At 60.4% G+C, this 113846-nt stretch carries 99 protein-coding genes and 1 pseudogene (2 of these 100 running past the window's edge); 50 read left to right on the top strand and 50 right to left on the bottom strand.

What is annotated here, in order from left to right:
* The 4 genes from J4D99_RS10285 to J4D99_RS10300 all read left to right on the top strand — a co-directional run.
* Positions 1-1440, top strand: partial view of an efflux RND transporter permease subunit gene (locus J4D99_RS10285; protein ID WP_208131612.1) — the 3' end only. It extends 1668 nt beyond the left edge of the window; only the last 1440 of its 3108 coding nucleotides appear in the window; its start codon lies off the left edge, out of view; it ends in the stop codon at positions 1438-1440.
* 309 nt (positions 1441-1749) lie between these two features.
* Complete coding sequence (locus tag J4D99_RS10290) at positions 1750-3030, top strand: TolC family protein (RefSeq protein ID WP_208131613.1); 1281 nt, start codon at positions 1750-1752, stop codon at positions 3028-3030.
* Positions 3031-3098: 68 nt separating this feature from the next.
* Positions 3099-4202: an efflux RND transporter periplasmic adaptor subunit gene (locus J4D99_RS10295; RefSeq protein ID WP_208131614.1), complete on the top strand. Its 1104-nt coding sequence runs from the start codon at positions 3099-3101 to the stop codon at positions 4200-4202.
* 151 nt (positions 4203-4353) lie between these two features.
* The gene (locus J4D99_RS10300) at positions 4354-7503 is read left to right on the top strand and encodes a CusA/CzcA family heavy metal efflux RND transporter (protein WP_208131615.1); all 3150 of its coding nucleotides are present in this window, start codon (positions 4354-4356) and stop codon (positions 7501-7503) included.
* Positions 7504-7625: 122 nt separating this feature from the next.
* On the opposite strand, the gene J4D99_RS10305 is transcribed toward J4D99_RS10300, so the two are convergent.
* The 7 genes from J4D99_RS10305 to J4D99_RS10335 form a co-directional block, all read right to left on the bottom strand.
* Positions 7626-8507: an alpha/beta hydrolase gene (locus tag J4D99_RS10305; RefSeq protein ID WP_309509639.1), complete on the bottom strand. Its 882-nt coding sequence runs from the start codon at positions 8505-8507 to the stop codon at positions 7626-7628.
* 50 nt (positions 8508-8557) lie between these two features.
* Positions 8558-9238: a pseudouridine synthase gene (locus J4D99_RS10310; RefSeq protein ID WP_208131617.1), complete on the bottom strand. Its 681-nt coding sequence runs from the start codon at positions 9236-9238 to the stop codon at positions 8558-8560.
* Between the two features lie 119 nt (positions 9239-9357).
* The gene (locus J4D99_RS10315; RefSeq protein ID WP_236018612.1) at positions 9358-11439 is read right to left on the bottom strand and encodes a VWA domain-containing protein; all 2082 of its coding nucleotides are present in this window, start codon (positions 11437-11439) and stop codon (positions 9358-9360) included.
* Positions 11440-11497: 58 nt separating this feature from the next.
* Positions 11498-12058 (bottom strand): YiiX family permuted papain-like enzyme, encoded by a 561-nt coding sequence (locus tag J4D99_RS10320; RefSeq protein WP_236018613.1) that lies wholly within the window; start codon positions 12056-12058, stop codon positions 11498-11500.
* Between the two features lie 208 nt (positions 12059-12266).
* Positions 12267-13016, bottom strand: coding sequence for a 3-oxoacyl-[acyl-carrier-protein] reductase (gene fabG, locus J4D99_RS10325; protein WP_208131619.1), 750 nt, complete (start codon positions 13014-13016; stop codon positions 12267-12269).
* A 98-nt stretch (positions 13017-13114) separates the two neighbouring features.
* A complete protein-coding gene (locus J4D99_RS10330) occupies positions 13115-13927 on the bottom strand; it encodes an ABC transporter ATP-binding protein (protein WP_208131620.1) in 813 nt (270 codons plus the stop codon).
* A gap of 135 nt (positions 13928-14062) precedes the next feature.
* Positions 14063-14794: an MlaE family ABC transporter permease gene (locus tag J4D99_RS10335; protein WP_208131621.1), complete on the bottom strand. Its 732-nt coding sequence runs from the start codon at positions 14792-14794 to the stop codon at positions 14063-14065.
* 95 nt (positions 14795-14889) lie between these two features.
* Here J4D99_RS10335 and J4D99_RS10340 point away from each other — a divergent pair, with 95 nt between their 5' ends.
* A complete protein-coding gene (locus J4D99_RS10340) occupies positions 14890-15603 on the top strand; it encodes an SDR family NAD(P)-dependent oxidoreductase (protein WP_208131622.1) in 714 nt (237 codons plus the stop codon).
* A 1-nt stretch (position 15604) separates the two neighbouring features.
* Here J4D99_RS10340 and J4D99_RS10345 read toward each other — a convergent pair whose 3' ends face one another.
* On the bottom strand, positions 15605-16384 hold the full coding sequence (locus tag J4D99_RS10345) for a GIN domain-containing protein (RefSeq protein ID WP_208131623.1): 780 nt from the start codon (positions 16382-16384) through the stop codon (positions 15605-15607).
* Positions 16385-16418: 34 nt separating this feature from the next.
* On the opposite strand from J4D99_RS10345, the gene J4D99_RS10350 reads away from it, so the two are divergent.
* The 5 genes from J4D99_RS10350 (at position 16419) to J4D99_RS10370 (ending at position 21766) form a co-directional block, all read left to right on the top strand.
* Positions 16419-17111: an SDR family oxidoreductase gene (locus J4D99_RS10350; RefSeq protein ID WP_208131624.1), complete on the top strand. Its 693-nt coding sequence runs from the start codon at positions 16419-16421 to the stop codon at positions 17109-17111.
* Positions 17112-17251: 140 nt separating this feature from the next.
* On the top strand, positions 17252-18160 hold the full coding sequence (gene gldA, locus J4D99_RS10355) for a gliding motility-associated ABC transporter ATP-binding subunit GldA (protein WP_208131625.1): 909 nt from the start codon (positions 17252-17254) through the stop codon (positions 18158-18160).
* A gap of 148 nt (positions 18161-18308) precedes the next feature.
* Complete coding sequence (gene gldF, locus J4D99_RS10360; protein WP_208131626.1) at positions 18309-19034, top strand: gliding motility-associated ABC transporter permease subunit GldF; 726 nt, start codon at positions 18309-18311, stop codon at positions 19032-19034.
* 2 nt (positions 19035-19036) lie between these two features.
* The gene (gene gldG, locus J4D99_RS10365) at positions 19037-20773 is read left to right on the top strand and encodes a gliding motility-associated ABC transporter substrate-binding protein GldG (RefSeq protein WP_208131627.1); all 1737 of its coding nucleotides are present in this window, start codon (positions 19037-19039) and stop codon (positions 20771-20773) included.
* A 72-nt stretch (positions 20774-20845) separates the two neighbouring features.
* Entirely contained in the window at positions 20846-21766 is a 921-nt protein-coding gene (locus J4D99_RS10370; protein ID WP_208131628.1) for a hypothetical protein, read from the top strand.
* Positions 21767-21902: 136 nt separating this feature from the next.
* Here the strand turns inward: J4D99_RS10370 and J4D99_RS10375 are convergent, their stop codons facing one another.
* Both J4D99_RS10375 and J4D99_RS10380 read right to left on the bottom strand, forming a co-directional pair.
* Entirely contained in the window at positions 21903-23345 is a 1443-nt protein-coding gene (locus J4D99_RS10375; protein ID WP_208131629.1) for a M48 family metalloprotease, read from the bottom strand.
* A 181-nt stretch (positions 23346-23526) separates the two neighbouring features.
* Positions 23527-24804 carry a peroxiredoxin family protein gene (locus J4D99_RS10380; RefSeq protein WP_208131630.1) on the bottom strand — a complete coding sequence of 426 codons (1278 nt, stop codon included), beginning with the start codon at positions 24802-24804 and terminating at the stop codon, positions 23527-23529.
* Positions 24805-25023: 219 nt separating this feature from the next.
* Between J4D99_RS10380 and J4D99_RS10385 the strand changes: the two genes are divergently transcribed.
* The 4 genes from J4D99_RS10385 to J4D99_RS10400 all read left to right on the top strand — a co-directional run bounded on the left by J4D99_RS10385 (position 25024) and on the right by J4D99_RS10400 (position 30545).
* Entirely contained in the window at positions 25024-27303 is a 2280-nt protein-coding gene (locus tag J4D99_RS10385; RefSeq protein WP_208131631.1) for an aconitate hydratase, read from the top strand.
* A 117-nt stretch (positions 27304-27420) separates the two neighbouring features.
* Positions 27421-28374 (top strand): carboxypeptidase-like regulatory domain-containing protein, encoded by a 954-nt coding sequence (locus J4D99_RS10390; RefSeq protein WP_208131632.1) that lies wholly within the window; start codon positions 27421-27423, stop codon positions 28372-28374.
* 31 nt (positions 28375-28405) lie between these two features.
* Positions 28406-29338 (top strand): DMT family transporter, encoded by a 933-nt coding sequence (locus J4D99_RS10395; RefSeq protein WP_208131633.1) that lies wholly within the window; start codon positions 28406-28408, stop codon positions 29336-29338.
* 217 nt (positions 29339-29555) lie between these two features.
* A complete protein-coding gene (locus J4D99_RS10400) occupies positions 29556-30545 on the top strand; it encodes an aldo/keto reductase (RefSeq protein ID WP_208131634.1) in 990 nt (329 codons plus the stop codon).
* A 135-nt stretch (positions 30546-30680) separates the two neighbouring features.
* On the opposite strand, the gene J4D99_RS10405 is transcribed toward J4D99_RS10400, so the two are convergent.
* Positions 30681-31094 carry a hypothetical protein gene (locus J4D99_RS10405; protein WP_208131635.1) on the bottom strand — a complete coding sequence of 138 codons (414 nt, stop codon included), beginning with the start codon at positions 31092-31094 and terminating at the stop codon, positions 30681-30683.
* Positions 31095-31156: 62 nt separating this feature from the next.
* On the opposite strand from J4D99_RS10405, the gene J4D99_RS10410 reads away from it, so the two are divergent.
* The gene (locus J4D99_RS10410; protein WP_208131636.1) at positions 31157-31849 is read left to right on the top strand and encodes a TIGR02117 family protein; all 693 of its coding nucleotides are present in this window, start codon (positions 31157-31159) and stop codon (positions 31847-31849) included.
* Between the two features lie 140 nt (positions 31850-31989).
* On the opposite strand, the gene J4D99_RS10415 is transcribed toward J4D99_RS10410, so the two are convergent.
* The 3 genes from J4D99_RS10415 to J4D99_RS10425 form a co-directional block, all read right to left on the bottom strand.
* Entirely contained in the window at positions 31990-32688 is a 699-nt protein-coding gene (locus J4D99_RS10415; RefSeq protein ID WP_208131637.1) for an SIR2 family NAD-dependent protein deacylase, read from the bottom strand.
* 213 nt (positions 32689-32901) lie between these two features.
* On the bottom strand, positions 32902-33834 hold the full coding sequence (locus tag J4D99_RS10420) for a hypothetical protein (protein WP_208131638.1): 933 nt from the start codon (positions 33832-33834) through the stop codon (positions 32902-32904).
* A 27-nt stretch (positions 33835-33861) separates the two neighbouring features.
* On the bottom strand, positions 33862-34776 hold the full coding sequence (locus J4D99_RS10425; protein WP_208131639.1) for a DUF58 domain-containing protein: 915 nt from the start codon (positions 34774-34776) through the stop codon (positions 33862-33864).
* 60 nt (positions 34777-34836) lie between these two features.
* On the opposite strand from J4D99_RS10425, the gene J4D99_RS10430 reads away from it, so the two are divergent.
* On the top strand, positions 34837-35208 hold the full coding sequence (locus tag J4D99_RS10430) for a DUF4296 domain-containing protein (protein ID WP_208131640.1): 372 nt from the start codon (positions 34837-34839) through the stop codon (positions 35206-35208).
* A 1-nt stretch (position 35209) separates the two neighbouring features.
* Here J4D99_RS10430 and J4D99_RS10435 read toward each other — a convergent pair whose 3' ends face one another.
* From J4D99_RS10435 to hemG, 7 genes are all read right to left on the bottom strand, one after another.
* Positions 35210-35542, bottom strand: a complete 333-nt coding sequence (locus J4D99_RS10435; protein ID WP_208131641.1) for a tRNA-binding protein — start codon at positions 35540-35542, stop codon at positions 35210-35212.
* A 95-nt stretch (positions 35543-35637) separates the two neighbouring features.
* Entirely contained in the window at positions 35638-36201 is a 564-nt protein-coding gene (locus J4D99_RS10440) for a DUF922 domain-containing protein (RefSeq protein ID WP_208131642.1), read from the bottom strand.
* Positions 36202-36304: 103 nt separating this feature from the next.
* The gene (locus J4D99_RS10445) at positions 36305-37711 is read right to left on the bottom strand and encodes an MATE family efflux transporter (protein WP_208131643.1); all 1407 of its coding nucleotides are present in this window, start codon (positions 37709-37711) and stop codon (positions 36305-36307) included.
* A gap of 139 nt (positions 37712-37850) precedes the next feature.
* A complete protein-coding gene (gene egtD / locus J4D99_RS10450) occupies positions 37851-38807 on the bottom strand; it encodes an L-histidine N(alpha)-methyltransferase (RefSeq protein WP_208131644.1) in 957 nt (318 codons plus the stop codon).
* A 50-nt stretch (positions 38808-38857) separates the two neighbouring features.
* Entirely contained in the window at positions 38858-39820 is a 963-nt protein-coding gene (locus J4D99_RS10455) for a TerC family protein (RefSeq protein ID WP_208131645.1), read from the bottom strand.
* A 66-nt stretch (positions 39821-39886) separates the two neighbouring features.
* Positions 39887-40663: a polyprenol monophosphomannose synthase gene (locus tag J4D99_RS10460; protein ID WP_208131646.1), complete on the bottom strand. Its 777-nt coding sequence runs from the start codon at positions 40661-40663 to the stop codon at positions 39887-39889.
* Positions 40664-40765: 102 nt separating this feature from the next.
* A complete protein-coding gene (gene hemG, locus J4D99_RS10465) occupies positions 40766-42097 on the bottom strand; it encodes a protoporphyrinogen oxidase (RefSeq protein WP_208131647.1) in 1332 nt (443 codons plus the stop codon).
* Between the two features lie 100 nt (positions 42098-42197).
* On the opposite strand from hemG, the gene J4D99_RS10470 reads away from it, so the two are divergent.
* Entirely contained in the window at positions 42198-42707 is a 510-nt protein-coding gene (locus tag J4D99_RS10470) for a D-glycero-alpha-D-manno-heptose-1,7-bisphosphate 7-phosphatase (protein WP_208131648.1), read from the top strand.
* 5 nt (positions 42708-42712) lie between these two features.
* Here J4D99_RS10470 and J4D99_RS10475 read toward each other — a convergent pair whose 3' ends face one another.
* The 3 genes from J4D99_RS10475 to J4D99_RS10485 all read right to left on the bottom strand — a co-directional run bounded on the left by J4D99_RS10475 (position 42713) and on the right by J4D99_RS10485 (position 44805).
* Positions 42713-43633: a TIGR01777 family oxidoreductase gene (locus J4D99_RS10475; RefSeq protein ID WP_208131649.1), complete on the bottom strand. Its 921-nt coding sequence runs from the start codon at positions 43631-43633 to the stop codon at positions 42713-42715.
* An 88-nt stretch (positions 43634-43721) separates the two neighbouring features.
* Entirely contained in the window at positions 43722-44402 is a 681-nt protein-coding gene (gene folE / locus J4D99_RS10480; protein WP_208131650.1) for a GTP cyclohydrolase I FolE, read from the bottom strand.
* Positions 44392-44805: a 6-pyruvoyl trahydropterin synthase family protein gene (locus tag J4D99_RS10485; RefSeq protein ID WP_208131651.1), complete on the bottom strand. Its 414-nt coding sequence runs from the start codon at positions 44803-44805 to the stop codon at positions 44392-44394. The genes folE and J4D99_RS10485 overlap by 11 nt, the downstream gene beginning before the upstream one ends.
* 275 nt (positions 44806-45080) lie before the next feature.
* Here J4D99_RS10485 and J4D99_RS10490 point away from each other — a divergent pair, with 275 nt between their 5' ends.
* The 3 genes from J4D99_RS10490 (at position 45081) to J4D99_RS10500 (ending at position 47401) form a co-directional block, all read left to right on the top strand.
* The gene (locus J4D99_RS10490; RefSeq protein WP_208131652.1) at positions 45081-45788 is read left to right on the top strand and encodes a hypothetical protein; all 708 of its coding nucleotides are present in this window, start codon (positions 45081-45083) and stop codon (positions 45786-45788) included.
* A 144-nt stretch (positions 45789-45932) separates the two neighbouring features.
* Positions 45933-46346 (top strand): hypothetical protein, encoded by a 414-nt coding sequence (locus tag J4D99_RS10495; protein ID WP_208131653.1) that lies wholly within the window; start codon positions 45933-45935, stop codon positions 46344-46346.
* Between the two features lie 134 nt (positions 46347-46480).
* Positions 46481-47401: a D-2-hydroxyacid dehydrogenase gene (locus tag J4D99_RS10500; protein ID WP_309509577.1), complete on the top strand. Its 921-nt coding sequence runs from the start codon at positions 46481-46483 to the stop codon at positions 47399-47401.
* 68 nt (positions 47402-47469) lie between these two features.
* Here the strand turns inward: J4D99_RS10500 and J4D99_RS10505 are convergent, their stop codons facing one another.
* Positions 47470-48009 carry a hypothetical protein gene (locus J4D99_RS10505; protein WP_208131655.1) on the bottom strand — a complete coding sequence of 180 codons (540 nt, stop codon included), beginning with the start codon at positions 48007-48009 and terminating at the stop codon, positions 47470-47472.
* Between the two features lie 286 nt (positions 48010-48295).
* Here J4D99_RS10505 and J4D99_RS10510 point away from each other — a divergent pair, with 286 nt between their 5' ends.
* The 5 genes and pseudogenes from J4D99_RS10510 (at position 48296) to J4D99_RS22180 (ending at position 52743) form a co-directional block, all read left to right on the top strand.
* A complete protein-coding gene (locus tag J4D99_RS10510; RefSeq protein ID WP_208131656.1) occupies positions 48296-48655 on the top strand; it encodes a hypothetical protein in 360 nt (119 codons plus the stop codon).
* Between the two features lie 47 nt (positions 48656-48702).
* The gene (locus J4D99_RS10515; protein ID WP_208131657.1) at positions 48703-49593 is read left to right on the top strand and encodes a PAS domain-containing protein; all 891 of its coding nucleotides are present in this window, start codon (positions 48703-48705) and stop codon (positions 49591-49593) included.
* Positions 49594-49737: 144 nt separating this feature from the next.
* Positions 49738-51726 carry a (E)-4-hydroxy-3-methylbut-2-enyl-diphosphate synthase gene (ispG, locus tag J4D99_RS10520; protein ID WP_208131658.1) on the top strand — a complete coding sequence of 663 codons (1989 nt, stop codon included), beginning with the start codon at positions 49738-49740 and terminating at the stop codon, positions 51724-51726.
* Between the two features lie 11 nt (positions 51727-51737).
* Positions 51738-52016 (top strand): hypothetical protein, encoded by a 279-nt coding sequence (locus J4D99_RS10525; protein ID WP_208131659.1) that lies wholly within the window; start codon positions 51738-51740, stop codon positions 52014-52016.
* A 2-nt stretch (positions 52017-52018) separates the two neighbouring features.
* Positions 52019-52743, top strand: a pseudogene (locus J4D99_RS22180) (phytanoyl-CoA dioxygenase family protein).
* A 12-nt stretch (positions 52744-52755) separates the two neighbouring features.
* On the opposite strand, the gene J4D99_RS10535 reads toward J4D99_RS22180, so the two are convergent.
* Together J4D99_RS10535 and J4D99_RS10540 are read right to left on the bottom strand one after the other, a co-directional pair.
* On the bottom strand, positions 52756-53232 hold the full coding sequence (locus J4D99_RS10535) for a nuclear transport factor 2 family protein (RefSeq protein WP_208131661.1): 477 nt from the start codon (positions 53230-53232) through the stop codon (positions 52756-52758).
* 48 nt (positions 53233-53280) lie between these two features.
* Positions 53281-54630: a dicarboxylate/amino acid:cation symporter gene (locus J4D99_RS10540; RefSeq protein WP_208131662.1), complete on the bottom strand. Its 1350-nt coding sequence runs from the start codon at positions 54628-54630 to the stop codon at positions 53281-53283.
* Positions 54631-54765: 135 nt separating this feature from the next.
* Here J4D99_RS10540 and J4D99_RS10545 point away from each other — a divergent pair, with 135 nt between their 5' ends.
* The 4 genes from J4D99_RS10545 (at position 54766) to J4D99_RS10560 (ending at position 56534) form a co-directional block, all read left to right on the top strand.
* Positions 54766-54942, top strand: coding sequence for a DUF6728 family protein (locus J4D99_RS10545; protein ID WP_208131663.1), 177 nt, complete (start codon positions 54766-54768; stop codon positions 54940-54942).
* A gap of 14 nt (positions 54943-54956) precedes the next feature.
* Positions 54957-55316: an MmcQ/YjbR family DNA-binding protein gene (locus J4D99_RS10550; protein ID WP_208131664.1), complete on the top strand. Its 360-nt coding sequence runs from the start codon at positions 54957-54959 to the stop codon at positions 55314-55316.
* Between the two features lie 12 nt (positions 55317-55328).
* Positions 55329-55757 carry an Rrf2 family transcriptional regulator gene (locus tag J4D99_RS10555; protein WP_208131665.1) on the top strand — a complete coding sequence of 143 codons (429 nt, stop codon included), beginning with the start codon at positions 55329-55331 and terminating at the stop codon, positions 55755-55757.
* A gap of 126 nt (positions 55758-55883) precedes the next feature.
* On the top strand, positions 55884-56534 hold the full coding sequence (locus J4D99_RS10560; RefSeq protein WP_208131666.1) for an NAD(P)-dependent oxidoreductase: 651 nt from the start codon (positions 55884-55886) through the stop codon (positions 56532-56534).
* Between the two features lie 74 nt (positions 56535-56608).
* Here the strand turns inward: J4D99_RS10560 and J4D99_RS10565 are convergent, their stop codons facing one another.
* Entirely contained in the window at positions 56609-59236 is a 2628-nt protein-coding gene (locus J4D99_RS10565; protein ID WP_208131667.1) for a M14 family metallopeptidase, read from the bottom strand.
* A gap of 166 nt (positions 59237-59402) precedes the next feature.
* Positions 59403-60899 (bottom strand): amidase, encoded by a 1497-nt coding sequence (locus J4D99_RS10570; RefSeq protein WP_208131668.1) that lies wholly within the window; start codon positions 60897-60899, stop codon positions 59403-59405.
* A 75-nt stretch (positions 60900-60974) separates the two neighbouring features.
* Here J4D99_RS10570 and J4D99_RS10575 point away from each other — a divergent pair, with 75 nt between their 5' ends.
* On the top strand, positions 60975-63014 hold the full coding sequence (locus J4D99_RS10575) for an alpha/beta hydrolase family protein (protein WP_208131669.1): 2040 nt from the start codon (positions 60975-60977) through the stop codon (positions 63012-63014).
* Between the two features lie 62 nt (positions 63015-63076).
* Here the strand turns inward: J4D99_RS10575 and J4D99_RS10580 are convergent, their stop codons facing one another.
* Positions 63077-63445, bottom strand: a complete 369-nt coding sequence (locus J4D99_RS10580) for a winged helix-turn-helix transcriptional regulator (protein WP_208131670.1) — start codon at positions 63443-63445, stop codon at positions 63077-63079.
* A gap of 272 nt (positions 63446-63717) precedes the next feature.
* Here J4D99_RS10580 and J4D99_RS10585 point away from each other — a divergent pair, with 272 nt between their 5' ends.
* A complete protein-coding gene (locus tag J4D99_RS10585) occupies positions 63718-64311 on the top strand; it encodes an FMN-dependent NADH-azoreductase (RefSeq protein WP_208131671.1) in 594 nt (197 codons plus the stop codon).
* 130 nt (positions 64312-64441) lie between these two features.
* Here the strand turns inward: J4D99_RS10585 and J4D99_RS22085 are convergent, their stop codons facing one another.
* Complete coding sequence (locus J4D99_RS22085; RefSeq protein ID WP_208131672.1) at positions 64442-67411, bottom strand: leucine--tRNA ligase; 2970 nt, start codon at positions 67409-67411, stop codon at positions 64442-64444.
* 246 nt (positions 67412-67657) lie between these two features.
* On the opposite strand from J4D99_RS22085, the gene J4D99_RS10595 reads away from it, so the two are divergent.
* The 3 genes from J4D99_RS10595 (at position 67658) to J4D99_RS10605 (ending at position 71615) form a co-directional block, all read left to right on the top strand.
* Positions 67658-68680 (top strand): ATP-binding cassette domain-containing protein, encoded by a 1023-nt coding sequence (locus J4D99_RS10595; RefSeq protein WP_208131673.1) that lies wholly within the window; start codon positions 67658-67660, stop codon positions 68678-68680.
* Entirely contained in the window at positions 68673-70049 is a 1377-nt protein-coding gene (locus J4D99_RS10600) for an HlyD family secretion protein (RefSeq protein WP_208131674.1), read from the top strand. Before J4D99_RS10595 ends, J4D99_RS10600 begins: the two co-directional genes overlap by 8 nt.
* Positions 70050-70133: 84 nt before the next feature.
* Positions 70134-71615: a TolC family protein gene (locus J4D99_RS10605; RefSeq protein WP_236018614.1), complete on the top strand. Its 1482-nt coding sequence runs from the start codon at positions 70134-70136 to the stop codon at positions 71613-71615.
* An 83-nt stretch (positions 71616-71698) separates the two neighbouring features.
* Here J4D99_RS10605 and J4D99_RS10610 read toward each other — a convergent pair whose 3' ends face one another.
* Entirely contained in the window at positions 71699-72742 is a 1044-nt protein-coding gene (locus J4D99_RS10610) for an LLM class flavin-dependent oxidoreductase (protein ID WP_208131675.1), read from the bottom strand.
* Between the two features lie 281 nt (positions 72743-73023).
* Between J4D99_RS10610 and dnaG the strand changes: the two genes are divergently transcribed.
* The 5 genes from dnaG (at position 73024) to J4D99_RS10635 (ending at position 80221) form a co-directional block, all read left to right on the top strand.
* The gene (gene dnaG / locus J4D99_RS10615; protein WP_213019544.1) at positions 73024-75123 is read left to right on the top strand and encodes a DNA primase; all 2100 of its coding nucleotides are present in this window, start codon (positions 73024-73026) and stop codon (positions 75121-75123) included.
* A gap of 145 nt (positions 75124-75268) precedes the next feature.
* Entirely contained in the window at positions 75269-76288 is a 1020-nt protein-coding gene (locus J4D99_RS10620) for a potassium channel family protein (RefSeq protein WP_208131676.1), read from the top strand.
* A 92-nt stretch (positions 76289-76380) separates the two neighbouring features.
* The gene (locus tag J4D99_RS10625; protein WP_208131677.1) at positions 76381-77625 is read left to right on the top strand and encodes a glycosyltransferase family 4 protein; all 1245 of its coding nucleotides are present in this window, start codon (positions 76381-76383) and stop codon (positions 77623-77625) included.
* Between the two features lie 49 nt (positions 77626-77674).
* A complete protein-coding gene (locus J4D99_RS10630) occupies positions 77675-78862 on the top strand; it encodes a glycosyltransferase (protein ID WP_208131678.1) in 1188 nt (395 codons plus the stop codon).
* Positions 78863-78997: 135 nt separating this feature from the next.
* Positions 78998-80221 (top strand): bifunctional 3,4-dihydroxy-2-butanone-4-phosphate synthase/GTP cyclohydrolase II, encoded by a 1224-nt coding sequence (locus J4D99_RS10635; protein WP_208131679.1) that lies wholly within the window; start codon positions 78998-79000, stop codon positions 80219-80221.
* Between the two features lie 74 nt (positions 80222-80295).
* On the opposite strand, the gene J4D99_RS10640 is transcribed toward J4D99_RS10635, so the two are convergent.
* The gene (locus J4D99_RS10640; protein ID WP_208131680.1) at positions 80296-82056 is read right to left on the bottom strand and encodes a M14 family zinc carboxypeptidase; all 1761 of its coding nucleotides are present in this window, start codon (positions 82054-82056) and stop codon (positions 80296-80298) included.
* A 124-nt stretch (positions 82057-82180) separates the two neighbouring features.
* On the opposite strand from J4D99_RS10640, the gene surE reads away from it, so the two are divergent.
* Positions 82181-83029, top strand: a complete 849-nt coding sequence (gene surE, locus J4D99_RS10645; protein WP_208131681.1) for a 5'/3'-nucleotidase SurE — start codon at positions 82181-82183, stop codon at positions 83027-83029.
* Positions 83030-83090: 61 nt separating this feature from the next.
* On the opposite strand, the gene J4D99_RS10650 is transcribed toward surE, so the two are convergent.
* Both J4D99_RS10650 and corA read right to left on the bottom strand, forming a co-directional pair.
* Positions 83091-83282, bottom strand: a complete 192-nt coding sequence (locus J4D99_RS10650) for a hypothetical protein (RefSeq protein ID WP_208131682.1) — start codon at positions 83280-83282, stop codon at positions 83091-83093.
* Between the two features lie 66 nt (positions 83283-83348).
* Complete coding sequence (gene corA, locus J4D99_RS10655; RefSeq protein ID WP_208131683.1) at positions 83349-84572, bottom strand: magnesium/cobalt transporter CorA; 1224 nt, start codon at positions 84570-84572, stop codon at positions 83349-83351.
* A 96-nt stretch (positions 84573-84668) separates the two neighbouring features.
* On the opposite strand from corA, the gene J4D99_RS10660 reads away from it, so the two are divergent.
* The 3 genes from J4D99_RS10660 (at position 84669) to J4D99_RS10670 (ending at position 88030) form a co-directional block, all read left to right on the top strand.
* Entirely contained in the window at positions 84669-85667 is a 999-nt protein-coding gene (locus J4D99_RS10660; RefSeq protein ID WP_208131684.1) for a GNAT family N-acetyltransferase, read from the top strand.
* A 134-nt stretch (positions 85668-85801) separates the two neighbouring features.
* Positions 85802-87052, top strand: coding sequence for an MATE family efflux transporter (locus J4D99_RS10665; RefSeq protein WP_208131685.1), 1251 nt, complete (start codon positions 85802-85804; stop codon positions 87050-87052).
* An 87-nt stretch (positions 87053-87139) separates the two neighbouring features.
* Positions 87140-88030: a glycosyltransferase family A protein gene (locus tag J4D99_RS10670; RefSeq protein WP_208131686.1), complete on the top strand. Its 891-nt coding sequence runs from the start codon at positions 87140-87142 to the stop codon at positions 88028-88030.
* Here J4D99_RS10670 and J4D99_RS10675 read toward each other — a convergent pair.
* The 7 genes from J4D99_RS10675 to J4D99_RS10705 all read right to left on the bottom strand — a co-directional run bounded on the left by J4D99_RS10675 (position 87980) and on the right by J4D99_RS10705 (position 94329).
* Positions 87980-88351, bottom strand: a complete 372-nt coding sequence (locus J4D99_RS10675) for a sugar 3,4-ketoisomerase (protein ID WP_208131687.1) — start codon at positions 88349-88351, stop codon at positions 87980-87982. The genes J4D99_RS10670 and J4D99_RS10675 overlap by 51 nt on opposite strands.
* 76 nt (positions 88352-88427) lie before the next feature.
* Positions 88428-88847: a thiol-disulfide oxidoreductase DCC family protein gene (locus tag J4D99_RS10680; protein ID WP_208131688.1), complete on the bottom strand. Its 420-nt coding sequence runs from the start codon at positions 88845-88847 to the stop codon at positions 88428-88430.
* Between the two features lie 74 nt (positions 88848-88921).
* Entirely contained in the window at positions 88922-90061 is a 1140-nt protein-coding gene (locus J4D99_RS10685; RefSeq protein WP_208131689.1) for an OmpA family protein, read from the bottom strand.
* Between the two features lie 49 nt (positions 90062-90110).
* Positions 90111-91193 carry a hypothetical protein gene (locus J4D99_RS10690; RefSeq protein ID WP_208131690.1) on the bottom strand — a complete coding sequence of 361 codons (1083 nt, stop codon included), beginning with the start codon at positions 91191-91193 and terminating at the stop codon, positions 90111-90113.
* Positions 91194-91240: 47 nt separating this feature from the next.
* Positions 91241-92086, bottom strand: coding sequence for a polysaccharide deacetylase family protein (locus J4D99_RS10695; RefSeq protein WP_309509576.1), 846 nt, complete (start codon positions 92084-92086; stop codon positions 91241-91243).
* A gap of 29 nt (positions 92087-92115) precedes the next feature.
* Positions 92116-92949: a ThuA domain-containing protein gene (locus tag J4D99_RS10700; protein WP_208131691.1), complete on the bottom strand. Its 834-nt coding sequence runs from the start codon at positions 92947-92949 to the stop codon at positions 92116-92118.
* 96 nt (positions 92950-93045) lie between these two features.
* Positions 93046-94329: a M20/M25/M40 family metallo-hydrolase gene (locus J4D99_RS10705; RefSeq protein ID WP_208131692.1), complete on the bottom strand. Its 1284-nt coding sequence runs from the start codon at positions 94327-94329 to the stop codon at positions 93046-93048.
* A 17-nt stretch (positions 94330-94346) separates the two neighbouring features.
* Here J4D99_RS10705 and J4D99_RS10710 point away from each other — a divergent pair, with 17 nt between their 5' ends.
* A complete protein-coding gene (locus J4D99_RS10710) occupies positions 94347-94844 on the top strand; it encodes an MFS transporter (RefSeq protein WP_208131693.1) in 498 nt (165 codons plus the stop codon).
* Between the two features lie 75 nt (positions 94845-94919).
* Here the strand turns inward: J4D99_RS10710 and J4D99_RS10715 are convergent, their stop codons facing one another.
* The 5 genes from J4D99_RS10715 to J4D99_RS10735 form a co-directional block, all read right to left on the bottom strand.
* Positions 94920-95891 carry a hypothetical protein gene (locus J4D99_RS10715; protein WP_208131694.1) on the bottom strand — a complete coding sequence of 324 codons (972 nt, stop codon included), beginning with the start codon at positions 95889-95891 and terminating at the stop codon, positions 94920-94922.
* A 16-nt stretch (positions 95892-95907) separates the two neighbouring features.
* A complete protein-coding gene (locus J4D99_RS10720; protein ID WP_208131695.1) occupies positions 95908-96231 on the bottom strand; it encodes a hypothetical protein in 324 nt (107 codons plus the stop codon).
* Between the two features lie 99 nt (positions 96232-96330).
* Positions 96331-99753 (bottom strand): methylmalonyl-CoA mutase family protein, encoded by a 3423-nt coding sequence (locus J4D99_RS10725; protein ID WP_208131696.1) that lies wholly within the window; start codon positions 99751-99753, stop codon positions 96331-96333.
* Positions 99754-99884: 131 nt separating this feature from the next.
* Positions 99885-100226 carry a hypothetical protein gene (locus tag J4D99_RS10730; protein WP_208131697.1) on the bottom strand — a complete coding sequence of 114 codons (342 nt, stop codon included), beginning with the start codon at positions 100224-100226 and terminating at the stop codon, positions 99885-99887.
* A gap of 125 nt (positions 100227-100351) precedes the next feature.
* Positions 100352-100759 carry a GlcG/HbpS family heme-binding protein gene (locus J4D99_RS10735; protein WP_208131698.1) on the bottom strand — a complete coding sequence of 136 codons (408 nt, stop codon included), beginning with the start codon at positions 100757-100759 and terminating at the stop codon, positions 100352-100354.
* 384 nt (positions 100760-101143) lie between these two features.
* Between J4D99_RS10735 and lepA the strand changes: the two genes are divergently transcribed.
* Complete coding sequence (gene lepA / locus J4D99_RS10740) at positions 101144-102931, top strand: translation elongation factor 4 (RefSeq protein ID WP_208131699.1); 1788 nt, start codon at positions 101144-101146, stop codon at positions 102929-102931.
* 65 nt (positions 102932-102996) lie between these two features.
* On the opposite strand, the gene J4D99_RS10745 is transcribed toward lepA, so the two are convergent.
* Positions 102997-103416 carry a DUF5684 domain-containing protein gene (locus tag J4D99_RS10745; protein ID WP_208131700.1) on the bottom strand — a complete coding sequence of 140 codons (420 nt, stop codon included), beginning with the start codon at positions 103414-103416 and terminating at the stop codon, positions 102997-102999.
* A gap of 177 nt (positions 103417-103593) precedes the next feature.
* On the opposite strand from J4D99_RS10745, the gene J4D99_RS10750 reads away from it, so the two are divergent.
* The 5 genes from J4D99_RS10750 (at position 103594) to J4D99_RS10770 (ending at position 110619) form a co-directional block, all read left to right on the top strand.
* Positions 103594-105930, top strand: coding sequence for a mechanosensitive ion channel domain-containing protein (locus tag J4D99_RS10750; protein ID WP_208131701.1), 2337 nt, complete (start codon positions 103594-103596; stop codon positions 105928-105930).
* A 36-nt stretch (positions 105931-105966) separates the two neighbouring features.
* Positions 105967-106881, top strand: coding sequence for a bifunctional 5,10-methylenetetrahydrofolate dehydrogenase/5,10-methenyltetrahydrofolate cyclohydrolase (locus J4D99_RS10755; RefSeq protein ID WP_208131702.1), 915 nt, complete (start codon positions 105967-105969; stop codon positions 106879-106881).
* A gap of 261 nt (positions 106882-107142) precedes the next feature.
* Positions 107143-107724 (top strand): 7-carboxy-7-deazaguanine synthase QueE, encoded by a 582-nt coding sequence (locus tag J4D99_RS10760; RefSeq protein WP_208131763.1) that lies wholly within the window; start codon positions 107143-107145, stop codon positions 107722-107724.
* 186 nt (positions 107725-107910) lie between these two features.
* Positions 107911-109869, top strand: coding sequence for an OmpA family protein (locus tag J4D99_RS10765; protein ID WP_236018615.1), 1959 nt, complete (start codon positions 107911-107913; stop codon positions 109867-109869).
* A 369-nt stretch (positions 109870-110238) separates the two neighbouring features.
* A complete protein-coding gene (locus J4D99_RS10770; protein WP_208131703.1) occupies positions 110239-110619 on the top strand; it encodes a hypothetical protein in 381 nt (126 codons plus the stop codon).
* 344 nt (positions 110620-110963) lie between these two features.
* Here the strand turns inward: J4D99_RS10770 and J4D99_RS10775 are convergent, their stop codons facing one another.
* Both J4D99_RS10775 and mnmE read right to left on the bottom strand, forming a co-directional pair.
* Positions 110964-112259 (bottom strand): citrate synthase, encoded by a 1296-nt coding sequence (locus tag J4D99_RS10775; RefSeq protein WP_208131704.1) that lies wholly within the window; start codon positions 112257-112259, stop codon positions 110964-110966.
* A gap of 198 nt (positions 112260-112457) precedes the next feature.
* Positions 112458-113846, bottom strand: partial view of a tRNA uridine-5-carboxymethylaminomethyl(34) synthesis GTPase MnmE gene (gene mnmE, locus J4D99_RS10780; protein WP_208131705.1) — the 3' portion only. It continues 15 nt past the right edge of the window; 1389 of the gene's 1404 nt are visible here — the last part of the coding sequence; its start codon lies beyond the right edge, outside the window — the gene reads right to left on this strand; the stop codon is at positions 112458-112460.

Consider the following 113846-nt stretch of genomic DNA (forward strand, 5'->3'; position numbering starts at 1 on the left):
TTTTTGCCGCACCTCAACGAGGGCTCTATCTACGTGCGTGCTTCGATGCCGCTGAGTATCAGCCTCGAAGACTCGTATCACTTCACCAAGCAGTTTCGGCAGGACTTTGAGCAGTTTCCGGAGGTGCGCGGGGTGATTTCGCAAACCGGCCGCCCCAACGACGGCACCGATGCCACGGGCTTCTTCAACAACGAGTTTTTCGTGGACCTCTACCCAGCCGACCAGTGGAAGCGGAAAATCACGAAGGAGCAACTTATTGCGGAGATGCAGGCCAAGCTGGCCCACTACCGGGGCATCGACTTTAACTTCTCGCAGCCTATCAGCGATAACGTAGAGGAAGCCGTGTCGGGCGTGAAGGGCTCGATGGCCGTTAAAATTACCGGCGACGACCTCAACTTCCTGGACAAGAAGGCCGATGAAGTGTACGCCCTGCTCAAGAAGGTGAAAGGCGTGGAAGACCTCGGCGTATTCCGCAACTTAGGCCAGCCCGAGCTGCACATCACCCTCGACCCCGACAAGATGGCCCAGTTTGGCGTAGATGCCGCCGATGCCAACGCCGTAATTGAGATGGCCATTGGCGGCAAGGCCGTGAGCCAGGTGTTTGAGGGCGAGCGCAAGTTTGACCTGCGCCTGCGCTACGACCAGCCCTACCGCTCGACGCCCGACCAGATTGGCAACCTGCTGGTGCCCAACCTGAACGGCGGCAAGGTGAAGCTCCAGGAAATTGCCACCATCGGCAACGTTTCGGGCCCGGCCTTCATCTACCGCGAGAATAACTCACGCTTCATCGCCATCAAGTTTTCGGTGCGCGGCCGCGATATGGGCAGCACCATTGCCGAGGCCCAGGCCCTAGTGAAGAAAAACGTGGCCCTGCCCAAAGGCTACGCCGCGCAGTGGAATGGCGAGTTTGAAAACCAGGAGCGAGCCCAGCGCCAGCTCTCCATTGTGGTGCCCATCAGCATTCTGGCCATTTTCTTTATCCTGTTCATCTCTTTTGGCAATGCCCTTGACTCGGTGCTGGTGCTCCTGAACGTGCCATTTGCCCTCATTGGCGGCATTGCGGCGCTGCTCCTCACGGGGGTCAATTTCTCTATCTCGGCCGGTGTGGGCTTTATTGCACTCTTCGGGGTCGCTACCCAGGATGGCGTAATTCTGGTCAACAAGTTCCGCCAAAACATGCGAGAGGGTATGCCGCTGGTGCAGGCCATCAAGGATGGCGCCCGTTCGCGCCTGCGCCCGGTGGTAATGACAGCCCTTATGGCCTCACTTGGACTTTTGCCGGCCGCCGTGAGCCACGGCATCGGCTCCGAAACGCAAAAGCCGCTGGCTATCGTAGTTATCGGTGGTCTCATCACCGCTACGCTACTTTCCCTGCTTATTCTGCCCGCTGTGTACGAATGGGTATATAGCAGCCGCCAAGAGCGTGAGCGCCATAGGTAAAGATATATTAGTGAACATATTGTGCGAACCCCTGGCCATCTTGGTCGGGGGTTCTTTGTGTTTGTAGTCGCCGTTTCTAATCTGTTTCTAATGCCTCTCTAATCTGTCTCTAATGAGGGCTTAATGAATATGGAAAACCAGTGAATGAAGTCCGCTTACTTCATGTTAGCTTTGCTCAAGTGCCTAGCTAGGTTTAAAAGCAAAAAAGTGATTTTACAAAGAATTATAGGTGCTGCGCAACGCCTCCTAACACCGTTCCAGCCAATGGCCCCGCTGGGTAGCGCTGGCCAATTTGTTCGCCGCACGGGTTTGTTGCTTGCCGGGCTGGCATGGGGCCTAGCGGCCCACGCGCAGGTGCCGGGCGCGCCGGTGCCCGTAGATACCGTGCGCCTGACGCTGCCCGAGGCCGAGCAGCGCTTTGTGCAAAACAACCTGCAGGTGCTGGCCCAGCGCTACAACATCACGGCGGCCCAGGCGCTGGCCGTGCAGGCCCGCCTCATCGACAACCCGACCATCCTGGTTGACCAGAATGCCATTTTGCAAGCCATGCACCGGCGCGAGCTGGATGGCGGCGGGGCAGCCGGCAACCAGGTAGCCTTTCAGGCGCAGCAGCTTTTTGCGCTAGCCGGGCGGCGGCGGGCGGCCGGCAAAGCGGCGCAGCAGGCGGCCGTGGTCGAAACCTACAACCTCGAAGACCTGGTGCGTAACCTGCGCTTTCAGCTGCGTACTACGTACTACGACGTGTATTTCCGACAGCTCACGCTGCGTGTGTACGACAACGAGATACCGCAGCTGCGCCACACCGTTGACCTCTACCAGAGCCAGTATGAGAAAGGCAACATCGCGCTCAAAGAGGTTATTCGTCTGAAAGCCTTCTTGTTTACGCTGGAAAGCGAGCGGCTAGGTCTCGTAACGGAGCAGGCCAATGCCCAGGCCGACTTGCACGTGCTGCTGCGCGACTCGACCCGCTCGGCCTACCAGCCGGTGGTAAACCCCGATAAGGTGCGCGACCTGTCGCTAGGCGCCTATCCCGAGCAGCAGCTCACCGACACGGCCGTGGTGCGCCGTGCCGACCTGCTGGCCCGCCGCGCCGAAGTGCAGCGCCAGGAGCTGAACCTGAAGCTGCAGCGCGCCGTGGCTACGCCCGACCTGGCCGTGGGCTATACCTACGACCGCTTCGGCTCTTATATCAACAACTACAACTCGATTACGCTAGGGGTGGCAGTGCCCATTTTCAACCGCAATCAGGGCAATATTCAGGCGGCTAAAGCCCAGATTAGCAATGCCCAGGCCCAGGCGGCCCAGCAGCACCTGGTGGTGCGCCGCGACGTGCACGAGGCCTACCAGGTAGCCCTGCGCCAGGACGACCTCTACCAGCACACTAACCGCGACACGACGCCCTTCTCGCGCCTCATCGACAACATCGAGCAGAGCTACACCAAGCGCCTCATCAGCGTGGTGGAGTACCTCGACTTTTACGAGGCCTACAAAAACAACGTCATCCAGCTCAATACCTTGCGGGCCAACCGGGTGCGCGCTTTTGAGAGCATCAACCTGGCTACCGGGCGCACCTTCTTTCGCGCCGAATAACCCTTTCTTTTTCGCCTTGCCTGGCCCGGCGCCCGATAGGGGCTAGCCCGCGCCACTACTTCTATTTCATGAACCGCGCTGCTTATTTTTTGCTGCTGACCTTAGGCCTGGGGGCCTGCTCCAAAGCCTCGTCGTCGGAAACCGCGACGGCTGCGGAGGAAACCAAAACCACTAAGAAATTTTCGCTCTCCGACCAAACCCTGAAGGAGCTGGCCTTCGACTCTGTGCGCCTGGAACCGGTGCGGAGCGAGCAGTCGTTTTCGGGCCAGGTAACGACCAACGGTGACAAAACCGCCAAGGTATTTCCGCTGGTAGGCGGCGTGGTTGAAAAGCTCAACGTAGAGCTTGGCGACCACGTGACCAAAGGCCAGGTGCTGGCCGTGGTGCGCTCGGGCGAAATCGCCGACGTGCAAAACCAGAACAGTACCGCCGGCACCGACGTGGCCATTGCTCAGAAAAACCTGAGTGTGGCCGAAGACCAGTTTAAGGCCGGCCTGGCGGCCGAGCGCGACGTGGTGCTGGCCCGCGAGGAGCTGCGCAAAGCCCAGAGCAACCTGGGCAAAACCAACAAGCAGCTTGGCATCTATGGGGTGTCGAAAGATGGGCGCTACACCATTAAAGCGCCGATTTCGGGCTTTATCACGGAGAAGAACGTGACGCAGAACATGCAGTACAACGATTCGAACGTGGACAGCTTTTTCACCATCGCTGACCTCGACCAAGTGTGGGTACTGGCCAACGTGTTTGAGGCCGACATTGCCAACGTGAAGCTGGGCTACGAGGCCGACATCACCACGCTCTCCTATCCCGACAAGCACTTCCACGGTGTGGTCGACAAAGTATTTAACGTGCTCGACCCCGACAGCAAAGCCCTGAAAGTGCGCATCCGCCTCACTAACCCAGGCTACTTACTCAAGCCCGAGATGTACGCCCAGGTGCACATCCTCAACACCGAAAAGCAAAAGGAGCTGGCCGTGCCGGCCAACTCGGTGGTGTTTGACAAAGACCAGCACTTTGTGCTCGTGTACAAGAGCCGCACGGAGGTAGATACTCGCTCCGTGAAGGTGCTCAAAACCGTGGGTGACGTGAGCTACGTGAGCGGCAACCTAAAGGCCGGCGACGTCATCGTGACCAAAAACCAACTGCTCGTGTACGACGAGCTGAACGACTAATTAAGTAGCATAACGTCGTCTGTCATTGCGAGCCTGCGAAGCAATCGCACCAGAACGATGGGTGAACGACTTCCGCTAGGGTCGTTCAGATGCGATTGCTTCGCAGGCTCGCAATGACAGATGAGTCAAGAGCAGTTCATATTTAATTGCAGTGAATAAATTCATCCAGGGCATTATTGCCTTTTCCCTGAAAAACCGGGGCTTTATTTTCCTGCTTACCCTAGCGGCGGTTATCGCCGGGGTGGTGAGCTACCGGAACACGCCCATCGAAGCGTTTCCGGACGTGACGAATACTGAAATCACCATCATCACGCAGTGGCCCGGCCGCTCGGCCGAGGAGATTGAGAAGTTCGTGACCGCACCGATTGAGATTGCCCTCAACCCCGTACAGAAGAAAACCAGCGTGCGCTCGACCACGCTCTTTGGCTTGTCGGTGGTGAAGGTGATTTTTGACGACGGCGTGGACGATGCCTTCGCCCGTGTGCAGGTAAACAACCTGCTGGCCGGCGCCGACCTGCCCGACGGCGCCGAGCCTGAGGTGCAGCCGCCCTACGGCCCCACCGGCGAGATTTTTCGCTACACGCTGGCTAGCAAGGACAAAACGACCCGCGAGCTCAAAACCATTCAGGACTGGGTGGTGGAGCGCAACCTGAAAGCCGTGCCCGGCGTGGCCGACGTGAACAGCTTCGGCGGCGAGGTGAAGAGCTATGAAATTTCAGTAGACCCTAGCAAGCTGCAGGACTTCGGCCTGACGCCGCTAGACCTCTACACGGCCGTGCAGCGCTCAAACATCAACGTGGGCGGTGACGTGATAAACGAAGGCCAGCAGAACTACGTGGTGCGCGGCATTGGCCTGCTCAACAACATTTCGGACATCAACAACACGGTCGTGAAGAACGTGAATGGTGCGCCCATCCTGGTGAAGGACGTGGCGCAAGTGGCCGAGTCGGCGCTGCCGCGCCTGGGCCGCGTGGGCCGGGGCCTGAACGATGATATGGTGGAAGGTATCGTGGTGATGCGCAAGGGGGAAAACCCTTCTGAAGTCATTAAGCTGCTGCAAGCCAAGGTGGAGCTGCTGAACGACAAGATTCTGCCGCCCGACGTGAAAATCAGCACGTTCTACAACCGCCAGAACCTAATTGACTTCTCGACCGAAACGGTAATTCACAACCTCACCGAGGGCATGATTTTCGTGACGGTGATTGTGTTCCTGTTCATGGCCGACTGGCGCACCACGGTGATTGTGAGCATCATCATCCCGCTAGCCTTGCTGTTTGCCTTCATCTGCCTACGCCTGAAGGGCATGAGCGCCAACCTGCTCAGCATGGGCGCCATCGACTTCGGTATCATCATCGACGGCGCCGTGGTGATGGTGGAAGGGCTCTTTGTGGCCCTCGACCACAAGGCCCACGAGGTGGGCATGGAGCGCTTCAACAAGCTCGCCAAGCTGGGTATCATCAAGAAAACCGGCCGCGACATGGGTAAGTCGATTTTCTTCGCTAAGGCAATCATTATCACGGCCTTGCTACCGATTTTCTCGTTCGAGAAAGTAGAAGGTAAGGTGTTCTCGCCGCTGGCCTGGACGCTGGGTTTTGCCCTGCTAGGGGCCCTGATTTTTACGCTGACGCTGGTGCCGGTACTGGCTAGCATACTGCTGCGCAAAAACGTGCGGGAGAAAGACAATTTCCTGCTGCGCGCCATCAACAAGGGCGCCAAGAGCGTGTTTGACTTCACCTACGCCCGCAAGACGGCTAGCCTCCTCGTGGCCGCGCTCATCGTAGTGGCTGGCGTGGGCATGTACCAGTTTTTGGGCACCGAGTTCTTGCCGGAGCTCAACGAAGGCTCGATTTACGTGCGGGCGCAATTGCCGCTGAGTATTTCACTCGACGCCTCGAACAAGCTGTGTAATGAGATGCGGCGCGTATTTATCAGTTTCCCCGAGGTGAGCGACGTGGTGAGCCAGACTGGCCGCCCCAACGATGGCACCGACCCCACGGGCTTTTACAACAACGAGTTCCTGGTGCAGATAAAGCACACGGATGAGGTGCAGAAGAACATGAAGCATAAGGACTACCGCGAGGCGCTCATCGAGCGCATGAAGGAAAAGCTGAACCGCTTTCCGGGGGTAGATTTCAACTTCTCGCAGCCTATTACCGACAACGTGGAGGAAGCTGCCTCGGGCGTAAAGGGCTCCATCGCAGTCAAAATTTACGGTACCGACCTCAAGCTAATGGAGGGCAAGGCCCGCCAGGTATATGAAGTGCTACAGCACGTGGATGGTATCGACGACCTGGGCCTTTTGCGCAACATCGGCCAGCCCGAGTTGCACGCCGACCTCGACGAGCGCCGCATGGCCAGCTACGGCGTGAGCAAGAGCGACGCCAACGCCGTGCTCGAAATGGCCGTGGGCGGCAAGCAGGCCAGCCAGATGTACGAGGGCGAGCGCAAATTTCCCATCCGGGTGCGCTACGAGTCGCAGTTCCGCCAGAGCCCGACCGAGATTGCAGCCCTTATGGTGCCCACCCAAACCGGCAAAACCGTGCCCCTGAACGAGATAGCCGACGTGAAGCAGGTAACCGGCCCTAGCCTGATTTACCGCGACGACAACACCCGCTTCTCGGCAGTGAAGTTCTCGGTGCGGGGCCGTGACCTTGGTTCAGCCATTGCCGAGGCGCAGGAGAAAGTGAACAAAGTGGTGCAGCTACCCAAGGGTTACTCGATGAAGTGGACCGGCGACTTCGAGAACCAGCGCCGGGCTAGCCAGCGCCTGGCCCAGGTAGTGCCGATTTCGCTGGCGCTCATCTTCTTCATCCTGTTCATTCTGTTTGGCAACCTGAAGGATGCCGGCCTGGTGCTGCTCAACGTGCCGTTTGCCCTCATTGGCGGCATTGCGATGCTGCTCATCACGCACACCAACTTCTCGATTTCGGCCGGTATCGGCTTCATCGCCTTGTTTGGTATCTGTATTCAGAACGGCGTAATTCTCATCAGCGTCTTTAAGCAGAACATGCTGCACAAGATGAGCCTCGACCGCAGCCTCTCGGAAGGCGTGGCCTCGCGCGTGCGCCCGGTGGTGATGACGGCCCTCATGGCCATCATCGGCCTTATGCCGGCGGCCCTGAGCACCGGCATCGGCTCGGAAACGTCTAAGCCGCTGGCTATCGTGGTTATCGGCGGCCTGCTCACGGGTACGGTGCTCACGCTGTTTATCTTCCCGCTGATATTCGAGCGCACCTACCGCGCCGAGCACACCCATTATTCCGACGACCTGACGGCTAGCCGGGAGCTGGCGGCCCATTAATCGATACGGCTGGCAAGTAGCGCGAAGTTCGGCTTCGTGCGCGAGCGTCAGCGAGCAGGCGGGGCCGAACGACCCCTAGCGCCAGTTGCTCGCTTCGCTCGCGCACGAAGCGGTGCTTCGCGCTACTTTGCTAAAAACCCGGCAATTGCCCCCTGCCACTGGCGCGGGTGCTTGTGCCAGTACGGCTCGTGGCCCGAGCCCACAAAATCGACCCGTTGCTTGGGGCCAGCGAGGTGGGCAAAGATGGTATCGGTTTCGGCGCGCATCACGCGTGGGTCGGCGGTGCCCCAGAGTAGCAGAGTAGGGGTAGTAACACGGCGGGCATACTCGCTGGCTTTCAGGCCGAAGGCCCAGTAGCCATTCTCCACGCTGCCCCACCACACCAGTAAATTAGCCAATGGAAACGGCGGCAGGTGCATAGACACAAACCGATTTTGGGCCGTTTGCAGCATGCTGCCGTAGGGGCACTCCACGATGCTGGCGGCAGGGTGCAGTCCTAGTTCGGCCTCGGCCCGCAAAATGGCGACTGCGCCCATACTCACGCCGTAGAGCACTACGGGCCCGCCCGGCTGCCGGGCCTGTGCCCAGCGAAAAGCCGCCACCACGTCGTCGGCCTCGCGGTAGCCGATGGTAGTCTGGTAACCCTCGGAGGCGCCGTTGCCGCTAAAGTCGAGCAGTAGCACCGTGTAGCCGAGCTGCCGGAAATAGCCCGCCTCGGGCCGCAGGCGCGATTTATCGCTGGTGTAGCCGTGGCAGAGCACCACCGTGCCGCGCGCCTGGGGCACGGGACTGTACCAAGCCGCCAGCCGACCATTGGGGCTAGCCAGCGTCACGTCTTCGTAGGGAAAAGCTGGCGGAGCGAGGTTTACCGGCTTGGGGTTGCTCAGGCCGGTGAGGATAATCTTGATTTTCTCGCTGGTTGGCAGCTTCTCGGGGTTGCGGGTGCGCGGCCCGGCGTCGGTGGTGAAGTGCGTGAAGCGCCAGGCGTGCAGCGCCACTACCACGTTCAGCAAAAGCGCGAAGAGGGCTAGCCCCCACAAAACCCGCCGTAGCATCAGGGGCGCTGGCGGCGCGGGCCGCGGTTGGTAGGGGAGAAGGAGGCGTTTGGGCGCGTGGCTGTTGGGCGCGGTGTGGCAGGGCGGGCGTGGCGCTCGCCTGCACCCGCTAGCCCCCGCAGGGCCGCAATTTCTTCGGTGGTGAGGTCGCGCCACTCGCCGGGCGCTAACCCGGCCAGCGATAAATCGCCGATTGCCTGGCGCACCAGGCGCAGGCAGGGCAGGTTTACGGAGGCACACATCTTGCGCACCTGCCGGTTCATGCCCTGCGAAATAGTGAGGGCCAGCCAACTCGTCGGGATGCTGGCCCGGTAACGGATGGGCGGATTACGAGGCCACAAGTCGGCCGTGGCAGCCTCGGGTAGCGCCTCCGCCTCGGCGGGCAGCGTAAAGCCTTCCTTAATCTGAACGCCTTCGCGCAATTGCTGCAAGGCCACCTCAGTGGGCGTGCCCTCTACCTGTGCCCAGTAGGTTTTGGGCACCTTGTAGCGCGGGTCGCTGAGGCGATGCTGCAGCTGTTTATCGTCGGTGAGTAGCAGGAGGCCCTCGCTATCGAAGTCGAGCCGGCCCACCGGGTACACATTGGGCACAGCCACGAAGTCCTTGAGTGTGGCCCGGCCGTGCTCATCGGTGAACTGCGTGAGGACTTCGTAGGGCTTGTTGAGGAGGATATAACGCATAGTTTCTCGGTTGTCATGCTGACGAAGGAAGCATCTTGTCAGGGTGAAACCACTCGCATTCAAACCTGACAAGATGCTTCCTTCGTCAGCATGACAACCGGTTTTGTGACGCCACTTTGTTACACCCCGCCTTGGTACTTGCGGGTGGCCCATTCGGCCCCTAGCAGCGCTACTAAGGTGAAGAACAGCCACTTCAGGTTTATCAAGTCCTTCAGGTCTTCTTCGCTGCTGAGCACTGGCTTGAAGTTCTTGGCCGCCAGGTCTTGCGCCAGCTTGTCGAGTTGGCTAGGGTAGTAAAGCTGGCCGCCGCTGCGGCGGCTGAGCTGGGCTAGCAGGCGGTGGTCAGCTTTCGATTCCTGGGCTTCGAGCGGCTGGTTTTGCACCAATAATTCGCCGCTAGCCTGCTGGGCCTGGCCGCCGAGTGTGGCGTGGGCCTGGTAGCGATAGAGACCGGCCGGCAGCGGCCCCAGGTGCAGTGGCGAGCCATCGGCCGCATTGGCGAAGGTGACGGTGCGCGCACGGCGGGCCGAGTCGGTGAGGGTGAGCGTGATTTTCTGGTCGTAAATACGCTCGAATACCGCGTTGTACGTTTCAGCGCCCAACGTCACATCGTCTTGCGTACCAAATACGTCTTGGCTTGGGTACACGTCGAGGCGCTTCTTATTGGCATTTTGGGTCAGCAGCTGCAGCGTGCGGCTGATGAGCCGGTCGTAGGCTTCGGGGCGGTCGTCGTGGGCTATGGCTTCTTCCAGGCGCCACTGCCAGGTGTTTTCGGCCAGCAGCGTAGCAGCCCGGGGGCTAGCCCCCGCTGCGCCGCCAAACACCAGCAAGGGCTTCTGGGTGGGCAGCCGGCCCACCTGCTGCCACAGCGCCGCCTCAGCCCCACCGCTTAGCCACAGCTCGCCGAAAGGTACCGGCACGGGTGGGTACTGCGCCAGGCGCCGCCGGCTCTCTTCATCGAGCGGCAGGCGGCCAAAGCCGGGGTTGGGCAGGGGAATCACCTCGTCTGTTTGAGTGCCGCGCGGCTGCACATTCAGGCCCGCGTTTAGCTGGTTATAGGCGTTATAATCAGACTGCGCGCTCAGCACGTAGAGCACCGGCACTTTGGCGGCCCGCACGCGGGCTAGCAGCTCCTGGCCGAGGCCGCCGCGCGCGGGCAGCTGGTGCAGCACCGCTACATCGAAGGAGGCGGTGGCAGGTAGCGGCTGACCAACGCTAGCCACTGCCAGGGTCAGGTCGAAGTTATTATTGGCCAGAATAGCCGCCCGCAGTGCCTTCAGGTCGGGGTGGGGGGCCGCGCCGGCCAGCAGCACGCGCAGCTTGCCCTTCACAATTTCGATAAAGGCCGTGCGACTGTTATTAAGCGCGGTAAACTCGCCGGCCTGGGGCAGCACCCGCACCTCGTAGCGGCGCTTGCCCGGCGCGGGCGCGGTAAGCTGAAACGTAGCTCTGACGCGGCGCCGGCCGTTGGGCAGGGCTAGCCGGCGGCTTTCCAGCACCCGGCCGCCCTCGCGCACCTCCACCGTGGCCGTGCCGCCTGCGTAGCCTTCGTAGCCGATTTCTGCCTCCAGCGGAAATTTGTTGCCGCTAAAGGCCACGCGGTTATACACCAAGTCCGTCAGCCGCAAGTCTTTCTTTGGGATGGTATCGCCGAGCGCTACGCTGAAAATGGGGAAGTTGAATTCCGAGAATTGCGGCTCCTGGCCCTGGTTCACGATGCCATCGCTCACGAGCACCACGCCGGCCAGGTTGCGCTCGGCGTTGGCCTCGCGGCTATCGGTCAGCAGCTTGTTCAGGTCGGTGCGGTTGGCGCTGAAGCGCACCGAGTCGGGTGCCGTGATAGCCTTGGTGAGCGTGCGGGTTTCGACCCGAAAGCCCTTGGCCCGCAAGGTGGTGGCTAGCTGCGGCAAGCCGGCCGTGAGCTGGCCCAGCGCGGGCCCGGGCGTGAAAAGGGGTATTGATTGCGAGTTATCGACCGCCAGCACCACGGTGGGCGCCTCGGTGCGCGTAGTCGTCGTTTTCACAAACGGCGAGAGCAGCAGAAAGCACAAAAAGCTGACTACCACGAAGCGCAATGCCGCCAGTGTGTAGTTGACGGCCCGGCTCCAGGGCGCCCGGGCCGAATAGAGCAAGGCCGCGTAGCCCGCGCCCACGGCCAGGCAAAGCAGGATAAACCAGGGAGAATAGGCAGTAGAGAGCAAAACCAGAAACACGTGGCTAGGGCCACCGCAAGGCAAGTAACGAAGAAAGCCGGCTACCTCACCGGCTCACAACCGTAACCAGCGCCGGGCTGCGAAAGATACTGGCCGGCGAAATGACGGGCTCCGATAACGGCAGTTGCGCGCCGTAGCGTTCCCGCAGCTTGGCTCGCACGGCCTGGTGGCGCAGGTCGAAGTCGCGTAGCTGCTGCAATTGCCCTAGCTGGCGGTGCAGCCCCCGGTCGTACACCTTCCAAATCAGCTCGGAGCAATAAATCTGTTTATCCGACCAGTTGAAGGCCAGGTCATAATCGTGCCCCAGCAGCGGCTGGCCCACGGCTTTCAAACGGGCTAGCGCGGCCGGCGTAAGCACCGTTTGCGCATCGCGCAGGCGCTTTACCACGAAGTGCTGGCCCTGGCCGCGTGCTATCCAGCGGGCTAGCGGCGTCAGTTTTACCGGCTGCATGGCCTCAAAAACCTGCCATTCGCCGTGGGCTTTGTATAGCAGCCCGCAGTGGCTGTAGGGTGAGTGCGTGGCTAGCTGGATGGCTTGGCTCTGGGCCGATAGCGAGGTGTGGAAGATAAGGTCGCCTTCGTGAAAAGAGCTTTGCGTGGTTGACAAGGATTCTTGTTCCTGCGCCGGTGGCATTGCTCCGGGTTCTATTTCCTGCGCCGGCGGTGTTGGCTCCGGCTCGGTAAGGTTGGTTTCTGTCGGGGATAATAAACGAGTTTGGCGTTGGCAGCGGCTCCATGTCCCGAAGAGCATGAATACTCCCACCAAAATCCAGACGAGCACTTTCCCTACCGAGCGGATTAGCATGGCTAGGGTCCTACGTCAGCATACCGCCATCCACTTGCAGCACCTGGCCGGTGATGTAGCTCGAATCGTCCGAAGCCAGAAATGCCGTGGCTTTGGCCACATCCTCGGGCGAGCCGCCGCGCTTGAGTGGGATGGCTTTGCGCCACTCGTCTACCTGCTTTTGGTCGAGGGCGTCGGTCATTTCAGTTTCGATGAAGCCAGGGGCAATGGCGTTGCAGCGGATATTGCGCGAGCCTAGCTCCAGGGCCACAGACTTGGTGAAGCCGATGATGCCGGCTTTGCTGGCGGCGTAGTTGGCCTGCCCTGCATTGCCCTTAATGCCTACTACCGAAGTCATGTTGATGATGCTGCCGGCTTTGGCGCGCATCATGGGCTTAGTGGCCGCTTTGGTGAGATTGAAAACCGATTTTAGGTTTACATTCAGCACGTTATCCCATTGCTCTTCGCTCATGCGCATGAGCAGGCCATCTTGGGTGATGCCGGCATTATTTACCACTACGTCGAGCTTGCCAAAATCCTTCACTACGTCGTCGACCAGCTTTTCAGCCTGGGCATAGTCGGAGGCGTCGGAGCGGTAGCCCTTCACTTTGCCGCCGTGGGCGGCTAGCTCGGCTTCGAGCGCCTGGCCTTTTTCGACCGACGAGAGATAGGTGAAAGCTACCTGCGCGCCCTGCTGGGCAAACAACGTGGCAATGGCACGGCCAATTCCTTTTGATGCCCCAGTGATGAGGGCTACTTTTCCGGCGAGAGTCTGATTCATGGGGCGAAGATAAGTAATGACGTAATGAGGGGAGGAAGTGCTAAGGAGCGCCTGGCTTGCCTCATCACTTCCTCCCCTCATTACGTCATTACCGCAGCTTACACCTCCGAAAGTGGCTCGGCGGCGAGGTTCTCCAAGCCCTGCGGGCCGTCTTCCTGCTCCACGCGCTTGGCGGCGCGCACCAGCGACGAGCTGAAGATGAACTCGCGCAGCTCCGGCACCTCGGCGTTGAGAATGTGCTCTTTGTTGCCGTCCCACAGCTTTTTGCCCTGGTGTAGGAAAATGATGTGGTCGCCGATGCCCACTACCGAGTTCATGTCGTGGGTGATGATGGCAGTGGTGATGTTGTACTCGTGCGTGATTTCGTAAATCAGCTCGTCAATCTTGATGCTCGTGGCAGGGTCGAGGCCCGAGTTGGGTTCGTCGCAGAAAAGGTAAGTGCAATTAGGCGCGATGGCGCGGGCAATGCCCACACGCTTTTTCATACCGCCCGAAATTTCAGAAGGCATTTTATTGCCCGCATTTTCGAGGCCCACGCGCTTGAGGCAGAACTCGACGCGGTCGCGGCGCTCTTCTTCCGTCATATCGGGCGTCAGCATTTGCAGCGGAAACTCTACGTTCTTAGCCACCGTCATCGAGTCGAACAGCGCCGAGCCCTGAAACAGCATCCCGATTTTGCGGCGGATTTCCTGGCGGATATCCACTTTCGAGTTGGTATACACCGTGCCGTCGAAGGTGATAGAGCCAAGGTCGGGCTTCATCAGGCCCACGATGCACGAGAGCAGTACGCTTTTGCCGGTACCCGAGCCGCCGAGTAGCAGGTTGCACTTGCCGGTTTCGAGTGTGCAGCTAATGCCTTTCAGCACTTGGTTGCCGTCGAAGGACTTTTCGAGGTTGGATATTTCAATCATATAGAAGTTGCTGGCGTGCTGCACGCACGAAGCAGGTTTTCACGTTCGACTTGATAAAATTACTAGCCCCCCAAACAAGTGCGGCCGTGTAAAAGGTGATTTTCCTAAGCTTAGCACGGCAGCGCACGTTTTGTTTTAGAGCAGCACCGCGGCCAGCACGTAGTCGGCCAGCAGGATAGCGATAATGGAGTTGGTAACGGCCGCTGTGCTGGCCGCACCTACTTCCAGGGCGCCGCCTTCGGTATAGTAGCCTTTATAGGCTGAGATGCCCGACACCAGAAACGCAAAAACAACTGCTTTGATTAAGGCAAAGAGGATGTTGTAAGGAATAAAATCGGTGCGGATGCCTTCGATATAGTCCTGCGGCGCCATTACGCCCGAGAGCGTGCCGGCCAGGTAGCCACCCAGGATGCTGAGCGCCATCGACAGAATAACCAGTAGCGGAAACATGAGCATGGCCGCCAAAATGCGTGGCAGCACCAGGTAAGAAGTGGAGTTGATGCCCATCACTTCGAGCGCCGAAATCTGCTCGGTGATGCGCATAGTGCCTAGCCCGCCCGCGATGGACGACCCCACCTTGCCCGCCAGCACAATGCTCGTGATGGTGGGGGCTAGCTCCAGAATGGTCATCTCGCGCACCATGTAGCCGATGGTCGACTTCGGGATGAGCGGGTTGGTGAGGTTGTAGGCAATCTGAATGCAGGTAACAGCCCCGATAAAGGCCGACACAATGCCCACGATGAAGATAGAGTTGACTCCAATAAGGGTTGCTTCTTCGAAGAAGCGGGTCCACAGCACCTTAAGCCGCTCGGCGCGTGCCACCATGTTGTAGAGAAAGAGTACGAAAGAGCCAAAAGTTTTGAACATAAAGGAGAATAAAGGACGAGTCGGGCCTGTCCGGCTAGCCCCGGCCAGTGGCGGCGGGGCATCTTTGCGTCTCTTACGTATAAACCCAGAAAATAGTGACCTCAACCGCAGAGTTAGTAGTGATAACGGGGGGTAGCCAGGGCATAGGCCGCGCCTTGGTACTGAGTTTCTTAGCGGCTGGCTTTACGGTGGCCACCTGCGCCCGCCGGGCCGAAGATTTAGCCGGGCTTACTGCTGCCCGGCCCGGCGCGGCGCTGTATACGCTCCCGGCCGACCTGAGCCAGCCCGCCGATTGTCAGCGCTTTGCCGAGTTTGTGCTGCAGCTAGGCCTGCCGCTGGCCGCCCTCGTCAACAATGCCGGAGCCTACGTACCCGGCCGCTTCCAGGATGAGCCCGCCGACGGCTCGCGCCTGCGCGACATGCTGAATATCAACCTGCTGAGCGCATACGACGTGACGCGCGCCCTGCTGCCTACGCTGCTAGCCCAGGGCCGGGGGCACATTTTCACCATCTGCTCCACGGCCAGCATCATGCCGTACCCCAACGGCGGCTCCTACGGCGTGGCCAAGTTTGCCCTGTTGGGCTACACCAAAACGCTGCGCGAAGAAGTGAAAGCCCAGGGCCTGCGCGTGACGGCCGTGCTGCCCGGCGCCACCCTCACCCGCAGCTGGGAGGGCGCCGCGCTGCCGCCCGAGCGCTTTATCGACCCAGCCGACGTGGCAGCTGCCGTGCTAGGGGCCTTCCAGCTCTCGCCGCAGGCGGTGGTCGAAGAATTACTTATTCGCCCGCAGCTGGGTGATTTGCTGTGAGTTACTCCTTGAAAATGTTGTTGACGTTTGGGCCCTTTACGTCGATATACGAAGGGTTGCCGGTGTAAAACAACCGGCCGGTGCCCATGAGCGTGCCGCCCAGGTTGCCGTGGCTGCGCACGTGCATATCGCCGCGCCACTCACGAAAGGTGGAGAAGTAGCAGTAGTGGGCATCGAGGTCGCTGGCAAAGAGAAAGCCGGTGTTGAAGCAATTGGGGTGAAACTCCTCAGCCGAGCCGCGCAGGATGATGTCACCCGCGTCGTAACTATCAAATAGCAAGTAGTTTGAGCGTACGTTTAGGTTGATATCGCCCGTACTGGCCGAGAGCAGGTAGAGCGTATCCTGGGCCCATTGGTTTTCGGTAGTTATCAGGCCATACCCATACTGATTGATGTAAAACCGGCGGTGCGGATTGGCCACGTGCAGGCGCACCTCGCGCGGGGTGTCGTAGCTGCGCACCCAGTTGCAGCGGCTGGTATTTTTTATAACGAGCTGGTCGGACCCGCTAGGGGTCGAAAACTCGATGTAGGGCAGCATATGCTCCCCGGCCCGCACCTCGGCATAAGTAGCGGTATCAGGCACGATGGTAAGGTCTACGTTGTTGTAAACGGTCACCGTGCGCAAGCGGCGGTCTACCGCGCGGCGCTCCGTCGTCACGGGGCCGTTGCTCTTGAGGCAGTCAGTGTCGTGGTCGGCGCCACAGGCGGCCAGCGCCAGGCTGCCGGCCAGCAGGGGGGCTAGCCCCCGCAGCCCGGCCAGCGCGTTACTTTGTAGCAGCATTCGGAAGTGCATTCCTCATTTTTTGCCTGAAATTATGAACCTGAGCGGGAAAGTAGCCATCGTAACGGGCGTGAGCAGCGGCATCGGCCGGGCCACCGCCGAGGCTTTGCTGACGCGCGGCGCCGCCGTTGCCGGCTGGGGCCGCCACGCGCCCGAGGGGCTCGACCACGACCGGTTTCAGTTTTTTGAATGCGACGTGCGTGACGAGCACGCCGTGGCCGAAGCCTTCACCAACACCCAGCGCGAGCTGGGGCTCGAAATCCACGTGCTCGTCAATAACGCCGGGCTAGGGGTGTTCGGCCCCATCGACGGGTTCAAGTCGGAAGATTGGCACGCCATGTTCGATACCAACGTCAACGGCCTGTTTTACTGCACCCGCGCCGTGCTACCCCAAATGAAAAAGCAGCACGCCGGCCACATCATCAACGTGGCTAGCCTGGCCGCCACTGCTGGCACCGCCAACCTGGCTGGCTACTGCGCTACCAAATACGCCGTGCGCGGCTTCTCCGACGCGCTCTTCAAAGAGCTGCGGCCCGACGGTATTAAAGTTACCTGCGTGATGCCCGGCTCGGTCGAAACCAACTTCAATGGTGCCCAGCCCGGCCAGCAGCCCGACCCCCACAAGATGCAGCCCGAAGACATTGCTGCCGCCATTGTGCACGCCCTAGAAGCGCCCGACGCCACGATGGTATCGGAGATTCAGATGCGGCCGGCGAACGTGAAGTAAGGTAAGTTATTCGTATTTGTTAAAAATCGTCTATCAGTGCGAGCCTGCGAAGCAATCGCAACAGAACAAGTCGTTTGGGTTTCGTTCGGGTGCGATTGCTTCGCAGGCTCGCACTGACAGACGATTTTTAAGCCAGCTCAATGGTTGAAGTAGAAAACCTCATCAAAACCTACGGCGCCCAAAACGCCGTGGACGATATCAGCTTTCGGGCCGATAAGGGCGAAATCGTGGGCTTTCTGGGGCCGAACGGCGCGGGCAAGAGCACGACCATGAAAATCGCGCTTGGCTACCTGCCGCCCACGGCGGGCACGGTGCGCATCGGCGGCTTTGACGTGCAGCAAGACCCGCTGGCGGTGCGCCGCCGCGTGGGCTACCTACCCGAGCACAACCCGCTCTACCTCGACATGTACGTGCACGAGTACCTCGAATTTATCGGCTCGGTGCACGGGCTAGCGGGCCGCAAACTGCGTCAGCGCGTGGCCCAGCTGGTGCAGAAAGTCGGCCTCACCCGCGAGCAGAACAAGCAAATTGGTGCCCTCAGCAAGGGCTACCGCCAGCGCGTGGGGCTAGCTCAGACCCTGGTACACGACCCCGAAGTGCTCATCCTCGACGAGCCCACCACCGGCCTCGACCCCAATCAAATCGGTGAAATCCGCCAGCTCATCCGCGAGCTGGGCGAGGATAAAACTGTCATTTTTAGTACCCACATTCTGCCCGAAGTCACGGCCCTGTGCTCGCGCGTGGTCATTATTAGCCGCGGCAAGCTGGTGGCCGATGCGCCCGTGGCCGAGCTAGCCGCCCGCGCCGCCGGCGAAACCGTGCTGCGCGCCGAGTTTGAAGGCCCCGTAGCCACCGCGCCATTGGCCGCCCTGCCGGGTGTGCGTGGCGTGGAGGCTAGTGGGCCGGGCGTGGTGCTCATTCGTACCGCGCCGGGCACCGATGTGCGCGCCGCCGTGTCGCGCCTGGCCGTGGAGCAGGGCTGGCTGCTGCTAGGCCTGCGGCAGGAGCAGCAGAGTCTGGAAGCGGTTTTTGGGGAATTGACGAAGTAAACTCAATAAAACTGAAAACGGTAGTCATGCTGAGCTTGTCGAACCATCTCTACCGCGCTAGTAGGTTACTAATCTAGTGGCGCGGTAGAGATGCTTCGACAAGCTTAGCATGACAACAACACTGATACATCATTACCTGCGTCACTAGATGCTCACTATTCTAAGAAAAGAATTCAACGCCTTCCTCAACTCGCCGGTGGCTTACGTCGTCATTGGCGTGTTTCTGGTGGCGACGGGGCTGTTTGTCTGGGTCTTCCCCGACAGCAGCGTGCTTGATTACGGCTACGCCGATTTGCAATCGCTGTTCAACTTGGCGCCGTGGCTGTTTCTGCTGCTGATTCCGGCCATCACCATGCGCACGTTTGCCGAGGAGAAAAAGGCCGGCACGATTGAGCTGCTGCTCACGCGCCCGCTCACCGATGGGCAGATTGTGGGCGGCAAGTACCTGGCCTGCCTGCTGCTGGCCTTGGTGGCGCTGGTGCCCACGCTGCTCTACTATTTCTCTGTGTACAAGCTGGGCTCGCCGCCCGGCAACATCGACTCGGCGGCCACGGTGGGCTCGTACCTGGGGCTAGCCCTGCTGGCGGCGGTGTTTGCGGCGCTGGGCGTGCTGGCCTCGGCCCTCACGCGCGACCAGATTATTGCCTTCGTGCTGGCCGTAGTGGCCTGTTTCTTAGTGTATACTGGCTTCGATTCTGTGGCTTCGGTACTCGAAGGGGCGCCGGCCTACTACGTGAGCCAGCTCGGCATTGCGGCGCACTACCGCGACCTCAGCAAGGGGCTAATTGACTCGCGCGACGTGCTTTATTTCATCACCGTGGTAGCCGTGGCCCTGCTGGGCACCCGGCTAGCCCTCCGCAGCCGCACCTGGTAAGCATGGACGCGACTACTCAACCCACCGCCGCCCTAGCGGCCCCGGCCGCCTCGCGCAAGCGCCAGGATTTGCTGCGCTTTGCCGCCATCATCGGCGCGCTGCTGCTGCTCAATTTCGTGGCCCAGCGCTTTTTCTTCCGGCTCGACTTGACTGAAGAAAAGCGCTACACCATGTCCGATGCCACCAAAAAGCTGCTCAGCAACCTAAAGCAGCCCGTCACCATCACGGTGTACCTGACCGGCGACTTCCCGCCCAATTTCCGCCGCCTGGAGCAAGGCGTGCGCGAAACCCTGAACGAAATGCAGGTGTACGGCGGAGGCAACCTGAATTTTATTTTCATCGACCCTAGCGCGGCCGGCACCGAGGAAGGGCGCAATAAATTTTACAACACGCTTTTTAAGAAGGGATTAAAGCCCACCAACTTAGGTGCCAACGAGAACGGCAAGCGGGTCGAAAAAATCATTTTCCCCTGGGCGGTGGTGCAGGCCGGCGGCCAGACGCGCAACGTGCTGCTGCTGCGCGGCAGCCAGGTGGCTAGCCCCGCCGAGCGCCTCAACCAAAGCATTGAGGGCCTGGAATATGAGCTGGCCAGCGCCATCCGGCAGGTGGCGCCGCCCGGTGGGGCCAAGCGCCGGCTAGGGGTCATCACGGGCCACGGCGAGCTGACCAACCCCGAAATGGCCGACATTCTCACCGCCTGGAGCCAGAACTACGACGTATTTCGCGTAGACCTGAACCAGGTGAAAGACCTGCGCGGCAACCTCGACGCCGTGGTGATTGCCAAGCCCACCGGGCCGTACTCGGAGGCGGAAAAATTCCGCCTCGACCAGTTTATCACCCACGGCGGGCGGGCTATGTTTTTTGTGGATGCGCTGCGCGTGGACCTCGACAGCGTGAGCCGCAACGGCGCCGCGCTGGCCACGCCCTACAACCTCAACCTCGACGACCTGCTCTTCCGCTACGGCGTGCGCCTGAACCCGGATTTGCTGCTGGATTTGAACTGCGGCCAGATTCCGCTCGTGACGGGCATGACCGGCAACAAGCCCAAAATCGAGCCGCTGCCCTGGCAGCTCTACCCGCTCATCAACCGCTTCAGCCCGAACCCCATCACACGCAACCTTGATGCGGTGTACCTGAAGTTCGTAGGGAATATCGACACTGTGAAGGCGGCTGGCATTCATAAAACAATGCTCATGAGCACCTCGCGCTACACGCGCCGCCTGCCCGCGCCGGTGCCTATCAACTTCAACGATGCCCGCCTCGAGCCCAACCCCAAGCTGTATAAAGACAGCTACCAGGCGGTGGGTTACCTGCTCGAAGGCACGTTCCGCTCGCTGTTTGCCAACCGGGCCATACCGGGCACCACGCAGTACCAGCCCGACCAGAACCCTAACGCGGCCCCTAGCAAAATCCTCGTTATTTCGGATGGCGATTTCCTGCGCAACGACGTGGACCCCAAGAGCGGCCGACCCTTCCGGCTAGGCTACGACCGGCTGTCGAGCACCGAGTTTGCCAACCGCGAGCTGATTCTCAACGCCACTGACTATCTGCTTGATGAAACCGGCCTCATCGCTGTGCGCGGCAAGCAGATAACCCTGCGCCCCCTCGACAAAGTGCAGCTTGCCGACAAGCGCCAAGGCTGGCAGGTGCTCAACCTGGGCGCGCCGCTGGTGCTGCTGGCGGCTTTCGGGGCAGTGCGGGCCTGGCGCCGCAAGCGCCGCTATGCGCGGTTTACCTAAGCGCTAAGCACCTGTTTCACCGGCTCCTTACCCGGCGGCCGTAGCTTTGTGTTTTATCCTTCCTGCCTCTTTATGCGCGTTTCACATTCTTTATTGCTAGCCCTGCCAGCCGCCGCGTGGCTAGGATCGTGCGCCCAAAAGGCCGTGCCCACCGATTCGGACAAGGCGGCAAACGCCAGTGCTGGCAAAGCAGTGGTGGTGGCCAGCAAGGTGCCGAGCCGCTTCGTGACTACGCCGCCCGTCATCGACGGCAAGGCCACCGAGTGGACCGACTCGCTACAGTACGATGCCAGCAGCCACTTGCAGTATCAGGTGCTCAACGATGCCCGCACAGTGTATGTGCGCCTGAAAGCGGCCGACATGCCCACGCAGGCCAAAATGGCCTACCTCGGCATGGTGGTGTGGCTCGACTCGACGGGCCGCAACCAGCAGCAGCTAGGGGTGAAGTTTCCGCTGCCCATCGACCTAAGCACCATTAAGGCTCCGGCCGAGCGGCCGGCGGGCGCCATGGGCCCCACGGCCGCCGAGCGCCAGGAAGAGCATCTCAAACGCCTGCGCGGCATCATTGCCGGCGCCCACGAAATGGAGTTGCTGAACTTCAGGGGCAGCAAGGAGCCCGTACTCACCGACTCTGAAGCTAAGCTGGGGGTGAAATCGGCCATCGGCCTCGATGCGCGCAACAACCTCATCTACGAGCTGGCCGTGCCGCTGCGTCTGCTCTACCGCCGCGTGCCCGACCTGGCCGGCGGCCGGCCAGCCACGGTGGGCGTCTGGATACAGGGCCAGAAGCCTAAGCCCGCCCCCGGCAGCCAGCAATCGGACATGAGCGTGGTAGGCCCGCAAGGCGGCGGAATGGGTGGCTATGGCGGCGGCTACGGCGGCATGGGCGGTATGCGCGGCGGCTACGGTGGCGGCATGCGCGGCTACCGAGGCGGGGGCGATACTTTCCAAACCTTCTCGCTCAAAACCAGCGCCCAGCTAGCCGATAAGTAACCCCGAATAAAAAACGTCCTGCTGAGCTTGTCGAAGCATCTCTACCGCGCCGCTAAGGTCACTAACCCAACGATGCAGTAGAGATGCTTCGACAAGCTCAGCAGGACGTTCTTCTTTGTTTCTTGTTTAAAAGCGGCTACTGCCCGATTACCTTGAACAGCTGCCCGGCCGTGAGCCGGTCGCTGAGCTGCATGCCGTTGAGGATGGCTTCTTCTTCGAGGCGCTTGCTGGGTACGCCATTGGCACTTAGCGCTTGCGAGAGCGTGGTAGCCGACCTGGCCTGCTTGATATGAATGTGCTCGGGCTGACGGTTGAGCTTGCTGGCCTCGGTGAGGCGCTGGTAGCCCTTCACGGTGTTGGCAAACTGCGGCGCATAAGTGCCAAATGTGGCCGCCGTGGCTAGCCCCACAAAGGCGAATATCGACTTACCATCCTGGATAAGAAAGCTCTGCACGTGGGCTGGCGTGGCCTGCTGGTCTTGCGATGCCTGCTGGTCGCCCTCAAACACGAGGGCCGGAAAGCCGTTGATGGTAGTGCGCTGCGCGTTGCCGGGCGTGATGCCAATTTGCTTGGCCAGGGTCTGCGCGGCCTCGTCGAGCGAGTTGCCGGGCACCCCCAAGAAGGCGAGCAGCGCCTTGCCGTTGGGCTCGGCCATCTGAAACTGCTCGGGCGAGTTTTGCGACTTCCAGCCCGACGGAATGGGGAAGCGGAACTTCAAATCGGGGTGGTAGAACACGCTGTTTTCCACAAAGCCCTGGCGCGGGTCGTCGCCGAAGGTCAGGCCCTCAATCGAGCGCAGGTAGCTGTCGCGGTTCACGGTCAGCGTGCGCTTGCCGAGGCTTTGCTGGGCTTGGGCAGCTAGTTGCTTCACTCGCTCGTAGCGGTCGGCCGAGTTAGGGTGGGTAGAGAGGAACGTAGGTACGCTGCTGCCGCTCTGCTGCTCGGTGCGCTCCAGCGTTTGGAAAAAGCTGGCCATGTGCGAGGCATCGTACCCCACTTTGGTCGAATATTTTACCCCTAGCGCATCGGCCTCGTTCTCGTCGCCCCGGCTGTATTTGAGGCTCGCGAGCTGGGCAACCGGCGCCGCAACGCGACCGAGCAGGTTGGGTGAGGCCATTTGGGCCACGCCTACCAAAATACTCGATAAGATAGAGTTACGTTGCTGCTTTTTGCCGTGCTGCGCCGTGATGTGGCCCAGCTCGTGCCCCAGCACACCCGTAAATTGCGCCTCGTCATTGAAGTACGCCATGATGCCGCGCGTGAAATACACGTGCCCATCGGGCGTAGCAAAGGCGTTGATAACCGGTGAATCGACAATGGTGAAGCCATAGTCACCGGGCCGGTCCGAGATGGCCGTCATGCGCTTGCCCTGCTGCGTAATGTAGGCTTGCAGCTTAGGGCTATTGTAAAGGCCAAATTGAGCGATAACCTGCGGGTCGGGCTTGGCGCCCTGCAAGGGACGGGCTAGGGTGGTGCGGGGGGCGGCTGGCTTGCTCGGCTCCGAAGGCGTAGCGCTGGCTAGCGGCAAGAGCAGCAGCAAGGCAGCGGGGCGCAGCGCGCGGCGGGAAAGTGCAGTCATGGTGAGAAGAGAGTGAGTACTAGGTAACCGTATTCAATTGTCGGGCCAAGTGGCTGCGGGCTTGCCCGCGCCGCAGCGCATCCGGCCAGCCCCCAACCAAAAAGCTCCACCGCCTGCGCCAGGCAGACGGTGGAGCTTACAACGGCTAGCCCCCATGAAGGTTATATGAGCCTTGCTAGCCCTATTCCTTAAGCAGTTTATCGACGGTGCGGTTGAAATGCGCCTTTTCTTCCTCGTAGTATTTCCCGGTGCCCGGCCCCGAAAAACCGGTGCGAATGCTACGCACCACGCCTTTTTTATCGAGGAAAATAGTAGTCGGGAAGCCCAGAAACTTCGCCAGCTGCGGCAGCGACTTGGCCACCGAGTCTTTGTTCGACACGCCGGCCACGGCGATATCGTAGCCGATATTGAAGCGCTTCTTCATGTTGAGCAGGCGGCTGGCGGCTACGTTGTAATCGGAGCTGCGCTCGTAGCCCAGGCCGATAATCTCGATGCCGCGCTGCTTGTTCTGCGCGTACCAAGGCGCGAGAAAGCCGGTTTCGTCCATGCAGTTAGGGCACCACGAACCCAGGATTTGCAGCACCACCACCTTGCCCTTGTACTTGGCATCAGTGGGGGAGATGCTAGCCCCCTGCACGATGCTCGGGAACTTGAAGTTCAGCCGCGACTCGCCTTTGCGTAGGTAAGTGAGCGTATCGGCGTCAGGCAGTTTGGCCTTGGGGTCGAGGGTAGCTGTCCAGGTTTCGTGGCCCGATTTGCCAGAATAATAGTCGCCGGTAATCACATTGTGATTCTTCTCATTATAGACGCCGTCGAATAGAAAAGCGTGACTTCCATCAAAAGTGCTAAGACGCATTTTTGAACCATCGGCTTGACCCGCTAGGTAGCGATAATCACCAGTCGTAGTTAAGAAAGTGCCGGTTACCTCGCTGCCTGTTTGTTTAAAAATCCCAACAGCAGGATATGCGCTACCAGTTTCGTCTTTAAACTCAGTTTGCCAAGTTCCAGCGAATGAAACAGGCTTAGCGGTAGTGTTTTGGAAAAGTAGTTGCGCGCCCGCAGTCGCCACTAGCGGCACCCGGTACGGCGTCTTGCTGTCATACTTCACCCAGGTGCCTTTCAGCTTGCCCTGGCCATCGGCGCACACCACCAGCGCCGCGTCGAAGACGTGCATCCGAATGGTTACCGAGTCGCCGGCCGCCGAGATTTCTTCGCAGCGCAGGCGCTCCTCGCCGTTCAGGCCCTTATTAATAAGATAAACCACGGGCTTGCTAGCCTCGGTTTTTACCTCGAAAAGGAAGGGAATGGTCTGGCCCTGGGTGGCAAGCTCGCCGCGCCAGGGGCCGGACGTGAGCAGCGTGGCGGCCGAAGCAGACGCTTTTTCAGTAGTGCCAGAGTTGCAGCCAGCCAGCAGCGCGGACCCTAGCGCGCCCGCCAGCGCATATCGAACGAGTTTCATAAAAGACAGAGTAGAGCGGCCAAAACTAGCAAGGCGGCCAGTTGGTTATAAAAGATGACTGCGCCGGGCCTAGCCCGCGTAGAAGACTAAATGCGGCCCTACAACCCGCAATTTATTTGGACGGTTTCTAAGTACGGGCTGAAATCGTTCAATTACTACCAAATTGCCTGGGCTGCCCGTTACTTTTGCGCTTAAGCTAACAACCCCACTCTCTCCATTATGGCGTTTGACCTTGATATGATTCGGGCCGTGTACGCGGGCCTCGGCTCGCGCATCGAAGCCGCCCGCACGGCCGTTGGCCGCCCGCTCACGCTCACCGAAAAAATCCTCTACGCTCACCTCTACGGTGGCAAAGTTGGCGAGTCGTACCAGCGCGGCGTAAGCTACGTCGATTTTACGCCCGACCGCGTGGCCATGCAGGATGCCACCGCCCAGATGGCGCTGCTCCAGTTTATGCAGGCCGGCAAGGACAAGACCGCCGTTCCCTCGACCGTTCACTGCGACCACCTTATTCAGGCCAAAGACGGGGCTAGCGAAGACCTCGCCGTGGCCAACGACGAGAACCGCGAAGTGTACGACTTCCTGGCCTCGGTTTCCAATAAATACGGCATCGGCTTCTGGAAGCCCGGCGCGGGCATCATCCACCAGGTAGTGCTCGAAAACTACGCCTTCCCCGGCGGCATGATGATTGGCACCGACTCGCACACCCCCAACGCAGGTGGCCTGGGCATGATTGCCATTGGCGTAGGCGGCGCCGATGCCGTTGACGTGATGGCCGGCATGCCCTGGGAGCTGAAATTCCCGAAGGTGATTGGCGTGAAGCTGACCGGCAAAATGAGCGGCTGGACCTCGGCCAAAGACGTAATTCTGCGCGTGGCCGGCATCCTGACCGTGAAAGGCGGCACCGGCGCCATCGTGGAGTACTTCGGCGAAGGTGCCGAAAGCCTCTCGGCTACCGGCAAAGGCACCATCTGCAATATGGGCGCCGAAATCGGGGCTACCACTTCGGTATTTGCCTACGATGAGAAAATGGGCGACTACCTGCGCGGCACTGGCCGTGCTGAAATCGCCGACCTGGCCAAGGCCCAGGCCGCGCACCTGCGCGCCGACGACGAGGTGTACGCCAACCCCGCCGAGTTCTACGACCAGCTCATCGAAATCGACCTCAACACCCTGGAGCCCTACGTGAACGGCCCGTTCACGCCGGACGCCGCCTGGCCGATTTCGCAGTTTGCGGCCGCCGTAAAAGAGCACGGCTGGCCCGAGAAGCTCGAAGTAGGCCTCATCGGCTCGTGCACTAACTCGTCGTACGAAGACATTACCCGCGCTGCTAGCATCGCCAAGCAGGCCGTAGCCAAGGGCCTGCACGTAGCCGCCGAGTTCACCATCACGCCCGGCTCGGAGCTGGTGCGCTACACCGTGGCCCGCGACGGCCTGCTCGACACCTTCGCCGAAATGGGCGGCGTGGTGCTGGCCAATGCCTGCGGCCCGTGCATCGGCCAGTGGGCGCGCCACACCGACGACCCCAAGCGTAAGAACTCGATTATCACGAGCTTCAACCGCAACTTCGCCAAGCGCAACGATGGCAACCCCAATACCCACGCTTTCGTGGCCTCGCCTGAAATCGTGACGGCTTTCGCCATCGCGGGCGACCTGACCTTTAACCCGCTCACCGACACGCTGCCCGGCAAAAACGGCGCTGTGAAGCTCGACGAGCCTAGCGGTCTCGAAATGCCGCCCGCCGGCTACGCCGTGGAAGACGCTGGCTTCCAGGCGCCCGCCGCCGATGGCAGCGCCGTGCAAGTACTGGTAGACCGCAACTCGGACCGCCTCCAACTGCTCGAGCCCTTCAAGGCATGGGAAGGCACCGACCTACTCGGCTTGCGCGTGCTCATCAAGGCGCTCGGCAAGTGCACCACCGACCACATTTCGATGGCCGGCCCGTGGCTGAAGTTCCGCGGCCACTTGGATAACATTTCCAACAACATGCTCATCGGCGCCACCAACGCCTACACCGGCGAAACCAATGCCGTGAAAGACAGTGGCACCCAGGGAGAGCCCTACGTGCCCGTGCCGCAGGCCGCCCGCGTGCTCAAGAGCCTGGGTATTGGCAGCATTGTGGTAGGAGATGAGAACTACGGCGAAGGCAGCTCGCGCGAGCACGCCGCCATGGAGCCCCGCCACCTCGGCGTGCGCGCCGTGCTGGTGAAGAGCTTTGCTCGTATTCACGAAACCAACCTCAAGAAGCAGGGCATGCTAGCTCTCACCTTTGCCAACAAAAACGACTACGACCTCATCGAGGAAGACGACCAGGTCGACATCCTCGGGCTCACGACGTTTGCCCCCGGCCAGCCGCTGCAAGTGCGCCTGCGCCACTCCGACGGCGACACCGACCTCATCACGGTAAACCACACCTACAACGAAGGCCAAATCGGCTGGTTCAAGGCTGGTTCGGCTCTGAACCTCATTAAGTTGCAGGCCCAGGGCGTAGCGGTGTAACTAGGGCTTTTGCTAGGTACTTTAACGGCCGCTTCGGGAAACCGGGGCGGCCGTTTTGCTGCTTGTACAAAGTGCAGGCCTGTGGCATCTAGTCTATGACTACTAAGCGAAACGCTGATGAGAAAAATATACGGGATGATTTGTTTGCTGCTGCTATGTGTAGCAACAACTGGACAAGCGCAAAGACTAGTGCGTGGTACGGTATATATGGGCTCAACTAAGCAGGAGGCGCCTAGTGCGACAGTAATATTAAAAGGCACTCAAATTGGAACATCTACTAATATGCAGGGTAATTATCAATTAGTGATTCCATATGATACAGCTACCCTAATGTTTTTATTTATTGGCTTTAAGCCGCTAAAAAAGAAGATTGTTGTTACTCAGGATACGACAATCTTACCTCCTGTCTATTTGAAAGAAGATTGTACTCTAGATTACTTCGAGCAGAAACATGTAGAGCTTTCATTTATAAGCGGTTTGCGCTATACCCCACTGGGAGGTAAAATAAAGGCTCTTTATCCTTTTCTAATTCATACTCCACATGGCCAAGGCCACTTGCGCGCTGAGTTTAGCTACCAGTTTGGCAGTAATAATTTTCAGCGCAATGCAACGCTAGCCATTGATAATGCATTCATAGACTGCGACAATAGTATCGACATAACCACGGATTATCAGAGTGTAAGATTGGGTGAGCAAGAACTTGCTTACACTCGCTATACTGCTGGTGCAACTTATACCGGTAAATTGATTAGCCGAACCATACCCATTTATCTTGCTGTCGGTGGGCTAAGCTACTCAAATAAGGAAAATACTAGCATTAGAACCGGCGTAGAAATAGGGGCTAATTATCCACTCGCTATTTACCTAAGTAGTTCTCATTCCAAGGCTATTCGCTTTATAACAACTGGCCGCATTGCGTGGTGGCAGGATTATTGGCAGTTTCAAAGTAGTATAGAAACTCAAATTAAGCGATTTTCTTTTAAAATAAATTTTAATAAGCTGAGCCAATATACTGAAGTAAATACTGGTATAGGATTTAGAATTGAGCGACGTTATCGTGTAAAGCATTAGCTTAAACTTGCGTAAGTGAAGTCAGATTCTAATGCAAGTATCTACCCGCCCTGCTGTTCCGGTTGCCGGCTTTCTGATTACCCTGCTAGGGGCCGTTTTATTCTCCACCAAGGCCATCCTCGTCAAGCTGGCTTTTGGGGCCACGCACACTGATGCCCTAACGCTACTCATGCTGCGGATGCTGTTTTCGCTGCCGTTTTACGTGGGCGTAGCGGTGCTGGTATCGAGCCGCAAGGACAATGTGCGCATGACGCGGGCGCAGTGGGGGCTAGTGGCGCTGCTAGGGGCGCTGGGCTACTATGTGAGCAGCTTGCTCGATTTTATCGGCCTGCAATACGTATCGGCGGGCCTGGAGCGGCTGATATTATTTCTGTATCCCAGCTTCGTGGTATTTATCAACGCGCTGTTTTTCAAGGAGCGCATTACCGGCGTGCAGAAGTGGGCACTGCTGCTCACGTACCTCGGCATCGGCATTGCTTATGTGGGCGAACTCACGATTGACCCTAGCCGGCAGGGGCTGTATCTGGGGAGCTTCCTGGTATTTTTGTGTGCCGTTACGTACTCGATGTATATAGCGGGCAGCGGCAAAATCATCCCGCTGGTGGGCGCCAATAAGTTCACCGCCTATGCGATGCTGGCCGCCACGGCGGGCATTTTTGGGCATTTTGCCCTGGTGGGGAGGGGCGAGGTACTAGCGGCGAGTCAGTCGCTGTGGGGCTACGGACTGGGGCTAGCCATCTTTTCCACGGTACTGCCTTCGTTTCTGATATCGCAGGGATTGAAAAGAATTGGGGCGAATAACGTGGCGATTATCAGCGGTATCGGCCCGATTTCGACGATTGCGCAAGCGCACTTTTTCCTGCACGAGCCCATTTTTCTGGCCCAGATTGGCGGGACAGTTTTAGTAGTGCTGGGTGTATTGCTGCTGAGCTGGAAGCGGCCCGCGGCCACGGCAGCTGCCTAGCGGCGTGGCCGCTGCGGATATAGAAATCGCTGAAACCAAGCCTGTCCGGACCCAACGGGCTGCGCTATTGCCTAAACTCGGCAAGCCTGGTGCGGTATTCCCGGTAGCGCGAAGCTCCTGCTTCGCGCTACTTTCCGGCTAAAAAAAGAAGCTTTACCGCAACCTGCACCGGCCGTAGCAAGTTGCAGGCTAATACACGTATGAATTTCCACTGTTTATGAACCAACGCACCCTCGGCAAAACAGGCTTCTCTATTTCTGAAATCAGCCTCGGCACCTGGCAGGTGGGTGGCAAATGGGGCGAGCCCTTCAGCCACTCAAACGCCGACCGCATTTTGAATGCTGCGGTGGACGCGGGCATCAACTTTATTGATACCGCCGATGTGTACGGCGATGGTGAAAGCGAAAAAGCTGTGGGCCGCCTGGTGCGTAGCCGCCCCGGCGAGCGCATTTTCGTGGCCACCAAGTGCGGCCGGCGCTTGCAGCCCCACACCGCCGAAGCCTATCAACCCGCCGCGCTGCGCGGCTTCGTGGAAGACAGCCTGCGCAATATGCAGCTCGAAACCCTCGACCTCATTCAGCTGCATTGCCCGCCCACCGAGGTCTACTACCGCCCCGAGATTTTCGAGCTGTTCGACCGGCTTAAGGAGGAAGGCAAAATCCGGAACCTGGGCGTGAGCGTGGAGAAGGTGGAGGAAGGGTTGAAAGCGTTGGAATATACCAACGTAACTACTATTCAAGTTATCTTCAATATGTTCCGGCAGCGACCCGCCGAGCTGCTGTTCAAAGAAGCCCAGCGGCGCGATGTGGGTCTGATAGTGCGGGTACCCCTAGCTAGCGGCCTGCTCACCGGCAAGTTTTCGCCCCAAACGCACTTTGATAAAGACGACCATCGCAATTTCAACCGCAACGGTGAGGCCTTCGACAAGGGCGAGACTTTCTCAGGCGTAGACTACAACACCGGCCTGGCTGCCGTGGAGGAGCTGAAAAAAGTGTTCCCCGGCCAGCCCAACCTCGCCCCGCTAGCCCTGCGCTGGATACTCATGTTCCCGGAGGTGAGCTGCATCATCCCCGGTGCCTCCAAGCCGGAGCAATTGACGTCTAACCTCGAAACCGAGCAGCTGCCAGCCCTCACCGCCGAGCAAATGACTGCCGTGCGCGATATCTACGACCGCATGATACGGCCGCAGGTGCACCAGCTATGGTAAGCTCAATTGCTTGCAAAAGAGCGTCATGCTGCGCATGTCGAAGCATCTCTACCGCGCCGCTAGGGTCGTTCGGGAGAGATGCTTCGACAAGCTCAGCATGACGCTCTTCAGGGCCACGATACTGCCAGTAATCGGTTACAGTGTCGCAACCTGCGCGGCCCGCGCCTCGCGCGGCTTTTGCACGAGGTAGTAATATGCCAGAATGGCTAGGCCTATTCCGAAGGGGATGATAGCCAGATGCTTGCCATCGGTAAGGGTGCCGATGCGCACGGTGTCGAAGCCAAAGAACTCGCTGAGCATCCAATACGAGTTGGCCGTAATCCAGAAGACGATGGCCAGGTTGTGGGCCAGCTCCGACTTGAGGGCGCGGGTGCGCCAGGCAATGACCAGGGCAATGCCTAGCGTGGGCGCTATCATCAAGATGCCCAGCGTTTTCCAGACCATGCACCAGCTGATGTCCTTGATGAGCCAGAACAGGATATGCGTGTTTTCCATCTGGCGGTACTTGGCCGGGATGGCATAAACTTCTTCGTCGGGCGGCGCGGGCATGGAAACAGAGCGGGTTACTTTTGGCAGAATTGCGTACTAGCCCGTAAAAATAGCTCCTGCCTATGTCGCCCTTGCTGCGCAAAACCCTTAAACTAACCGCTTATTCGGTGGGTGCCCTGGTGGGCGCGGTGGCTGCGTATTGGGGCGTGGCCCAGGTGCTGTCGCGCATTCCAGTAGCCGCCGAGCCCACTACGGAAGCTGCCACCGTGCCGCTGTTTATCCATTCCAATGGCGTACACACCGACCTGGTGGTGCCCGTCAAGAGCAGTTACATCGATTGGAGCCAGCAGCTGCCTTTCTCCAACACCCAGGCGCACGACAGCACCTACCATTTTGTGGGCATTGGCTGGGGCGATAAGGGCTTTTACCTCGAAACGCCTACCTGGGCCGAGCTCAAGCCGCGCACGGCCATCCGGGCGGGTTTCTGGCTGAGCACCACGCTTATGCATGCCACTTACTACCGCGAGGCCGACCTGGTGGCTAGCCCCCAGTGCGTGCCGCTGCGCCTCACGCCCACGCAGTACCGGCGCCTCATTGCCTACATTGAAAAGAGCTTCCAGCGCGATGCGGCGGGCAACTTTAACTGGATACCGGGCCACAGCTACGCCGACCACGACGCCTTTTACGAGGCCAATAATCGCTACAGCGTGCTTAATACCTGCAACACCTGGGCCAATAAAGGCCTGAAAATCAGCGGCCAGAAGGCCAGCCTCTGGACGCCGTTCGACACGGGCATTTTATACCAATATCGGTAAGGCAGATGCGAACAATTTCGGCCGTTTGTCCTTGCAAGCGCAGCGCGGCAATCTTTCTTCTTCGTTCGCATCGTTAGGATTACTACCCCTAGCGTGAAGGAAAGATTGCCACGCTGCGCTCGCAAGGACAGATAGGTTGCTCACTGTTTATTGCTATCCGCCAATTCTTTCAGCACCTGCGGCACACCCACGCTGGCCGGCTCTACCACGTAGCGCACGCCGCGGCGGCCGCTCACTTCGGGCTGGTGCGGGTCGATGACGTAGACTGGGCAGCCGGCCGGCGCGTAGTGCAATAGCCCGGCTGCCGGGTACACCTGCAGCGAGGTACCCACCACGAGCAGCGCATCGGCGGTGGCGACGATTTCGGCGGCTTCTTCGATGGCGGGCACCATTTCGCCAAACCACACGATGTGCGGGCGCAGCTGGCCACCATCGGGCGCGAGGTCGCCTACCTCGATGTCGCCGGGGCAGTCAAATACGGCAGTTTCGTTTTTCACCGAGCGCATTTTGCTCAGCATGCCGTGCAGGTGCAGCACCTGGCTTGAGCCGGCGCGCTCGTGCAGGTCGTCCACGTTTTGGGTGATGATGCTCACCGTCCAGCCCGGCGCTTCCTCAAAGCCCGCTAGGGCCAGGTGGGCCGCATTGGGTGCCACTTCGCGAGCCTGGGCGCGGCGTTTGTTATAAAAGTCGAGCACTAGGGCCGGGTTGCGGGCAAAGGCCTCGGGCGTGGCCACGTCTTCGATGCGGTGCTCTTCCCAGAGCCCGTTGGTGTCGCGGAAGGTGCGAATACCGCTTTCGGCCGATACGCCGGCGCCGGTAAGTACTACAAGGTGAGGCATTTTGCGTAATGATTTCTGGTTTAGTACTACTGGTGGCGGCCTTGGGCTGCTAACGGGCCTGGCTGGCGCGGGCAAGCGGCGGGGTGGCTGGTATATAACGTACCAAAAGCCTCTCAGAACCGGTCAGGCAGCTTTCTCATTCGTAGGGAGAATGCTGCCCGGTACTGCTTGGGGCAGCCGTGCTACTTACGCGCCCGAAGTCGTACGTGGCCATTAGTATCCGGTAAAAACCTGCTCATACTGGCGCTCGGCAAAGCCGCGCAAGAGTTGAAAGGCGGTGTCTACCTCCTGGGCATCTTCGCTGAGCAGGTTGCCATACACCACGCGGTCGGTGGCGCGCAGGGCACGGCGCACGTCCTCATCATTGTGGAAGTACTCGGTCAGCTCTTTGGTAGTAAGCGAGTTGAGGTTAGTATCCTCCAAGCTGGATAGATAGTTCTTCCACAACACCACCGTACGCTCGACTACCGCCGCCGAGCGCGAGAGCGTGAAACGTTCAGCATTGCGGGTAAACTGCGTGAGGAAATACACGTGGTTTTTGCGGCGCTTGTAGCGGCCGTAGCGCTGGCGCCAGCGCCGGCCGTAGAGCGCCCACGCGCCGCCAGCCAGTACCAGCCCCCCGGCCAAACCCGCCAGCCAGAACGGATAGTTGAAGGCCGGTACCAGCGGTAGCACCTGGTATTGGGTGCGTAGTCGGGGTGGGGAGGCCTCTTCGGTCGTGTAGAGCGTGGGGGCGAGCCGGTGCAGGCGCACCTGGGCCACAGGCGGCAGCAGGCGCAGCGTATCGGTGGCGCCGCGCAGCAGCAGCACCGGCAACTGTAGGGTCTGCACGGGGGCTAGCGAAAACGTGCGCAGGTGATACACCGCTTGGTCGAGGCTGCGGCCACCCGTAGTACGAGTGGGCAGCCAGCGCCGCCCTGCGTACTCAAACGGGCCAAACGACGCCAGCGAATCGGGAAACACCACTTCCTCGGCGGGGTCGTGGGTGTAGCTCAGCACGTAGTCAATAGGCTGGCCTACCTCCACCACCGCGCGCGAAAACCGGCCCACCGGCCCGACCACGACCTGGGCACCAGCTAGGGCCTGCGCACTGGTACCCAGCACCAGCAGCCAGCCACCCACCCAGGCACGGCAAGAGTATGACAAATGCGCGAGTGGCTGCCCCATAGCGTATTATCCCCGGCGCTGCCGAAACAGCCCCACTAGTTGCGGCACAAAATCTTCATCGGTATGCAGCGTGAGCAGGCTCACGCGCTGGCGGCGACACACGGTGCGCAAAGCCTCCTGCCGGGCCTGGGTCTGGGCGGCATACTGCGCCCGAAATGCCGGCGCCGATGTGTCGACCCAGCGTTGCAGGCCCGTTTCGGCATCGCGCAGGGGCACAATACCCAGCGCCGGAAACTTCACTTCCTGCGGTGCTAGCAGCTGCACCACCACTAGGTCGTGCTGGCGGGCCATCATAGTCAGCTCGCGCTCGTAGTTCTCGTCGATAAAATCGGAGATGAGAATAACCAGGCTGCGGCGCTTTACTAACCCTAGCAGCTGCCGGATGCCCGCACTCAGGCTCGTGTGCTGCGAAGCTGGCCGCAAGCCATAGAGGCGCTGCAGCAGGGCATAGGCTGCCCGCAGGCCCTTGGCGGGCGGTAAGTATAGCTCCTTTTGGTCGGAAAAAGCCAGTAGGCCGAGCGCCGAATCTTGGCGGGCGGCCGAAAGGGCCAGCACCCCGGCCAGGTCGCGGCCCAAGTCGAGCTTGCATTGGCTGCCAGTGGCCGCGCGGCCCACGCGCTGCGAGGCGCTCACGTCGAGGGCCACCAGCACCTGCTGCTCCCGTTCTTCCTTATAGGTCTTGACGAAGGTGCCGTGGCCTTTGCTGCTCACGGCCCAGTCGATGGCCCGCACTTCGTCGCCATATTGATAGAGGCGCACGTCGTCAAATTCCAGCCCATTGCCCCGGAACACGGAGCCAAAATTGCCCTGCAATTGCGCCTCCACCGCCTGGCGCATCCTGATTTCGAGGTGGCGCAGGCGGCGCACTAGTGCCGTGAGGCTGGCGGGCAGGGCAGAGGCGGGGCTAGCGGTGGGCGGCATACGAGGCAGGGTGAAAGGCGAAGCTACGGCGCGGGGTTATTTTTGGGCGTGAAATCAACGTTGACTCAATTCCTCCTGGGTGCGGGCCTGCTGGCCGTGGCCAGCTGCGGACGCCCCGAGCAGGTGCTGGCCCCGCCCCACCTGCTCTCTAAAGAGGAAGTAACCAGCCTGCTTGTGCAGTTTCACCTGCTCGAATCGCGCATTGAATCGAGCCGCCTTGCGTCCGACTCGGCGCGGGCGCTATTTCAGACCATGCACGACGACATCCTAAGGCAGCACAAGCTAAAGCCGGCCGACTCGACCTTTGAGCGCAGCTACCGCTATTATGCCATGAATGGCAAAGACCTCGACGGCATTTATGCTGTCGTTGTCGACTCGCTCACGGCCCGCGAAAAAAAGATGGGGGCCACGTCGCTGCCGCTGCACCATTAAGCTAGTGCAGGCGGCTGCCGTTGGGCACAGGCGCCGCTACCGCCGCCAGCACCGTGTGGCCCTCGGCATCGGGTGCCCCTAGCACCAACACTTCGGAACGAAACGGCCCAATCTGCTTGGGCGGAAAATTGACCACGGCCAGCACCTGCCGGCCCAGCAGCGTGGCCGGCGTGTAGTGCTGCGTAAGCTGGGCACTCGATTTTTTAAGCCCTATTTCGGGGCCAAAGTCCAGCACCAATTGATACGCCGGCCGGCGCGCTTCCGGAAATTCGCGCGCCTCTACAATGGTGCCCACGCGAATGTCTACTTGCTCAAAGTCAGTCCAGGAAATCATATTTAGTTGATGGTAGGGGCCTAGTGATGTTTATTTGCTGCTTGTCGAGACGCCAGCCAATAAGCAGCAAATAACCGTCATCAGGCACCTATTGCTCACGCATCTTTCTCGGCGAAGGCAGCCAACTCTTGGAGCTGCTGGCGCACCTGGACCTCCCACTGTGCTTGGCGCTCGTGTTGCAGGCCGTGGTTGGTATCGCGGTCGTAGGCGTCCTCAGCCTCCTGCCAAGCCGCGTAGGCAGCCTGGCTGATGCGGTCGAAAGTAGTGCCTAGCCGGTCGCAGGTGGTGTGCATGGCGGCTAGCTGCTGGCGCAGGCGGCGGGCATATACCTCGGCAATATCAAAGTGCAGCTGCTCGTGGCGCAGTAGGGCGGGCGTGATGGTGCGGGGCTCGCGCACCCACGAGCTGGCAGGGTCGAAGCTGGCCTGCGCGGTGCCCGCAAAGATGTTGCCCCGGCAGGTAGCGCCGGTGTTAATATTGGCCGAAGTGAGGGCAGCGTGGCCCTGGTTGGGCCTGGGCCGGCCCTTAAAATCGGCCACCGTAAGAGGCCGCGTGGCCGACCAGCGAATGGAGCCGGGCGGCAGCTTTACTTGCTGGGCGGCAACTGGGCCGGCCCCGAGCAGCAGAAAGGCCAAAGCCTTCCACCAGGAAATAGGCATGAACAAAAAAGCAATGGGTCGGAAGAAAAGCGCCCGCTAGCCCCCATGGGCCAGCCAAAGGCTAGCAACCGGACAACCAAGCGCCCGCTCTGAGTTCCGCTGGCTAGCCCGCCGGCTGGCCCAGCACCACCAATTCTTCGGCTTTGGTGAGCGGCTGGCCCGGCTGCTGGCCCTGCGGTGCTGGCCCGCCCGGCTCGCTCTGCTGCCGAAAGCGCAGCAATAGCACACCTGCCACTATGCTCAGGCCCGTGAGCAGGCCTAGCCAGATGCCCGGTGCGCCTAGCTTTAGCCCAAAACCCAGCCCGTAGCCCAACGGCAGCGCAATGGCCCAATAAGCCAGCAGCGCGACTACCGAAGGCACCTTCACATCTTCCAGCCCGCGCAGCGCACCCAAGCCTACCACTTGCAGGCCATCCGACACCTGAAAGCCGGCCGCAATAGCGAGCAGCGTGGCCGCCTGCGCCACCACGGCCGGGTCAGTATTATAAAGAGTAGGGATGTAGTGTCGGAAGAGGACTAACAGCAAGCCCATCGTGCCCATAAAGCCGAAAGCCAGCCAATAAGCCGCGAAGCCGGCCTGCCGCGCCCCGGCCAGGTCGCCGGCCCCGCGCAGGTTGCCCACCCGGATGGTAGCTGCCGCCGCAATGCCGCTAGCCGCCATGTACGTCACCGAGGCCACGTTAATGGCAATCTGATGCGCGGCCTGGGTCGTGACGCCCAACCAGCCCATCATCAGCGCCGAGGCAGCAAAAGCACCCACCTCAAACATCATCTGCACTCCGATGGGTAGGCCCAGCGACAGCTGCCCGCGCAGCTCGGCTAGCCCCGGTTCCAGCCAGGTAGCTGCCTCGGCCGGGCGCTTTTCCTGTAGCTCCTTGGCCCGCAGCACGTACTGCGCCATGAGCAAGGCCATGATAATGCGGGCCACCAGCGTGGCCCAGGCCGCGCCCATTAGCCCCATAGCCGGTGCACCGAAGTGCCCGAATATCAAGGCGTAGCACAACAGCGCGTTAATGAAATTGCCCAGAATGGAGAGCTGCATGGCCTGGCGCGTGAGGCCCAATCCCTCGGCCCACTCGCGGAAGCCCTGAAACACCATCAGGGGCAGCAGCGACAGACCCACCACGCGCACCCAGGGCGTGGCTAGGGCCACTACTTCGGGTGCCTGGTGCAGGTGCGGCATGGCCAGCGGCAGCAGCTGGCTGAAGCCCGCCAGCAGCACACCCACCAGCGTATTCAGCCAGATGGTGCCTACCAGCAGGTGGCCCAGCGCCGGGTTATCGCCCCGGCCATTGGCGGCGGCCACGCGCGGCACCGCGCCCATGCTGATGCCCAGGCCCAGCACCATGAGCACGGTGGTCATGCTCACACCCACACTCACGGCGGCCAGGGGCAGCTTGCCGGTCTGGCCCACCATCACCGAGTCGCACACGCTCACCAGGATGTGGCCGAGCTGGCTCAGCACCACCGGGTAAGCGAGGAGAATAGTAGGGCGAAGGTGGGATTTCATGGCTAACAACTACTTAATAAAGAACGTCATGCTAAGCCTGCCGAAGCATCTTGCCCGCATCGTTGACCGGCGCGGTAGAGATGCTTCGCGGAGCTCAGCATGACGTTCTACTTATTTTATTGGGTGCAAAAATACGCCCCTAGCCGGCCACTGCCAGCACCACGTCGGCAAAGTCGCCGGCTGCATCCTGAAACACCTCGACTACGCGCAGGCCCACCGCGGCGGCTAGCCCGGCTATTTGGGGCAGGCTGAATTTGTAAGAGCTTTCGGTGTGAATGGCCTCCCAGGCGGCGATGTCGAAGGTCTGGCCGGCTAGGGCGGCTACGCGCACGGTTTGGGCGCGGCGGCTCACCAGCCACGAGCGCATGGCGCCGGTGCTGGGGTCGTAGTCGGGGAAATGCTGCCAGGCATCGAGCTCAAAATCGGCCCCGGCCTCGGCATTGAGGCGGCGCAGCAGGTTGAAGTTGAACTCGGCCGTGATGCCCTGCGCATCGTCATAGGCGGCCCGAATGCGGCGCGGGTCTTTGCGCAGGTCGAAGCCCACCAGCAGACGGTCGGCCGGGGTGAGCGGCTGAGCCAGCTCGCGCAGGAAAACCACCTGCTCATCGGGTGTGAAATTGCCGATGTTAGAGCCCAGAAACAGCACCGCCTTGGCGCCCGGCCGGGTAGCGAGCGTAGTAAGCGCGGCCGAATACTCGGCGGCCAGCGGCTCGGTGGGCAGGCCGGGCAGTTCGGCGTGCAGCGAGGCCGTGAGCTCGGCAATGGCCGAAGCCGAAATATCGACCGGCACGTAGGTAAGGGCCACCGGCTGGGCTAGTAGCTCGCGCAGCAAGAACTTGGTTTTAAGGCCATCGCCGGCCCCTAGCTCTACTACGGCCAGCGGCTGGCTGGCCCCCGCACCGGCAGCCAATGCCCGCGCTATCGCCGCGCCCTGCTCCTGAAAAATAGCAAGCTCGGTGCGGGTAGGGTAGTATTCGGGCAGGCCCATTATCTGCTGAAACAGGCGGCTGCCGGTGGTGTCGTAAAAATATTTAGACGATAAGGTCTTCGGCGTTTGGCTAAAACCCTGGGCTAGGTGTTCGGCGAGGTGATTCAAGAGAGGTAGGCGTTGGGAAAGGGCAAAGCACAGTTTGCGTAATGGGGCTGCTACTGGGGGCTAGCTGGTGGCTCGGCGGGTGGTTTGGGCCACAGCAGCGACGCCGCTACCGAGCCCAGCAGCAGCGCCCCCACGATGCCTAGCGAAACCGGCACGGGTAGCGCCAGGTTAAAGCGCTCGCGTAAAATATCCTCCATCAAGAGCTTGCCACCAATGAAAACCAGGATGAGCGCCAACCCATAGTGCAGGTAGTGAAAGAGCGTCATGAGGCTGGCCAGGGCAAAATACAGCGCCCGCAGGCCCAGCAAGGCAAACACGTTGGAGGTATACACCACAAACGTATTGCGCGACACGGCCAGGATGGCCGGGATGGAGTCGGCCGCAAAAACTACGTCGGTGGTTTCAATCATCACCAGCACCACCAGTAGGGGCGTGGCAAAGCGCAGGCCGTCGCGCCGGGTGAAGAACTTACCGCCGTCGAGCTGCCGCGTAATGGGTAGGCGCCGGCTCAGAAACCGCACCACCGGGTTGTTGTTGGGGTCAATTTCGGGGTCACCGTCGCCGCTCAGGGCCATGCGCACACCTGTGTAGACCAGGAAGGCCCCTAGCACATACAGCAGAAAGTGAAACTTGGCCAGCAGCGCCGCCCCCGCCAGAATGAAGATGCCGCGCAGCACCAGGGCCCCCAGTACGCCCCAGAACAAAATGCGGTGCTGATACTCGGCCGGTACCTTAAAGTAAGTGAAAATGAGCAGGAACACAAACAGGTTGTCCACGCTCAGGGCCTTCTCGATGAGGTAGCCCGTCAGCCATTGCAGGCCTGCTTCGTGGCCCATGGTATGGTACACGAGGTAGTTGAAACCTAGCGACAACGTTATCCAGAAGGCGCTCCAGCCCAGTGCTTCCCCGAGCTTCACTGCATGGGCGCGGCGATTAAGCACCAGCAAATCGAGCAGCAAAAGCCCGATTACAAATAAGTTAAATAGTATCCAAAAAAGGGGCGTATTTTCCATCCGGCGGCAAGCTGCTAACTCAGATACGGAAAAATGGCCCGCGTGGCGGTGGGCCCACTGGCTAGGCTACTGGGCCGAGGCGATGCGTGGTTGGCCCTGCGGCTCGTCGGCGGTGCGGCGCGGCGGATGAATCCAGCTGCTCACCTTCATCTGCACTACTCCAAAAAATGCTTCCTTGAAGATGCCTTTCGACATCTTCGATTGCCCGCGGGTGCGGTCGGTAAAGATGATGGGCACTTCCTTGATGCGGAAGCCCAGCCGGTAGGTCAGCCATTTCATCTCAATCTGAAAGGCATAGCCCACGAAGTGAATGCGCTTTAGGTCGATGGCGCGCAGCACCCTAGCCGAGTAGCACTTAAAGCCCGCCGTGGCATCGTGAATAGGCATACCCGTGACCATGCGCACGTATTTGGAGGCAAAATATGACATCAGCACCCGGCTCATGGGCCAGTTTACCACGTTTACGCCGTCGCTGTAGCGCGAGCCGATGGCCAGGTCGTAGCCCTGCACGGCGCAGGCTTCGTGCAGGCGCAGCAAATCTTGCGGGTTGTGCGAGAAGTCGGCATCCATCTCAAACACATACTCATAGCCTCGCGCCAGCGCCCAGCGAAAGCCGAATATGTAGGCGGTGCCCAACCCTTGCTTTCCCGAACGCTCTTCCAGAAACAGCCGCCCTGCAAACTCAGGAAGCAGGCCGCGCACTATTGGGCCCGTACCGTCGGGCGAACCGTCGTCAATTATCAGGACGTGGAAATTTTTCGGCAGTGCGAAGACAGCCCGAATAATAAGCTCCACATTGTCCCGCTCATTATACGTCGGAATCAGAACTAGTCCGGCGGCCATAGTACTCATCACTGGCAAAGATAGGGCGCGTAAGAATAGGGTTGCGTGCTAACCAGGATTTTGAAGTAGAATTTCAGAAAGGTATTACTATTTTTTCTAGTTCTATTCCTGTTTTGCAGTGCTAAGCTGCTGGGCTAGCTGGCGGGCGTATCTCACACAATCGGGCACGCTTACGCCAGCCTGCCAGTTGGCTACGGCCACGACGCCTGCGGCCGCCAGGGGTGCCACGGCGGCCCGCGCATCGGCCAGGTGCTGGTCAAACTGGGGAATGCTTTGGGGCCAGTAGTAGCGCCCTTGCCAGAGCGGCGCGCCCTCGATGCCATAGAGCCGGCTCAGCTCCTGGTGCACGGCCGCCAGCTGCCTGTCCTCGGGCTCTCGGGCCTGGCTGGCAAACTGCGCCCCGCCCACGAAGCTGGTAAACAGCACCTGCCCATCGGGCACGCGGTCGGGAAAGAGGGAGCTGGTCCAGATAGAGCCGGCCGAGTAGGTGCCTTCTACCCGGGGGTTGAGCGCCCCAAAGCCGGCCAGGGGGTGGGCCACGGCGGCTCGGTCGTAGGCCGAGTACACGAGCGTCATGGGGGGGTAGCGCACGGCCGCCAGCGCCTGGGCGGCCGCCGCAAAGTGGGGCGCGAGCAGCTCGGCCGCCGCATAGGCAGGCAGCGCCAGCGCCAGGTGCGAATAAGTAGCGGCAGTTGGCTGGTTGTTGAGTAGCAGTTGATAGGCGCCATCAGCTAGCCGCTCAATGGCCTGCACGGCCTGCCTGGGGTGATAGCTGCTGAGCCGGGCAGCCAGCGCATCAGTAAGCGCTTGCACGCCGCCGCGCAGCGTCACGGTGCGGCGGCGGCCGGCCTTCGGGCCCTTGGCCAACCCGCGCAGCAGCGAGCCGTGCTGGGCCTCGAGCGCCGCTAGCTGCGGAAAGGTAAGGGAAAGCAGCAGCTCGGCCGGGTCGCCGGCATAGATGCCCGCTACGAAGGGGTTGACGGCGTATTGAACAACCTCGCGCCCAAAATGTCGGGCGAAGAAAGCGGCTATTGTTTCGCCTGGCACAGGCGGCGCGGGGCGGCGCAGCAGCTCGCCAAGCAGCCGCAGCTTCGTTTTGAGGCTAAAAAAATTGCTGGCCAGCAGCGCGGGCGGCGAGCCCGGTAGCGCCCGGTACTGCCCGCCGCGTAGCACGTAGCGGTGCTGGCTCACCGGGGCCGCTTCCTGAATAGCATCGGCTAGGCCCAGTTCGGTCAGCAGTTCTTCCAGCTCGGCGCTCAGCAGCAGCGAGTTGGCGCCGGCTTCGAGCTGGTAGCCTTCGGGCATTCGGGGGGAAAGCAGGTTGCCGCCCGGCCGGGGGCTGGCCTCAAACAGGTCGTAGGCCACGCCCGCTTTTTGGAGATAATAAGCCAGCGTGAGGCCCGTGAGGCCCCCGCCGATAATCGCAATGCGCATAGTAGAAAGCGGGTAGCCATTGGCCGCTAGCCGATAGCTTTGTTCGATAATTCAGGCGGAAAGCTAACAGCTAACAGCCGACAGCTACTAGCCAAAAGCAATGAATAAAGCAGTTTTTCTGGACCGCGACGGTGTGCTCAATGAAGAAATGGGCGACTATGTGTGGACACCCGACCGCTTCCGCATCTGCGCTGGCGTGCCCGAGAGCCTGGCGCGCCTTAAAGCAGCCGGCTACCACCTTATTGTAGTCACCAACCAGGCCGGCATTGCCAAGGGCCTCTATACTAAGGACGAAGTGTTAGCCTGCCACGAGCTGCTGCAGCAAGCCTGCCACCAGCAGCTCGACGCATTATACTTCTCCGATAGCCACCCATCGGTCAGCGAGTCTATTTTGCGCAAGCCCGACTCGGGGATGCTCGAAAAAGCTGTAGCGCGCTTTCACCTCGCCCCGGCCCGATGCTGGCTGGTAGGCGACCGCGCCCGCGACATAGAAGCTGGCGCGCGGCTAGGGGTGCGCGGCATTTTGGTGGGCCACTCCGAGCCGGTCGAGTACCAGCCGCGAGTAGCGGATTTGCGGGCAGCTACCGACCTGATTTTAGCGGCTGGCTAGCCTGCTTAAGAAGCTTCTTCGCCGTAAAACGACAACAGCGCTGCCAGCAGGCGGGGGTATTCATACGTGAAGCCCTGGCTCAGCACCTTGTCGGCGCTGACGCGCTGCGAGCCGAGCACAATTTCGCTCATCTCACCCATCGCCAGCTTTAAGCCAAAGGCCGGCACTTTGGGCAGCAGCAGCGGGCGGTGCATTACCTGGGCCAGCGTTTCGGTAAACTCCTGGTTAGTAACAGGGTTGGGTGCCACTGCGTTGTAGGTGCCCTGCCACAACGAACTTTCCAGCATCTGCACCAGCAGGCGGCACAGGTCGTCGCGGTGAATCCAGCTCATGTACTGCCGGCCCGAGCCTAGCGGGGCGCCGGCGCCGTAGCGCACAGTTTTGGCGATGGGCACCAGTGCCCCACCTTCGGGGCTGAGCACGATGCCAATGCGTGGCAGCACCACGCGGGGGCCTAGCTCACCAATGCGCCGGGCGGCAGCTTCCCACTGCACTACCACATCGGCCAGAAAGTCGTCGCCGGGCGCCGCGATGGGCGAGTCTTCGTATAAAACTTCGTCACCACGGTCGCCATAAACACCAATGGCCGAGGCCGATAGCAGCGTTTGTACGTGGTGGCCGGGCTTAGCTAGCTCGCGGTAGAGCAGCTCCAGCCCATCGAGGCGCGAGCGGATAATTTCGTGCTTGCGCTCGGGCGTCCACTTGCCTTCGGCCACGCTGCTGCCGGCAAGGTTCACCACACAGTCAGCGTAGGGGAGGGCCGCCGGGTCAATAGTGCCCGCCTGCGGGTCCCAGCCAAAGAGCCGGAAGTGGCTAGCCTTCTGCGGGTCGCGCGTGAGGAGTGCCACCTCGTGGCCCCCGTCGATGAGCAGTTCGGCCAGCCGCTGCCCTATCAGGCCGGTGCCGCCCGTGATGAGTATTTTCATAGAAGAAAGCTATTAGCTGCTAGCCGTTGGCTTTTGAGTGAAGGGAGGGCGGGAACAGCGCTATCAGCCAGCAGCTAACAGCCAAAATTTACTTACCAATCTGGCGCAAAAACTCATTGCGCAAGTCCTTGTCCTCTAAAAACTTGCCGCTATACTCGCTCGTGATGGTTGAGCTGCTGGTGTCGTTTACGCCCCGGCTCATCACGCAGAGGTGGTCGGCCTCGATGAGCACGGCCACGTCGTCGGTGCCCAGGCTTTGGCGCAGGTGCTCGGCCACCTGCCGGGTAAGGCGCTCCTGCACCTGCGGGCGGCGAGCATAATACTGCACCACCCGATTGAGCTTGCTAAGCCCCACTACGTGCTGACCCGGCAAATACGCCACGTGCGCCTTGCCAATAATGGGCACGAAGTGGTGCTCGCAGCACGAAAACAGCGTGATGTCGCGCTCTACCAGCAGCTGCCCATACTGGTAGCGGTTCTCGAAGAGGCGCACCTCGGGCCGGTGCTCGGGGTTGAGCCCCTTAAACCACTCTTGCACAAACATTTTGGCCACGCGCTGCGGCGTACCAGCCAGGCTGTCGTCGGTCAGGTCGAGGCCCAGCTCCTGCATGATAGCGCGAAAATGACCAGTGATGGCGGCAATTTTTTCGGCATCGGGGCTAGCAAACGCGTCGGGGCGCAGGGGCGTGCGCAGGCCGGCAGGCAGGTGGTGGTCCGGGTGGTTCCCGCTAGGGTGGTTGGCGGGAGGCCCGGCAGAATTATTCTCCATAGTAATCCACAAAATTACGGTCAGTTTCGTGGAGCGTCACGGCTAGGGTAAGCGCCGCTGGCAAAGCCGCCCGCAGCCGCCGCCAGATAACGACGGCAATATTCTCAGCCGTAGGGTTAAGCTCCCGAAAATCGTCGGTGTCGAGGTTGAGGTTGCGGTGGTCAAAGCGATTGAGCACCTGCGTTTTGATGATGTCGCTTAACTGCTTCATGTCAAACACATAGCCGGTGTCGGGGTCGATTTCCCCGGTCAGGCGCACCGTCAGGTCATAGTTATGGCCATGGTAGTTGGGGTTGTTGCACTTGCCAAACACCTGCTGGTTGCGCGCCGCATCCCAGTCCGGATTGTGCAGGCGATGAGCCGCATTAAAGTGTTCGGAACGACAGATAGTGAGCTGGGGCATGGGGAGTGAAACTACGAGTGCCACCTTTTGTTGAGTTAAGCTTCCACAAAAAGGCGTCTTGGATTTAACAAATAAAAAAAGTAATACTTTCCCGGTTTGGGGATGCGCGTGCTTCTGCGGGCCGTTGTACTTAACGCATAAAAAATTAACTCAGTGAAAAAAAAGCTTTTTTCGCTCATAGAGTTGCGATAAAGTGCTTAAATTTGGGCTGTCGGAAAACCATATCTGGCCCCTTTTTTTCGTTTTCACTTCCTTTTACTTATCCTTTTTACCCGATGAAACGAAACGTTCTACTTCTTTTTTTGCTATTGTTAGGTGCTTTGCACGTGTCGGCCCAGCGCTCGCCCGTGGATGAAGCCGACCAGAACATCAACAACATTCCGCGCAAAGGCCAGCGCGTGAGCCTGCAGCTCGACAACAAGCGCGTGGAAACTTCCTGGTTGAAGCAGCTCAACGAGCAGTTTCCGGGTAAAGTGAAGAATAACAAAGGCATTATTACGATGGATGGGGTAACGATTCCGGAGGTTTCGCCCACGCCAGTGCGCGTTATCAGCCGCGTCGATGCCCTGCCCACTGGCACGGGCGTATGGTGGAGCATCGACCTAGGCAATGCTTACCTGGGCCAGGCCTCGACGCCTAGCCAGTGGAAGGCCGCTGAGAAATACCTCAAGGATTTTGCTCGCTCGATGTACCGGGAAGACTTGGTAGCCCAGATTACGGATGCCGAGAAGGCCTTGGTGACCTCGCAAAACAACCACATGGCTGTTATCGGCAAGGCCGATGCCATCAAGAAAGACATCGAGCGCAACAAGACCCGCAAGCTCGAAATTCAGCAGCAGCTGGCTGCCAACGCTGCGGAGCTGCAGCAGCTTAACAACCAAGTGGATTCGAACCTGAAGGAGCAGGAAGCTGCCCGCGCCGACATTGTGAACATGCGTGTAGCCCTGGAGGCCGTGAAAGAGCGCATGAGCAAGATTGAATAACCCACCTTCTGCATAAGTACCTAAACCCCGCCGGCTCCCGGCGGGGTTTTTTATTGGGGCCAGGCTAACCCGCGCCGGCTGCCTTGCGTTGAGGACCTGGACAAGCCCCTTGGCTTACCCACCCATTTCTCTTAAGCCAGCACCATGGAAAAGAAAGAAGTTCAGCACCAAGTACACCTGGAAGGCGCCATTAATATCCTAACCGGCGACCTGCGCGAAGAAGCCAGCCGCGCCGGCATCGACAACCAGCTACAGCGGTGGATTGAAGACCTGAAAGACGCCCACAACCCCGAGTTTCATCAGCTCGTCACCGACTTGCAGGCTCTGAAAGCGCTGCTGCACGGCGGCACCTACAATGGCGACCAGGTAGGCCGCCTGCTGCACCACCTTGGTACCGAAACCACCCGCACGGCGCACCTGGCCGAGGGCAATACCCGCTCGCACGTAGAAAAGCTGGGGGCTGCCCTGCTCGCCGCTGCGGGCCAGCTCCAGGGCCCTAGTACCACTCCCGAGCAAGACCTGAAAAATAATAATCGAGGCCTCGACTCGCAGGCGTAGGCTGCGGCTCAGGCACCAGCCGACATTTGTAAAAGCGGTGTTGCGCAACCTAGCCAGGCTGCGCAACACCGCTTTTGAGTAAGTAGTTGTTTCTGAAATCTACCCCGGGGCACTTTTGTCTTATGCGCTTATTTGTGTATTCTCCCTTGCCCGATGCCGTGCGCGCCCAGCTTACGCACGGGTTGCCCGCCGGGTATGAGGCCACGTATGCCCGCGATTTGCCGGCCGCCGAGCAGGCCACCGCGTGCCAACAGGCGGAGCTGCTTTTTGGTAACCCGCCCCCCGAGTGGCTGGCCGCTGAGCTGCCAAATCTGCGCTTCTGGCAGCTCGATTCGGCCGGTTTCGACCGCTACCGGGGCCTAGCCATAGCCGCGCCAGTGGCCAATATGGGCGACTATTTTGCCTGGCCCTGCGCCGAAACGATGGTGGCGGGCCTGCTCGCCTTCTATCGCGCCCTGCCCGAGCTGGTACGCCTGCAAGCGGAGGCGCGCTGGGTAGGGGCACCCATCAGGGGGCGCATGGGGCTGCTGCGCGGCAAGCGGGTAGTGGTGCTAGGCGCCGGGGCTATTGCACAGGCCGTGCGCCAGCAGCTCAGCGGCTTTGGTTGCGAGGTGCGACTGCTGGCCCGCACTCACCCGCAGGCGCAGCTGCACTCGCGCGCCGAGCTGCGGGCAGCCCTGCCGCACACCGATATTGTGGTGAACTGCCTGCCCGGCAGCGCTGATAAGTTTTTTGCGGCCGAGGAGTTGGCAGCGCTTCCGTCAGGCAGCGTCTATGCCAGCGTAGGCCGCGGCAACACTACCGACGAGCCCGCGCTGCTCGCCGCCCTGCAAGCCGGCCGCTTAAGCGGCGCAGTACTCGATGTGACCGAAATCGAGCCGCTGCCTGCCAGCCACCCCTTCTGGGCCATGCCGCAGGTGCTGCTGACCCAGCACAGCGGCGGAGGCCAGCCCCAGGAGGCCGAAGGCAAAGTAGCCCAGCTGCTGCGCAACCTGGCGCACCTGCAAGCGGGCCAGCCCCTCGAAAACCTGATAACCTTGCGCCGCGGCTATTGAAGTTGCCCAAGAAGCCGGCCGTACTAACCGACTTTCTCAACAGCTTTAGCAGAAGAAGTCTGCGTGGGTTAGTGTTCGGTGTTCATTGGCAGGCGCTTAGCTGGCGTTTGCAGTAGCGTGGCGGCTTCTTCGTCGGTGAGCACGCGGGCTTCGGTGTCGCCATCGGGGAAGAGTAGCCGGCTAGCCGCCTGGCGCAGTTCGTCGAGGCGCGCAAGGGCATCCACCACAGTGGGGTTGGCTTCGAGGCGGGCTAGCAGGCCACTGGCGCGGGCAGCCTGAAACAGCTTTTCGAGTACAAACGGCAGCACCCAGCCGGCCACATTGGTCATAAACACGCCGCGCAGGCCCAGGCGCAGCAGCAAGCGGGCGGCCATGCGCTCCAGCAGCAGGGCTTTTGCGGCGGGCAAGGCTTTGTCAGCTAGAAAATCGGCCACCAGGCGGGCGTGCCCGTTTTGTACTTCGGCCCGCAACACCTCCTGCACCGAATCGAGCGCCCGCTGAGCCAGCTGCCGAAATAGGCGGCCGGTTTGCCAGGCCCGCAGGCCAGTTTGGCGAGCAGCATTCAAAACCTGGCTGGGTAGGGTAGGAGGAATCGAAAAATATTTCATAAAACAAGCACCAACGGGGTGCGCCCTATTCATACGGCGCCCCTAGCTCAGTGGCCATGTAAGGGCAGCACGAATGGATGATTTTAGAAAAATAAATTGATGTAAACGATTGTTAAGCAGTCATATAAATGCAGTAGTTTAGCGCATAAGGTCGGCTCGGAAACCTGGACCATAATTTTATGGTTAAGAAATAATATTGGCAAGATTCTGACGCAAAAATGAGGATGTCTATCTTTGCCAGGGCATTCTAAGATAGTTGCCTTCTACACCGGTTTGTGCTTTTCCAATGTCCGACTTATTGCTCGATATCAACCTCCAACAAGTGCCAGATAGCTATTTGGCCGGTGCTTGGCGGGTCGCGCACCGGGTAGTTAATCGGGCGGACCCCGATAGCCCACTAGCCCAGGCTACCAACCTGCTGCTCAACGACGACCAGCTGCAGCTGGAGGCACCCTTGCTAAACGAAACCGGTAGCTGGGCCGTGCAGCGCGACGAGCTGCTAAATCGGCCTTACCTGCGCCTCAATTTTCCGACCGAGGAAATGAAGGCCCTCGTGACGCGCCTGCGCCGCACCGCCGATGGTGCCCGCAGCCAGCTCAATCTGTATTTCAGCTCGGGGCTCGAAATGCAGCTCGACCGGCCCTAGCGGCCGGTTTTTCCTTTCTCTACCTGCTCTAGCTGTTTTATTTCGTCGTGATTACTCCTGCTGCCGCGTCTGGCTCACCCCAAAAATCTGAGGATGAATTTCAGTTTCTGGCTGATTTTATCCCGCAACTGGTCTGGATAACCGACCCGAGTGGCTTTCATACCTATTTCAACCAGCGCTGGATAGACTACACGGGCTACACGCTGGCCGACAGTGTGGGGCCCGATATGTGGAATAACCTGCTGCACCCCGACGACCGCGCCCACGCCCGCCAGGTGTGGGGGCACTCGCTGGCTACCGGCGATGACTACGAAATAGAGTACCGCTTTAAGGGTCGCGATGGGGACTACCGCTGGTTTTTGGGGCAGGCGCTGCCCCGGCGCAACGCCGAGGGCGCCATCGTGACGTGGTTTGGTACCTGCACCGACATTCACGACCAAAAGCTGGCCAATGAGAAGATGGCCGAGCGCGAGTCAGAATTTACTACCCTAGCCGACAATGTGGCTCAGCTTTCGTGGATGGCCCGGCCCGATGGCCACCTTTACTGGTATAATAAGGGGTGGTATGACTACACGGGCACCGACTTTGCTGAAATGGAAGGCTGGGGCTGGGAAAAGGTTCATCATCCCGATTATATCAAGCAGGTGGTAGCCTTTGTGAGCCAGGCCTGGCAAAAGGGTGAAGCCTGGGAGCTAACGTTCCCGCTGCGCCGCTACGACGGCGAGTACAACTGGTTTTTGACCCGCGCCGTGCCTGTGCACGACGAGCAGGGCCAGCTAGTGCGCTGGCTAGGCACCAACACCGACGTAACCGAAATGCGCCAGCTGCAGGAGCAGCTCCAAAACTCATACAATGACCTCGAAGCGAAAGTCACCTTCCGCAACCTGGAGTTGGAGCACGAAGTGCAGCGCCTGCGCAAGCAGCTAGGGGCCCAATAAGACAGCAGCAGCGAGTTGAGCTTGAAAAGCCGGCCTTTGGTCGGCTTTTTTAGTAACAGGCGCCCCTAGCCAGTCAGCAAAACCAAGGCCGTACCTTTGTAGTGGGCTAGCCTACTTTGCCCGCTGGCCCTAGCTTTCTGCGTGATGAACAAAATTTATTGCCCTAGCCTGATTGAGTATAAGCGCCGCGTGGCGCGCGTGGTAAACATCGGCGGCGTGCCGATGGGCGGCGACTACCCCATTCGGGTGCAGAGCATGACCACCGTGGACACGATGGATACGCTAGGCTCGGTAGAGCAGACCCTGCGCATGGTAGAGGCTGGCTGCGAATACGTGCGCATCACGGCCCCTAGCGTGAAGGAGGCGCAAAACCTGCTGGCTATCAAGAAGGAGCTGCGCGCGCGCGGCTGCAATGTGCCGCTCATCGCCGACATTCACTTCACGCCCAATGCCGCCGAGCTGGCGGCCCGCATTGTAGAGAAAGTGCGCGTGAACCCCGGCAATTACGCCGACAAAAAGAAATTTGAAGAAATCGACTACACCGATGCCAGCTATGCGGCCGAGGTAGAGCGCATTCGCGAGCGGTTTCGGCCCCTGGTGAAGATTTGCAAGGAGCACGGCACGGCCATGCGCATCGGCACCAACCACGGCTCGCTGAGCGACCGCATTCTGAGCCGCTACGGCGACACGCCGCTCGGCATGGTCGAGTCGGCGCTCGAGTTTTTGCGCCTCTGCGAAGAGGAAAATTATTACGACGTAGTCCTGAGCATGAAGGCCAGCAACACCCAGGTGATGGTGCAGGCCTACCGCCTGCTGGTGCAAAAGCTCGATGAAGAAGGCTTGCAGCCCTACCCGCTGCACCTGGGCGTGACCGAGGCCGGCGAAGCCGAAGACGGCCGCATCAAGAGCGCTGTGGGCATCGGCACGCTGCTCGAAGACGGCCTGGGCGACACCGTGCGCGTGAGCCTGACCGAGGCGCCCGAGCACGAGGCGCCGGTGGCCCGCATGCTCATCGACCGCTACGTGGGCCGTGCGGCGCTAGCCCAGCCTATTAAGCCGCTGGCTGGGCCCGAGCCGATAGACCCTTTTCAGTATCACCGCCGCACCACGCACGAGGTGCTGAATTTTGGGGGGCTGAATGTGCCCCGCGTAGTGGCCGACCTGTCGCGCCTGCCCCAAGTGGAATATGCCGACCTGCGCGCGGCCGGCCACCTGTATTCGCCGTTTCTGGATAAGTTTCAGATGTCGGACCTTGGCGCCGACTACATCTACACCGGCGAGCAGCCCGTGCCCTTCATGCTCCCCAATGGCCTGAAGGAGGTAGTAAACTACACCGCCTGGGTCGATGCCGGCCAGCGCTCGCACCACTACCCGGTGATGACCGCCGACCGCTACATCGACGAGCCAACCCGCCACCCGGAGCTCAACTTCTTGATGGTGAGCCTCGATACCCTGGACGCCAACCTGCTACTGCACCTGCGCCACGACCCTTCCGTGGTGCTCGTGCTGTCTACCACCAACGCCCACGCTATGCCCGAGCTGCGCCGGGCCTTTTTTGAGCTGGTAACCAATCAGATAACCTGCCCGGTTATTATTCTCCGTGCTTACCCCGAGCAGCCGCTGGCGCAAACCCAGCTCGACGCGGCCACCGACATCGGCGGCCTGCTCATCGACGGCCTTGGCGATGGCATAGTGCTGGGCGCCGAGCTGCTAGCCCCCCGCCCGGCGGGCGAATGGCCCGAAGCCATCAATCAGCTCAACCAGCTGAGCTTCGGCATTTTGCAGGCCGCGCGCACGCGCATGAGCAAAACCGAGTACATCAGCTGCCCTAGCTGCGGCCGCACCCTCTTCGACTTGCAGGAAACCACCGCCATGATTCGGCAGCGCACCGACCACCTCAAGGGCATCAAAATCGGCATCATGGGCTGCATCGTGAACGGGCCCGGCGAAATGGCCGACGCCGACTACGGCTACGTGGGCGTAGGTAAAGGCAAAATTGCCCTCTACCGCGGCCAGGAAGTCATCAAGAAAGCCGTGCCCGAAGAGCGCGCCGTTGATGAGCTAATTGAGCTAATGCGCGAGGATGGCAAGTGGATTGAAAAGGAAGTAGTTGACGAGCCGGTTGGGGTTTAAGTCCGCAGCAAATGCTTGATTTCTTTTTTATTAGAGATGAGCAGCCGAGAAGCAGCGACCAACTAAGCCCAGCCGGTGGCATTGCCTACGAAGAGTTTATAAACTCTCAAGAGGCAAGCGTAATCGATAATTATCTTGATTACTATGGCGACTTTAGGTGGTCGAGCCAGCTTGTGCGGCAAAAGCGAGCGTTGTTAACGCCTGCTGTGGAAGCGGCTATTCCAAACCTGGCTAGCATCCTAAAGCAGGCGTTTGCGGCAGAATGTGGCTTGATAGCTTTTGGCGATTGATTATGAGTGATTTTGCAGCTAGGCAGCAGGTTGAGCAAAAGGGCTTCGCAATAGTCCCGCAACTCTACACGCCCGCCGAAATAGCAGCCTTGCTAGCATGCATCGAAAGCGCTCCAGCCGCTAGCGCCAATTTTCGGCGCAGCAAAGACGTATTTGCCATTCGCAATCTGCTTGGAGAAATTCCTTCCTTGTGGCCGTTGCTAGACACGCCTAACCTACGTGAGTTGCGGTCACAATTATTTCCTGGAGGTTGCCACCTTACTAAGGCAATTTATTTTGACAAGCCTGCAGAGTCAAATTGGCTAGTCGCTTGGCACCAGGACTTAATGATAAATGTGGACCACCGCGCCGACTTTGCTGGATATGGTCCCTGGACGGCTAAGGCAGGCTGGGTGGCCGTACAGCCACCTGTTTCGGTGCTCGAGAACACCGTTACCATTCGCCTACACCTAGACGATTGTGATGCCACCAACGGTGCGCTTAAGGTGGTGCCTGGCTCCCATCGCCACGGCGTAGTGCCGGCCAAACCATTGCTAGCCAAACAGCAACGGCCATCAGCTGCCCCGTGCCAGCCGGTGGCGCTATGCTGATGAAGCCGCTACTACTGCACGCTTCCAACCGTAGTACCAGCGCCCAGCCACGTCGGGTTATTCATCTGGAATTCTCTAACCAGGAATTGCCGTCGGGACTAGCGTGGCGCGAACGCATCGGCACTGCCGTTGCTTAGCTACCCAGTATTTTACTTGCATTTCTCCTTGCGCCGCGTGTCAATAACGTGCGCGATTTTCCAGCCGCCAGCCAGCTTCACCAGCTGAAACGAGTCGTAGCCGCAGTGGCTGAATTTGCTACCCAGGTAAAATTCGTAGGGCGCCCACACGCTGGCCAGGTTGGCGTCGATGAGCACGCGCTCAAACTGCACGCGCTCGTCGTAGATGGCGGGGTGGGGCGTCCCCACAGATTTTAGAAAGCCGCTGATATTCTCAATTTCCAGGGTAGTAGCCTGCCCAGGCTTGGCGCCGAGCGCATGGAAAACCGCCCCCGGGGCCAGCGTACTGCGCACCATCGTGCTGTCGCCCCGCCGCATGCCATCAAAAAAGTTCGTGATAGTTTGCTTCACCGCCTGCGTTTCGGCCGGCGCCGGGGTGGTTTGCGCCTGCGCGGCAAAGGCGGGGCCTAGCAGACTGCCGAGCAGCAAAGAGGGAAGGAGGTGCTTCATAGAAGTACTAAGCAAGGGGCTAGCGAAAGTAAAACAACCTGTTGTGAATCAGTCCTGATTCGGCTCTTCTTCATGTGGCATTTCCACGCGGGGCAGCAGGGCTACGGGCTCAGGGCGCCGCTCCTCGGGTACATCGCGGCCCTGCAGCGCGAGCTGGTGGCGGGCTTCGTCAAATTCGCCCTCGCTCTTGGCGATGACTAGGGTGGCCACCCCATTGCCGATGACGTTGGTGATAGCGCGTGCCTCGCTCATAAACCTATCGACCCCTAGCAGCAAGGCCACGCTCTCGACCGGAATAGTTTTGGTGGCCGCCAGGGTAGAGGCCAGCACAATAAACCCAGAGCCCGTGACGCCCGCTGCGCCCTTACTCGTGACGACCAGAATGGCAATGAGCGAGAGCTGCTGCGTCAGCGAAAGCGGAATGTTAAAAGCCTGAGCCAAAAAGATAACCGCGATGGAAAGGTAGATGGAGGTGCCATCCAGGTTAAACGAATAGCCGGTGGGGATAACCAGCCCCGCCACCGAGCGCGAGCAGCCGTAGCGCTCCAGCTTATCAATCATGCGGGGCAGCGCCGACTCGGAGGAGGAGGTGCCCAGCACCAGCAAAATCTCTTCCTTAATAAAGCTCAGGTACGGCCCCAGTCGCAGCTTATAGGCCCGCAAAATGAGGTTCAGGACCACAAAAATGAACAGGAACATGGTCAGGTACACCACTAGCATGAGCTTGCCCAGCGGCAGCAGCGTGGCTAGGCCATACTTGCCGATGGTGAAAGCCATGCCGCCAAATGCCCCAATTGGTGCCAGCTTCATTACCAGGCTCAGCACCCCAAACATGGCGTGCGAGAGCCGGTCGAATGTCTTAACTAAGGGCTGAGCTGGCTCGCCCAAGCGATTGAGCGCTAGCCCGAAGAGTACGGCAAAAAGCAGTACTTGCAGTATGTCGCCCTTGGCAAAGGCGCCCACCACATTGTCGGGCACAATATGGGTAAAAAATTCAACCCAGTTCATTTCGCTGGCCTGGGTCGTGAATTTGGCTGCTTCGGCAGTCTTTTTGCTGTCTTGCAGCACGGCCTGGGCTGTAGCCTGCACGCCCGCGCCTGGCTGCGTCAGGTTGGCGACTGCTATGCCGATGGCTAGGGCCAGCGTGGTCACGATTTCAAAGTAAAGGAGGGCTTTGCCGCCCACGCGGCCCACCTTGCCCAGGCTGCCCATGCCCGCAATGCCCAGCACCACCGTGAGGAAAATGATGGGCGCAATCAGCATTTTAATAAGGCTGATAAAGGTGTCGGCCAGCGGCTTAAGCGCCGCGCCAAAGGCCGGAAAAAGGCCACCCACCAGTACCCCCAGCCCGATGGCGGTGAGCACCTGCACGGTGAGATTAGAAGAAAGTCGTTTCATCAGGTGGAAAAGAGCGCAGCGCCAGCGCTTGGCGCAAAGCTATTGCCCGCGCCGTGGCCCGGCGATAAAAGTGGCAGTTTGACAATCTTTCTGGCACGGCCGGTGTTACCTTGCTACACTCATTTTCGCCCCGACATGAACGGCAAAAACCTTTTCGATTTCGGTCCTGCCCTCGGCTATTTCTTCCGCAAGAATGACCCTGAGCGTAAAACCAACTTCAACCTGCGCACAATGCACTTCATTAATAAGCTGAGCATGGCGATGTTTTTGGTGGGCCTGTGCGTGCTGCTCTACCGCTGGTTTATTCGCTAGGCACTGGCTGAGAGATGAATATCGAGGAGTACCGCGATTTCTGCCTGAGCTTGCCCGGCACCACCGAAGAAACCCCCTTCGGCCCCGATACACTTGTCTTTAAGGTGGGGGGCAAGATATTTGCCCTCACCAACTTGCAAACGTTCGCCAGCTTCAACGTGAAGTGTGACCCCGAGCACGCCGTAGAGCTGCGCGAGCGCTACGACTTCGTGCTGCCGGGCTTCCACATGAACAAGCGGCACTGGAACACCATCTTGGTTGGCGTGGGGGCCACCGATGCGCAAATGCGCCTGTGGCTCACCGAGTCCTACCAGCTCATTGTGGCCTCGCTGCCCAAAGCCGTGCGCGCTGAACTAGCAGAGGCCATTAAGTAAGTTTTTGACCGTATGCAGATTAGCAGTCGATTTTCGGTAGCCGTGCATGTGCTCACGCTGCTGGCCGTGACGCCCGTCGGCGAGCTGCTAACTTCTGACCGCATGGCGGGCAGCGTCAACACCAATCCCGTCGTAATCCGGCGTATCCTGGGCCAGCTCAAAAAAGCGGGCCTAGTGGAGGTGCGCGCGGCGGCCGGTGGCACGTATCTGCGCCGCGCCCCGGCCGACATTACGCTGCTCGACGTGTACCGGGCGGTGGAAGTAGTAGAGGGCGACCTCTTTAGTATACATGACAAGCCTAACCCTAAGTGTCCGGTTGGCCGCAACATTCAGGTCGCGCTCGACGATACCTTGCGCCGTGCTCAAGCGGCTTTAGAGCAGCAACTGGCTGGTGTGAGCGTGGCGCAGGTAGCAGCCGGTATGGGCGAGCTAGTAGGCTAGTGTTTTTTTTGCGAGTTATTGTAACAATAATGGTTACAATGAAGTTGATGCCGTATACCTTTGCAGCTGCCAAGCTAGCCTGCTAGGGTTGCACGGCATAACCACTTACTCATCAAACCTAAACGTATGAAAATTGCTCTTATCGGCGGCACCGGCTTCGTTGGTTCTCACCTATTGCACGAAGCGCTCACGCGGGGGCACCAAGTCACCGCTATCGTGCGCGACCCAGCCAAACTGACCGAAAAAAACGACCACTTGACGGTGGTGACTGGCGATGTGAACAACCCAGAGCAACTGGCTCAGCAGCTAGCGGGCCACGACGTAGTGCTCAATGCATTCAACGCCGGCTGGGGCAACCCCAATCTGTACAACGATTCCTTAGCCGGCTCGCGCGCCATCGAACAAGCGACCGAGCAAAGCGGCGTGCCGCGCCTATTTGTAATCGGTGGGGCAGGCAGCTTGTATATCGACGGTCACCAATTGGTGGATGGCCCGCAGTTTCCGGCTGAATACAAGGCTGGTGCTACGGCAGCCCGCGACTATCTTAACGAGTTGAAGCAGAACACTAAACTCGATTGGACGTTCCTCAGCCCCGCCATTGAAATGCACCAGGGCATCGATACGGGCCGCACCGGGCACTACCGCCTCGGCACCGAAAACCCGGTGTTCAACGCCGAAGGCCGCAGCATCCTGTCGGGCGAGGACCTAGCCGTGGCCGCGCTCGACGAACTCGAAAAACATCAGTTCAGCCGCCAGCGCTTTACCGCTGCTTACTAGGCTGGTACTATCCCTGGCACGCAAAAGGCCGCCCTGCTCAGCAAGGCGGCCTTTTGCGTGCCAGGTAGGCTAGTTTACTGTCCTACTAAGAATACAGCGTTGCCAAACAGCAACTTGCCGCTTTGCCAGAACGCCCGGAACAGCGGGTTGTCGCCGAGGTACACTACCTGGCCACGGCCGAGGTCCTGCTCGCCGAGCACGAAGGTGTCTACCAGCTCCTTACGGGCCTTCGAGCCCGCGAAGCCTGCGTAGTAGCCGTTCTTCTTGATGACGCCCACGTTCCAACCGCCCTTGCCTAAGAAGCGGTAGTTGAGCGGCGTGCGGATAAGCGCCGAATAAGTATCGCCGTAGCCGAACGCCAGCGGATGGGTGTTGTCGAGCTGCACGCGGTAAATGGTGCCTAGCGCCTGGTCTTCCGTGTTTTCGCGCTCGGTGGTGCCGTAGCGGCGCAGCGGCAGGTAGGGGTTGGCCATGGTGGCTTTCTTGAGCGCTACTGAGTCGGCCGACTTGGTTTTGAGCAAGAAGTCGCGCTTGTTGGCCAGGAATTTAGCGCCGCCTTCCATCGCGATGAGCTTGCCGCCAGCACGTACCCAAGCCTTGAGGTTTTCGAGGGCCGGGGTGGGGTAGATGTCGGTATAGTCGCCGTCGGGCAAGATGAGCACGTCGATTTTCGACATGGCCACGCGGTTCAGATAGTCGGTGCCCAGCACCGTAATCGGGTAGCCGAGCTGCTGCTCAAAGAAGTGCCACACTTCGCCAAAGGCCGTGGCGTCGATGCCAGGCCCGGCCACTACGGCCACGTTGGGCTGCTTCACAAAGTGCACACTGCCCGAGCCCAGGTCGTGGCCGGTAGTCGAAAAGCCCGTTTTTACCGCCTGTACCACCGAGCCAGCCGAGTCGGCCTGTGCCCGCACAATTTGGTCAAACTTGGGCCCTAGCGCCTCGTTGCCGGTGCGCGTAATAATGAGCGTGCCGGGGGCATACTTCTGGCCTTCGGCCTCAAAGCCCTGCTGAGCGAAACGCACTTTCACTTTCTGCTGGAGCAGTTTGCTCAGGAAGCGCACATCCTGCAGGTTGTTCCAGCGGGCGAGGTAGGCGTAAGGCTGGGCATCCGTGGCGGCGCTGCCCTTCACTACCGGCTGCGAAGGTGTGGGCCCGCTGGCGTCGAGGCGCTGGGTAAGCGCATAGGCTTTCACGCCAAACGAGTAGGGCAGAGCCCACGACGTGATGTCGTAGGTGAGCGAGTCTTCGAGTTGCGGGCGCGGCTCGAACAGCACTTTCACTAGGGTCGATTTGGGCTGATACATGCTCACGAGCACGTCGTGGGGCTGCACGGTAACGGCCTCTGTTTTGCCACTAGCATAGCTGTAGCCGTTGGTTTTGAGCTGCTTGGGGGCAAAGCCGTAGCTGATGTTCTGGCGCTCCAGATACTGCGTCAGCATACGTAGCTGGCCGGGGTCGTTGCCCGAAGCCAGCACGTAGGTTTTGTAGGTGCCGCCGGGCTTAGTCTTAGCCGTGGTGAAGTACGACTGAAACTCGCGCAGCAGGTCGTCGTGGCGCTCGGCCGTGGCCTGAATGGTGGCCCGGCTGGCCGCGTGGTGGTGCGAAATGCGCTGAGCCAGCGTGAGGGTATCGCCGTCGGTGCGGGCGTAGGCTACGCCGGCCGGGCCGCCACCACCCTGCTCATACGTCATGCCGATGGCGCCGTTGAAGCTAGGCCAGGTGTCGCCGTAGGTCGGAGCATACAGGTCGTAAACTTCCCGGGTAAAGTATAGCCAGTTGTTTTTGTCGAACGTGGCCCGGTTGTAGTCGCCGATGACGTTCTGAAACTTGCGCTGCCAGGGCGTAATGTCCTGGTGGTAGGGCTTGGCGGCCGGCGAGAAGTAGTACGAGTTGTTTGGCCCCATCTCGTGGAAGTCGGCGTGCACCTGGGGTAGCCACTTATTATACAGCACAATACGCTGGCGGCTTTCCTGCTGGGTTTGCCAGGCCCAGTCGCGGTTCAGGTCGAAGTAGTAGTGGTTGTAGCGCCCGCCGGGCCAGGGCTCGTGGTGCTCCCACGAGTCGGGGCTGGCGTTCACGCGCTGGTTGCGCACGCGGTTGTACCAGTTCACGTAGCGGTCGTGGCCGTCGGGGTTCACGCAGGGGTCCACCACAATAACGGTGTTCTTGAGCCAGTCCTGCATCTGCGTGTCCTGGGGGTTAGCCAGGTCGTAGAGCACCTGCATTACCGCCTCCGAGCTCACGGCCTCGTTGCCATGCACGTTGTAGCTGAGCCAGCACACGGCCGGCATTTGGCGGCTGGCGGCGCCAGATTCGAGGCTAGCCAGCCGGCGGTCGTTCTGCTGAATGGCGTCGAGCCGGCCGAAGTTTTCAGTGTTGCCGATTTCGATTACTTCCAGCGTGCGCTTCTCGTAGGTTTTGCCGTAGGGCGTGATGCGCATGCGGCCCGGCGAGTGGCCCACCACGTGAGCCGCGTAGCGCAATACATCGGCCTGCGGCGTAAACTGGCTGCCCAGCTTGTAGCCCAGAAACTGGTCGGGCGTGAGCAGCGGCCCCGCTGCATCGGCCGCCGAGGTAGGGCTGGGCGCCGCAGTTTGCGCCGCGCCCGCTAGGGGTAGGGCAAGCCCCAGCAGCAGACCAAGGCCCAGCCGGCCCACGATGCGCGTTGTGCCTTGCCCGCGAAAGAGTAGAGAAGTCATCAAAGAAAGAATGGAGTAAATTGAGAAGGCAAAGGATTAAGCGTAGGGTGCAAAGATGCAGCCGGGGGCTTTACCTACCAGCACAGCGTTTGCAAAGGAGAGCATTTAGCGGAAATGTTGCTCAATCCAGCCAAAAGCTCCCTAGTCGGTAGCCTCTGGTTTCTGGTTAAGAAGCTAAGCTTGGCCGCTTGCTAAACCAGGGCTGCGCTTGTTCGAGCTGCCCGGCCAGCCGAAAGAGCACGTCTTCGGCGCCGAGCCTGGCTATGAACTGCACCCCGCAGGGCAGGCCGTCGGCGGTCCAGTGCAGGGGCACCGACATGGCCGGCTGGCCCGTGAGGTTGGCTAGCTGGGTGTAGGGCGTCTTCTCCAGATTTTGCTCGGCCAGCTTCTCTACCAGCCCCGAGCGCCGGATAACGCCTCCCAACCCGAAGGTATTCACCACTTTCAGCAGCTTCTGCTCAAATGGCTTGGGCTGCAGCTCCCCGATGCGCACCGGTGGCGTAGCCAGCGTAGGAGTCAGCAGCAAGTCATATTTTTCATGAAAGAGGCCCATGCGGCGGGCGTGCTCGTTCCAGGTGTGGCGGGCGGCGGCAAAGTCGGCGGCCGAGTAGGTGCGGCCCAGCAGGCCGAGCAGCCAGGTAGTGGGCTCGACATCGGCAGGCCGCGCCGGGCGGCCCAGCACCTTGGCCAAGCTGACGATGCTAGCCCCCGTTTCGCCAAAGTAGAGCATGAGAAAGGCCGTGGCCACGGCCCGACCATCGAAGGGTAGCGGCACTTCCTCCACGTCGTGGCCCAGGCTTTCGAGCAGGCTGGCCGCCTCGCGCACGGCCGTAGCGCACTCGGGGTGCAGCGGCCGGCCTAGCGGGTGGGCTAGTGTGAAGCCGAGGCGCAGCCGGCCAGGCGGGCGGCCCACTTCCTCCAGGTAAGGCCGCTCGGGCTGGGGCAGGAAGTACGGGGCGCCCACATCGGGCCCCTGCGTAGCGTCGAGCATGGCCGCGCTGTCGCGCACCGAGCGCGTGAGCACGTGCTCCACGGCGGCGCCCTGCCACTTTTCGCCCTGCTCGGGCCCGGTAGGCACGCGGCCCCGGCTGGGTTTCAGCCCAAACAGCCCGCAGCAGGCCGCCGGAATGCGAATGGAGCCGCCGCCATCGCCCGCGCCGGCGAGTGGCGTGATGCCGGCGGCCACGGCTGCCGCCGCGCCGCCGCTGCTGCCGCCCGGCGTGTGGCCGAGCGACCACGGATTGCGGCAAGGGCCATATAGCGCGGGCTCGGTCACGGCCAGCAGCGCAAATTCGGGCGTGTTGGTTTTTCCTAAAATATTGACGCCCGCGGCCTGCCAGCGGCGCACCAGCTCGGCGTCTTCGGTGGGCACAAAGTGGCGCAGCGCCTGGCTGCCGCCGGTGTGTGGCACGCCCGCGTATTGGGCACCAAAGTCCTTCAGCAAAAAGGGCACGCCCCCGAATGGGCCAGCCGGTAGGTCGGACGTGGCCCGCTGCTGCGCCTGCTCGAATAACTTGAGAATGATGGCATTGATGCGCGGGTTTACGGCTTCGGCGCGGGCAATGGCCGCCGCGCAAAGCTCGGCGGCGGTGAGCTGACCGCTGGCTACGAGGGTCGCCATGCCCAGACCATCGAGCTGGTCGTATTCGGTGGGAGAAAGCATGGCGGCAAGATAGGGGCGGCTTGGGTGCGTCTGGGCGTTAACTTGGCGCGTCCTTGTAGTTCCTTTACATTTAGTATGAAAAAACAACTACTTTTTGTGGCCGCGCTAGCCCTGCCCCTGGCTAGCTACGCCCAGACGGCTCCGCGCCCGCTCAACCTTACCGACCTGGCCCGGATGCGCGACGTGGGCGACCCCAACCTCTCGCCCGATGGCGCCTGGGTGGCCTACACCGTGTCGCGCATCGACACGACCACCGACAAGCGCGATGCCGACGTGTGGATGGCCCGCACCGACGGCTCCCAAAACCTGCGCGTCACCACCAACCCCGCCAGCGAAACCCGCCCGCGCTTCAGCCCCGACGGCAAGTACCTGAGCTTTCTCTCGGGCCGCAATGAGGAAGACGGCAACGCCCAATTGTGGCTGCTGAACCGCGCCGGCGGTGAGGCCGAAAAAGTAACCAAGCTCAAGGGCAGCGTGTCGGATTATATCTGGAGCCCCGATGGCAAGCGCATCGCGATGATTATCAAGGATGCCGACCCCGACTCGCTCACCGCTGCTCAAAAGGCGAAGAAGAAAACGGCGCCGCCCATCGTCATCGACCGTTTCCAGTTTAAGAAGGACGTCGATGGCTATTTGAATAACCAGCGCCAGCACCTCTACGTGTTCGACGTGGCCACGCGCCGCCTCAGCAACCTCACGCCCGGCGTGTACGATGAGAACCTGCCCGCCTGGAGCCCCGATAGCAAGCAGCTGGTATTCAGTAGCAAGCGCGGCCCCGACCCCGACCGCCACGACAACTACGACCTCTTCCTCATTGATGCGCAGCCCGGCTCCACCGCTAGGCCCCTGCTGGCCACCGATGTGCCCGAAAGCGCCCCCAACTACGGCAGCCGCCCCGCTTGGAGCCCCGATGGTAAGCGCATCGCCTTCGTGCAGGGCGGTCCCAAAGAGCAGCTCGTGTATGCCCTGCACCAGCTCATGGTGGTAGATGTGGCCGGCGGCCCCGCCCGCGCCCTCACCGCTGGCCTCGACCGCAACACCACCCAGCCGCAGTGGAGCGCCGATGGCAAAAGCATCTATTTCCTGCTCGAAGACGACCGCGCCGAGTCGCTGATGCGCGTAGGGGCTAACGGCGGCAAAATTGAGAAAGTGCTGGCCGGCGCCCGCCAGGTCGGCGACTTCGATAGGACCGCCAAGGGCACTACGGTAGTGCTCAGCAGCCAGCCGCAGCAGCCCACCGAAGTATTCGCGCTTGATAAAAAAGGTGGCTTGCTGCCGTTGTCTAAGCAGAATGATGCTTGGCTAAAAGGCGTGTCGTTAGGGGCCGTCGAGCCCATTCAGGCTAAAAGCAAGGATGGCACGCTGGTGAGCGGCTTTATGGTGAAGCCGGTGGGCTACCAGGCCGGCCGCAAGTATCCGACCATCCTGCGCATTCACGGCGGGCCGGTGGCGCAGTTTGGCTACGGCTTTGCCTTTGAGTGGCAATACTTTGCCGCCAACGGCTATGCCGTGGTGGTGGCCAACCCGCGCGGCAGTTCGGGCCGGGGCCTGGAATACAGCAAGGCCATCTACGCCGACTGGGGCAACAAAGACACCGACGACGTGCTGGCCGTGGTAGACTATGCCGTGGCGCAGGGCCTGGCCGACCCCGACCGCCTCGGCGTGGGCGGCTGGAGCTACGGCGGCATCATGACCGACCAGGTTATTGCCCGCGACCAGCGCTTTAAGGCGGCCGTGAGCGGCGCCAGCATCGGCAACGTGCTCGCCGGCTACGGCACCGACCAGTACATCCGCGACTACGAAACGGAGCTGGGCACGCCCTGGAAAAACCCCGACGTGTACATGCGCGTGTCGTACCCCTTCTACCACGCCGATAAAATCAAGACGCCCACGCTCTTCGTGTGCGGCGAGAAGGATTTCAACGTGCCCCTGCTCAACACCGAGCAGATGTACCAGGCCCTCAAGAGCCTCAACGTGCCGACGCAGCTCGTCATCTACCCCGGCCAGTTTCACGGAGTAACCACCCCTAGCTACGTAAAGGACCGCTACGTGCGCTACCTGAATTGGTACAATAAGTACCTGATGCCCGGCGGCACGGCCCAGGCTGGCAAGTAAAAAGTTAAAAGGAAAAAGCCCGCTGCATTTGCAGCGGGCTTTTTCCTTTTAAGAGTCTGGCATTACGCGGCCACGCGCTTTCTGCCCACAATGGTTTCGTGGTGCAGGTTGCCCCAGGTGCGCATGGCTTCCAGCACTTCTTCCAGCGTGTTGCTGTAGGGCGTGCGCTCGTACTCCACGGTTAGGGGCGTGGTGTTGTACACCGTGCGCTTTACCAGCTGGTTCATTTCCAGCTCCTGCAGTTCTTTTGATAGGATGCTAGGCGAGATGCCGATAGCGCGGCTTAGCTCCTTGAAGCGGTACTTGCGCTCGCGCAGCACGGCCAGGATGACGAGTTTCCATTTGCCGCCCACCACGTCTAGGGTATCGCGCACTGCGTGGTGGGCGCTGCGGCACTGGGGCGAGCTGAGGGGAATACCATTAGGGTGCATTAGTACGGGGATAGGCTGGTTAAAAAGCAAGCTGCAATAGTACCAGCTGCCCAGCCAGAGGTTTTAGGCCCGCGATAGCTAGTGGCTGGGGCTAGCGGGCGGCGAGTAAGCTGTCAACCCCGCTTAGCGTTAATTTTCAACTGCTTAAAAGCCAGATGGCTCCTCTTTTGGGGACCGGTAGCCTTTTTAGAACCAGCTAGGTTACTGGCCAACGGGGCCAATAGGTTTGCCCCCGCAGCCAGCCAAACTACTGCGGCTGCTCTCCCTGGTTCATGCATATCCTACACGTTATTTCCAGTCCGCGCTCGTCGTCTTTTAGCATTCAGCTAGGCCACCAAATAGTCGAAAAGCTCCTGGCGGCTCACCCCGGCAGCACGGTGCGTGAGCGCAACCTGGCCACGCACCCAATGCCCCATCTCGAAGAGGCCTACCTGCAATCTATGTACACGCCGGCCGAAGCCCGCACCCCGGCCCAGCAAGCCGCCTTGCGGCATTCCGACGAGGCCATCCAGGAGCTGCTGGAGGCCGATGTGCTGGTGCTGGGCGCACCCTTTTACAACTTTGGCATCCCTGCCACCCTCAAATCCTGGATTGACCACCTGTGCCGCTCCGGCATCACGTTTAGCTATACAGCCGCTGGCCCGAAAGGACTGATAACGGGTAAGAAAGTATACGTTGCGCTTTCTAGCGGCGGTGTTTACTCTGAGGGACCAATGGCTGTCTACGATTTTGTGGCTCCCTACCTCCGGGCTACGCTGGGCTTCCTGGGCCTCACCGATATGGAGGTGGTGCGCGTCGAGGGTACCGCGGTTCCTGAGCTGGCCGCAACTGCATTGCCGAAGGCTATTGCGAGCATTGAAGTGTAAGCGGCGAGGTATCACGAACTCGCTTATACCTAAAAAAGGCCCCGCTCGGATATCCGAGCGGGGCCTTTTGAGTTTAGGGATGAATGGCAGGCAGCACGTAGCAAAGCCTGCCGTTCGGCTGGCTACTTTGCTAGACTACCACGTTCACCATGCGGCCGGGCACAACTACCACTTTCTTCGGCGTTTTGCCTTCGCCAAAGCGGGCGAGGAAATCCGATTCCAGAATCGCCGTTTCGATTTCGGCGGCGGTGGCGGTGGCGGCAAACTGGCGCTGCTCGCGCACCTTGCCGTTGATGGCCACGGGGTAAGTCACGTTGGCTTCCACCAAATACTCCTCGCGGAACTCGGGGTACTGGGCGTAGCTGATGCTGCCGGGGAAGTGACCGAGCTCTTCCCACAGCTCTTCGGCCAGGTGGGGCGCGAAGGGCGAAAGCAGCACCACGAGCGGCTCCAGGATAGCGCGCTTGCGGGTGCCGAGGGCCGTCAGCTCGTTCACGGCAATCATGAAGGTGCTGACGCTGGTGTTGAAGCTGAACTTCTCAATGTCCTGGGCCACCTTCTGGATGACTTTGTGCAGCGCCTTTAATTCGGCGGGGCTAGCGGGCTCGTCGGTCACGGCCAGCGCGCCGTCTTCGGGGTGGAAGAGGCGCCAGAACTTCTTGAGGAAGGTGCCCACGCCGGTGATGCCATTGGTATTCCAGGGCTTGAACTGCTCCAGCGGCCCGAGGAACATTTCGTAGAGGCGCAGCGCGTCGGCGCCGAATTTGTCAATCAACACATCGGGGTTCACGACGTTGTATTTTGACTTCGACATTTTCTCGACTTCTGAATTTGTCAAAAAGACGTCTGAACCTCCGAACGGAAACGCAGTAAAATTTCCGTTTTGCCAATAGCCGCCTGCACAGATGAAAACGACGTCTTTTAGGTCGTGATGAGATGCTAGGTATTTATCAAGGTCAAGCTTGTTATTCTCAACCTGCGAAATATCAACGTGCAATGCAGTCAAGGTGCCATCACTTACCCCAGCAGTATCACGGAATCTATCGCGGATATCTGCACTTACAAAAACATCCTTCGTCGGAAAGTCAAGCGGAAACTCCATTGAAGAAAATTTCAGCTTAGTAAATGGAGCGTCTAAAGCTGCTTTTGTTTCACTTGCAGAAGAATCGCTAACAGAGGCTGGCAAAGCATGACCTAAGCGGAATATCTTCTCCGAAACGCCCAAAATCATCCCTTGGTTTATCAGCTTCTGGAAGGGCTCATTGGCCGTCACTAGGCCCAGGTCCTTTAAGAACAGGTACCAGAAGCGGGAGTAGAGCAGGTGGCCGGTGGCGTGCTCGGCGCCGCCCATGTAGAGGTCAACCTGGCCCCAGTATTTCTCCACGTCTTCGCCCACGAAGCGGTCGGCGTTGTGCGGGTCCATGTAGCGGAGGTAGTACCAGCTAGAGCCGGCCCAGCCGGGCATGGTGCTCAGCTCGAATTCGTACTGGCCCTTGTACTTCCAGTCTTTGGCGCGGCCTAGCGGCGGCTCGCCGGTTTCGGTGGGCTTGTACTCGTCGATTTCGGGGAGCACGAGCGGCAGGTCGGCCTCGGCCACGCCGTAGGCGGTGCCATCCTTGTAATAAATCGGGATGGGCTCGCCCCAGTAGCGCTGGCGGCCAAAAATCGCATCGCGCAGGCGGAAGTTCACCTTGCCCTTGCCCAGGCCCTTCTCTTCGAGGTAGGCGATGAGGGTGGCGGTGGCTTCCTTGTAGCCCATGCCATTCACGATGCCCGAGTTGATGTAGCGGCCTTCCTTGGTGGCGTCGGCTTGCTGGTCGAGGTCCTTTTGAGCATCCGAAATGGCCGGGATGGGCAAGTCGAAATGCTTGGCAAAGAGGTAGTCGCGCTGGTCACCGCTGGGCACGGCCATCACGGCGCCGGTGCCGTAGCCGGCCAGCACGTAGTCGGCCAGCCAGATGGGCACGGGCGTGCCATCGACCGGGTTCTGGGCATAGGCACCCGTAAACACGCCCGACACGGTTTTGACGTCGGCCATGCGGTCGCGCTCCGAGCGGCGCTTGGTGGCGGCGATATACTCATCCACGGCTCCGCGTTGGTCGGGTGTGGTGAGGGTATCAACTAGCTCGTGCTCGGGGGCTAGCACCAGGAAGGTAGCGCCGTAAATAGTATCGACGCGGGTGGTATATACCTTAATCACAGTGCCTTTGTGGCCCTGCACCGGGAAGCTGACCTCGGCCCCGATGCTCTTGCCAATCCAGTTGCGCTGCATCTCCTTCACGGCGTCGGGCCAGTCGAGGGTATCGAGGCCCTTGAGCAGGCGGTCGGCGTAGGCCGTGATGCGCAGGTTCCACTGCGGCATGAGGCGGCGCTCCACGGGGTAGCCGCCGCGCTCCGAAAGGCCATCTTTTACCTCATCGTTGCTCAAAACGGTGCCTAGCGCAGCACACCAGTTTACGTAGGTATCTTGCTGATAGGCGAGCCGATAGGGGAGGATGGCGGCGAGCTTCTGCTTCTCGGTGAAGCTCTGCCACTGGCCGGCCGTGAAGTCGTGGCGGTCCTCATCATCGCCGGCGGCGCGGATGCCAGCGCTGCCGTTTTCGGCAAACTTCTCCTGCAGGGTGCGGATGTGCTCGGCGCGGTCGGTGTCGAGGTTGTACCAGCTATTGAACAGCTTGAGGAAAATCCACTGCGTCCACTTGTAGTAGCTAGGGTCGGAGGTGCGTACCTCGCGCTCCCAGTCGTAGCTGAAACCCAGCTGCTGGAGCTGCCGGATGTAGGTTTCAATGTTCTTCTCGGTGGTCACGGCCGGGTGCTGGCCGGTCTGGATGGCGTACTGCTCGGCGGGCAGGCCAAACGAGTCGAAGCCCATGGGATGCAGCACGTTGCGGCCCTGCAGGCGCTGGTAGCGCGACACAATGTCGGAGGCAATGTAGCCCAGCGGGTGGCCCACGTGCAGCCCCGCCCCGCTAGGGTACGGAAACATGTCGAGCACGTAGTACTTGGGCTTGTCAGACGAGTTATCGGCGCGGAACGTGTGGTGCTGCTGCCAGTGGTCTTGCCACTTTTTTTCTATGTCTTGCGGGCGGTAGGCGGGCATTTGCTAGGCTAGTTGAATCAGGCAAAGGTACGCAAGCGGGGCGGGGCTCCTTTTTTGAAGCCGCGGCGAGAGGCACTTATTAAAGCGAGCTTAAAAAGGCTTTAAAAGGCGATTAAATCGGCCGGAATAGGGCTTTTGGGCCCGAACCTTTGCAACAAATTTCACCCATACTTCATTTAGGGCCTTGCGAGCCTAGCTCGGCCGCGAGCCCTAGTAGGGGCTAGCTACAGAAGGAATTACGTTACCATGTCTGCCGTTCATCACCACAATTTGCCCCCGCCCACGCCCTGGCAGCGCCTCTCGCGCATGCTCGATACGGAGCGCACCACCATTCGCTACATCATCTTCTACGCCATCATCACGGGCATCATCAGCTTGTCGCTGCCGCTGGGCACGCAGGCCGTGTTCAACCTCGTTTCGACTGGCGCCGTGTTCAGCTCCACCTACATCCTGGTGGCAGTGGTAGTGGGCGGCGTGCTGCTAGGGGGCATCCTGCTGGTAGGTCAGATTACGCTGGTCGAGGCCATCGAGCAGCGCATTTTTGCCAAGGCCGCCATTGAGTATGCCTACCGCCTGCCGCGCATTAAGCCCGAGGCCCTAGCGGGCCTCGATGCCCGCGAGCTGGTCAACCGCTTTTTTGATATCCTGACCGTGCAGAAAGGCCTCACCAAGCTGCTGGTCGATGTCATGTTCGCGGTGCTGCAAATCCTGATGGGCGTGCTTGTACTGGCCTTTTACCACCCCATCTTCATCGGATTCGGCTTGTTCACCATCCTGGCGCTAGGGTTCGTGTACATGCTCAATTACCGCCGGGCACTGCGCACCAGCATCGAAGAATCGGCTTATAAATACGAACTGGTGGCCTGGCTCGAAGGCGTGGCCGACCGCCTCGACGAGGTGCGTGGCGACGATGCGCAGGAGCACCGCACCCTGGCCCGTGCCGACGAGCTGGCCTCGGAATACCTGCACGCCCGCAACGCCCACTTTCGGGTGCTGAAATCTTATTACAACTACGGCATTGCGCTGCGCACGCTGCTCACCGCCGGCCTGCTGATAGCGGGTACGCTCTTCGTGGTATCGCGCCAGATGACGCTAGGCCAGTTTGTGGCCGCCGAAGTTATTATCGTGATGATTAGCGGCTCGATAGAAAAGCTCATGACGAGCATCAATACCATTTTTGACGTGCTGACGGCGGTAGAAAAAGTAGCTGTCGTGACCGACCTGCCGCTCGACGAGCACAAGAATACCATCGCCTACGACCATGCTTAATCTCTCGAACCAACACGTGGCCGAGGAGGTGTGGGAACACGTGCCCCGGCAGTCGCGCCCCGAGCTGCTGCGCACCTACGCCAGCCGCCGGCTAGGCCGCATCTTGCTCGCTATCGGGCTAGTCTTCCTCATCATCCTGTTTTTGCCCTGGCGCCAGACCATCTACGGTGCGGGCAGCCTCACCGCGCTCACGCCGCAAGACCGGCCCCAAAACATTCAGAATCAGATAGCCGGCCGCATCGAGCACTGGAACGTGCGCGAAGGCCAGTTTGTGCACCGCGGAGATACGCTGCTGATGCTCTCCGAAATCAAGGATGAGTACTTTGACCCGAATCTGACCGAGCGCCTAAGTGAGCAGCTAGCCGCCAAGCAGGGTAACGTAGCCGCCTACCAGGCCAAAATAGCCGCCACCGACCAGCAGATTGCCGCCCTGCGCGCCACCCTGGACGTGCAGCTGCAATCGGCCGCAAACAAGGTGGAGCAGGCCCAGAACTACCTGGCTAGCGACCGCGCCGACCTAGTGGCCATCAGCACGTTTTACGAAACGGCCAAGGCCCGGCTGGCCCGCTACGAGGAAGGCTATAAAAACGGCCTGTTCTCGCTCACCGACATCGAAACGCGCCGCCTCAAGCTGCAGGAAGACCTGGCCAAGGTGACCTCGCAGCGCAACAAGGTGAACAGCAGCGAGCAAAACCTGGCCAACGCCCGCATTGAGCTGGCCAACCTGCGCGCCAAGTACGCCCAGGACCTGGCCAAGGCCAACTCCGACCGCAGCTCGGCCGTGGCGAACCGCGAAAGCTATGAAGGTGAAGTAGCCGCCACCCGCAATAAAATCGGCAACGTGACCATGCGCCGCAGCCTCTACGTGGTGCGCGCGCCCCAAACCGGCTTCATCGTGCGCGCCCTTAAGGCTGGCATCGGCGAAACCATTAAGGAAGGCGAAAGCGTGGCCACGCTCCAGCCCGAGGCACCGGCGCTGGCCGCCGAGGTCTACGTGCGGGCCATGGACGTGCCGCTCATTCAGCCCGGGCGCACCGTGCGCTTGCAGTTCGATGGCTTCCCAGCCATCCAGTTTTCGGGCTGGCCCTCGGCAGCGGTGGGCACTTTTGGTGGCGAAGTGACGGTGATTGACGTGGTGAGCAGCCCTGGCGGCAAGTACCGCCTGCTGGTGCGCCCCACCCAGCCGCAGCCCGGCGACCGCCCCTGGCCCAAGCAGCTCCGGCTAGGGTCGGGCGTGCAGGGCTGGGTCATTCTCGACTCGGTGCCGGTGTGGTACGAAATCTGGCGGCAGCTCAACGGCTTCCCGCCCACGCTCAGCACCGAGCCCGACGGCAGCCCGGTGAAGGAAAGTAAGGAGAAAGGGAAGTAGGTTATGATGAGTGAATTGCTTTCTTTTTGTGGGTCAACCAGCTTCTCGCTAACGTGGCGCCGAGGGTGGGGCGCCACGCTAGGGTTGCTATTGCTTGCCGCCCTGGCTAGCCCCGCCCACGCCCAAAACCCGCAGCTACCGTCCCAGCGCTCGGGCCTGGAGCGCGCGCCGCTCCAAACCACCCAGCTCGACGCAGTGCGCCCCGTCGATACGGCTAAGGTGTTTTCGCTCCAAAACCTGGCCGAATTAGTCTTTGCCAACCACCCCATTGTGAAGCAGGCGGCGCTGCTCAGCGACGAGGCGCGCAGCCAAGTGCTGCAAGCCCGCGGCGGCTTCGACCCCAAGCTAGGGGCCGATTTTCACCGCAAGCAGTTTGGCGGCACCGACTATTACAACAACTGGGGCAACGAGCTGAAAATACCGCTCTGGCCCGGTGGCATTGACCTCAAGGCCAGCTACGACCGCAATGTGGGCACCTACGTGAACCCTGAAGGCCGCACGCCCGTGAATGGGCTAGCGGGCGTAGGCTTGTCGATACCCATCGGCCAGGGTCTGCTCATTGATGCCCGCCGCAGCACCTTGCGCCAAGCCAAAATTATGCAGACCGCCGCCGAGGCCGACCGCGTGAAGCAGATAAACGAAGTGTGGCTGCAAGCTGCCAAGGATTACTGGAACTGGTACTACGCCTACCAGCAGGCCCAGCTCATCCGGGAAGGTGTAGCGCTGGCCGACCGCCGCTTCCAGGCCACTGCCCGCCGCGCCCAGATTGGCGACCAGGCACCCATCGACTCCGTAGAGGCCCAAATCACGGTGCAGGACCGCCTGGTGCAGGCCGCCCAGCTGCAAGTAGAAGTGCAAAACGCCCGCCTCGTGCTCTCCAACCACCTCTGGAGCAAGGATGGCCAGCCCATGGAGTTGCCCGCCTACGCCGCGCCCCAAACGCCAGTACGCGACACCGTGAGCCGCCAAGAATACCAGCGCCTCGCCGACCTGGCCGCCGCCAGCCACCCCACGCTGCGTAAGCTAGGGGCCAAAATCAGCCAGCTCGGCATCGAGGAGCGCTACCGCCGCGAGCTGCTCAAACCCAAGCTGAATGTGAGCGCTACGCTCATCAGCCAAGGCGATTTTTACCGGCCCGAGGTGCCCGGGTACTACGACTTTGGCTGGGCCAACCACAAGGTGGGCGTCGATTTTGCCTTCCCGCTCTTCCTACGCGCCGAGCGTGGCAAGCTGCAATACGCCCGCATTCAGGTGCAGGAAACGATGCTGGAGCGCCAGCAGAGCCAGCGCACCATCGCCACGCAGGTCGGAAACGTCTATAACACGCTGCGCGCCTACGACCAGCAGCTGACCCTGCAAGCCCAAACGGTGGCCAACCAGCGCAAGCTGCTGCAAGCCGAGCTAGCCAAGTTTGAGCTGGGCGAGAGCACCATTTTCCTCATCAACGCCCGCGAAAGCAAGCTTATCGAGCTGCGCATCAAGCAGGAAAGCCTGCGCGCCAGCTACGAAAAAGCGCGTGCCGAGCTGTATTACTACGCCGGCACGCGCTCGGTGGCAGGAGAGTAGCGACGCATCCTTGCGTCTCGTCGTGCGCGCCGTCAGGGCGATTATCGTTCAACGACGAGACGCAAGGATGCGTCGCTACACAATCAGGACAAAACGGCCTCGCTAGCCTCCTGCGGCTGCCCGACGCCTTGCAGCGCCTCGGCAAACAGGCGATAGGAGTAAATCCGCGCCTCCTGGTCGTAAATATTCGACACGGCTATCAGTTCATCGGCCTGCGTTTCGTGCAGAAATTCCTGCAAGTCTTGCTGAATGGTGGCCTTGCTGCCGATGAACGAATACGCTAGCATCTGCTGCACGGCCTGCTGGCCGCCGGGCACCCACAGCGGGCGCATATCGTCTACGGGCGGCGGCAGCGGAGCCGGGCGGCCCGTCACCACGCTCATCATAAACTGCTGGAGTGAGGTGGATAGATACTCGGCGTGCGCGTCGGTATCGGCCGCAATCACGTTCACGCAGGACATCACGTAGGGGCTAGCCAGCGCTTTTGAGGGGCGGAAATTCGAGCGGTAAATCTCCAGAGCCGCCAGCAGTTGGGCCGGTGCAAAGTGGCTGGCGAAGGCGTAGGGCAGGCCTAGCGCCGCCGCCAGGTAGGCACTATCGGTGCTGGAACCCAGGATATAAATCGGTACGTCGAGCCCCTCGCCGGGAATGGCGCGCACGGCCGCCGTGCTGTTATCGGCCGAGAAATAGGCCTGTAGCTGCTGAATATCGCGCGGAAAATCCTGCGGCCCGCCCATGCGGCTGCCCCTGATGGCCTGCGCCGTGCGCTGGTCGGAGCCGGGAGCGCGGCCCAGGCCCAGGTCGATGCGGCCGGGGTAGAGCGAGGCGAGCGTCCCGATTTGCTCGGCTACCACCAGCGGGGCGTGGTTGGGCAGCATGATGCCGCCCGAGCCCACGCGCAGCGTAGTGGTGCCGCCCGCGATATAGCCAATCAGCACCACTGGCGAGGAACTGGCCACGCTGGCCATGTTGTGGTGCTCGGAAAGCCAGTAGCGGGTGTAGCCCAGCTTTTCGACGGCCTGGGCCAGATTAAGGCTGTTGCGAAAGGTATCAGTAGGCGTAGCGCCGGCCAGGATGGGCGCCAAATCCAGCACGGAAAAAGCGACCTGTTTAGCGGAAGTTGTCATGATGAGGCACGTGGAATAGGAGCTACTGTAACCACGCTGGTTCGCTAAAAGTTGGTGCCGTAGCGGTGGGGCTTGCCCACGCTCGGCGTTGAACGACGGCTAGCGAACGGGGCTCGCGGTGCCTCCCGTAGCACAAGCTAGGCAAACGACCCTAGCGGCGCACTCACGCCTTGCCGCAGGCGCGGCAGTGGAGGTGCAGCCTCCTCGCTATAGTCGGCACGAGCTGCGGCTGCGCTTAAACTCGCGCCACTGCCGGCCGTGCTGGTGCGCCGGGTGTAAATTTGAAACTCGAAACCTCCGCCGTGGCCCGCATCCCCAAAGAAACCGTTGACCAGATTATCCACACCGCCGACATCCTGGAGGTGGTGGGCGACTACGTGCAACTCAAGCGCAAGGGCCAGAACTACTGGGCCCCGTGCCCGTTTCACAACGAAAAATCGCCTTCGTTTTCGGTAAACCCGGCCAAGGGCCTTTACAAGTGCTTTGGCTGCGGCAAGGCGGGCGGCGTCATCCAGTTTGTGATGGACATCGAGGGCAGCAGCTACCCCGAGGCCCTGCGCGGCCTGGCCAAAAAGTACGGCGTGGCCGTGCCCGAGGAAGAGGAGCGCACGCCCGAAGAGCAGCTAGCCCAGAACGAGCGCGACTCGCAATACATCGTATCGAACTGGGCCAAAGATTTTTACCACGGCTTGCTGCTGAAGTCGGAGGAAGGCATGAGCATCGGCTACGGCTACCTCAAGGAGCGCGGCCTGAACCTGACGACCATCCAGACCTTCGAGCTGGGCTACTCGCTCGACCAGTTTGAGGGCTTGATGAAAGCCGCCACCACGGCCGGGCATCAGCTCAAATACCTCGAAAAAACGGGGCTAGTGGTGAAGCGCGAGGACGACCAGGGCCGCGACACCGGCCGGCGCTACGACCGGTTCCGGGGCCGCGTCATGTTCCCGATTCACAACGTGAGCGGGCGCGTGGTGGGCTTCGGGGCGCGCACGCTGAAGCGCGACGACAAGATGGCGAAGTACCTCAACTCGCCCGAGTCGGAGATTTACCACAAGTCGGACGTGCTCTACGGCTTGTTTCAGGCGCGGCAGGCCATTCGGCACGAAGAATTGTGCTACCTCGTGGAGGGCTACCTCGACGTGTTGAGCCTGCACCAGGGCGGCATCAAAAACGTGGTGGCCTCGTCGGGTACCTCGCTCACCGAGGGGCAGATTCGGCTCATCAAACGCTACACCGACAACGTGACGGTGCTCTACGACGGCGACGCGGCCGGTATTAAGGCCAGTCTGCGCGGCATCGACCTGCTGCTCGAAGGCGGCCTGAACGTGCGCGTGGTGCTCTTCCCCGATGGCGACGACCCCGACAGCTACATCCGCAAAGTGGGCGACCAGCGCTTTGCCGACCACGTCGAAAACCACAGCCAGGACTTTATTGCCTTCAAAACCACCCTGGTGGCCCGCGAGGCCAGCCAGGACCCGGTGAAAAAGGCCGAGGCCATCCGCGACGTGCTGCAGAGCATTGCCAAGGTGCCCGACGGCCTCAAGCGCCAGGTGTTTCTGCAGCAAACGGCCAGCGTGTTTGGCTTTGAGGAGCAGGTGATTATCACCGAATATAACAAGCTCCTCAAAACCGCTAGCCCCTCTAAAAGCCGCCCCGCTGCCGACGACCACCGCGAGAGCCGCGCCGCTAGCCCCACTGCTGCCCCGGCGACCGCGCCGGCGCGCAGCTACTCGTCTGAGGAAGAAGCGGAAATGGCCATGTACGGCGTGTCGAGCGGCTCGGAAGCGGAGGCCACGGCCGGCATTCACCCCGGCAGCACGCTCAATGCCGACCCTAGCGAGCTGGCCGCGCCCCTCGATGTGTTGACCCAGTGCGAGCAGGCTGTGTTGCGCCTGCTGGTGCTCTATGGCCCGCACGAGGTGCAGCCCGAAGTCACGGTGGCGCACTATTTACTGAGCCAGCTCGACGGCACGCCGCTGCGCAATCCACTTTATGCGCGGCTATGGGCCGAGTGCCGCGAGCAGTTTTTGCAGGGGCAGCTGCCCGATTTGCGTTTGCTGGCCCACCACGAAGACGCGGGCATCCGCTCGCTGCTGGCCGATTTTGCCACCGAGCGCTACGACCTCAGCCCCAACTGGCGCATCAAGGATATCTACGTGCCTACCGAGCTGAACCTCATTCAGCTAGCCTGCGACAACGCCATCCTGCGCCTCAACAAGTGCCACGTGCAGCGCGAGCGCCAGCAGTGCCTGGCCCAGCTCCAAGACTCGCGCCTCGACCAGAACGAGCAGCTCAATGCCCTGCTGCGCTACAACGAGCTTACCAAGCTCGACGGCCAGCTGGCCCAGATGCTCGGCACCGTCGTGGCGCGCAATGCGTAGAAGCTCACAAAATCGTTTGTCCTTGCGAGCGCAGCGCGGCAATCTTTCCTTTCTGCTAGGGGTAGTAAACCCAACGAGGCGAACGACAAGGAAAAATTGCCGCGCTGCGCTCGCAAGGACGAACGACTATTGATAATCCATTTTAATGCTTAAACAACTCAACCTTACGCGCCTGTGGCTAGCCCTGGGATTGCTCGTCTTCAGCTTCGCGGTGGGGGTGGGCGGCTTTATGGGTATCGAACACTACCCCTTGCTCGATGCCTTTTACATGACGGTCATCACGGCCTCTACGGTGGGCTTCGGCGAAGTGCACCCGTTGTCCGACATGGGGCGGTTGTTTACGTCGTTTTATATTCTGTTTAACCTCTTGGTGGTGGCCTACCTTGTGTCGGTGCTCACCACATACATTTTCGATGGCGAACTGCGCCACCTTTTTCGCATGATTCGCGCCGACCAAGAAATCAAGAGCTTTCGCGACCACGTCATTGTGTGCGGCTTCGGCCGCAACGGCTTCAAGGCCTACGACGAGCTGCGCCACAGCGGTACGCGCGCCGTGGTAATCGAGCAAAACCAGCAGCTGCTCACCGCCGCCAACGAGGCCATGCACGCCCAGATTCCGGCTGTGTTTGGCGATGCCACCACCGAAACTACCCTGCGCCAGGCTGGCATCGAGCACGCTAGGGCCCTCATTACCACGCTGCCCAAGGATGCCGACAACGTGTTTGTGGCCCTTACCGCCCGCGAGCTCAACCCGCACCTCACCATCATTTCGCGGGCCAGCGCCCGCAGCAGCGTGAGCAAGCTTATCTCGGCTGGGGCCAACTCGGTGGTAATGCCCGACGAAATTGGGGGCTCGCACATGGCCAATCTTATCATTCGCCCCGAGGTCATCAAGTTTCTGGACATGATTTCGGGCCTCGACCCCAACAAGCTGCGCCTCGAAGAGCTGCCCTACAACGAGCTTAAGCCCTCCATGCGTGGCCAAAGCATCCGGGAGCTCGATGTGCGCTCGCGCACCGGTGCTACCATCATAGCCCTGCGCCGGGGCGAAAACGGCGAGCTCGAAGTAAGCCCCGCCGCCGACTACCGCACCATGGCCGGCGACGTGCTGCTCGTGCTCGGCAACGAAGCCCAGATTCAGGCGCTGCACCAGCAGTTTAAGTAAGTTTTAAAGCTGCTAGCTATTGGCTGTTAGCTGGGAGCTTTTTTGAAAACCAGAACGAAAAGCTAACAGCCAATAGCTAAGAGCTTAAAAAAATGCACATACTTCAGGTAAGCCCGCGCGTACCGTTTCCGCTGCACGATGGCGGTGCCATCGGGATTTACAACATCACCAAGGGGCTGCTGGACGCCGGGCACCGCGTCACGATGCTCGCCATCAATACGCCCAAGCACCACCAGCCGGCCGATGTGCTAGCCCACCTCGGGCCGAATTTTCGGCTCGTAACGGTGGATGTGGACACCACCCTGAAGCCGCTGAAAGCGCTACGCAATCTGCTTTCCTCGAAGGAACCCTATAACGTAGAGCGCTTTAATAGTCAAGCGGTAATTGATAAGCTAAGCCAGCTGCTTGTAGAAGAGCAGTTTAATGTTGTGCAATTTGAGGGTGCATTTGTGGCGCCCTATCTGGCCTTCGTGCGCTGGAAGCTTCGCCACCTGCGTGATACGCCACCGCCGTTGGTGCTACGGGCGCATAACATTGAGTATATAATATGGCAGCGCCTTGCTAGCGGAGAGAAAAATCCGCTTAAGCGGTGGTATTTGCGGCACTTGGCTGAGCGGATGCAGCGCTTCGAGCAGCGGGAATTGCCACAGTTTGACGCCATCGCTGCTATTACGCCAGAGGATATGGAGCGCCTGCGGGAACTCGACTGTCGCTATCCGGTTGCCCTCATCCCGGCTGCTGTCGAGATGTCGTCCTTCCAGCCCGACCCTAGCCAACGGCCCCGGCCGCGCACCGTGTTCATGATAGGCTCCTTGAACTGGCTGCCTAACCTCGAAGGCCTCGACTGGCTGCTGCGCGAGGTGTGGCCCGCCATCCACGCCGAGCTGCCCGAGCTGGAGCTGCACGTGGCCGGCTCGACTCCGCCCGGCCACCTCACCACCCGCCCCCGGGGCCAGGATAACGTGTTCATCCACGGCTTTGTAGACTCGGCCGCTGCCTTCATGCGGCAGTACGACCTGATGCTGGTGCCACTGCTGAGCGGCGGCGGCATGCGCGTCAAAATCATTGAGGGCATGGCCCTGGGCAAATGCATTCTTAGCACGGGCATCGGGGCCGAGGGCATTGCCGTGCGCGACGGCCACGACATCGTGCTGCGCGACTCGGCCCCGGCCTGGCAGCAGGCCCTGCGCGACTACTACCACGGCCGCCTGCCGGTGGCGGCTATCGGCGCCGCAGCTTCTGCCACCGCTGCCGAAGTGTACGACAACCGCCGCGTGACGCAGCGCTTTGAGGCCCTGTATGCCCAGGTAGGGGTGGGGCCGCCGGCGGCCGGCTAGCCCGCCTGCCCAGGGCCGCCCGCCCGGCGGCTCTACCTTTGCAGCACGCATGAAAATCCTGGTGCTACTGTCCCGCTTTCCGTATCCGCTCGACAAGGGCGATAAGCTACGGGCCTATTACCAATTGCGGTACCTGGCCGGGCAGGGCCACGAAATATGCCTGCTAGCCCTCAGCGATGAAGCCGTGAGCGCCGAGGCCCTAGCCGCTGTGCAGCCGCTGTGCCGGGGTGGCCTGCATGTGCACCGGCTGGGGCGCGCCGCACGCGGCCAGGGGCTAGCGCGGGCGCTGGCCACGGCGGGCCGGCCCTTGCAGGTAGGGTATTTCTATGAAAAGTCCGCCCAACGCTTGGTCGATAAGCTGCTGGCGGCGTTTCGGCCCGACCACGTGTACTGCCAGCTCATTCGGATGGCCGAGTACCTGCGGCCCCACGCTGGGCAGGTGCCCGCTACGCTCGATTATATGGATGTGTTTTCGGCCGGTATGGCGCGGCGGGCCGCCACTGCGCCGGCCTGGCAGCGCCCCGTGCTGGCCCTGGAAGCCCGGCGCTTGGCCGCCTACGAGGCGGCGGCGTTTAGGTGGTTTCGGGGCCACACCATTATCAGCGAGCAAGACCGTGGGCTTATTTCGCACACTGAGAAAGAGGCTATTACCATTGTGCCCAATGGCATTGCGCTCGACTATTTTCAGCCTCAGCCGCTAGCCCCCAAAACCCACGACCTGCTCTTTTGCGGCAACATGGGCTACCACCCCAACGTGGACGCCGCCTGCTGGCTGGCCGAAGAAATAGTGCCCCTTGTGCAGCAGCAGCACCCTGGCGCCAGCCTGTTGGTAGCCGGCACCAGCCCGGCCCCGCGCGTGCGGGCGCTGGCTAGCCGCCCCGGCGTGCAGGTGAGCGGCTGGCTACCCGATATTCGCACTGCCTACGCCGGAGCGCGGGTTTTTGTGGCACCCATGCGGGTGGGCACGGGCCTGCAAAACAAGCTGTTGGAGGCAATGGCCATGCAGCTGCCCTGCGTTACTACGCCACTGGCTAATAATGCGTTGCGCGGTACCCCCGGCCACCACCTGCTGGTGGCCAGCGAGGCCCCCGCGCTGGCTGAAGCCCTGGTCGGCCTGCTAGCCAACCAGCCCGCCGCCGCCCAGCTTGCCGCCGCCGGCCGCACCTTTGTGGCCGAAACCTACGACTGGGCCACTGCCACCAAAAAGCTGGAGAACTTGTTTGGGGATAATTGTTAAGCACCTAGAATTTTATCAGAACGTCATGCTGGGCTTGCCGAAGCATCGCGCTCGCTTCGTTGATTTTACTGCCCCTGGCGCGATGCTTCGACAAGCTCAGCACGGCGTTCGGGGTGAATTCCTTTTGAGAATACCATGCTAGACACCATCGAATCGGCCATCGAAGATATTCGCGCCGGCAAAGTCGTTATCGTAGTTGATGACGAAGACCGCGAAAACGAGGGCGACTTCATTTGCGCGGCCCGCTCGGCCACGCCCGAGGTTATCAACTTTATGGCTACCCACGGGCGCGGGCTGGTGTGCGCCCCCCTCACGGCCGAGCGCTGCGACGAGCTGGGCCTCGACCTGATGGTTGGCCGCAATACGGCCCTGCACGCCACGCCATTCACGGTATCGGTGGATTTGCTGACCAATGGCGTGACCACCGGCATCTCGGCTTCCGACCGATCCAAGACCATTCTGGCGCTCATCGACCCGGCCACCAAGCCCGAAGACCTCGGCAAGCCCGGCCATATCTTCCCACTCAAGGCCCGCAAGGAGGGTGTGCTGCGCCGCGCCGGCCACACCGAGGCGGCCGTAGACCTAGCCCGGCTGGCGGGCTTCGAGCCGGCTGGTGTGCTGGTCGAGATTTTGAAGGAAGACGGCGAGATGGCGCGCCTGCCCGACCTGCGTAAGGTGGCCGAGCAGTGGGGCCTCAAGCTGATTTCGGTGCAAGACCTTATCAAGTACCGGCTAGCCCAGGAAAGCCTGATTCAGCGCGAAATCACGGTGAAGATGCCCACTGCCTACGGCGACTTCGACCTCTACGCCTACACCCAGCGCTCAAACGGCGCCCAGCACCTGGCCCTGGTGAAGGGCGACCTTAGCGGCCCCGAGCCGGTGCTGATACGGGTACACAGCTCGTGCGTGACTGGCGACATCTTCGGCTCGTGCCGCTGCGACTGCGGCCCGCAACTGCACAAGGCCATGGAGCAGATTGACCGCGAAGGCCGCGGCGTTATCGTCTACATGAACCAGGAAGGACGCGGCATTGGCTTGCTTAATAAGCTGAAAGCCTATAAGTTGCAGGAGCAAGGCCGCGATACCGTGCAGGCCAACGAGGAGCTGGGCTTCCGGGGTGATGAGCGCGACTACGGCGTGGGCGCGGCCATCATCCGCGACCTGGGTATCCGGCAGATGCGCCTGCTCACCAACAACCCGCGCAAGCGCACCGGCCTGCTCGGCTACGGCCTCGAAGTAGTCGAAACGGTGCCCATCGAAATAGCCCCTAATAAGCACAACCAGTCGTACTTAACCACCAAGCGCGACAAAATGGGCCACGACATACTGCAAGCCATGAAGCCCGACACGGCGGCCTAGCAGCGAGAGGCCAAGAAAAAGCCCCGGCGTATCAGCCTGATACGCCGGGGCTTTTTCTTGGCCTCTACTGGCTCTTACTTGGGCACAGCCCCTAGCCAGCGCACTACCGGGTAGCGGCGGTAGCCCGCCTCAGCGTAGGGTGAGTGCTGATACACCCATTCCAGCTGCGCCGGGCCGCTGGCGGCGAAGGCAGGGTCGGCTTTTTTCTGGGCTTCCAGCTGCTGGCGCACGGCGGGATTTTTGGTGAGAAACTCGGCAGCTAGGTCTTCAAAGACGTAGTCGGAATAGTGCTCTTTTTGCTGCAATACGCTGTCGAAAAAGCCCCAGGCGAAGAACGAGTCGGTGGCTTGCGGCTCCATGGCCTCGACGAGGTAGCGTTTGGCCGGGCCCTGCTCAGCCAGCACGGCCAGGTAAGTGCCCGCCGCTGGGGCAGCCTGCGGCTCACTAGTAGTTTTGAGCTTGACCTGGCTGTGCAGGTAATGGCCTTCGTAAGGGCGCGGCCCAGTTTTGTAGTCCTCCATAGTGTACGTTTCGGCGGGGCCGCTCACGGACTGGGCTAGCAGGCGCAGCACCACCCCGTTGCGGCGCAGATTATCAATTACTTCGCCCCAGGCCGCCGGAATAAGGTAGGCATGCGGCGCCGTTACCTCCACCGTGGCGTGGGCATCGTTGTAAAACTTCACTGGCCGCACATAAGGCCGGGCGCGGTCGTAGTAGAGGCGCGGCTGGCCGCTCACAGCGCTGAGCTTGTGCCCGGCCTCGTAGCCCCGAAACTGCACCGTGCCGCTAGGCTGCTCATTGATGGCCCAGGCCAGCGGAAACTGCGTTTGGGTGGCCAGGGCCGCGTCGGCGGCGGCACGGGCGGCTAGCAGGGTAGGGGCCTGGCTAGCCACGGTTTGCGCATAGGTGAGTAGCAGGTCGTAGGTGGCGCGCACGCGGGGGGCGAAGGCTTTCAGCATGTGCGTTTCGGGCATAAAGCCGATGCTGTTGAACAAAGCCGCGTAGCCGGTCGAGTAGCGTGGGCTTTCCAGGAAAGCCCGCAGACCGCTCTCGGGCGTTTCGCCCTCAAAGTCGACGTAGGGCGTCATGGGCCAGTGCTTCTGGTCCATGCCTTTGTAAAGGGCCGGCAGCAGCTGGTCTTTCAAATAGGGCCCTAGCACCGGCCCGAGCTTCTCGGCCTGGGTTGGGATGAGCGTGATGGTATACTGGTAATCAGCGCCATTAGAGGTATGCGTATCGACAAAAATCTCGGGCCGCCACTTCTGAAACAAGGCCGCAAACGAGCGCGCATTGCGCGAGTCCTGCTTCACGAAGTCGCGGTTCAAATCGAGGTGCCGCGCGTTGCCCCGGAAGCCGTAGGCCGCCGGGCCGTTCTGGTTCACGCGGGTGGTGCTGTTGCGGTTCAGCATCCCGTCGATGTTGTAGGCCGGAATGATGACGACCGTAATTTTCTGCAAAAGGGCCCGGTATTTTTTGTCGCGCAGCAGGTCGCGGGCCAGCAGCATGCTGGCGTCGATGCCCTCGGGCTCGCCGGGGTGAATGCCGTTTTGGATGAAGAGGATGGGCCGCCCCTTAGCCCGGCTAGCCCCCGGCTCGAAGGTGCCATCGGCCGAAAGCACTACCTCGTGCAGCGGCTGGCCGCTGTCGGTGGGGCCGGCTTCGTGCAGCTGCATGGTGGTGGGGTAGGCAGCGGCTAGCTCCTTATAAAAGCCGATGCACTCGGCGTAGGTAGCCGTGGTGTTGTGCTGCGGGTCGCGCTCGAAGGGCGTGGTGAGCGGTGGGGCAGGAGCCGAGGTGAGCAGCGAAGCAGCGAGCAGGAGCGAGGCGAGGAACATGGAGGCGAAGGTCGGCAAGACCAGACGACCTTTGCGCTTGTAGCGCGGACTTTGTAGCCCGCGTTTGCGTAAGCGCTGCTGTATTGTTCACTCGCGGACTACAAAGTCCGCGCTACTTCCACTCATGTCCCGTCCCCTCATTCTCATTTCCAACGACGACAGCCTCACGGCGCCCGGCATTGCGCACCTGGTGCGCCTCATGGGCGAGCTCGATGCCGAAATAGTAGTGGTAGCGCCCGCTAGCCCGCAATCGGGCATGGGCCACGCCATCACCATCGGCCACCCGCTGCGACTCGATAAGTCCGCTATTTTTGGCGAGGGCGTGACGGCCTACGCCTGCACCGGCACCCCGGCCGACTGCGTCAAAATCGCCAAGCACTACGTGCTCGAAGGCCGCCGGCCCGACCTCGTGGTGTCGGGTATCAACCACGGCTCCAACTCGGCCGTGAACGTGCTGTACTCGGGCACCATGTCGGCGGCCATTGAGGCGGCCATTGAGGGGCTGCCCGCCATCGGCTTCTCGTTGTGCGACTACGGCCACGACGCCGATTTTTCGCACGTGGGGCCCTGGGTGCTCGAGGTGTGCCGCCAGGCGCTGGCCCACGGCATTCCGGCCGGCACGGCCCTCAACGTGAATATCCCTAAGAATACTAGCCCCATCCAGGGCATCCGGCTGGCCCGCCAGGCCCGCGCCAAATGGCAGGAGCGCTTCGAGCAGCGCCACGACCCCTACCGCCGCCCCTACTACTGGCTGCTGGGCGAGTTTGTGAACCAGGACGCGGGCCTCGACACCGACGAGGCCGCCCTGGCCGAAGGCTACGTGTCGGTGGTGCCCTGCCAGTACGACCTCACCAACTACCAGGGGCTAGCCACTATGGCCGAGGCTTGGCAACTGGCCCTGCCCCCGGCCGGCCCGGCCGCCGCGCCACCCCAGCCCATGCCCAGCGAAGACTACGGCCCGGCCGCGCAGTAATAAATGAGGCATTTGGCACGAGGGATGAAGCAGTGGCACTTGGCGCTGCTTCATCCCTCGCTTATTTCACGGCCTTTACTTGGCGGTGCTGCTGCGCTACGGCCGGGGTGCGCACCACGCGCAGCGGCAGCAGCTGGGGCGGGGCGTGCTGGTAGCCAGCGGGGTACCCATGCCGGTGGTGCGCGCCGTGTCCAGCCGGCGCCAGCAGCAGCGCCAGCAGCAGTAACCCGAGCAGGAACAGAGGCATTTTCATAGAGTGCACATAGTATGTATCAAGATACTAGCCCACCCGTGAAGCCTCTGTGAATGCCCCCGCCCGTTAGTCTTTGCTAAGCCAGCCCTTGCGCCAGAAGTAGTAGAGCTGCCCGGCCACGATGAGTGCCAGCACCCCTATTAGTATGGGGTAGCCCAGCGGCGAGTACAGCTCGGGCATATTGAGCGGCAGCAGGTGGCCGTGGCTGTCTTCGTGCTGAAAGTTCATGCCATAGAGGCCCACCACAAAGCTCAGCGGAATGAAGATGGAACTGATGATGGTGAGCACTTTCATAACCTCGTTCATGCGGTTGCTCTGGTCGGAGAGAAAGAGGTCGGTGAGCGAGGAAATGTTGTCGCGGTAGCTCTCGGCCAGGTCCAGGGCCTGAATGGCGTGGTCATAGGCATCGCGGTAATACACCTTCAGCTCTTCGGGCACTACTTCTTCGGGCAGGCGCAAGATTTCCGACATCTTATCGCGCTCGGGGTACACCAGGCGCCGAAAGCGCACCACGTCTTTCTTGATGCGCAGAATGCGGCTCAGCAGCCGGCGCTCGCGCGGGGTGGCAAAGATGCTGGTTTCCAACTCCTCAATATAGTCGCCGATGGCCGCCATGGTGGGGTAGTAGTGGTCGAGCACCACATCGGTGAGGGCGTAGGCCAGGTAGCCTACCGACCTGCGCCGCAGCTGGCTGAAATTGGCCCGCATCCGGTTGCGCAGCACATCCAGGCAGTCGTCGTAGTCATCCTGAAACGTGAGCACGTAGTTGGGGCCGGTAAAAATCGACAGCTGGTCGTCGTGCACCGTGAGTTGGGGGGTAAACTCGGTCATGCGCGACACCAGAAAGAGCCGGTTGTCGTCAAACACTTCCACCTTGGCCCGCTGGTAGTCGCCGAGCACATCCTCCATTTGGAGGGGGTGCAGGCCAAACTCCTGCATCAGCTGCTCCATCAGGGGCAGGTCGCCGTAGCCGCGCACATCTATCCAGTGCTTGAGCTCGGGGTGCTGGCGCAGATAAGCAATGAGGTCGTGGTAGCGGTTGGTGTACTCGCCCTCTTCGTAGGTATGCTCATCGTACGACATCAGGAACAAGCGCGGCCGGAGGGCGTCGGGCTGCACGTGCAGCATGCCGGGCCGCTGCCCCACGTTCTGGTACAGCGCCTGGCGGCGGGCCTCCCGGTCGGGGTCGGGGGGCAAGTCCGTTAGAGCCTCTTGTTCCGGCTGGGCTTTAGCCGCGAGCCGGGTGCGCGGGGGGCTAGTGGGCACCGAGGAAGGGCGGGAAGGGTTCATCAGTAGGTAAAAAGCAGAAAGCAGGGCAGCGGCGCGCGGCCCAGGTAAGAATTGCAGACCAGTTGGTGTCGTACTTTGCCGGGCTCTTAGCCGTTAGTGAAAAGTACTACTCTCCTTCCGTCGCAGCCAGGCTGGGCCGTATACGCCGACGAGGCCCCGGCTGGCCAACCGCCGGTCGGCCCGCGCCGTCCCCTGGCCTTTGCGCCCTGGCTCTACCTCGAGCCGGCGCACCAGGGCTTGCAGCCGCACGGCCGGCCGGTGCTCAGCTTTTACCTCGAAGACGAGGCCGCCGGGGCTAGCGTGGCCCAGCTATTTGTGGTGCTCGATTTTGAGGGCCCGGGCCTGGCCAGCTCGCCGGGGCAGGCCCCTTTTGGCGCGGTGCAGCTGGCCCCCGGCGTGCCCGCCGCTGCCCTGCACCTGCTGCTCGACGCCGCCGAAGACCTCTTGCGGCAGCGCGGCCAGCGGCGGCTGCAGCTGCGCGGCTATCCCTTTTGCTACGACCCCGCCGGTGCCGCCCAACTAGCCGAGGCCCTGCGCCAGCGTCACTACGCCGTGGCGCTGGCCGAAGAAAATTACTACCTCGACCCCGCCCGCGACTACGAAGCTCACCTGCACCCTAGCGAGCGCCGCCGCCTGCGCCGCTGCCGCCAGCTAGGCCTGGTGCCCGAGCAAGAGCCGCCGCTCATCCTGCCCTGGGCCTACGAGTTTATTGCCAAGTGCCGGCAGGAGCGGGGCCAGGCACTGTCGCTGCCCCTAGCGCGGGTGCAGGAGCTGTTTCGGGCGTTTCCAAGCCAGCACTTGCTGTTCTCGGTGCGTAAGCCGGGCGGCGAGTGGGCCGCCTTCACCATCGCCATCCAAGTGAGCGAAAGCGTGCTGTACAATTTTTACCCCGCTAGCCCCCTGGCTGATAACCACATCAGCCCGGTGGTCATGCTCAACGAAAGCCTGCATACCTATGCCCGCGCCTCGGGCCTCACGGTGGTAGACCTGGGTACCTCTACGCTGCCCACCGGCCCCAATGCCTCGCTGCTGCGCTTCAAGCGGCACCTGGGTGGGGTGAGTAGCCTCAAGCTAAGCTGGCAAAAGGTGCTGTAAAACAGCCTGCTTTCTCATTTGGTAATATTATTTTATTATACTCATTTGAACAACATGTGTTAGTATTCGCTATTTGACAGCTCCTGGCCTCGGTAATAGGATAGCTGAGCAGCTACAAGCCCGACCTTTGCCACATGGCTACTCCGGTTCGTACTATTTGGCAGGGCTTCGTGCGCGGGTCGTTGGGCACGGGGGTGGCCATCGTGGCACGGGCGGCCGGGGCCCTTACCCTCAACAAACTGGTAGCCCTCTACGGCGGGCTGGGCGGCCTTACCCAGCTAGCCCAGTTCCAAAACCTGATGGCCCTGTTTGGGGCTCTGCCCACCGATGGTGTGCAGGTGGGCGCCACTACGCACCTAGCCCCGCTGCGGCCGGGCTCGGGCCGGCACCGGGTTTGGTTCGGGGCTGCGCTGGCACTCACTGGCGCTACCATACTAGGGGCCGGGGCGGTGCTGCTAGCCACTGGCGGTGCCGCCTGGCCGGTGGGCCGGGCTGTTTTTTTTACGGCTGGGATGCTGCTGATAATTACGCAGGCACTCCTGAGCACCGTGCTGCTGGCGGCGGGCCGGCGTGGGCCCTACATAGCGCAGGCCGTAGCTATCAGCCTGCTTGGTACGGCGGCGGTGGCGGCCGCTCTGGCGGCTGGCTGGCCCCTGGCGCGGGTGCTGCTGGCTTATGTGGGCGGGCAGGCGCTCACCTTGCCGCTGGCGGGTTGGGCGGCGTGGCACGCGGGCCTGCTGGCCGGGTGGCGCTGGCGCTGGCCTAGCCAGGCTGCCTGGCGCGGAATGCTCCCCTTTGTGCTGATGGCGGCCGGGTCGCTGCTCAGCGGCCGGGCCGTCGATTATGGGCTGCGCGCCTGGCTCATCGCTCATTTTGCCCCGGCCCGCACCGACTTATGGCAGGCCGTAGCCAAGCTTTCCGATAACTATACGCTCGTAATGACGGCCGTGCTCAATACGGTATTTTACCCCCGGCTGGCGGCCCTTAAAGCCACCCCGGCCCAGGCGCGGCGCTACCTGGCAGCCGTGCTGGGGCTGCTGGCTGTTGGGCTGGCCGTGGCGCTGGGCCTGGTGTATGCGCTGCGCGATGTGCTGCTGCCGCTGCTGTTTGCGCCGCGCCTGTTGGCCGCCCGCGAGCTGCTAGCCCCGCAGCTGCTCGGCGATTGGGCCAAGTTTCTGGCCTGGGTATTCCTATATTACTTGCTGGCGCGTGCCCGGCCGCTGCCTTATCTGGCTATGCAAGGAATAGCGGCCGGGCTTTATATTGTGTTGGTAGCCCTTTTTATCGGGCCTTTTGGGCTAGCCGGCGTTGTGTGGGCTCATGCGCTCCACTACGTGTTGCTACTGGCAATTTGCGCTGGATTATACAAATGGAAATGGGATTGACCTTTTGGGTATAATTTTATTTTATTTCTGTATTTAATTGATAATGAAGAGTGTAGATGTTGTTCAAAAGTTAAACAACGATAGTTAATGGCTCCTCCGGTCGTCACCATTATTGCGCTCTGCCATAACCACGCGCGTTTTCTGCGCGAGGCGCTAGACTCTGTTCTAGCCCAGGACTATGCGCCGCTGGAAGTTTGGCTCGTCGACAATGCCAGTACCGACGGCAGCCCGGCCATCTTGCGCGAGTATGCCGAGGCGAACCCTAGCTGGCACCTGCTGCTGCTGCCCGAAAACATTGGCAACTGCCGAGCCTTCAACCAGGCATTTTTACAAAGCACCGGCGAGTTTGTGGTTGATTTTGCCACCGACGATGTGCTGCTGCCCCAGCGCCTGAGCCAGCAGGTGGCGCTTTTTCAACGCCTGCCGCCCGACTACGGCATGGTGTACTCCAACTGTGCGCATATCACGGAGGCGGGCCAGCTGCTGGGCCTGCACCACCGCCCCGACGGGCGCGGCCGGCTGAACCCGCGCCCGGCCAGCGGCTGGGTATTTGAAGACGTGCTGAGCCGCTACTTCATCAGCACGCCCACCATGCTTATGCGCCGGGCCGCGCTGCTGGCGCTAGGGGGGTATGACGAGGCGCTGAGCTACGAGGACTTCGACTTCTGGGTGCGAGCCAGCCGCGACTGGCGCTTTCAGTACCAGGATGTGGTGACGACCCGCAAGCGCAAGCATCCGCGCAGCATGAGCGCCCAGGTTACCCAGCAGCACGACCCCTACCTCGACTCGACCCTGGCCGTGTGCCGCAAGGCCGTGGCCCTGTGCCGCACGCCTGCCGAGGCGCGCGCCCTGGCCCGCCGCCTGCGCCACGAGCTGGCTCACGCGCTGCGCCGCCGCCAGTGGGCCGCCGCCCGCCAGGCCAGCCAGCTACTCGTGGATGTAGTCGGCCGGGTCGTAGGGCTGCGAGGCCAGGCATAGCAGCACCGCGCCCGGCCCAAAGTGAATTTCGGGCCAGCAGTGAGGCGGCAGGTATAGCGCCTGGGTAGGCTGGTCGAGGCAAATCTCTACCGCTTCCTGGCCTTCAGCCTTAATTACTAACGTAATGCGGCCGTGCACGGCCACCAGCACCTGCTCGAGGGTGTGGTGGGCGTGGCGGCCGCGCACCCGGTTAGCTGGCACCTCCGTTATCCAGTAAGCCCTTTTGATGGCAAAAGGCAGGCTGCCGGCCTCGGCCACCGTGAGCCAGCCGCTGTCGGCCGCGCCGTGGCTAGGGAGGGTAAAAAGGTAAGGACGCGTCATGCAGCGAGAATGGCCGGCAAAGATAAGCCGGGCCGCCCCGGCCGCCGAAAAGCCCGGCCATTTGCCCAAAACTCTGCTATAGGAAGCGGGCGCGCAGCTCGGGCGTGGGCACCAGGCAGCTTTCCTGCCGCCCAAACCAGCCGTAGCGATGCCGCGCCACCAGGCGGTACGCGGCATCGCGCCAGCGCTGGGGCAGCAGCCGGCCCACTGCGGCCAGCCGCCAGGGGCCATCGAGCTGGCGCGCAATGCGCAGCACCGCCGTCGAGTGCGAGTACAGCTGCCCGCCTTCCAGCAAGATAACCGAGTCGGGCCCAGCCGGGCTAGCGGCCGTGGGCGGCTGCCCGTGGGCCGCTAGCAGTGCCTGGCCCAACTCGCTCTGCAGGGCCGCGAAGCGAAACCGCCCGCGCGCATCGTGCCGAATCACGAACTGCACGAAGCCATTGCAGAGGTTGCACACCCCGTCGAAGAGAATGGTAGCGGAGGCAGAAGTAGCCATAGGAAAGCACGCGAAAGCACCACCTGCCCTAACGGCCGGGCGCCGCCAGGGTTGGCCGAGGCGGGCCGCGCCGGTTAGGGTAGCGCCTGCACCTCCACGCGCCGGTTGCGCGGGTCGGGCGAGGGGTAGAGTGGGCGCTTGTCGCCGTAGCCGATGGTGCTGAGGCGCGCGGGCTCCACCCCGGCTTTCACCAGATAGGCCTTCACTACCTCGGCGCGCTGCTCCGAGAGCCGCTGGTTTTTGCTCGATTCGCCCACCCGGTCGGTGTGCCCGGCCACGCGCAGGCGCAGCGCCGGCCGGGCCTTGAGCTCGGTCGCAAGCTGGTCGAGTGCCGGCTGGGCTTCGGGCAGCAGCTCGGGGGTACCTACTTTAAACAGCACCGTGGGCAGTACTGCCGGCTTAGCGCCTAGCTCCGGAAGGGCCGGCGCGGCTGGTACTGTGATGGGAGCCGGGGCGGCCGCCGGGGGCACTGAGGGCACGGGCGCCACCGGCGCGAGGCGCAGGGTGTCGGGCCTAGCGGGGGCCGCGGGGGGGGGCTGCCGGGCTAGCGGCGGGGGCGCCGGTGCGGTACTGCTTACCCGCACGGTAATGGGCACTACCGGGCTTTCGGCGGTGGCGAAGTAGCCCTGCTTAAGGTAGAACGTGGTGGTTGTGCGCAGGCGGGTGGGGTAGGTGTTACCGGTGGCTACGAGCTGCTTCAGGCCGGCGTCGGCATACCAGCGCACCTGGCGCCCCGACACGCGCAGGGTAGTGAGCGCCCCGGCCGGCACGGTGGCAGCCGACTTCAGCTTGACGCGGTAGAGGGAAAATTCGCCGGTGTCGCACTCACCATAGTGCTCATAGTCAGCGCGGCCGGTTAGCTTTTCCTGCGTCGCATCGTAGGTGAAGAGGATGGCGCCCTCGCACCAGTAGCGCAGCAGCGAGCGCCCGGTTTCGCTGAGCTTGCGCGCGTGCACCAGCCGCAGGCCGGCCGGCGTGGCCATGCCTTCCATCTGAAACGTGACCGTGGCATCGGGATGGTTGCCGTCTTCCTGGTAAAGCACCCCAAACAAGTCGGTGCCCGCCCGCTGCTGCACCCGCAGCACCGAGGGGCAGTAGCGGCTCTTATCCTGTTCATCTTCTACCCCCTGCCACACGCCGGCCAGCGATTGGGCCCCGGCCGGGCCGGCCAGCAATAGCGCAGGCAGCAAGTAAAGCCGAAAGAGAAGTTTCATGCAGCTAAAATAACAAGACCCTGGCCCGCGCAAAAATTGGCTAGCCCCGCTAGCTGCCGCCCAGCACCAGGTACTCGGCCACCAGGGCCAGCGAGTAGGCCGGGCACTCCCAGGCAATGTGGCTCAGGCGCCAGCGGGCCAGCCAGCGCGTGTGCGGGTAATAATTGAGCAAGGGCGCGATGCAGAACGCCAGCCCCCGGGTGCGTGGCTCTACCTCGGCCAGCGTAGGAGTAGGCCCTAGCAACGCCGGCGCCGGCGCTCCCAGGCGCAGCAGGGTGCTGGCCAGCAAGAGCTTATCCATAAAGTGGGGGCTAGCCGCCAGCAGCTCCGGCAGGTCGCGCAGCAGGGCGGCGCGGGCGGCGGCCAGCTGGGGTGCCTCGGCCGCCAGGCGCCCGGCGTGGTAGGCAATGAGCGGCACGGTGGCGTAGTATGGCGACACACCCAGTGGGTCGCGCCGGTACTCGCCCGAGGAGATGACCCAGTCAATCAGCGCCAGGCTGTCGAGGTCAAACTCGTTGAAGGGTAGGTTATTGCGTCGGTGCCAGAGCATGCCGTTCGACAAGGTGCTGACATCGAACTCGATGGGCATATACTTGCCAAACCAGGTCGAATAGATTTTGCGGCGCCGGAAGTCCTTAGGACCCGTGGTGGCCCAGCCAATCACGGTGTTGGCGTGGGCTTGCAGCTTGGCGTGCAGCCAGGCGGCATCGTGCTCGGGGCTGGGGTCGCTGAGGTACACCAGCGAGGTGCTGTCCACGTCATCGGGGGTAGCAAACTGCCGGAAGCGGCCCAGCAGGTAGCCGTGCGGAAAATGCTGGCGCGGCTGGGTTTGGTAGTAATTGTAGGTGGGCTGGCCGTTGGGACAGCGGTAGTGCGGGTAGGTGGCCCGGCCCCTGGCCACGATGGCCGCCGCCTGCTCCTGGGCGGCGGGCGGCAGGTGCAGGCTCAACTCCTGCAAGGTGTAGACGATGGCCGCCGTAAAAAACACGTTGGAATCTTCGCGGCGGTAGCGCAGGGATTTTTGCAGGCGCTGGCTCGGAAAAAGCCCCGGTAGGTAATGCGCATCGCCGGTCGATTGCAGAGCCGCGATGCGGGTAATAAGTTCGGATAGCAGGGCAGCAGGTTCGGGCATTTGGGCGCCAAGTTAGGGCGGCCCCAGCTTGGCCGCCCAGGTTTAGCTTATGGATGTTCCGCTAGCCCTTGCTGATAAGCGCGAATCTTGTCGGCCACCTCCACCATCGGCGCAACGTAAATTTCCCGCTCGTGCGCCTTTAGGTAGTGCAGCAATTGGCGGTGCGCGGCCAGGTCTACGTTGAGCGAGTGCCCGCCGCCCACACCGTGAAACAGAAACACCAGCAGCGTGTGCGACTGCTGTGCCTGCTGTACCAGGTCTAGCATATACTTGCCATCCTGGCCGTTAATAGAGTAGCAATCCACATTGGTCAGGTCAACCTGGGCCGCCGCTTGCAGGCCGCCCGTGACACCCCTGGCGGCTACGAAGTCGTTTTTGAGCTGGTCATAAAAATTAACGCCGCCAATCTGCCGGTCGCCGCAGGGATAGGCGAAGGTGCGGCGCGTTTTGCCATCAATGGCTTGTAGCAGCGTGTTGGTAGCCCTGATTTCGGCCACCGCCCGGTTCACAGTGTATTTGCTCAGGTCATTATCGGGCGTCACGAAGCTGCGGCCGGGCAGGCTGCCGTCGCAGGGGTGAAACAGCGCGTGATTGCCGAGCTCGTGTCCGCGCAGGGCCGCCCGGCGCCACTCATGCAGGCGTTTGACTACGGCTGGTGCTGAGCCAATGAGGTAAAACGTGCCCCGCAGCTTCAGCGAATCGAGGGCCGGCACCACCCGGTCGAGGTCAGCATCGATGGCATCGTCGTAAGTCAGCACCACGGCGCACTGCTTGTTGTTCCACACGCCGCTAGGGGTAGTTTGGGCCGTGGCGGCTAGGCTACTTACCAGAAGCGCGGCGGCCGCTAGCCCACGGTGCACGCACGAAAAAGCTGAAAATGAAGTTGTAAGCACGGAAAGTATACTAAATAAAAACCAGGTAGCTAAGGTCGCCGGCCGTTGTCTAGCCACAGCAGGCTCTGCAAGATAAACTGGCTTTGCGCTGGGCTGCTGAAGGTGGATGACAAAGGGCGATTGGTGCCGTGCTCGTAGTCCATGTCGTTGTGGCCCATGTTTAGATACACCATGCGGTAGCGGCGGTTGGTCCAGGCCACGGGGTAATAGCCTTCGTGCCAGATTTCGTGCGGCTTGGGCCCGGTGCCCAGCGGAAAGCTGCTCGGGTCGATGGCCAGCAAGATGTCAATGTCGGGGTTCCGGCGCAGGTCGCGGGTCCACTTGTACCATTCATTGGGTGCCGAGGCAAAGGTGGCCGGCAGCTTCTGCGTAGTGGGGTGGCGGCGGTCTTGTACCCGCAGCGTGGCCAAAGTGGGCCGCCAGGTATTGCCCGCATATTCACCCGTACCCAAAAACTGCGTGTGGTACCAATCCCAATTTTGCGGGTAAGCCGAGGGCGTGAGCGCAAACGCCGCAAAATGGAACCCTAGCCAGGCCCCGCCGTGGTCCATATAGTCCTGAAAAGCGGCACGTTGCGCTGGCTGGTCAGGGCGCGTGTCGAGAAACACCACCACTTGGTAGCGCGCCAAAAAGCTGGCGTTCAGGTTTTGCCAATCAGAAGTCGTATCGTAGGCAAAGCCATGCTGCGCTGCCTGCTGCGGAAACCATTGGTTGGCCTCGTGCACAAAATCGACGTGGGCCAGGTCGTTCTTCCCCGTAAAGAAGGCAATAACCCGAAACGTAGCTGGCTTGCTGCCCTGGGCCCTGGCTAGCCCCGCCCAGGCGCTCAGCCCCATCAATAGTACTAGTCGCAGCAGTTTCATAGGGTGCCAAAGCTACCGCGCGCTATGTGGTTTTTCACCGCCAAAAAGGAGCATCGGCTAGGGTAGTTAGGGGAGGGGACCACTGCCGAGAGCCGCCTAACGGGTAAGCCGGTAAATCATGAGCGCCGTGCGCTCAACCAGCTTCGGAAACTCTTTTAAATTAATGGTTTCGCCCGCGGCGTGCGCGCCCTTGCCGGGCGCACCCAAGCCATCGAGGCAGTCGAGATACTGCGCCACGTACGATACGTCGCCGGCGCCACGGGCACCGGGGTCGCCGGCCACCACCGGCCCGAAGCCCAGGTCGCGGCTGGCCTGGTCGGCCAGGTCGGCTAGCTTCTGGTTGCCAGGGGTGGGGGCCATACCCGGTATGCCGTCGCTAAACGTGATTTCGGCCCGGGTACCCGGCAAATTCTGGCTCACGATGGCGCGCATCTTGGTACGGGCTGCTTCCTTCTGGGCTTCCGTGAGAAAGCGCAAGTCGCCGGCTACCGCTGCGCTAGGGGCAATAATATTGGTTTTGCCGACTACTTCGCCGCGGGCTTTGGCCTGGTCATACGTCACCTCAGAGCCGCCCACGATGAGGCCAGGATTAAAGGTCAGGTATTGCTCCTGGCTCAAGGTTTCGCGGAAGGAGTTGAGGATGCGCGCCACCTCATAGATAGCGCCGTAGCTCACATTCGGCTTAAAAATAGTAGAAGAATGCGCGGCCGTACCGAAAGTTTTCAGCTGCCAATTGCTGCTGCCGCGCCGGGCCGTGGCCACCGTGTGCCGGTCGATGGCATTTTCGAAGGCCAGGGCTACCTGCGCTTCTTTGGCCCTAGCAATGAAATTGGCGCGGGCTTCGGGGCCTTCGCCGCCACGCTCTTCGTCGCCGGTGAAGTAGGCCGTGATGCTGGCATCCTTGAGCAGCCCATTGGCTTGCAGCGCCTGCAGCGCCGCCAGTATCACCACGTCGCCGCCCTTCATGTCGTTTACGCCCTGGCCAGTGGCCGTCGAGTCGTTGAGCCGGGTGAACTTGGTAAACGGCATATCCAGCTCAAATACCGTGTCGAGGTGCCCAATCAGGAAGAGGCGCTTGCCCTTTTTGCCTTTGTGCTGAGCCACCAGATGGCCCGCCCGCTGCATGCTGGCCGGCATGGCTACCCACTCGGTTTTGAACCCTAGCGCATCAAACTCCTTCTGGAATATCGTGCCCACTTCGCGTACGCCCTTCACATTGAGCGTGCCGCTGTTAATGTTTACTACCTGCTCCAGCAGCTTCTCGGTCTGCGGCACGTGCTGCTGCACCGAGGCAATTAGTTTGCGCTCGGTAGACGTAAGCTTTTGCGCCTGGGCGGCGGAGCAGCCAAGGAAAGCGAAGGCAAGTAGGAGTTTTTTCACGGCACACGGGGCTTGTAATGATTAGCAAGGTACTGGCAGATTCTGGCGCGAGTTTAGCGCAGCGTAACTCGTGCTACCTGGCCTCGCGCCCGCCGGGGGCCAACCTGCACCGGATACTGGCCACCAACACCCTCATTTTTGGGGTCGGACTCATCCTGTTTTCGCACACCCCGTGGTACCCGCTGGCCCTGGCGTTCATTGCGGTGGGCGCGTTTGGCATGATGTCGCAAATCACCATCAGCAACACGCTGCTGCAAACCACCGCCGACCCCGCCATGCGCTGGCGAGTCATCAGCTTCTACGTGCTGGCCTACACGGGCATGGTGCCCCTAGGTAGCCTGCTGGTGGGGGTAGCGGCGCAGCACATCGGCGTGCAAAACACGGTGTTGGTGCAAGGCGTGCTGGCTCTCGGCCTAGGCGCGCTGCACTGGCGCTCGCTGCACCAGCAGCCAGCGGTACGCACCGAACTGCCCGCCCAGGCCAACTCTACGCAGGGCCTGGCGTTGTCGAGCTAGCAACCGTCCTATGTTTACAGCACTGGCGCGAGTTTAGCGCAGTGTAACTCGTGCCAGTAATATTAGTTTCACAATTTAATTCTGACGCAGTTTCCAAACAAAGAAATATTTGTTATTTCTTATCTCGGATTCAATATTTACTAACTCCTTGGCGTTATCTCCAAATTTGCTTAAATAATTAATGCCACCAAGTCCAGTAACAACTTGGCTAATATTATCTGGTAAAAAATGCGAAAAAAGTCCGATAGAAACAAAAGTTGTTCCGACAACAAAATCCTTTATCAAGTCGGATTTAATCATCTTTTTGGATGATTTAATGACTTGATTCATCTTCTGAATTTCAGGTTCTATCTCATCCCTGAACGCATCTTTCAGATTGTCATTATTGTCTTTGGTATTGGATAAGAATGTTGTAAGAGAATGTCTGTAGACCTGGAATGCTTCACCTTCATTCTTCCGCAGTTCTATTATTCTATTTAAATCAATACTAGGTAAGTAAGGGATATTATGTGAAAGGGAACTGCTTAATTTGTCATTAAGTTCTTTTTTATTCTTGTTGAGAATAAGTTTAGAATCAAGCTCTCTGTCTGTTAGGTATGACGAATTATAGAAGTTTGAATAATAGTTTTGTGTTAACAAGTCATCAATTATCGGTTCAACAAACATATTTATCAAACCCAGTTTTGTGGCTTGCCTTTTTGTTAAAACCCCTTTGGTTTTTCTTCCTAATTTTCTCTTCAAATCAACAAGGCCTTCTCCAAAAAAATGTAATCCAGCAGGATGCTCCATAATTTCATGTGGGCCTTCTATCACGATGTAAGTATTTCCTTCATAATTGGTATCGAGAGAAAACTCGAAATCCTGTAAGAATTTATCATTCAGTAGTTTTTCTGCATCGTTGATGCGCTCTTCGTACTCTCTTGTAATCGCCTTCGTTTCGCGTAAGCAGTCTTTGCAAATATGTTGAAATGAGTTGGTGAACATGAAAATGCCCTCTTCAAGTAATGGTTTTACATGAAAAAGTACTTTTATATCTGTGGCAAGCAAAAAACGGGCGTGGTCATTAAAAAAAACTTATGTGTAAGTATTTATCAAAAGGATTTTGTATATAGACAACGTCCGCATACAATATGGCATTTCTTGCTAAAGTATCTATATGCTTTGTACGGCATCTTTCCTCATAGCAAGGGAAAACACCGCCACTTAAAGTATTATTAGCTACAAAGCTGAATTTGGAATCAATAGGTCTATTGGAATTTTGTTGGATAATAGTCATTATGGATGCTATTACCCCATGAATTTTATCATCGCTCAGAGTAGCTATGATTTTATCACAGTGTTTAGGTGTCCAGAGTTGCCGGTAGAATAATTCAAAAAGCTCTTTCATAAAAGAAAATTATTAGTATCAGAGCATGGTGCATTTGCCATGCTCTGATTACTTTTTGAAGTTGGAAAATTATCTGGCCTTCTTTTCAAAAGAGTAAACCTACATATTCCGACGATACTGCCCGCCAACCTCAAATAGTGCGTTCGTAATCTGACCTAGGGAGCAGGTTTTCACTGTTTCCATTAGCTCGGCGAAGAGGTTGCCATTCTGCACGGCGATTTGCTGCAAGCGCTTCAGGGCGGCGGGGGTAGCGGCGGCGTTGCGGGCGTGCAGGGCTTCGAGCATCGTAATCTGGTACTGCTTTTCCTCCTCCGTGGCGCGGATGACTTCGGCCGGGATGACCGTGGGCGAGCCCTTAGACGAGAGGAAGGTATTGACGCCGATAATCGGGTATTCGCCGGTGTGCTTCAGCATCTCGTAGTGCAGGCTTTCCTCCTGGATTTTGCCGCGCTGGTACATGGTTTCCATGGCGCCGAGCACGCCGCCGCGCTCCGTGATGCGGTCAAATTCGAGCAGCACCGCTTCCTCGACTAGGTCGGTCAGCTCCTCGATGATGAAGGAGCCTTGCAGCGGGTTTTCGTTTTTGGCTAGTCCCAGCTCGCGGTTGATGATGAGCTGAATGGCCATGGCGCGGCGCACACTTTCCTCGGTGGGGGTAGTGATGGCCTCGTCGTAGGCGTTGGTATGCAGTGAGTTGCAGTTGTCGTAGATGGCGTAGAGCGCCTGCAACGTGGTGCGAATGTCGTTGAAGTCGATTTCCTGGGCGTGCAGCGAGCGGCCCGAGGTCTGGATGTGGTACTTCAACATCTGGCTGCGGGCGTTGGCGCCGTACTTCAGCTTCATGGCCTTGGCCCAGATGCGGCGCGCTACCCGCCCAATGACGGCGTACTCGGGGTCGATGCCGTTGGAGAAGAAGAACGACAGGTTGGGCGCGAAGTCGTTGACGTTCATGCCCCGGCTCACGTAGTACTCCACGAAGGTGAAGCCGTTGGAGAGCGTGAGCGCCAGCTGGGTAATCGGGTTGGCCCCGGCCTCCGCAATGTGGTAGCCCGAGATGCTGACCGAGTAGAAGTTGCGCACCTTCTCGGTGATGAAATACTCCTGTACGTCGCCCATCAGGCGCAGCGCAAACTCGGTGCTGAAAATGCAGGTGTTCTGGGCCTGGTCTTCCTTCAGAATATCGGCCTGCACGGTGCCGCGTACCTGGGTCAGCGTCGTGGCCTTGATTTGCTGGTACACGTCGGCGGGCAGCACGTCTTCGCCGGTCACGCCGAGCAGCAGCAGGCCTAGGCCGTTGTTGCCCTCGGGCAGCTCGCCTTGGTAGCGGGGGCGGGGCTGCTGCTTGGCAGCAAAAATGGCGTCGATTTTGGCATCCACCTCGGCTTCGAGGCCGTTTTGGTGGATGTACTTCTCGCAGTTCTGGTCGATGGCCGCGTTCATGAAAAACGCCGCTAGGGTCGCCGCCGGGCCGTTGATGGTCATGCTCACCGAGGTGGCCGGGTGCGAGAGGTCGAAGCCCGAGTAGAGCTTCTTGGCATCGTCGAGGCAGGCGATGCTCACGCCCGCGTTGCCGATTTTGCCGTAGATGTCGGGCCGGTGGTCGGGGTCTTCGCCGTAGAGCGTCACCGAGTCGAAGGCCGTGCTCAAGCGCTTGGCCGGCAAGCCTTTACTCACGTAGTGGAAGCGGCGGTTGGTGCGCTCCGGCCCGCCCTCGCCCGCAAACATGCGGGTTGGGTCTTCACCCTCGCGCTTGAACGGGAACACGCCCGCCGTGTAGGGAAACTCGCCGGGAAAATTCTCCTGCATGGCCCAGCGCAGGCGGTCGCCCCAGCCTAGGTAGCGCGGCACGGCCACCTTGGGTATCTCATTGCCCGAGAGCGAGGTAGTGTGCGTTTTGACCCGGATTTCCTTGTCGCGCACCTTGTACACGTACTCGGGGTTGCGGTAATTTTGGAGGGTAGCCTCCCAGTTTTCCAGAATGGCCTGGGCGTCGGCGTCCAGGCGGCGCAGCTGGGTTTGCACGTTTTTGGCAAAGTCCTGGGCCGTGGCGTCGGCGCTATCGGCGGCGCCGTAGTGCCTGGCTAGGGTCGCAAACGAGCCTGCTACCTCGGCAATGGCCACCTGCTCGGCCACGCGCTTGTCGTAGGCGCGGTTGTTTTCCGCAATCTCGGAGAGGTAGCGCGTGCGGCTCGGCGGAATGATGTAGACCTTTTCCGACTGCTCGGCGCTGGTTTCGAGCTGCGAGGCAAACTGCGCGCCCGTCTTCTCCTCCAGCGTGCTAAGAATGGCGCGGTAGAGCCGGTTCATGCCGGGGTCGTTGAACTGCGAGGCGATGGTGCCAAAAACAGGCATTTCATCCAGCGGCGAATCCCAGCGCTGGTGGTTGCGCTGGTACTGCTTGCGCACGTCGCGCAGGGCGTCGAGGCCACCGCGCTTGTCAAACTTGTTGAGCGCAATGACATCGGCAAAGTCCAGCATGTCAATCTTTTCGAGCTGCGTGGCCGCGCCGTACTCGGGCGTCATCACGTAGAGGCTCACGTCGGAGTGCTCGATGATTTCGGTGTCGCTCTGGCCGATACCGCTGGTTTCCAGAATAATCAGGTCGAAGTCGGCGGCCTTTACCACGTCTACCGCGTCTTGCACATAGCGGCTGAGCGCGAGGTTGCTCTGGCGCGTGGCCAGCGAGCGCATGTACACCCGTGGCGAGTTGATGGCGTTCATCCGGATGCGGTCGCCGAGCAGCGCGCCGCCGGTTTTACGCTTGCTAGGGTCCACCGAAATGATGGCTAGCGTCTTCTCCGGGAAGTCGAGCAGGAAGCGCCGCACCAGTTCATCGACCAGCGACGACTTGCCCGCGCCACCCGTACCCGTGATACCTAGGATGGGCGCCCCCTGGGTTTTGCTGGGTGTCAAAAGCTGAGTGTCGTTGCTTTCCTGCTGCTGAAAGTCAGCCACCAGTTGGCCTTTCACGCGCTCAAATTCCTCGGGGAAGTTTTCCGCCGCCGAAATCAAGCGGCCAATGCTACGGGCGTCCTTCTCCTTAATATGCGAAACCTCGCCGTTCAGCTTCTGGCCCGTAGGGAAGTCGCTCTTTTCCAGCAGGTCATTAATCATACCTTGCAGGCCGAGCGAGCGGCCATCATCGGGCGAGTACAGGCGCGTGATGCCGTAGCCTTGCAGCTCCGTGATTTCGGAGGGCAGGATAACGCCGCCGCCGCCGCCGAAGATTTTGATGTGGCCCGCGCCGCGCTCCTTCAGCAGGTCATACATGTACTTGAAGTACTCGTTGTGCCCGCCCTGGTAGCTGGTGATGGCAATGGCCTGGGCATCTTCCTGAATGGCGCAGTCCACAATTTCCTGCACCGAGCGGTTGTGCCCCAGGTGAATCACCTCGGCGCCGCTGCTCTGAATGATACGTCGCATGATGTTGATGGCCGCGTCGTGGCCGTCGAACAGCGCAGCGGCTGTAACGATGCGAATGTGGTTTTTGGGCTTGTAGGGGGCAGCTGGGGCGGGATGCATGGGGGAGGGAGGGGTAGGGCGAAGAGAGAAGCCGCTAGCAGAATGAGCTATGCAGCGGCAGCAGGTTTTAACTACACGAAGGTACGAAAAAGCCCCGGCGGGGTAGGCCGGGGCTTAAGTAACTAGAAGAGCTAGGAATATTCAGCTTGCAAGTATTCCAGGAACTCGCGCCACGTTAGGCCAAGTATAATGAGTGTTTCTGGGTCGTGGCCGATGAACGGCGTTTCAACAAAACGCCCGGTCGCCTTTTCAATGGCAAATGCTTCCCCATCATGAGCACCTATTAGGAAATAGCCAGGATAAAATTCAGTGGCTTCATAGTCGGCATTGAACTGGAGCAGTTCATCGGCTTCAATGAGATAGGCAAACCCAAACTGATAGGTGCTCTCAGCTGCGAATAAATAAGCCAGATATTCCGATGGTAGCTCAAAATCGAGAGTTTGTAAAAACTCTTGTTTGTATTGTGGTGGCATATGCTATTGACTTAAAGCAGCGCTCGCCTCTAAGTGACTGCTGCTTATGCAAAAGTGCCGCTAGTCCTATTGCAAGAGGCTAGCGGCACTCGTTCAGTTAAAGGGCTAAGACTATATGAGCAGCCCTAGCGCGCAGGCAGGCCAGCTACGCCGGCCTCAGCTACAGTGTGGTCGTTTTCCACGGTGCTGCCCGATACGCCGATGGCGCCCATCACCTGGCCACCGTCGCCCACCAGCGGAATGCCGCCGGGGAAGGTAATAAGGCCACCATTCGACACCTCAATGTTGAAGAGTGGGCCGCCAGGCTGCGACAGTTTACCTAACTCGCCGGTGGGCATATCGAAGAAGCGCGCCGTTTTGGCTTTCTTAATGGAAATGTCGAGCGAGCCCAGCCAGGCATCGTCCATGCGGATGAAGGCTACCAGGTTGGCGCCGGCGTCTACCACGGCGATGTTCATTTTGACGCCCATGGCTACGGCTTTTTCGTGCGCGGCTTGCACCACGCCCTGCGCTTGTTTGAGGGTAAGACCCATAAAAGTTAGGTATGCTAAAAAGGTGAGTGCCAAACAATCTGTGCCCAGCTTGCGGCTAGGGTAGTACGCAAGCGCGGGGCGGTAGTTGACCTGGCACCGGCCCAGCCATCTGGATAGAATGCAAGGGCCGGAATTGCCCCTTACTGCGCCGATGGTATCGCCTTGGCTTTAACCTAAAAAACGCTACCTGATGGGGCTAGCGAGTAATAGGTTGTGGCGGTATAAACAGCGGTTCGACCCGGCCGGCCGCAACCCTGGCAAGCGGTGGCAGCAGTGGAAGTAAAAGGGTTTTTAGCAGAAACGGACTAGGTGTGAACTTCCTCTCAGGCATACGCCTTGCCAGTAATTGGCCGTATCTTCGTGCTGCGATAAAACCGCCCTCCGTTGAAGAATATCCGTAATTTTTGCATTATTGCCCACATCGACCACGGCAAAAGCACCCTGGCCGACCGGCTCCTCGAGTTCACGAGCACCGTGGCCAAGCGCGACATGCAGGCCCAATTGCTCGACAACATGGACCTGGAGCGTGAGCGGGGCATCACCATCAAGAGCCACGCTATCCAGATGCAGTTTCCCTACAAAGGGGAAGTGTACACGCTCAACCTGATTGATACCCCCGGCCACGTCGACTTTAGCTACGAAGTAAGCCGCAGCATCGCGGCCTGCGAAGGTGCGCTGCTGATTGTAGATGCTTCTCAAGGTATTGAAGCTCAAACGATTTCCAATCTATACCTCGCTATTGGGGCTGACCTGGAAATCATTCCGGTGCTGAATAAAATTGACCTCCCGCACGCCATGCCGGAGGAGGTAACCGATGAAATCGTAGACCTTATCGGCTGCAAGCCGGAGGACATCATCCACGCCTCGGGCAAGGCCGGCATTGGCATTGAGAATATCCTGAACGCCATCTGCGACCGCATTCCGGCGCCGCAGGGCGACCCGGAGGCGCCACTGCAAGCACTCATTTTTGACTCGGTATTCAACTCGTACCGGGGCATTGAAGTGCTGTTCCGCATCAAGAACGGCACCATGCGCAAGGGCGACAAGCTGCGCTTCATGGCCACCGGCAAGGAATACGGCGCCGACGAAATCGGGGTGCTCAAGCTCAACCAGGAGTCCCGCACCGAAATGAGCGCCGGCAACGTGGGCTACCTCATCTCGGGCATCAAGGAGGCTCGTGAGGTAAAAGTCGGTGATACCATCACGACCGTTAATAACCCCACGCCGGAGGCCATCCAGGGCTTTGCCGACGTGAAGCCGATGGTATTTGCCGGTATCTACCCGGTCGATACTACCGAGTATGAGGAATTGCGCAGCAGCATGGAAAAGCTCCAGCTCAACGACGCCTCGCTGGTGTGGGAGCCGGAAACGTCGGTGGCGCTAGGGTTCGGTTTTCGCTGCGGCTTCCTCGGCATGCTGCACATGGAAATCGTGCAGGAGCGCCTGGAGCGCGAGTTCAACATGACCGTGATTACCACGGTGCCGAGCGTGCAGTTTCACGCCATTGGCACCAAGGACCAGGAGCTTGTCATCAACGCGCCTTCCGAAATGCCGGAGCCGAACTTGATTAAGCTCATCGAGGAGCCCTACATCAAAGCCCAGATTATCACCGCTTCGGAGTACGTGGGGCCGATTATCACGCTTTGCATGGAGAAGCGCGGCATTATCAAGGGCCAGAGCTACCTGACCTCGGAGCGGGTAGAGATGAACTTCGAGCTGCCGCTGTCGGAAATCGTGTTCGACTTCTTCGATAAGCTCAAGACTATCAGCCGCGGCTACGCCTCGCTCGACTACGAGCTGATTGGCTACCGCGAGTCGGACATGGTGAAGCTCGATGTGATGCTCAATGGCGAGAAAGTGGATGCCCTCTCGGCCATCGTGCACCGCTCGAAGAGCTACGAATGGGGCCGCCGCCTCTGCGAAAAATTGCGCGAGCTGCTGCCCCGCCAGATGTTTGACATCGCTATTCAAGCATCTATCGGCCAGAAAATCATTGCGCGCGAAACCGTGAAAGCCCTGCGCAAAAACGTAATTGCCAAGTGCTACGGCGGCGACATCAGCCGCAAGCGCAAGCTGCTCGAAAAGCAGAAAGAAGGCAAGAAGCGGATGCGCTCGGTGGGCTCGGTAGAAATTCCGCAAGAAGCGTTTCTGGCGGTGCTTAAGATTGACTGATAACGAAAAGGCCGGCTTCCGTGAGGAAGCCGGCCTTTTTGCTGGGCTAGCCAGCAGGACTGGAGCTAGTAAGTGGGCGCGCCGCCTACGAAGCCCGACCCATTGACCGCGCCGGGCCCCTCGCTAGGCCCGACATAGCGGGTGTCAGCTGAAAATCCCCATACGGTAAAAGCAATAGGCGACAGAAAAAAGGCAAATAAGTAGTTGCCAATCCCATATTTCCCATACGACTTGCACATGCCTACCACTAAAGTGATAAGAACATACAAGTTGGCAAATGGCACCAGGAAGAGAACGAGCTGCCATAGCGGCTTGCCCACAATTTCAAACATTACAATGACATTGTAAATAGGAATCAGGGAGACCCACCCGGGTTTACCAGCTTTTTCAAAAAGCTTCCAGAAACCAATAATTGAGAATACGACCAGGGCCATATACATAAGCCCGCCGATACCTACAAAAATTCCTGAGGATTGGTCTTCCATAGAATGAAAAATGGTTTTGTGAGGGTGTGGTAAAAATTGCGCCGTCAAGGTAAGTGTTAAATAGTATTTTTCAAGTTTATGAAATTGAGTGGGCTAGCGCTAAAGAAAGAGGAGCAAGTGCCTGCTAAAAATCAATCTGTGCGCAGATTATGTGGCGGGTTGCTTTTTCTGCTAGGCTTGCTGGCTAGCGTTGCTCCTGCCCTAGAAGCGGCACCTGCGCCGCAGAAGCCCGCACCTGCCAAGGGTACTTCTCGCCCCCAGCCCATGCTGCCCGACTCGCTGGCCCGGCGCATTGAAAAAGCCTACTTCACGCTGAGCCGCATTAATGGGGCGGCCCGGAGCAGTGCCGACACCCAGGACCTGAGTGAGGACCTGCCCCAGGTAGAGGAAAACCTCGAAACCATTCGCCAGAACCTCGCCCACTTTGGCAGCGTGGAAGACGTGAAGCAGCTGCAGATGTATCGCGTGCTGCTGGAAGATATGCAGGAGCAGCTGAGCGATTGGCGTACCGTGCTGGCCAATGGCAACCAACAGCTTACCGCTACCCAGGCCCGGCTCGACACACTGGCCACCGAGCTAGCCCCCACCACAGCCCAGCCCGCCGCTACTACGGCCTTTGACCAGGCCGTAGCCCGCTTGCGCACCGACCAGGACCGCGCCACCGCGTTGCTGGCCCGCCGGCGCCATGCCGTGACCAGCCTGCAAACGCGCGTATCCGTAGCCTATATTCAGGTGCTGGAGCTGCAGGATGTGGTGCGCGAGCAGATGGGCCGCTTCAGCCACGCCAATCAGCAGGTGGAGCTGCCGCCGCTGTGGCAGCCCGACCGCATCGTGGCCAACGAGCAGATGAGCGCCTTAGTACGGCAGTCGTACGCCGCCCAGCGCTCGTTGGTAGGCTACTACTTTACCGAGCACTGGGGCTACTGGGTGTTGATGGTTGTGGTGGCCGGTGGATTCTTTGGCTGGGTATCGCGTAGCTACCGCTTTCTGCGCCGGGCCGCAGTGGAAGGAAATAGTACGGCCGCGCCGGCCGCCACGCTGGTGCTCACCGACCATCGCCTTCACTACCTGCGGCCGGTACCAGTGGCCGCTTCGCTGCTGGTCGTATTCAGTCTGGCCCCCTTTCTCGACCTGCAGCCCCCGGCCACCTACACCGACTTGTTGCAGCTGCTGTTGCTCCTCACGCTCACGGCGCTGGGCTGGCGCAGCTGGCCGCGCTCGCTGTTCTGGTACTGGCTGGCTATCGTGGGCGCTTTTTTCGTGCTCAACCTCACCTATGCCCAGCGTGCGCCGGGCCTGGGAGCGCGCTGGGCTATGCTGCTGCTCAATGCCGGCGCGGTGGCGCTCGGCTGGCGCTTGTGGGGCTACCTGCGGCAGCACCGGGTGCTGGCTGGGTTCGTGAAGCCCGTGGTGTGGCTCTTTATCGGGCTGAATGGGCTAGCCCTGCTGGCCAATGCCACCGGCCGCGTCAGTCTGGCCAAAATGTTCACGACTACGGCTATCTTCGGTCTCACGCAGGTAATTGCGCTGTCGGCCTTCGTGCGAATAGTGACGGAGGCCTTCTACCTCCAGGTGCAGCGGAGTCGGCAGGCCGGCGGGCTGGGGGCCCAGCTGCACTTTGGCAAGATGGAGAGCGGCCTGCGCCGAGGGCTCACGGCCGTGGTGGGCGTGCTCTGGCTGATGCTCTTCACCACTAACCTCAATCTTTACAACCTCTGCTACCGCGTTATTGCCGGCACGCTCACTGCGACGCACAAGTTGGGTAGTACTACGTTCACCCTGGGCAGCCTGCTGCTGTTTGTGAGCATCATCTTCCTCACTATCCAGCTTCAGAAGTATGTGGGCTACTTTTTCGGCGAAACTGAAGATGACTTCAGCGCCGAAACCGACCGCAAGGGAACTTGGATGGTTGCCATCCGACTCAGTATCCTGGCGGTAGGCTTGTTTCTGGCCACGCTGGCCTCGGGCCTGCCGGTCGATAAAATAGCGATTGTGCTAGGGGCCCTGGGGGTAGGTATCGGGCTGGGCTTGCAGAACATTATCAACAACCTCGTGTCGGGGGTTATTCTCATCTTCGAGCGCCCTTTTCAGGTGGGCGACTACATCGAGGTGAAGGGGCAGACCGGTCGGGTGAAGGACATCGGTATTCGGTCCAGCAAGCTTATTTCGCAGGCGGGCTCCGAAATTATTCTACCTAACGGCGACCTGCTCAGCAACCACGTCATCAACTGGACGCTCAGCAACAACCATATCCGGACGGAGCTGGCCCTCAACCTGGGCCCGGAAATTGACCTCGATGAGGCCCGCCGCCTCATCAGCGAGGAGATTCTTAAAAACCCCAATACGCTACACAAAATAGCGCCCGAAATTCTGCTTAGTAATGTAGCCACCACCGGCTACGACCTCAAAGCATTGTTCTGGATAAACAATATCCGCCAAGAGCAGGTCCTGAAAAGCGAGCTGCTGGCTGGTATTCACCAACGCCTTACTCAAGCCGGCATCGCCATGCGCTAGGCCGCTTCCACTTCGTTACTCCCAACTATTCGGTTCATGTCAGACCCCGCAAACGCCACTGCCCACCTCATCGACGGCAAACAAGCCGCCGAAGACATCAAACTTGAAATCGCCGCCGAAGTCGAGCAGCTGAAGGCCGCCGGCCAGAAGGTGCCGCACCTCGCCGCCATCCTTGTGGGCCACGACGGCGGCTCCGAAACCTACGTACGCAACAAGGTGCTCGCCTGCGAGCGCGTGGGTTTTGCCAGCACCCTACTACGCTTCGAAGACGACATTACCGAGGCTGAGCTGCTGGCCCAGGTGGCGTCGCTGAACGAGAATGCCGATATCGATGGCTTCATCGTGCAGCTGCCGCTGCCCAAGCACATCGACGCCGAGAAGGTCATCGAAGCCATCCGGCCCGAGAAAGATGTGGACGGTTTTCATCCTACCAACCTCGGCCGCATGGTAGCCGGCCTGCCCGCGCTGCTGCCCGCCACGCCCTCCGGCATTGTGGAGCTGCTGGCTCGGGCCGGCATTAAAACCAGCGGCCAGCACGCCGTGGTTATTGGCCGCAGCAACATTGTGGGTACGCCGGTTAGCATCTTGTTGGCTAAGAACTTGGAGACCGCTAATTGCACCGTTACTTTATGCCATTCGCGCACGAAGAACCTGCCCGAAGTAGTGCGTCAGGCCGATATCATCGTGGCTGCTATCGGCCGCCCCGAGTTCGTAACGGCCGATATGGTGAAACCCGGCGCCGTGGTTATCGACGTGGGCACCACCCGCGTGACGGATGCCAACAAGAAGTCTGGCTTCAGCCTGAAGGGCGACGTCAATTTTGCCGAAGTGGCGCCGCTAGCCTCGCGCATCACGCCCGTGCCCGGCGGCGTTGGCCCCATGACCATCGCCATGCTGCTGCTGAATACGCTGCGCGCGGCCAAGGGCGAGATATATCCAAAGAGCAAGTAGCGCGAAGCTTCTGCTTCGCGCACGAGCACAGCGAGCATCTCGCGCTAGGGGCGTCTGGCCTGGCCTGCTCGCTGCGCTCGCGCACGAAGTAGAAGCTTCACGCTACAGTTCGTAATTTTGAGCAACCGGAACCCCCGGTTGCGCCTCGGGCGTTGACGTAAGTCGCGCCCGTTTTTTTGTTTGCTTATGTCTGCTGTATCCGATTTACTAGCCCACTTACCCATACTGCACGCTCCAGCTGCCGATTCAACTCTTCCTGTAATGGAGCAGTTTTATACCATTCAGGGCGAAGGGTTTAATACGGGGCGCGCCGCTTATTTTATCCGCCTCGGTGGCTGCGATGTAGGCTGCGTGTGGTGCGACGTGAAAGAATCGTGGGATGCTGATGCCCACCCGCGCCAGGCCGTGGCCGACCTCGTGGCGGCCGCTAGCCTACACCCCGGCCGCAACGTGGTTATCACCGGCGGCGAGCCGCTGATGCACGACTGTCTGCCCCTCACCAGAGCCCTGCAAGAGGCGGGCTTTAAGACTTGGATTGAAACCAGCGGCGCGCACCCCCTTTCCGGCAATTGGGACTGGATATGTGTGTCGCCCAAGAAATTCAAGGCGCCGCTGCCCGAGGTGCTTGCCCACGCCGATGAACTAAAAATCATTGTTTTTAACGACAGCGACTTTAAATGGGCCGAGGAGCACGCTGCCTTGGTGCCGCCCACCACGCGCCTCTACCTGCAACCCGAGTGGAGCCGCGCTGCGCGCATGACGCCCGCCCTCATCGACTACGTGAAGGCGAACCCACGCTGGCAGGTGTCGCTGCAAACCCATAAGTACCTCGACATTCCGTAGCAGGCCTGGCGGTACTATCTGGATAAAAGGTTGGAGGATATGGCAAAAAGCCCCGATTTCGGCACGAAATCGGGGCTTTTTGCCGTTTTAACGTATACTTTAACTGAACGGTCGCGGCGCCAGGCCACCGGCTAGGCCCGTCTCCCTCGCCGCTCCGGCGAATTGTTCTTCCGCCCGCACCTGCCCATGCTTTCCAAAACCCTGCTTACTTCCGGCCTGCTGCTTTGCCTGGCCGTCGTGCCCACCTTCGCCCAGCAAGTGCCCGCTAGCATCACCGATAGCAAGGCGCGCAGCCTCTACGAAAAGGCTCAAAGCCTCTACTACAAGGACCGCCAGACCCAACAGGCCCTGGTGGTATGGCAGCAGCTCATCGACAAGTTTCCCAATTACGGCGACCCCTATTTGCGCAAGGCTTCGCTGCTTGTCACGCTCGGTGACAATGCCAATGCCCTCGAGGCTTACAAAACGGGGCTAGCCAAGCTACCCGTAGAGCCTGCCCGCGCCGGCGACTACTTGCTTATGGGCAAGCTGGCCTCGCAAGTAGGCGACTATGCCACCATGCGCACGGCTTATACCAACTACCTGGCTACCAACCCCGGCAGCAAAGCCCAGGTGGCCCTAGCCAAGCTGCAGCTGCAAAACTGCGACTTTGCCGCTGAGGCCATGGCGCATCCTACCGGCCCGGCCCCCGAGCTGCTGCCGGCGCCGCTCAACCAGTTTCGCGACCAGTACTTCCCCGTGCTCACAGCCGATAATAAGTCACTGATTTTCACGGTGCAGCGCAACCCCGAGAAGCGCTACCAGGAAAATGAGGACGTATTTATCAGCACCCTGGCGGCCGATGGCACATTTGGCGTGCCGGAGTCGATTTCGCCCAATATTAACTCGCGGGAGAATGAAGGCACGGCCACGATTTCGGGCGATGGCAATACCTTGGTATTCACAAGCTGCGGCCGCGCCGGCGGCGTGGGCGACTGCGACCTCTACATCTCGCATCGGCGCGGCAGCCAGTGGACGGCCCCGCGCAACCTCGGCATCCTGGTCAATTCCAAGGCCTGGGACTCGCAGCCCTCGCTTTCGGCCGATGGGCGCACGCTCTATTTTTCGTCGCAGCGCGGCGGCGGGCTGGGCGGCTACGACCTGTACGTGAGCAACGTGGGCGCCGACGGCTCCTGGACTAAGGCCCGTAACCTGGGCGCACCTATCAATACCGCCGGCGACGACCTCGGGCCGTTCATCCACGCCAGCGGCACCACGCTTTACTACGCCACGAATGGCCTAGTGGGGCTGGGCAGCAGCGACATTTTCCGGTCCGAGCTAGGGCCCGATGGGCAGTGGAGCACCCCGCGCAACCTCGGCTACCCCTTCAATACTTTCGCCAACGAGGCGTCGCTCTTTATTTCCTCCGACAACAAACGCGCCTACTACACCCGCGCCGACCCGCCCAAGCCCGGCGACCCGCTCGGGGCGCTGCCGGCCATTCGCATCTACGGCACTGAGGTGCCGGCCAGCGTGCGCGCCCGCGAAACCAGCAGCTATGCCCAAGGTCGGGTGTTCGACGCCGTGACCAAGAAGCCGCTTAACGCCATGGTGCAGCTCTTCGACCTTGGCACCAATGCGCTTACCCAGCAGGTGTACTCCGACGCCGAAAATGGCCAGTACACGGCCGTGCTTAACGAGGGCCGGGCCTACGCCATGTATGCCACCGCGCCGGGCTACCTCCTCAAAAGCCTGAACTTCGACTATTCCAACCGCCAGAAGTTTGACCCGCTCACGCTCGATATCTACCTCGACCCGGCCAGGAGCGGCCGCAGCGCGGTGTTGAACAACCTGTTTTTCGATTCCAACCAAGCTACCCTCAAGCCGCGCTCGCGCACCGAACTCGACCGCCTGGTTGAGTTTCTGCGCCAAGACCCTAGCCTGCGCGTGGAAGTGGCCGGCCATACCGACAACGTGGGCACGCCCGCGGCCAACCTCAGCCTCTCGCAGCGCCGGGCGCAGGCCGTGCTCAGCTACCTCAGTGCCCACGGCGTGCCCGCTAGCCGCCTTCGCGCCCACGGCTACGGCGAAACGAAGCCCGTAGCAGCCAACGATTCTGATGCTCACCGCGCTCAAAACCGTCGCATTGAGCTCCGGGTGCTTTAAGCAGTAAGGTTCAAGAAAAGCTTTAAGGTACTGGTTCTGGTTGTTAAATCAGCCACTTTTACTTAAAGCAAGGCTTGAAGAAAGTGAAATTTTTATAGAATTTTTCGAATAAAGTGTAGTGCCCGCCAAAGTGCGGGCATTTTTTTTGACTAAACACTGACTTTTTCTATTTAAAATAAAACCTCGATAATCAGGCGCTTACGAACTCGATAAAAAATGGCTTGATGAAAAAAGTACTAGGGTGACGGGATTTTATCCTATTTGGAAAATGCTCGTAGGTTTGGACCAGTTCTGCACAGCACTGCTACCATACTCGATAAGCTATCGCCATGAGCCTGACATTTTTTCACCACTCAATTTTTCTCACCCATGTACAACCTACTTGTTGCCGCCTGCCTGACTGCTAGCCTCGCTCACGCCTCAGCTGCTAAGAAGCCCACCGCTAAAAAGCCCGCTGAAGAGTATCCGAAGGCCATTCAGGTGCGGGCCACTACGCTTACCCAGGCGCTGGCCCACCGCATTCACCTCAACGAGGGCCAGTATCTGCGTATTAAGCGTCTGCACCTGCAATACCTCACCGAGCGCCGCGACCTGGAGATGGACCTCGTGGGTGCTCCCGCAGCCGAGCGCGACACCAAGCTGGCCGCCGCTCAGCAGCAATACGAGCAGTCGCTCAACGACCTGCTGTACCCCGACCAGCGCCTGGCGTACCAGCAGCTACGGGCCAATTTCACGGCCCACCGCCTCTAGGGTGTAATAAGTTTTGGTTGCCGCCGATGCAGGCCTAGCCAGCGTCGGCGGCAACCGAAACTTACCAGCTTTTATGCGACAGTTTGAATATCTTTTGCTCGATACAGTTGCGGGCTTTTTCAGCGGTATCGATTACCCCGAACTTACCACTCGCCTTAACCAACTAGGCCGTTAGGGATGGGAAGTAGTAGCAGTAGTAGATACGGCTTTTACTGAGAACCGCACCAGAGGACTCCTTTTTACGCTCAAGCGCGAGAAATCCTCAGCAGCAGGGTAGGGCAGGAGCCAAAAAGAGCGGGCAGCCTACCGATTGGTAGGCTGCCCGCTCTTTTTGGCAAAAGTGCTTAAGCGCGCTCGCCGATGGCTACGTAGTCGCGCTCGGTGGCGCCCACGTAAATCTGGCGGGGGCGGCCGATGGGCTCCTTGTTTTCGCGCATCTCTTTCCACTGGGCAATCCAGCCGGGGAGGCGGCCCAGGGCAAACATCACCGTGAACATTTCGGTGGGAATGCCGAGCGCCTTGTAGATGATGCCCGAGTAGAAGTCCACGTTCGGGTACAGCTTGCGGTCGATGAAGTACTGGTTGGTGAGGGCGGCTTGCTCCAACTCCTGCGCTATTTTCAGCAGCGGGCTGTCTTGCATACCCAGCGCTTGTAGCACCTCGTCGGCAGCAACCTTGATGATTTTGGCGCGCGGGTCGAAGTTCTTGTACACGCGGTGGCCAAAGCCCATGAGGCGGAACGGGTCGTTCTTGTCCTTGGCCTTTGCGATGAATTTGCTGGTGTCGCCGCCGTCCTTTTCGATGGCTTCGAGCATCTCAATCACCTCCTGGTTGGCGCCGCCGTGCAGGGGGCCCCACAGCGCGTTGATGCCCGCCGATACCGAGCCGTAGAGGCTGGCGTTGGCCGAGCCTACAAGGCGCACGGTGCTGGTCGAGCAGTTTTGCTCGTGGTCGGCGTGCAGGATGAGCAGCTTGTTCAAGGCACTCACTACCACGGGGTTGATTTCATACTTCTCAGTCGGGAAGCTGAACATCATATACAGGAAGTTGGCGCAGTAGTCGAGGTCGTTGCGCGGGTAGTTGAGCGGGTGGCCCATCGAGTTTTTGTACGTCCAGGCCGCGATGGTGCTCATCTTGGCCATGAGGCGCACAATGGTCAGGTCCAGCTCCTCGGTGCTCTGGTTGGGGTCGAGGCTCTCGGGGTAGAAGCCGGTAAGCACGCAGGTGAGGCTGCTGAGAATGGCCATCGGGTGGATAGCCGAGGGGAAGCCGTCAAAAATCTTGCGGATATCCTCGTGCACCAGCGTATGCTTGGTGATGGTGCCGGCGAAGGCGTTGAGCTGCTCGGTGGTAGGCAGTTCGCCGTAAATCAGCAGGTAGGCTACCTCCAAGAAGTTTGACTTTTCAGCCAGCTGCTCAATCGGATAGCCGCGGTAGCGCAAAATTCCTTCCTCGCCATCGAGAAACGTGATGGCGCTCTTGGTGGCGCCGGTGTTTTTATAGCCCGAGTCGAGCGTCACGTAGCCCGTTTGGTCGCGCAGCTTGCCAATGTCAAAGGCCTTTTCGTGCTCGGTGCCCTCAAAAATGGGCAGGCTAATGGACTGGCCGCCCGGTAAGTTAAGTTCAGCAGTTTCTGCCATTGGATGGGTAGGATAGGGAATTGAGGTAGCAGCCTATTGAAGGCGCTAAGCTACGGCCCACGCCGTAAGCCGGAAAGCTTTTAGCTAACGTGCACCGAGTGTACTACAGTGCTAGCCCGGCGGAGGTTTCGCTAAGTATCACAGTTTGGCGCACAAAGCTCAGCGAGAACGTTTGCGCGGATTGTCAGGCCAGCCCGATTATTTGCCAATGCAAAACTGGGTGAAGATGCTCGTCAGCAGGTCATCAGTTGAGATTTCGCCCGTTATCGACCCTAGCGCCGCCAAGGCGTGGCGCAGGTCGGCGGCCAGCAGCTCGGTGCCGCGCCCCTGCGCTAGCCCCTGCTCCACGGCCGCTAGGTAGCCCAAGGCTTCTTCGAGCGCCCGGGCGTGGCGCACGTTGGTCACGATGGTGGCCGAGCCGGCGCCGGCTAGCCCCGCCCCGCGCACCTGCGCCAGCAAGGCGGCTTGCAGCTCCTCGAGCCCCTGGCGCTGCCCGGCCGAGATAATCTCTACCGTCTGGTTTTCGCCGGCCAGTGCCTGAAAAGCCGCTAGCTGCGCGGGGCTGGCCAAGTCGCGCTTGTTGCCCACGGCCAGCGCCGGCAGCTTGGGCAGCGCAGCAGTCAGCTCCGCAATATCGGCTTGCACCTCGCTAGGCGTCAATTCAGTGAGGTCGAAGAGGTAGAGCAGCAGGGCGGCCTGACCTATGCGCTCGCGGGTGCGGCGCACCCCGATGGCCTCTACCTCGTCGGCAGGGTTGTCGCGCAGGCCGGCCGTGTCTACGAAGCGGAAGCGCAGCCCGTCGATGCTTACTTCATCCTCAATAAAGTCGCGGGTGGTACCCGGAATGGCCGACACAATGGCCCGCTCTTCACGTAGCAGCGCGTTGAGCAAGGTCGATTTGCCAGCGTTGGGCCGGCCCGCAATGACGGTCGTGATGCCGTTCTTAATCACGTTGCCCAGCTCAAATGAGCGCAGCAGCCCGCGCACCACGCCCTGCACCTCGGCCAGCAGCCGGGCTAGCCCGCTGCGGTCAGCAAATTCTACGTCTTCTTCGCCAAAATCGAGCTCCAATTCCAGCAGCGCCGCAAACTGCACGAGCTGTGCCCGCAAGCCGCGCAGCTCGTCCGAGAAGCCGCCACGCAGCTGATTGAGTGCCACTTGGTGGCTCAGGGCCGAGTCGGCCGCGATGAGGTCGGCCACGGCCTCCGCCTGGGCCAGGTCGAGGGCGCCGTTGAGGAAGGCGCGCTTGGTAAACTCGCCGGCCTCGGCCAGGCGGGCGCCCTGGCGCAGGAAAGCCGCTAAAATCTGGCGCACAATGAAATCGGAGCCGTGGCCCGAAATCTCGACCACGTCTTCGCGGGTGTACGAGCGCGGCGCCCGGTAGAGCGCCACCACCACTTCATCCAAAATTTCTCCGCTAGCGGGCTCCCGTAGTGTGCCGTAGTGCAGCGTGTGGCCGGGCTGGCCAGCCAGGTTTTTCTTAGAAAACAGCGCCTGGGTAATGCCTACGGCATCGGGGCCCGAGAGGCGCACCACAGCCAGCGCCCCCGCGCCGGGCGGCGTGGAGAGGGCCACAATGGTATCGGA

Origin of the sequence: Hymenobacter sp. BT559 (genome assembly GCF_017571525.1) — a bacterium.
GTDB classification, from domain to species: domain Bacteria; phylum Bacteroidota; class Bacteroidia; order Cytophagales; family Hymenobacteraceae; genus Hymenobacter; species Hymenobacter ginsengisoli.

What these genes read in the sequence shown, in the direction of transcription:
- J4D99_RS10570 (WP_208131668.1), bottom strand. Translation starts at nt 60,899, where the DNA reads ATGCTTTCTCCCACCGAATACGACCAGCTCGATGGTCTGGGCATGGCG.
- J4D99_RS10445 (WP_208131643.1), bottom strand. Translation starts at nt 37,711, where the DNA reads ATGAAATCCCACCTTCGCCCTACTATTCTCCTCGCTTACCCGGTGGTG.
- J4D99_RS10490 (WP_208131652.1), top strand. Translation starts at nt 45,081, where the DNA reads ATGAAACGAAACGTTCTACTTCTTTTTTTGCTATTGTTAGGTGCTTTG.
- J4D99_RS10330 (WP_208131620.1), bottom strand. Translation starts at nt 13,927, where the DNA reads ATGATTGAAATATCCAACCTCGAAAAGTCCTTCGACGGCAACCAAGTG.
- J4D99_RS10495 (WP_208131653.1), top strand. Translation starts at nt 45,933, where the DNA reads ATGGAAAAGAAAGAAGTTCAGCACCAAGTACACCTGGAAGGCGCCATT.
- J4D99_RS10475 (WP_208131649.1), bottom strand. Translation starts at nt 43,633, where the DNA reads ATGAAAATACTCATCACGGGCGGCACCGGCCTGATAGGGCAGCGGCTG.
- J4D99_RS10350 (WP_208131624.1), top strand. Translation starts at nt 16,419, where the DNA reads ATGAACCTGAGCGGGAAAGTAGCCATCGTAACGGGCGTGAGCAGCGGC.
- surE (WP_208131681.1), top strand. Translation starts at nt 82,181, where the DNA reads ATGTCCCGTCCCCTCATTCTCATTTCCAACGACGACAGCCTCACGGCG.
- J4D99_RS10545 (WP_208131663.1), top strand. Translation starts at nt 54,766, where the DNA reads ATGAACGGCAAAAACCTTTTCGATTTCGGTCCTGCCCTCGGCTATTTC.
- J4D99_RS10600 (WP_208131674.1), top strand. Translation starts at nt 68,673, where the DNA reads ATGCTTAATCTCTCGAACCAACACGTGGCCGAGGAGGTGTGGGAACAC.
- J4D99_RS10550 (WP_208131664.1), top strand. Translation starts at nt 54,957, where the DNA reads ATGAATATCGAGGAGTACCGCGATTTCTGCCTGAGCTTGCCCGGCACC.
- J4D99_RS10455 (WP_208131645.1), bottom strand. Translation starts at nt 39,820, where the DNA reads ATGGAAAATACGCCCCTTTTTTGGATACTATTTAACTTATTTGTAATC.
- J4D99_RS10690 (WP_208131690.1), bottom strand. Translation starts at nt 91,193, where the DNA reads ATGCCCGAACCTGCTGCCCTGCTATCCGAACTTATTACCCGCATCGCG.
- J4D99_RS10585 (WP_208131671.1), top strand. Translation starts at nt 63,718, where the DNA reads ATGCATATCCTACACGTTATTTCCAGTCCGCGCTCGTCGTCTTTTAGC.
- ispG (WP_208131658.1), top strand. Translation starts at nt 49,738, where the DNA reads ATGAACAAAATTTATTGCCCTAGCCTGATTGAGTATAAGCGCCGCGTG.
- gldA (WP_208131625.1), top strand. Translation starts at nt 17,252, where the DNA reads ATGGTTGAAGTAGAAAACCTCATCAAAACCTACGGCGCCCAAAACGCC.
- J4D99_RS10630 (WP_208131678.1), top strand. Translation starts at nt 77,675, where the DNA reads ATGAAAATCCTGGTGCTACTGTCCCGCTTTCCGTATCCGCTCGACAAG.
- J4D99_RS10755 (WP_208131702.1), top strand. Translation starts at nt 105,967, where the DNA reads ATGTCAGACCCCGCAAACGCCACTGCCCACCTCATCGACGGCAAACAA.
- gldG (WP_208131627.1), top strand. Translation starts at nt 19,037, where the DNA reads ATGGACGCGACTACTCAACCCACCGCCGCCCTAGCGGCCCCGGCCGCC.
- J4D99_RS10595 (WP_208131673.1), top strand. Translation starts at nt 67,658, where the DNA reads ATGTCTGCCGTTCATCACCACAATTTGCCCCCGCCCACGCCCTGGCAG.
- J4D99_RS10620 (WP_208131676.1), top strand. Translation starts at nt 75,269, where the DNA reads ATGCTTAAACAACTCAACCTTACGCGCCTGTGGCTAGCCCTGGGATTG.
- J4D99_RS10640 (WP_208131680.1), bottom strand. Translation starts at nt 82,056, where the DNA reads ATGTTCCTCGCCTCGCTCCTGCTCGCTGCTTCGCTGCTCACCTCGGCT.
- J4D99_RS10700 (WP_208131691.1), bottom strand. Translation starts at nt 92,949, where the DNA reads ATGAAACTGCTGCGACTAGTACTATTGATGGGGCTGAGCGCCTGGGCG.
- J4D99_RS10410 (WP_208131636.1), top strand. Translation starts at nt 31,157, where the DNA reads ATGTCGCCCTTGCTGCGCAAAACCCTTAAACTAACCGCTTATTCGGTG.
- fabG (WP_208131619.1), bottom strand. Translation starts at nt 13,016, where the DNA reads ATGAATCAGACTCTCGCCGGAAAAGTAGCCCTCATCACTGGGGCATCA.
- J4D99_RS10565 (WP_208131667.1), bottom strand. Translation starts at nt 59,236, where the DNA reads ATGACTTCTCTACTCTTTCGCGGGCAAGGCACAACGCGCATCGTGGGC.
- J4D99_RS10345 (WP_208131623.1), bottom strand. Translation starts at nt 16,384, where the DNA reads ATGCTGCTACAAAGTAACGCGCTGGCCGGGCTGCGGGGGCTAGCCCCC.
- J4D99_RS10710 (WP_208131693.1), top strand. Translation starts at nt 94,347, where the DNA reads ATGATTAGCAAGGTACTGGCAGATTCTGGCGCGAGTTTAGCGCAGCGT.
- J4D99_RS10770 (WP_208131703.1), top strand. Translation starts at nt 110,239, where the DNA reads ATGTACAACCTACTTGTTGCCGCCTGCCTGACTGCTAGCCTCGCTCAC.
- J4D99_RS10635 (WP_208131679.1), top strand. Translation starts at nt 78,998, where the DNA reads ATGCTAGACACCATCGAATCGGCCATCGAAGATATTCGCGCCGGCAAA.
- J4D99_RS10680 (WP_208131688.1), bottom strand. Translation starts at nt 88,847, where the DNA reads ATGGCTACTTCTGCCTCCGCTACCATTCTCTTCGACGGGGTGTGCAAC.
- J4D99_RS10610 (WP_208131675.1), bottom strand. Translation starts at nt 72,742, where the DNA reads ATGACAACTTCCGCTAAACAGGTCGCTTTTTCCGTGCTGGATTTGGCG.
- J4D99_RS10470 (WP_208131648.1), top strand. Translation starts at nt 42,198, where the DNA reads ATGAATAAAGCAGTTTTTCTGGACCGCGACGGTGTGCTCAATGAAGAA.
- J4D99_RS10575 (WP_208131669.1), top strand. Translation starts at nt 60,975, where the DNA reads ATGAAAAAACAACTACTTTTTGTGGCCGCGCTAGCCCTGCCCCTGGCT.
- J4D99_RS10540 (WP_208131662.1), bottom strand. Translation starts at nt 54,630, where the DNA reads ATGAAACGACTTTCTTCTAATCTCACCGTGCAGGTGCTCACCGCCATC.
- folE (WP_208131650.1), bottom strand. Translation starts at nt 44,402, where the DNA reads ATGGAGAATAATTCTGCCGGGCCTCCCGCCAACCACCCTAGCGGGAAC.
- J4D99_RS10395 (WP_208131633.1), top strand. Translation starts at nt 28,406, where the DNA reads ATGCAAGTATCTACCCGCCCTGCTGTTCCGGTTGCCGGCTTTCTGATT.
- J4D99_RS10390 (WP_208131632.1), top strand. Translation starts at nt 27,421, where the DNA reads ATGAGAAAAATATACGGGATGATTTGTTTGCTGCTGCTATGTGTAGCA.
- J4D99_RS10765 (WP_236018615.1), top strand. Translation starts at nt 107,911, where the DNA reads ATGCTTTCCAAAACCCTGCTTACTTCCGGCCTGCTGCTTTGCCTGGCC.
- J4D99_RS10735 (WP_208131698.1), bottom strand. Translation starts at nt 100,759, where the DNA reads ATGGGTCTTACCCTCAAACAAGCGCAGGGCGTGGTGCAAGCCGCGCAC.
- J4D99_RS10295 (WP_208131614.1), top strand. Translation starts at nt 3,099, where the DNA reads ATGAACCGCGCTGCTTATTTTTTGCTGCTGACCTTAGGCCTGGGGGCC.
- J4D99_RS10440 (WP_208131642.1), bottom strand. Translation starts at nt 36,201, where the DNA reads ATGCCTATTTCCTGGTGGAAGGCTTTGGCCTTTCTGCTGCTCGGGGCC.
- J4D99_RS10415 (WP_208131637.1), bottom strand. Translation starts at nt 32,688, where the DNA reads ATGCCTCACCTTGTAGTACTTACCGGCGCCGGCGTATCGGCCGAAAGC.
- J4D99_RS10370 (WP_208131628.1), top strand. Translation starts at nt 20,846, where the DNA reads ATGCGCGTTTCACATTCTTTATTGCTAGCCCTGCCAGCCGCCGCGTGG.
- J4D99_RS22085 (WP_208131672.1), bottom strand. Translation starts at nt 67,411, where the DNA reads ATGCCCGCCTACCGCCCGCAAGACATAGAAAAAAAGTGGCAAGACCAC.
- J4D99_RS10335 (WP_208131621.1), bottom strand. Translation starts at nt 14,794, where the DNA reads ATGTTCAAAACTTTTGGCTCTTTCGTACTCTTTCTCTACAACATGGTG.
- hemG (WP_208131647.1), bottom strand. Translation starts at nt 42,097, where the DNA reads ATGCGCATTGCGATTATCGGCGGGGGCCTCACGGGCCTCACGCTGGCT.
- J4D99_RS10775 (WP_208131704.1), bottom strand. Translation starts at nt 112,259, where the DNA reads ATGGCAGAAACTGCTGAACTTAACTTACCGGGCGGCCAGTCCATTAGC.
- J4D99_RS10555 (WP_208131665.1), top strand. Translation starts at nt 55,329, where the DNA reads ATGCAGATTAGCAGTCGATTTTCGGTAGCCGTGCATGTGCTCACGCTG.
- J4D99_RS10510 (WP_208131656.1), top strand. Translation starts at nt 48,296, where the DNA reads ATGTCCGACTTATTGCTCGATATCAACCTCCAACAAGTGCCAGATAGC.
- J4D99_RS10460 (WP_208131646.1), bottom strand. Translation starts at nt 40,663, where the DNA reads ATGGCCGCCGGACTAGTTCTGATTCCGACGTATAATGAGCGGGACAAT.
- J4D99_RS10375 (WP_208131629.1), bottom strand. Translation starts at nt 23,345, where the DNA reads ATGACTGCACTTTCCCGCCGCGCGCTGCGCCCCGCTGCCTTGCTGCTG.
- corA (WP_208131683.1), bottom strand. Translation starts at nt 84,572, where the DNA reads ATGAACCCTTCCCGCCCTTCCTCGGTGCCCACTAGCCCCCCGCGCACC.
- J4D99_RS10485 (WP_208131651.1), bottom strand. Translation starts at nt 44,805, where the DNA reads ATGCCCCAGCTCACTATCTGTCGTTCCGAACACTTTAATGCGGCTCAT.
- J4D99_RS10685 (WP_208131689.1), bottom strand. Translation starts at nt 90,061, where the DNA reads ATGAAACTTCTCTTTCGGCTTTACTTGCTGCCTGCGCTATTGCTGGCC.
- J4D99_RS10405 (WP_208131635.1), bottom strand. Translation starts at nt 31,094, where the DNA reads ATGCCCGCGCCGCCCGACGAAGAAGTTTATGCCATCCCGGCCAAGTAC.
- J4D99_RS10310 (WP_208131617.1), bottom strand. Translation starts at nt 9,238, where the DNA reads ATGCGTTATATCCTCCTCAACAAGCCCTACGAAGTCCTCACGCAGTTC.
- J4D99_RS10650 (WP_208131682.1), bottom strand. Translation starts at nt 83,282, where the DNA reads ATGAAAATGCCTCTGTTCCTGCTCGGGTTACTGCTGCTGGCGCTGCTG.
- J4D99_RS10580 (WP_208131670.1), bottom strand. Translation starts at nt 63,445, where the DNA reads ATGCACCCTAATGGTATTCCCCTCAGCTCGCCCCAGTGCCGCAGCGCC.
- J4D99_RS10535 (WP_208131661.1), bottom strand. Translation starts at nt 53,232, where the DNA reads ATGAAGCACCTCCTTCCCTCTTTGCTGCTCGGCAGTCTGCTAGGCCCC.
- J4D99_RS10505 (WP_208131655.1), bottom strand. Translation starts at nt 48,009, where the DNA reads ATGAAATATTTTTCGATTCCTCCTACCCTACCCAGCCAGGTTTTGAAT.
- J4D99_RS10625 (WP_208131677.1), top strand. Translation starts at nt 76,381, where the DNA reads ATGCACATACTTCAGGTAAGCCCGCGCGTACCGTTTCCGCTGCACGAT.
- J4D99_RS10730 (WP_208131697.1), bottom strand. Translation starts at nt 100,226, where the DNA reads ATGCCACCACAATACAAACAAGAGTTTTTACAAACTCTCGATTTTGAG.
- J4D99_RS10380 (WP_208131630.1), bottom strand. Translation starts at nt 24,804, where the DNA reads ATGAAACTCGTTCGATATGCGCTGGCGGGCGCGCTAGGGTCCGCGCTG.
- J4D99_RS10760 (WP_208131763.1), top strand. Translation starts at nt 107,143, where the DNA reads ATGGAGCAGTTTTATACCATTCAGGGCGAAGGGTTTAATACGGGGCGC.
- J4D99_RS10665 (WP_208131685.1), top strand. Translation starts at nt 85,802, where the DNA reads ATGGCTACTCCGGTTCGTACTATTTGGCAGGGCTTCGTGCGCGGGTCG.
- J4D99_RS10525 (WP_208131659.1), top strand. Translation starts at nt 51,738, where the DNA reads ATGCTTGATTTCTTTTTTATTAGAGATGAGCAGCCGAGAAGCAGCGAC.
- J4D99_RS10560 (WP_208131666.1), top strand. Translation starts at nt 55,884, where the DNA reads ATGAAAATTGCTCTTATCGGCGGCACCGGCTTCGTTGGTTCTCACCTA.
- J4D99_RS10725 (WP_208131696.1), bottom strand. Translation starts at nt 99,753, where the DNA reads ATGCATCCCGCCCCAGCTGCCCCCTACAAGCCCAAAAACCACATTCGC.
- J4D99_RS10385 (WP_208131631.1), top strand. Translation starts at nt 25,024, where the DNA reads ATGGCGTTTGACCTTGATATGATTCGGGCCGTGTACGCGGGCCTCGGC.
- J4D99_RS10435 (WP_208131641.1), bottom strand. Translation starts at nt 35,542, where the DNA reads ATGATTTCCTGGACTGACTTTGAGCAAGTAGACATTCGCGTGGGCACC.
- J4D99_RS10670 (WP_208131686.1), top strand. Translation starts at nt 87,140, where the DNA reads ATGGCTCCTCCGGTCGTCACCATTATTGCGCTCTGCCATAACCACGCG.
- J4D99_RS10425 (WP_208131639.1), bottom strand. Translation starts at nt 34,776, where the DNA reads ATGCCGCCCACCGCTAGCCCCGCCTCTGCCCTGCCCGCCAGCCTCACG.
- J4D99_RS10400 (WP_208131634.1), top strand. Translation starts at nt 29,556, where the DNA reads ATGAACCAACGCACCCTCGGCAAAACAGGCTTCTCTATTTCTGAAATC.
- J4D99_RS10745 (WP_208131700.1), bottom strand. Translation starts at nt 103,416, where the DNA reads ATGGAAGACCAATCCTCAGGAATTTTTGTAGGTATCGGCGGGCTTATG.
- J4D99_RS10720 (WP_208131695.1), bottom strand. Translation starts at nt 96,231, where the DNA reads ATGAAAGAGCTTTTTGAATTATTCTACCGGCAACTCTGGACACCTAAA.
- gldF (WP_208131626.1), top strand. Translation starts at nt 18,309, where the DNA reads ATGCTCACTATTCTAAGAAAAGAATTCAACGCCTTCCTCAACTCGCCG.
- J4D99_RS10675 (WP_208131687.1), bottom strand. Translation starts at nt 88,351, where the DNA reads ATGACGCGTCCTTACCTTTTTACCCTCCCTAGCCACGGCGCGGCCGAC.